Annotated in this window: 89 protein-coding genes (2 of these 89 only partly in view); 47 read left to right on the top strand and 42 right to left on the bottom strand. The window is 68.1% G+C overall.

Going from position 1 to position 115,343, the window contains the following annotated elements; translation table 11 throughout:
• On the bottom strand, window positions 1–207 hold the 5' portion of the coding sequence (locus JHL17_RS06925; RefSeq protein ID WP_200191411.1) for a cellulase family glycosylhydrolase. 2,319 nt of this gene lie to the left of the window's left edge; only the first 207 of its 2,526 coding nucleotides appear in the window; the start codon lies at window positions 205–207; its stop codon lies beyond the left edge, outside the window.
• 221 nt (window positions 208–428) lie between these two features.
• Window positions 429–1,394 carry a class I SAM-dependent methyltransferase gene (locus JHL17_RS06920; RefSeq protein WP_345773763.1) on the bottom strand — a complete coding sequence of 322 codons (966 nt, stop codon included), beginning with the start codon at window positions 1,392–1,394 and terminating at the stop codon, window positions 429–431.
• A gap of 346 nt (window positions 1,395–1,740) precedes the next feature.
• Between JHL17_RS06920 and JHL17_RS06915 the strand changes: the two genes are divergently transcribed.
• From JHL17_RS06915 to JHL17_RS06900, 4 genes are all read left to right on the top strand, one after another.
• Window positions 1,741–2,907, top strand: a complete 1,167-nt coding sequence (locus JHL17_RS06915) for a muconate/chloromuconate family cycloisomerase (RefSeq protein ID WP_200191407.1) — start codon at window positions 1,741–1,743, stop codon at window positions 2,905–2,907.
• Window positions 2,908–2,952: 45 nt separating this feature from the next.
• Window positions 2,953–3,243, top strand: a complete 291-nt coding sequence (gene catC, locus JHL17_RS06910; RefSeq protein WP_200191405.1) for a muconolactone Delta-isomerase — start codon at window positions 2,953–2,955, stop codon at window positions 3,241–3,243.
• 70 nt (window positions 3,244–3,313) lie between these two features.
• Window positions 3,314–4,234: a catechol 1,2-dioxygenase gene (gene catA / locus JHL17_RS06905; RefSeq protein WP_200191402.1), complete on the top strand. Its 921-nt coding sequence runs from the start codon at window positions 3,314–3,316 to the stop codon at window positions 4,232–4,234.
• Between the two features lie 155 nt (window positions 4,235–4,389).
• A complete protein-coding gene (locus JHL17_RS06900) occupies window positions 4,390–5,379 on the top strand; it encodes an AraC family transcriptional regulator (RefSeq protein WP_200191400.1) in 990 nt (329 codons plus the stop codon).
• 24 nt (window positions 5,380–5,403) lie between these two features.
• Here JHL17_RS06900 and JHL17_RS06895 read toward each other — a convergent pair whose 3' ends face one another.
• The 13 genes from JHL17_RS06895 to JHL17_RS06835 all read right to left on the bottom strand — a co-directional run bounded on the left by JHL17_RS06895 (window position 5,404) and on the right by JHL17_RS06835 (window position 19,299).
• A complete protein-coding gene (locus JHL17_RS06895; protein ID WP_200191454.1) occupies window positions 5,404–6,105 on the bottom strand; it encodes an ABC transporter ATP-binding protein in 702 nt (233 codons plus the stop codon).
• A complete protein-coding gene (locus JHL17_RS06890) occupies window positions 6,105–6,860 on the bottom strand; it encodes an ABC transporter ATP-binding protein (RefSeq protein ID WP_200191398.1) in 756 nt (251 codons plus the stop codon). The genes JHL17_RS06895 and JHL17_RS06890 overlap by 1 nt, the downstream gene beginning before the upstream one ends.
• Complete coding sequence (locus JHL17_RS06885; RefSeq protein ID WP_200191396.1) at window positions 6,853–7,830, bottom strand: branched-chain amino acid ABC transporter permease; 978 nt, start codon at window positions 7,828–7,830, stop codon at window positions 6,853–6,855. The genes JHL17_RS06890 and JHL17_RS06885 overlap by 8 nt, the downstream gene beginning before the upstream one ends.
• Complete coding sequence (locus JHL17_RS06880; protein ID WP_200191394.1) at window positions 7,827–8,759, bottom strand: branched-chain amino acid ABC transporter permease; 933 nt, start codon at window positions 8,757–8,759, stop codon at window positions 7,827–7,829. The genes JHL17_RS06885 and JHL17_RS06880 overlap by 4 nt, the downstream gene beginning before the upstream one ends.
• A gap of 32 nt (window positions 8,760–8,791) precedes the next feature.
• A complete protein-coding gene (locus JHL17_RS06875) occupies window positions 8,792–9,976 on the bottom strand; it encodes an ABC transporter substrate-binding protein (RefSeq protein ID WP_200191392.1) in 1,185 nt (394 codons plus the stop codon).
• Window positions 9,977–10,138: 162 nt separating this feature from the next.
• Entirely contained in the window at window positions 10,139–11,392 is a 1,254-nt protein-coding gene (locus JHL17_RS06870; RefSeq protein WP_247893370.1) for an NAD(P)/FAD-dependent oxidoreductase, read from the bottom strand.
• Window positions 11,393–11,414: 22 nt separating this feature from the next.
• A complete protein-coding gene (gene andAb, locus JHL17_RS06865) occupies window positions 11,415–11,729 on the bottom strand; it encodes an anthranilate 1,2-dioxygenase ferredoxin subunit AndAb (RefSeq protein ID WP_200191388.1) in 315 nt (104 codons plus the stop codon).
• 20 nt (window positions 11,730–11,749) lie between these two features.
• On the bottom strand, window positions 11,750–12,223 hold the full coding sequence (andAd, locus tag JHL17_RS06860; protein ID WP_200191386.1) for an anthranilate 1,2-dioxygenase small subunit AndAd: 474 nt from the start codon (window positions 12,221–12,223) through the stop codon (window positions 11,750–11,752).
• A 5-nt stretch (window positions 12,224–12,228) separates the two neighbouring features.
• The gene (gene andAc, locus JHL17_RS06855; RefSeq protein WP_200191384.1) at window positions 12,229–13,503 is read right to left on the bottom strand and encodes an anthranilate 1,2-dioxygenase large subunit AndAc; all 1,275 of its coding nucleotides are present in this window, start codon (window positions 13,501–13,503) and stop codon (window positions 12,229–12,231) included.
• A gap of 253 nt (window positions 13,504–13,756) precedes the next feature.
• Window positions 13,757–14,629 (bottom strand): LysR family transcriptional regulator, encoded by an 873-nt coding sequence (locus JHL17_RS06850; protein WP_200191382.1) that lies wholly within the window; start codon window positions 14,627–14,629, stop codon window positions 13,757–13,759.
• Between the two features lie 91 nt (window positions 14,630–14,720).
• Complete coding sequence (locus tag JHL17_RS06845) at window positions 14,721–16,001, bottom strand: endo-1,4-beta-xylanase (protein ID WP_200191380.1); 1,281 nt, start codon at window positions 15,999–16,001, stop codon at window positions 14,721–14,723.
• Between the two features lie 127 nt (window positions 16,002–16,128).
• A complete protein-coding gene (locus JHL17_RS06840) occupies window positions 16,129–18,471 on the bottom strand; it encodes a Wzz/FepE/Etk N-terminal domain-containing protein (RefSeq protein WP_200191378.1) in 2,343 nt (780 codons plus the stop codon).
• A 3-nt stretch (window positions 18,472–18,474) separates the two neighbouring features.
• Window positions 18,475–19,299 (bottom strand): WecB/TagA/CpsF family glycosyltransferase, encoded by an 825-nt coding sequence (locus JHL17_RS06835; protein ID WP_247893363.1) that lies wholly within the window; start codon window positions 19,297–19,299, stop codon window positions 18,475–18,477.
• Window positions 19,300–19,734: 435 nt separating this feature from the next.
• Here JHL17_RS06835 and JHL17_RS06830 point away from each other — a divergent pair, with 435 nt between their 5' ends.
• A complete protein-coding gene (locus JHL17_RS06830) occupies window positions 19,735–22,029 on the top strand; it encodes a helicase-related protein (protein WP_200191374.1) in 2,295 nt (764 codons plus the stop codon).
• Between the two features lie 36 nt (window positions 22,030–22,065).
• Here JHL17_RS06830 and gpmA read toward each other — a convergent pair whose 3' ends face one another.
• Window positions 22,066–22,812, bottom strand: a complete 747-nt coding sequence (gene gpmA, locus JHL17_RS06825) for a 2,3-diphosphoglycerate-dependent phosphoglycerate mutase (protein WP_200191372.1) — start codon at window positions 22,810–22,812, stop codon at window positions 22,066–22,068.
• 279 nt (window positions 22,813–23,091) lie between these two features.
• Between gpmA and JHL17_RS06820 the strand changes: the two genes are divergently transcribed.
• From JHL17_RS06820 to JHL17_RS06745, 17 genes are all read left to right on the top strand, one after another.
• A complete protein-coding gene (locus tag JHL17_RS06820; RefSeq protein WP_200191370.1) occupies window positions 23,092–23,493 on the top strand; it encodes a cyclic nucleotide-binding domain-containing protein in 402 nt (133 codons plus the stop codon).
• Between the two features lie 19 nt (window positions 23,494–23,512).
• Window positions 23,513–23,857 (top strand): hypothetical protein, encoded by a 345-nt coding sequence (locus JHL17_RS06815; protein WP_200191368.1) that lies wholly within the window; start codon window positions 23,513–23,515, stop codon window positions 23,855–23,857.
• Window positions 23,858–24,435: 578 nt separating this feature from the next.
• The gene (locus tag JHL17_RS06810) at window positions 24,436–26,688 is read left to right on the top strand and encodes a hybrid sensor histidine kinase/response regulator (RefSeq protein ID WP_247893362.1); all 2,253 of its coding nucleotides are present in this window, start codon (window positions 24,436–24,438) and stop codon (window positions 26,686–26,688) included.
• 61 nt (window positions 26,689–26,749) lie between these two features.
• Window positions 26,750–28,045, top strand: coding sequence for a pentapeptide repeat-containing protein (locus tag JHL17_RS06805; RefSeq protein WP_200191365.1), 1,296 nt, complete (start codon window positions 26,750–26,752; stop codon window positions 28,043–28,045).
• 134 nt (window positions 28,046–28,179) lie between these two features.
• Window positions 28,180–29,778 carry a glycosyltransferase gene (locus JHL17_RS06800; RefSeq protein WP_200191363.1) on the top strand — a complete coding sequence of 533 codons (1,599 nt, stop codon included), beginning with the start codon at window positions 28,180–28,182 and terminating at the stop codon, window positions 29,776–29,778.
• A 102-nt stretch (window positions 29,779–29,880) separates the two neighbouring features.
• Window positions 29,881–30,936, top strand: a complete 1,056-nt coding sequence (gene pseI / locus JHL17_RS06795; protein WP_200191451.1) for a pseudaminic acid synthase — start codon at window positions 29,881–29,883, stop codon at window positions 30,934–30,936.
• The gene (locus JHL17_RS06790) at window positions 30,929–31,675 is read left to right on the top strand and encodes a cytidylyltransferase domain-containing protein (protein WP_200191361.1); all 747 of its coding nucleotides are present in this window, start codon (window positions 30,929–30,931) and stop codon (window positions 31,673–31,675) included. Before pseI ends, JHL17_RS06790 begins: the two co-directional genes overlap by 8 nt.
• 87 nt (window positions 31,676–31,762) lie before the next feature.
• Window positions 31,763–31,996 (top strand): acyl carrier protein, encoded by a 234-nt coding sequence (locus JHL17_RS06785; RefSeq protein ID WP_200191359.1) that lies wholly within the window; start codon window positions 31,763–31,765, stop codon window positions 31,994–31,996.
• A 3-nt stretch (window positions 31,997–31,999) separates the two neighbouring features.
• Window positions 32,000–32,860 (top strand): alpha/beta fold hydrolase, encoded by an 861-nt coding sequence (locus JHL17_RS06780; RefSeq protein WP_200191357.1) that lies wholly within the window; start codon window positions 32,000–32,002, stop codon window positions 32,858–32,860.
• Window positions 32,857–33,105, top strand: a complete 249-nt coding sequence (locus JHL17_RS06775) for an acyl carrier protein (RefSeq protein WP_200191355.1) — start codon at window positions 32,857–32,859, stop codon at window positions 33,103–33,105. The genes JHL17_RS06780 and JHL17_RS06775 overlap by 4 nt, the downstream gene beginning before the upstream one ends.
• Complete coding sequence (locus JHL17_RS06770) at window positions 33,102–34,313, top strand: AMP-binding protein (protein ID WP_200191353.1); 1,212 nt, start codon at window positions 33,102–33,104, stop codon at window positions 34,311–34,313. The genes JHL17_RS06775 and JHL17_RS06770 overlap by 4 nt, the downstream gene beginning before the upstream one ends.
• The gene (locus JHL17_RS06765; RefSeq protein ID WP_200191351.1) at window positions 34,310–35,089 is read left to right on the top strand and encodes an SDR family NAD(P)-dependent oxidoreductase; all 780 of its coding nucleotides are present in this window, start codon (window positions 34,310–34,312) and stop codon (window positions 35,087–35,089) included. The genes JHL17_RS06770 and JHL17_RS06765 overlap by 4 nt, the downstream gene beginning before the upstream one ends.
• A 27-nt stretch (window positions 35,090–35,116) precedes the next feature.
• The gene (locus JHL17_RS06760) at window positions 35,117–36,175 is read left to right on the top strand and encodes a 3-oxoacyl-ACP synthase III family protein (protein WP_200191349.1); all 1,059 of its coding nucleotides are present in this window, start codon (window positions 35,117–35,119) and stop codon (window positions 36,173–36,175) included.
• 201 nt (window positions 36,176–36,376) lie between these two features.
• On the top strand, window positions 36,377–37,240 hold the full coding sequence (locus JHL17_RS37980; protein WP_425599590.1) for a flagellin: 864 nt from the start codon (window positions 36,377–36,379) through the stop codon (window positions 37,238–37,240).
• Window positions 37,237–38,271, top strand: coding sequence for a flagellin (locus JHL17_RS37975; RefSeq protein ID WP_425599589.1), 1,035 nt, complete (start codon window positions 37,237–37,239; stop codon window positions 38,269–38,271). The genes JHL17_RS37980 and JHL17_RS37975 overlap by 4 nt, the downstream gene beginning before the upstream one ends.
• 142 nt (window positions 38,272–38,413) lie before the next feature.
• The gene (locus tag JHL17_RS06750) at window positions 38,414–38,860 is read left to right on the top strand and encodes a flagellar biosynthesis repressor FlbT (protein ID WP_200191347.1); all 447 of its coding nucleotides are present in this window, start codon (window positions 38,414–38,416) and stop codon (window positions 38,858–38,860) included.
• The gene (locus tag JHL17_RS06745; protein ID WP_200191345.1) at window positions 38,857–44,877 is read left to right on the top strand and encodes a tetratricopeptide repeat protein; all 6,021 of its coding nucleotides are present in this window, start codon (window positions 38,857–38,859) and stop codon (window positions 44,875–44,877) included. Before JHL17_RS06750 ends, JHL17_RS06745 begins: the two co-directional genes overlap by 4 nt.
• A gap of 75 nt (window positions 44,878–44,952) precedes the next feature.
• Here the strand turns inward: JHL17_RS06745 and JHL17_RS06740 are convergent, their stop codons facing one another.
• The 3 genes from JHL17_RS06740 to JHL17_RS06730 form a co-directional block, all read right to left on the bottom strand.
• Window positions 44,953–45,132, bottom strand: a complete 180-nt coding sequence (locus JHL17_RS06740) for a YdcH family protein (protein ID WP_200191343.1) — start codon at window positions 45,130–45,132, stop codon at window positions 44,953–44,955.
• Between the two features lie 233 nt (window positions 45,133–45,365).
• Window positions 45,366–46,043: a tetratricopeptide repeat protein gene (locus tag JHL17_RS06735; protein WP_247893361.1), complete on the bottom strand. Its 678-nt coding sequence runs from the start codon at window positions 46,041–46,043 to the stop codon at window positions 45,366–45,368.
• Between the two features lie 26 nt (window positions 46,044–46,069).
• Window positions 46,070–49,645, bottom strand: a complete 3,576-nt coding sequence (locus tag JHL17_RS06730) for a tetratricopeptide repeat protein (RefSeq protein ID WP_200191339.1) — start codon at window positions 49,643–49,645, stop codon at window positions 46,070–46,072.
• Window positions 49,646–49,779: 134 nt separating this feature from the next.
• Here JHL17_RS06730 and JHL17_RS06725 point away from each other — a divergent pair, with 134 nt between their 5' ends.
• Window positions 49,780–51,033 carry a tetratricopeptide repeat protein gene (locus JHL17_RS06725; RefSeq protein WP_200191337.1) on the top strand — a complete coding sequence of 418 codons (1,254 nt, stop codon included), beginning with the start codon at window positions 49,780–49,782 and terminating at the stop codon, window positions 51,031–51,033.
• Here JHL17_RS06725 and JHL17_RS06720 read toward each other — a convergent pair.
• The gene (locus tag JHL17_RS06720) at window positions 51,030–51,932 is read right to left on the bottom strand and encodes a tetratricopeptide repeat protein (RefSeq protein ID WP_200191335.1); all 903 of its coding nucleotides are present in this window, start codon (window positions 51,930–51,932) and stop codon (window positions 51,030–51,032) included. The two genes, JHL17_RS06725 and JHL17_RS06720, sit on opposite strands and share 4 nt — an antisense overlap.
• A 212-nt stretch (window positions 51,933–52,144) precedes the next feature.
• On the opposite strand from JHL17_RS06720, the gene JHL17_RS06715 reads away from it, so the two are divergent.
• Both JHL17_RS06715 and JHL17_RS06710 read left to right on the top strand, forming a co-directional pair.
• Window positions 52,145–52,735, top strand: coding sequence for a hypothetical protein (locus tag JHL17_RS06715; protein WP_200191333.1), 591 nt, complete (start codon window positions 52,145–52,147; stop codon window positions 52,733–52,735).
• A gap of 46 nt (window positions 52,736–52,781) precedes the next feature.
• Window positions 52,782–52,979, top strand: coding sequence for a hypothetical protein (locus JHL17_RS06710; protein ID WP_200191331.1), 198 nt, complete (start codon window positions 52,782–52,784; stop codon window positions 52,977–52,979).
• A gap of 24 nt (window positions 52,980–53,003) precedes the next feature.
• On the opposite strand, the gene JHL17_RS06705 is transcribed toward JHL17_RS06710, so the two are convergent.
• Window positions 53,004–53,408 carry a flagellar basal body rod protein FlgC gene (locus JHL17_RS06705; protein ID WP_200191329.1) on the bottom strand — a complete coding sequence of 135 codons (405 nt, stop codon included), beginning with the start codon at window positions 53,406–53,408 and terminating at the stop codon, window positions 53,004–53,006.
• A gap of 315 nt (window positions 53,409–53,723) precedes the next feature.
• Here JHL17_RS06705 and JHL17_RS06700 point away from each other — a divergent pair, with 315 nt between their 5' ends.
• Window positions 53,724–54,539: a PP2C family protein-serine/threonine phosphatase gene (locus JHL17_RS06700; protein ID WP_200191327.1), complete on the top strand. Its 816-nt coding sequence runs from the start codon at window positions 53,724–53,726 to the stop codon at window positions 54,537–54,539.
• A 9-nt stretch (window positions 54,540–54,548) separates the two neighbouring features.
• Here the strand turns inward: JHL17_RS06700 and JHL17_RS06695 are convergent, their stop codons facing one another.
• Complete coding sequence (locus JHL17_RS06695; protein ID WP_200191325.1) at window positions 54,549–56,159, bottom strand: DUF4384 domain-containing protein; 1,611 nt, start codon at window positions 56,157–56,159, stop codon at window positions 54,549–54,551.
• 222 nt (window positions 56,160–56,381) lie between these two features.
• On the opposite strand from JHL17_RS06695, the gene JHL17_RS06690 reads away from it, so the two are divergent.
• Both JHL17_RS06690 and JHL17_RS06685 read left to right on the top strand, forming a co-directional pair.
• Window positions 56,382–58,034, top strand: a complete 1,653-nt coding sequence (locus JHL17_RS06690) for an alpha-amylase family glycosyl hydrolase (protein WP_200191449.1) — start codon at window positions 56,382–56,384, stop codon at window positions 58,032–58,034.
• 186 nt (window positions 58,035–58,220) lie between these two features.
• Window positions 58,221–59,321: a TRAP transporter substrate-binding protein DctP gene (locus JHL17_RS06685; RefSeq protein ID WP_200191323.1), complete on the top strand. Its 1,101-nt coding sequence runs from the start codon at window positions 58,221–58,223 to the stop codon at window positions 59,319–59,321.
• Between the two features lie 72 nt (window positions 59,322–59,393).
• On the opposite strand, the gene JHL17_RS06680 is transcribed toward JHL17_RS06685, so the two are convergent.
• The 4 genes from JHL17_RS06680 to JHL17_RS06665 form a co-directional block, all read right to left on the bottom strand.
• Window positions 59,394–61,442 carry a flagellin gene (locus tag JHL17_RS06680; RefSeq protein WP_200191320.1) on the bottom strand — a complete coding sequence of 683 codons (2,049 nt, stop codon included), beginning with the start codon at window positions 61,440–61,442 and terminating at the stop codon, window positions 59,394–59,396.
• The gene (gene flgK, locus JHL17_RS06675) at window positions 61,439–62,848 is read right to left on the bottom strand and encodes a flagellar hook-associated protein FlgK (protein ID WP_200191318.1); all 1,410 of its coding nucleotides are present in this window, start codon (window positions 62,846–62,848) and stop codon (window positions 61,439–61,441) included. Before flgK ends, JHL17_RS06680 begins: the two co-directional genes overlap by 4 nt.
• A 140-nt stretch (window positions 62,849–62,988) precedes the next feature.
• Window positions 62,989–65,598 carry a flagellar hook-basal body complex protein gene (locus tag JHL17_RS06670; RefSeq protein ID WP_200191316.1) on the bottom strand — a complete coding sequence of 870 codons (2,610 nt, stop codon included), beginning with the start codon at window positions 65,596–65,598 and terminating at the stop codon, window positions 62,989–62,991.
• 227 nt (window positions 65,599–65,825) lie between these two features.
• Complete coding sequence (locus JHL17_RS06665) at window positions 65,826–67,304, bottom strand: tetratricopeptide repeat protein (protein WP_200191314.1); 1,479 nt, start codon at window positions 67,302–67,304, stop codon at window positions 65,826–65,828.
• Between the two features lie 82 nt (window positions 67,305–67,386).
• On the opposite strand from JHL17_RS06665, the gene JHL17_RS06660 reads away from it, so the two are divergent.
• Entirely contained in the window at window positions 67,387–67,725 is a 339-nt protein-coding gene (locus tag JHL17_RS06660; RefSeq protein WP_200191312.1) for a DUF1491 family protein, read from the top strand.
• Window positions 67,726–67,734: 9 nt separating this feature from the next.
• On the opposite strand, the gene JHL17_RS06655 is transcribed toward JHL17_RS06660, so the two are convergent.
• The 6 genes from JHL17_RS06655 to JHL17_RS06630 all read right to left on the bottom strand — a co-directional run bounded on the left by JHL17_RS06655 (window position 67,735) and on the right by JHL17_RS06630 (window position 76,213).
• Complete coding sequence (locus JHL17_RS06655) at window positions 67,735–70,203, bottom strand: ATP-binding protein (RefSeq protein WP_200191310.1); 2,469 nt, start codon at window positions 70,201–70,203, stop codon at window positions 67,735–67,737.
• An 83-nt stretch (window positions 70,204–70,286) separates the two neighbouring features.
• Window positions 70,287–71,723 carry a bifunctional metallophosphatase/5'-nucleotidase gene (locus tag JHL17_RS06650; RefSeq protein WP_247893360.1) on the bottom strand — a complete coding sequence of 479 codons (1,437 nt, stop codon included), beginning with the start codon at window positions 71,721–71,723 and terminating at the stop codon, window positions 70,287–70,289.
• 309 nt (window positions 71,724–72,032) lie between these two features.
• Window positions 72,033–72,866, bottom strand: coding sequence for a metallophosphoesterase family protein (locus tag JHL17_RS06645; protein WP_200191306.1), 834 nt, complete (start codon window positions 72,864–72,866; stop codon window positions 72,033–72,035).
• Between the two features lie 28 nt (window positions 72,867–72,894).
• Complete coding sequence (locus tag JHL17_RS06640) at window positions 72,895–74,085, bottom strand: carboxylate--amine ligase (RefSeq protein WP_200191304.1); 1,191 nt, start codon at window positions 74,083–74,085, stop codon at window positions 72,895–72,897.
• Window positions 74,086–74,101: 16 nt separating this feature from the next.
• A complete protein-coding gene (locus tag JHL17_RS06635) occupies window positions 74,102–75,328 on the bottom strand; it encodes a GNAT family N-acetyltransferase (RefSeq protein WP_200191302.1) in 1,227 nt (408 codons plus the stop codon).
• Window positions 75,329–75,505: 177 nt separating this feature from the next.
• Window positions 75,506–76,213: a glutathione binding-like protein gene (locus tag JHL17_RS06630; RefSeq protein ID WP_200191300.1), complete on the bottom strand. Its 708-nt coding sequence runs from the start codon at window positions 76,211–76,213 to the stop codon at window positions 75,506–75,508.
• A 420-nt stretch (window positions 76,214–76,633) separates the two neighbouring features.
• Here JHL17_RS06630 and JHL17_RS06625 point away from each other — a divergent pair, with 420 nt between their 5' ends.
• A complete protein-coding gene (locus JHL17_RS06625) occupies window positions 76,634–77,065 on the top strand; it encodes a PaaI family thioesterase (RefSeq protein ID WP_200191298.1) in 432 nt (143 codons plus the stop codon).
• Window positions 77,062–77,844: an oxepin-CoA hydrolase, alternative type gene (locus JHL17_RS06620; protein ID WP_200191296.1), complete on the top strand. Its 783-nt coding sequence runs from the start codon at window positions 77,062–77,064 to the stop codon at window positions 77,842–77,844. Before JHL17_RS06625 ends, JHL17_RS06620 begins: the two co-directional genes overlap by 4 nt.
• An 8-nt stretch (window positions 77,845–77,852) precedes the next feature.
• Here the strand turns inward: JHL17_RS06620 and JHL17_RS06615 are convergent, their stop codons facing one another.
• Window positions 77,853–78,026: a hypothetical protein gene (locus JHL17_RS06615; RefSeq protein ID WP_247893359.1), complete on the bottom strand. Its 174-nt coding sequence runs from the start codon at window positions 78,024–78,026 to the stop codon at window positions 77,853–77,855.
• Between the two features lie 279 nt (window positions 78,027–78,305).
• On the opposite strand from JHL17_RS06615, the gene JHL17_RS06610 reads away from it, so the two are divergent.
• Window positions 78,306–78,746, top strand: a complete 441-nt coding sequence (locus tag JHL17_RS06610) for a response regulator (RefSeq protein ID WP_345773764.1) — start codon at window positions 78,306–78,308, stop codon at window positions 78,744–78,746.
• 265 nt (window positions 78,747–79,011) lie between these two features.
• Window positions 79,012–79,437, top strand: a complete 426-nt coding sequence (locus JHL17_RS06605; RefSeq protein ID WP_200191290.1) for a hypothetical protein — start codon at window positions 79,012–79,014, stop codon at window positions 79,435–79,437.
• Window positions 79,438–79,505: 68 nt separating this feature from the next.
• Here the strand turns inward: JHL17_RS06605 and treY are convergent, their stop codons facing one another.
• The 5 genes from treY to JHL17_RS37585 all read right to left on the bottom strand — a co-directional run bounded on the left by treY (window position 79,506) and on the right by JHL17_RS37585 (window position 91,737).
• Window positions 79,506–82,286, bottom strand: coding sequence for a malto-oligosyltrehalose synthase (gene treY, locus JHL17_RS06600; RefSeq protein ID WP_200191288.1), 2,781 nt, complete (start codon window positions 82,284–82,286; stop codon window positions 79,506–79,508).
• Between the two features lie 41 nt (window positions 82,287–82,327).
• Entirely contained in the window at window positions 82,328–87,934 is a 5,607-nt protein-coding gene (gene treZ / locus JHL17_RS06595; RefSeq protein WP_200191286.1) for a malto-oligosyltrehalose trehalohydrolase, read from the bottom strand.
• A 120-nt stretch (window positions 87,935–88,054) separates the two neighbouring features.
• Window positions 88,055–88,363 carry a hypothetical protein gene (locus JHL17_RS06590; protein WP_109086367.1) on the bottom strand — a complete coding sequence of 103 codons (309 nt, stop codon included), beginning with the start codon at window positions 88,361–88,363 and terminating at the stop codon, window positions 88,055–88,057.
• Window positions 88,364–88,609: 246 nt separating this feature from the next.
• A complete protein-coding gene (locus JHL17_RS06585; protein WP_200191284.1) occupies window positions 88,610–89,965 on the bottom strand; it encodes a sigma-54-dependent transcriptional regulator in 1,356 nt (451 codons plus the stop codon).
• Window positions 89,962–91,737 (bottom strand): ATP-binding protein, encoded by a 1,776-nt coding sequence (locus tag JHL17_RS37585; protein ID WP_282189283.1) that lies wholly within the window; start codon window positions 91,735–91,737, stop codon window positions 89,962–89,964. The genes JHL17_RS06585 and JHL17_RS37585 overlap by 4 nt, the downstream gene beginning before the upstream one ends.
• 334 nt (window positions 91,738–92,071) lie before the next feature.
• On the opposite strand from JHL17_RS37585, the gene JHL17_RS06575 reads away from it, so the two are divergent.
• The 6 genes from JHL17_RS06575 to pseG all read left to right on the top strand — a co-directional run bounded on the left by JHL17_RS06575 (window position 92,072) and on the right by pseG (window position 104,339).
• Window positions 92,072–93,388: a dicarboxylate/amino acid:cation symporter gene (locus JHL17_RS06575; protein WP_200191282.1), complete on the top strand. Its 1,317-nt coding sequence runs from the start codon at window positions 92,072–92,074 to the stop codon at window positions 93,386–93,388.
• Between the two features lie 239 nt (window positions 93,389–93,627).
• Window positions 93,628–95,940 (top strand): NADP-dependent malic enzyme, encoded by a 2,313-nt coding sequence (locus JHL17_RS06570; RefSeq protein ID WP_200191280.1) that lies wholly within the window; start codon window positions 93,628–93,630, stop codon window positions 95,938–95,940.
• 98 nt (window positions 95,941–96,038) lie between these two features.
• Window positions 96,039–98,054 (top strand): tetratricopeptide repeat protein, encoded by a 2,016-nt coding sequence (locus JHL17_RS06565; RefSeq protein WP_200191278.1) that lies wholly within the window; start codon window positions 96,039–96,041, stop codon window positions 98,052–98,054.
• Entirely contained in the window at window positions 98,051–102,172 is a 4,122-nt protein-coding gene (locus JHL17_RS06560) for a tetratricopeptide repeat protein (protein WP_200191276.1), read from the top strand. The genes JHL17_RS06565 and JHL17_RS06560 overlap by 4 nt, the downstream gene beginning before the upstream one ends.
• A gap of 186 nt (window positions 102,173–102,358) precedes the next feature.
• Window positions 102,359–103,084: a sugar phosphate nucleotidyltransferase gene (locus JHL17_RS06555; protein ID WP_200191274.1), complete on the top strand. Its 726-nt coding sequence runs from the start codon at window positions 102,359–102,361 to the stop codon at window positions 103,082–103,084.
• 145 nt (window positions 103,085–103,229) lie between these two features.
• The gene (pseG, locus tag JHL17_RS06550) at window positions 103,230–104,339 is read left to right on the top strand and encodes a UDP-2,4-diacetamido-2,4,6-trideoxy-beta-L-altropyranose hydrolase (protein WP_200191272.1); all 1,110 of its coding nucleotides are present in this window, start codon (window positions 103,230–103,232) and stop codon (window positions 104,337–104,339) included.
• A 17-nt stretch (window positions 104,340–104,356) separates the two neighbouring features.
• Here the strand turns inward: pseG and JHL17_RS06545 are convergent, their stop codons facing one another.
• Window positions 104,357–104,866, bottom strand: coding sequence for an RT0821/Lpp0805 family surface protein (locus JHL17_RS06545; protein ID WP_200191269.1), 510 nt, complete (start codon window positions 104,864–104,866; stop codon window positions 104,357–104,359).
• A gap of 170 nt (window positions 104,867–105,036) precedes the next feature.
• Between JHL17_RS06545 and JHL17_RS06540 the strand changes: the two genes are divergently transcribed.
• The 8 genes from JHL17_RS06540 (at window position 105,037) to JHL17_RS06505 (ending at window position 112,079) form a co-directional block, all read left to right on the top strand.
• On the top strand, window positions 105,037–106,653 hold the full coding sequence (locus tag JHL17_RS06540) for an acyl-CoA synthetase (protein WP_200191267.1): 1,617 nt from the start codon (window positions 105,037–105,039) through the stop codon (window positions 106,651–106,653).
• Window positions 106,654–106,657: 4 nt separating this feature from the next.
• Window positions 106,658–107,395, top strand: a complete 738-nt coding sequence (locus JHL17_RS06535) for a sulfite exporter TauE/SafE family protein (RefSeq protein ID WP_200191265.1) — start codon at window positions 106,658–106,660, stop codon at window positions 107,393–107,395.
• Between the two features lie 43 nt (window positions 107,396–107,438).
• On the top strand, window positions 107,439–108,143 hold the full coding sequence (locus JHL17_RS06530) for an ABC transporter ATP-binding protein (protein WP_200191263.1): 705 nt from the start codon (window positions 107,439–107,441) through the stop codon (window positions 108,141–108,143).
• 137 nt (window positions 108,144–108,280) lie between these two features.
• Window positions 108,281–109,276: an ABC transporter substrate-binding protein gene (locus tag JHL17_RS06525; protein ID WP_200191261.1), complete on the top strand. Its 996-nt coding sequence runs from the start codon at window positions 108,281–108,283 to the stop codon at window positions 109,274–109,276.
• A 3-nt stretch (window positions 109,277–109,279) separates the two neighbouring features.
• Window positions 109,280–110,047 (top strand): ABC transporter permease, encoded by a 768-nt coding sequence (locus tag JHL17_RS06520; RefSeq protein ID WP_345773762.1) that lies wholly within the window; start codon window positions 109,280–109,282, stop codon window positions 110,045–110,047.
• 34 nt (window positions 110,048–110,081) lie between these two features.
• Window positions 110,082–110,759 (top strand): ABC transporter ATP-binding protein, encoded by a 678-nt coding sequence (locus JHL17_RS06515; protein WP_345773761.1) that lies wholly within the window; start codon window positions 110,082–110,084, stop codon window positions 110,757–110,759.
• Between the two features lie 191 nt (window positions 110,760–110,950).
• Window positions 110,951–111,340: a DUF2946 family protein gene (locus JHL17_RS06510; protein ID WP_247893366.1), complete on the top strand. Its 390-nt coding sequence runs from the start codon at window positions 110,951–110,953 to the stop codon at window positions 111,338–111,340.
• 211 nt (window positions 111,341–111,551) lie between these two features.
• Window positions 111,552–112,079 carry a copper chaperone PCu(A)C gene (locus JHL17_RS06505; RefSeq protein WP_200191255.1) on the top strand — a complete coding sequence of 176 codons (528 nt, stop codon included), beginning with the start codon at window positions 111,552–111,554 and terminating at the stop codon, window positions 112,077–112,079.
• 70 nt (window positions 112,080–112,149) lie between these two features.
• Here the strand turns inward: JHL17_RS06505 and kdgT are convergent, their stop codons facing one another.
• The 3 genes from kdgT to JHL17_RS06490 form a co-directional block, all read right to left on the bottom strand.
• Window positions 112,150–113,166 carry a 2-keto-3-deoxygluconate transporter gene (kdgT, locus tag JHL17_RS06500; protein WP_200191253.1) on the bottom strand — a complete coding sequence of 339 codons (1,017 nt, stop codon included), beginning with the start codon at window positions 113,164–113,166 and terminating at the stop codon, window positions 112,150–112,152.
• A 324-nt stretch (window positions 113,167–113,490) separates the two neighbouring features.
• The gene (locus JHL17_RS06495) at window positions 113,491–113,859 is read right to left on the bottom strand and encodes a response regulator (protein WP_200191251.1); all 369 of its coding nucleotides are present in this window, start codon (window positions 113,857–113,859) and stop codon (window positions 113,491–113,493) included.
• A protein-coding gene (locus tag JHL17_RS06490) for a sensor histidine kinase (protein WP_200191249.1) crosses the window boundary here: on the bottom strand, window positions 113,856–115,343 show its 3' portion. 39 nt of this gene lie beyond the right edge of the window; 1,488 of the gene's 1,527 nt are visible here — the last part of the coding sequence; its start codon lies beyond the right edge, outside the window; its stop codon occupies window positions 113,856–113,858. The genes JHL17_RS06495 and JHL17_RS06490 overlap by 4 nt, the downstream gene beginning before the upstream one ends.

Here is a 115,343-nt window from a genome sequence, read left to right as displayed (position 1 = left end):
GTCGTTGTCGTACACGACCTGGACCTTGTGCGCGGCGTCGGGCGCCACCTTGGTGGTGAAGCTGTAACGACCCGCGCTGGTGGAATTGACCGTGGTCTGGCCGACGGAGACGCCGTCGACGAGGAACTTGAAGTGCGGCCAGACTCCTCCGGCAGACACACCCGAGGCATTGACGACGAAGGTCATATCGACGGGGCTGGTTGCCATTGGAAGTATCCTCTTTTCCGTGTTTTCGCTGGAACCCAATCTGGCCGGAAAAGGTTAATGAGGTATTTCAAATTTTAGCGAAATGCGGCTCTAATGCCACTACCACTTGTGAAAAGAAAGAGACACGAAAAACCCCTTTGTCGATGCATTGCAGCAACAAAGGGGTCCGGAATGTCGATAACTATCTGAAATAGCGTATATTTTACGCGATTATGCTGGGGTCATTCGGGCTTGTGGGCAACCACGAAGACCTCCGGCCGGAACATATAGAGCTGACCAACCCTTCCGAGCTTGCGATTAAGGGTTAATGGAAGCCGTCCCAAAAATGCCTCCACCAGCTTTGCATAGCCAAGATAGGCGCGGCTGGCGAAATGCAGGTTCATCCTGCGGCGCACTGCCATTGGTACTATGTACACCGCTTCGACGCGGTCGAAACCGGCTTGGCGCAGCATGTCCGCCGTCTCGCCCCAGCCATATTCGCGCAGATGCATGCAGACCGGCTCATTCAGGCCGAACACCTCCGACAGGTCGGCCGGGCCGGCAAACTTGTGCGGCATGCTCAAGACGTATTTGCCGCCCGGCTTCAGGATGGTGCAGACGTTCGTCATGTGGGTGACGACATCGTCCGGATGCATGTGCTCCACCACATGGGTGGAGATCACGCTGTCGTAGCGGTCGGCCGGCTCGAACTGCGCCAGATGGACACCGTCGCTGTTCTTCCAGGTGACGTTGGAATCCTGCTCGATCCAATTGGCGCCACGCTCGCGCGTCACTTCCGTGGCCACACAGCGATAGCCGTGCCGGGCGAGGTAACGCAGCAGGCGCGCCTTGCCCGACCCGACTTCATAGACATCCTGCGGACCGCCCAGAAGGGTCAGGAAGTGGCGGAAATCGAGGTCGTCGTTGCGGGTGTGGGCGTCGTCCTCCGCTTCGTTCAGCCAGGGGCAGCTGGTGTAGAGCGTGGTATAGGCCGCCTCGAAGGCGTCCCAGCGCTCTTCAGGCTTGGTTTCAAGCAACTCGCGGGCAAGCCGCCGCTCCAAGGCCCAGTGGCGCTGCACCATTTCGGCGGTCAGCGGATAGGACGGTGAGAGGTGGAACTTCCGCCGGTAGCGCTCGACGAGGGCAACGCCACCCGCGTGGTCGGCGGGCAGGTGATCAAGCGGCAATGTGTCGGCTGTGTTCTGCACGATCGACCTCTCCTTCGGGGGTGCCGGACGCATTCCGGGACTCTAACCGGGAGCGCAAGCGGATGCGCGCACGCGAAGGGGAGGGCTGCCGGAACGATGGGAGGGAGTAGGCGCTCTTGGACGGGCTAACCCTTCGGTCGATCCCGACCATCGGGTTGATCGACGGTGTAGACGGTTGGGCGTGAATCCTCGACGGGGAGGCGACAGTCTCTTCAATCATTGGATGCATACCTTTCAGGTATGGAAACATGATTCAATCGGTTTTGGACGCTGAACATTGCTTCGAACGATAGTCAGTGCCGCAAAGCGCTTAAGCCGCATAGACGCATTGATCGGGGATGTTCGCGTGACGAAAATCGAGCAGATCGAAACCTTCATTCTGGATCTGCCGACCATCCGGCAGCATGTCCTGGCGATGGCGACGATGCGGACGCAATCGGTGGTCATCGTCCGCGTCACCGCCTCCGACGGCGTCGTCGGCTGGGGCGAAGGGGCGACCATCGGCGGACTGAGCTACGGCGAGGAATCGGTCGAGGGGATGGCGCTGGCCATCGACACCTACATGACGCCGCTGCTGGTCGGGCAGGACGCCGACCGGGTCGGCGCGGCCATGGCGCGGGTCGGCGCCTTCGTCCAGGGCAACAACACGGCCAAATGCGCGGTCGAAACCGCGCTCCAGGACGCGGCGGCCCGGCGGCTCGGCGTGCCGCTGGCCCGTCTGTTCGGCGGCCGGGTGCGCGACCGGCTGCCCTGCGCCTGGACGCTGGCGAGCGGGCAATCCGATCTCGACATCGCCGAGGCCGAACGGCTTCTCGACGCCCGCCGCCACGACATCTTCAAGCTGAAGATCGGCAAGCGCGCGCTGGCCGACGACATCGCCCACATCGCCGCGATCAAGCGGGCGTTGGGCGACCGCGCCAGCGTCCGGGTCGACGTCAACCAGGCCTGGAGCGTCACCGACGCCCGGCGCGGGCTGGCGGCGCTGGCCGACGCCGGGGCCGATCTCGTCGAGCAGCCGGTGGCCCGCCAGCATCTGCCGGCGCTCGCCCGCCTGACCCAGGATTTTCCCATCGCCGTGATGGCCGACGAGATCCTGCGCGGCGCCGAGGACGCCTTCCGCGTCGCTGCCGCCGCCGGGGCCGACGTCTTCTCGGTCAAGCTCGCCCAATCCGGCGGCGTCGGTCCGGCGGCCAAGGTCGCCGCCATCGCCGAGGCGGCCGGGATCGGCCTCTATGGCGGCACCATGATCGAGACCGGGTTGGGCACCGCCGCCGCCGCCCAGCTGTTCGCCACGCTGCCGCGGCTGGACTGGGGAACCGAGCTGTTCGGCCCCCTGCTGTTCATCGACGATGTCCTCGCCACGCCGCTGCGCTACGAGGAGTTCGCCCTGGTCGTGCCGGACGGGCCGGGCATCGGCGTCGACATCGACCCCGACCGGCTGGACGCCCTGCGCCGCGACCGCCCGCGCAGCCATCACACGACCCGAGCCATCCCCCCAGCGGCCATCACCTGAGCGGCCATCCCCCCAGCGGCCATTTCCCAAGCCGGAGAGTGACCCATGCTGTTCCATGTGACGATGACCGTGCGCCTGCCCGCCGACATGCCGGCGGACGCCGCGGCCGATCTGAAGGCGCGCGAGAAGGCCATCGCCGCCGACCTGCAGCGCGGCGGCAAATGGCGCCACCTGTGGCGCGTCGCCGGCGCCTACGCCAACGTCAGCATCTTCGACGTCGCCGACAATGCCGAGCTGCACGACATCCTGACCGGCCTGCCGCTGTTCCCCTACATGGACATCGCGGTGTCGCCGCTGTGCCGCCACCCGTCCTCGGTCCGCGACGGCGACGCCTGACGCCCAGTCTTCAAAAGTCGGCCCCCCCAGCCCCCACGCAATCAACGAACAAGTCCATAGGGAGAACCCCATGCAGGCCAAGGACATCGACGCGCTGCTGGCGCGCTTCACCCAGGTCACGCCGGGCAAGACGTCCAACCCGCGCGTCAAGGCGATCGTCGACCGCATCGTCCGCGATCTCTTCCACACCATGAACGAGTTCGAGGTCACCCCGGACGAGTTCTGGACGGCCTGCAACTATCTGACCGAGCTGGGCAGGAACCAGGAGGCCGGGCTGCTGGCTCCCGGCCTGGGCTTCGAGCATTTCCTCGACCTGCTGGTGGAGGAGCGTGAAAACGCCTCCGGCCTGAACGAACACGGCACCCCGCGCACCATCGAAGGTCCGCTCTATGTGGCCGGCGCCCCGGTGCACCAGGGCAGTGCCCGCGTCGACGACGGGCTGGACGGCGAGGCGGAGCCGCTCTTCATGTCGGGCGTCGTGCGCGATGCCTCGGGCAAGCCGATCCCCAACGCGGTGGTCGAGGTCTGGCACGCCAATTCCAAGGGCAACTATTCGATCTTCGACAGCGCGCAGACGCCCTTCAACAACCGCGGCACCATCCGGACCGGCGCCGACGGCCGCTATTCCTTCCAGTCGATTATGCCGTCGGGCTATGCCTGCCCGCCGGGCAGCAGCACGCTGCAACTGCTGGACCTGCTGGGCCGCCACGGCGCGCGTCCCGCGCACATCCACTTCTTCGTCAGCGCCCCCGGCTACCGCAAGCTGACGACGCAGATCAACATCAAGGGCGATCCCCTGATCGACGACGATTTCGCCTTCGCCACCCGCGACGGTCTGGTGCCCGATATCCGCCGCATCGACGATCCGGCGGCGATGGAAGCCCGCGGCGTGACGTGTCCCTTCGCCGAGATCGGCTTCGACTTCCGTCTGGTCGAGGCCCGCGACGGCCTGCCGGCCGACGTGGTGGAGCGCGCGCGCGTCTCCGCCTGAGCGGTTCCGGTGCAGCGCGCCGGGTCAAGGAATACCCCCGCCAGCCTTGGCGGGGGCGTTCCCGTTTCGGCGGCCGGCGTCCGGCGTCCGGTACAAGATTTGCTTAGAGTCCGTATCGTTGCGAGGATTGTCCACAGCCAGGAGGATGCGCCGCCATGGACATGACTGCCGCCTTGTTTTCCTCGAATGGGCCGTCCCTCGACGCCTCGGCGCTTCGGCTGTGCCGCATCTTCGAGACGCCGGATCTCGACGACGCCCGCGAGCGGATTTCCAAGGTGATGCAGCCGCACAGCCTGATGGCCTGCGGACGGTCGAACGGCCAGCCCTCGCACATGGATTTCATGGCGATGAAGGGCATGGGGATCGGGACGATCAAGTTCGGTCAGGCGTCCATCGCCGTCCCGCCGCTGGACGACTATTATCTCGCCATCCTCTGCGTCAGCGGCGGCGCCGAAATCCGCATCGAGCGCGACACCTTCACCGTGGACCGTTTTAACGGCGTGCTCTGTTCGCCGGGAAGCCCAATCGCTGGGCAGTTTTCGCCCGATTGCGAGCAGCTTGTGCTCAAGATTGCGCGCACGCGGCTGGCGGCCTTCAACGGGCCACGTCCGGTGCGGCTGGCGGCAAGGCTGGATCTGCGCAGCCCCCGGCTGACGCCGCTGCTGGTGGCGCTGGGCGGCGTGATCGGCGACCCGGCCACCGTGCGGCTGATCCGCGACGACGCGCTGGTCGCCGCGGAGTATGAGCAGCTTTTCCTGCGGCTTCTGCTGGCCGGCCAGGACTGCGTCGAGACGGACGACCGGCCGCAGGGTCCGCGGCCGGTGTCCGTCCATCGCGCCATCGCCTATCTGCGGGAGAATTCCGCCGCCGCAATCACGCTGGCCGACATCGCCCAGGCGGCCGGCGTCCCGGAGCGTACGCTGCACGACGCCTTCAAGCGGTTCGAGGGCGTCAGCCCGCTGCGCTATCTGCGCAACCTGCGCCTCGACGATGTCCATGCCCGGCTGCGCGGCGGCGGCGAGGACGCCAGCGTGACCGTCCTCGCGCTGAATGCCGGCTTCACCCATCTGAGCCGTTTCGCCCAGGACTACGCCGAGCGCTTCGGCGAGCGCCCGTCCGACACCCTCCGCCGCGGAGGCGCCTGACGGCGGACGCTCTCCCCCGACGCCTCAGATGTGCAGGTAGGTTTCCTGGATCTCCGTCGCCCGGCCCAGCTCCGCGCTGGTGCCGCTCCACACCGTGCGGCCCTTCTCGATCACCGCGCAGGCGTCGGCGAGGCGCAGCACCGCCGACAGGTTCTTGTCGACCAGCAGGATGGACTGGCCCTCGCGCTTCAGCGTCTCCAGCACCGCCCAGATCTCGGCGCGGATCACCGGGGCCAGCCCTTCGGTCGCTTCGTCCAGGATCAGCAGGCGCGGGTTGGTCATCAGCGCCCGGCCGATCGCCAGCATCTGCTGCTCGCCGCCCGACAGGCGGTTTCCCAGGTTGCGGCGGCGTTCGCGCAAGCGGGGGAACAGCTTCCACACCGCCTCCAGCGTCCAGCGCGCCGGCCCCTCTCCACGGGCGGCGGCGGTGGCGACGAGGTTTTCCTCCACGGTCAGGGTCGGGAAGATCTGGCGGCCTTCCGGGACCAGCCCCACCCCCAGCCGCGCCACCCGGTGCGGCGGCATCCGGTCGATGCCCCGGCCGTTGAAGTTGACGCCGCCGCCCCAGCGCGGGATCAGCCCCATCACGGCGGAGATGGTCGTGGTCTTGCCCATGCCGTTGCGCCCCATCAGGGCCAGCACCTGCCCGGCCTCGATGGAGAGCGACACGTCGAACAGCACCTGGCTCTGGCCGTAGCCCGCCGTGAGATTGTCGATCTTCAGCATCACGCCAGCGCGTCCTCTCCAAGATAGGCGGTGCGGACCTCCGGATGGTCGCGGATCTCGTCCACCGTCCCGGTGACGATGACGCGGCCATAGACCAGGACGGAGATGCGGTCGGCCAGGGCGAACACCGCCTGCATGTCATGCTCGACCAGCAGGATGCCGTAGCGGCTGCGCAGTTCGCGCAGGATGCCGATCAGCCGCTCGGTCTCCTCCGGCCCGGCGCCCGCCAGCGGCTCGTCGAGCAGCAGCAGGCGGGGGTTCATCGCGATGGCGATGGCGAGTTCGAGCTGGCGCTTCTCGCCATGCGACAGGGCGGCGGCGCCGCGGTCGGCGACCCGGCCCAGCCCGACGGTGTCGAGCGCCGCCCGCGCCTCTTCGTTCAGCGCCTTCTCGTTCGCGACCGGGCGCAGGAAGCGGAAGGAGGAGCCGCTGCGCGCCTGCACTGCCAGCGCGACGTTCTCCAGCGCGGTGAAGCCCGGCACGATGCTGGTGATCTGGAAGCTGCGGGCCAGCCCCAGCCGGGCGCGGCGCTCGAACGGCAGGGCGGTCACGTCCTGGCCGGCGAAGCGGATGGTGCCGCGGTCCGGGCGCAGCGTGCCGCTGATCTGGTGGATCAGCGTGGTCTTGCCCGCCCCGTTCGGGCCGATGATTGCATGGATCTCCCCCGGCAGGACGGTCAGCGACACGTCGGAGGTCACGGTCAGCGCACCGAAATTCTTGCTCAGGCCGCGCAGTTCCAGCAACGGATCAGGCATCGGCGTTCCTCCGCTTGGGCGAGGCGAACCGGATGGCGGCGCGCAGGCGCAGCGGCGCGCCGACCAGCCCGTCCGGCAGGAACAGCACCGACAGCACCAGCAGCGGCCCGAACACCAGCCGCCAGTACACCATCAGGTGCGACAGCGATTCCTCCAGCAGCACGATGGCCAGCGCCCCCAGGATCGCGCCGCCGATCTGGCCGACGCCGCCGAGGATGACCATGAACAGCAGCTCCCCCGACCGGGTCCAGGACAGCAGGGCGGGCGACACGAACTCCGTCGCATTCGCCAGCAGGGCGCCGGCCAGCCCGCCGACCGCCCCCGCCATCACATAGGCGACCAGACGGTAGGGATAGGGCTGGAACCCCACCGCCAGCGCCCGCTGCGGATTCTCCCGCGCCGCCCGCAGCACCCGGCCGAACCGGCTGCCCAGCAACAGGTTGCCGCCCACCCACACCAGGGCCAGCAGGCCCAGGCACAGGAAATGGAAGGTCAGGCGGTTGTCCAGGATCCGGGTCCCCAGCCATTCGGTGCGGGCGTAGAGCGTATAGCCGTCGTCGCCGCCCAGGCTGGAGAAGGAGGAGGTGGTGAAGAAGGCCATCTGCCCGAAAGCCAGCGTGATCATGATGAAATGCACGCCGCTGGTGCGCAGCGACACCGCTCCCGTCACGAGCGCATAGGCCGCCGCCGCAGCGATGGCGGCGGGGAAGACGATCAGCCCCTCGCTGACCCCGGCGGCGTCGAAGGCGACCACCGTATAGGCGCCGATCCCCATCGTCGCGGCATGGCCCAGGCTGACCAGCCCGGCGCCGCCGACCAGAAGCGAGAGGCTGACCGCCGCCATGCCGAGGATCATCGCGCGGGCCAGCAGGCTGAGCGCGAAGCCGTCGCCGAAACCGAGGAAGGGGGCCGCCGCCAGCGCCAGCAGCGTGGCCAGGGCAAGCGCGTGTTTGCGGAACGGTGCGGTCATGCCGCGCGTCCTCCCGGGAAAAGCCCGGCCGGGCGGAAGAACAGGATGGCGGCCATGACGATGTAGACCAGCATGGAGGCCAGCGCCGCCCCGGTCTGCCGGGCCGACGACGGGTCGAGAACCAGCCGCAGCAGGTCGGGCAGCATCGCCCGCCCCACACTGTCGAGCAGCCCGACCAGCAATGCTGCGATGAAGGCGCCGCGGATGGAGCCGACGCCGCCGATGACGATGACCACGAAGCAGAGGATCAGCACGGTGTCGCCCATGCCCGGCGCCACCGGGAAGATCGGGCTGGCCAGCGCCCCGGCGAAGCCCGCCAGCATGGCGCCGAAGGCGAAGACGACGGTAAACAGCCGGCGGATGTCCACCCCCAGCGCCGACACCATGGCGGGATGGGTCGCCCCCGCCCGCACCAGCATGCCGGCCCGCGTCCGCTCCACCAGGAACCACAGCAGCAGCGGCACGACGATGCCGACGCCGATGATGACCAGCCGGTAGGTCGGGTAGATCAGTCCGGCCACGATCTCCACCCCGCCCATCGGACCGCCGGTCAGCCCCGACGGCTCCAGCACGGTCTGCGGGGCGCTGCCCCACAGCGCCCGCGTCGCCTCCTCCACCGTCAGGATCACCCCGAAGGTGGCGAGCACCTGGCTCAGATGGTCGCGGCGGTAGAGATGGCGGAACACCAGCCATTCCAGCGCCAGCCCGACCAGCAGCGCCACCGGCATCGCCAGCAGCGCCCCCAGCCAGAAGCTGCCGGTCCACACCCCCAGCGTGGCGGCGACATAGGCCCCCAGCATGTATTGGACGCCATGGGCCAGATTGATCAGGTCCATGACGCCGAACACCAGACTGAGTCCGGCCGCCACCAGGAACAACAGCACCCCGAATTGCAGGCCGTTCAGGGCCTGCACCAGAAGCATGGACATCGCGAAAGCCCCCCGTCAGCCCGTCCCGCCCGTCACCCCATCTTGCAGGAGGTGGCGTAGCCGTCGGCGTCGGCGCTCAGCACCTTGCGCAGGGTTTCCGTCTGGAACTTGCCATCGGCGCGCTTGGCGACCTTGCACAGCCAGAAATCCTGGATCGGGAAATGGTTGGCCCCCAGCCGCAGCGCGCCGCGCACCGACGGGAAGTCGCCGGCCTCCAGCGCCGTGCGCAGCGCCGCCTTGTCGGCGACGTCGCCCTTGGTCCGGCGGATCGCCGCGTCCAGCATGTGGGCGGCGTCATAGGCGTGGGCGGCGAAATTCGACGGGACATAGCCGTAGGCGGCCTCGAACTCCTGCACGAAGCGGCGGCTCTGCGGGTTGTCGAAATTGGGCGCCCAGGTCGCGGCGGTGTAGAAGTCGAGCGCCGCCTCGCCCTGGGCCGGCAGGGTCGATTCGTCGACGGTGAAGGTGGACAGGAAGGGGATGTTGGCCAGCCCGGCCTGCCGGTACTGCCGCACCAGATTGACGCCGAGCGCACCCGGCATGAAGGTGAAGATGGCGTCCGGCTTGGCGGCGGCGATCTTGGTGACCTCGGTCGAGAAGTCGAGCTGGCTCAGCGGCACATAGATTTCGTCGACCACCTCGCCCTTGTAGCGGCTGCGGAAGCCGGCCACCGCGTCCTTGCCGGCCTGATAGTTCGGCACCAGGATGAAGACGCGCTTGTAGCCCAGATCCTGGGCCGCCTGCCCCATCGTCGCGTGCGGTTGGTCGTTCTGGTAGGCGCTGCTGAACAGGAAGGGGCTGCATCCCTTGCCGGCGAGGGTGGAGGGGCCGGCGTTGGCGGTTATCAGGAAGGTGTTGCTCTCCGTCACCGGGCGGACAATGGCCTGCAGCATGTTGCTGAACACGACGCCGACCACGAAATCGACCTTGTCGCGCTCCAGCGCGGCGCGGACCTTGGACACCGCCACGTCGGGCTTCAGCTCGTCGTCGATCACCAGCGTCTCGACCGCCCGGCCGCCGAGCTGGTTGTCGAGGCGCTTTACCCCCGCCAGCCAGCCGTCGCGCAGATGCGTGCCCAGCGCCGCCCCCGGACCCGACAGCGTGCCGACGAAGGCCACCTTCACCGCCTGGGTCTGCGCCCGCGCGAAGGTGAAGCCGCCGGTGGCGGCGAGGGTTGCCGTTGCGGCGGTCGTGGTGAGAAAGCTGCGACGGTTCATTGGTGAATTTCCCTGTTCTTGATGTGTTGCAAGCATACCCTCGCAGTCCGGCTTTTGGCATCCGTGTCTCTGCGGTGCACCGGTTGTCCGTGGCGGGGGTCGAACTGTCCAGATCCGAAATTCGGTTCCTTGAAACCGGGGCCGGACGTCTGGAGAAACGCGTCAGTCCATTCCAACGTTCGGGCGGCTGGGCAGCCGCTGGACCGGCGTGGCGCTGTCCGTCCAGGCGTCCGGCAGCGGCGCGCGGCCGTCCTCCAGCAGCTTGCGCAGCACCCGCAGGTCGCGGGCGGCGTTGACCGCCACCGCGCCGGCGACGATGCCTGTGTCGTCCAGCATCAGCCAGCAGCCGCTGCCGGCCTCCGGCGTGCCGCGGGCGACCGCGCGGGTGCCGAGGCCCGGCAGCCCCAGCATCTGCACGGTCACGCCATACTGGTCGGACCAGAACCACGGGATGTCGGCATAGACCGCGGTCCCGCCCGTCGCCGCCTTGGCGGCGATGATGGCCTGGTTCTGGGCGTTGGCCCAGGATTCCAGCCGCAGCGACGCCCCGGCGAAGGCGTTGGGATGGCGGGCGACGTCGCCGGCGGCGAAAATCCGCGGGTCGGAGGTCCGCCCCTGGGCATCGACGAGGATGCCGTCGTCCAGCGCCAGACCCATCGCCGCCGCCAGCCCGACCTCCGGTTCGATGCCGATGCCGAGCAGCAGATGGTCGGCCTCCAGCCTGCCGCCGCCGGCCAGGGTGACGGCGATGCCGTCGGCCGTGCCGGTGACGCCGGCAACGCCGGTCCCGGTCAGCACGCGCACGCCGTTGGCTTCATGCAGGGCGTGCAGCCAGCCGGAGACCACCGGCGGCATGGTGCGGGCGCACAGCCGGGGGGCCGCCTCCACCACCGTCACCGCGACCCCGAGGGCACGGGCGGTCGCCGCCACCTCCAGCCCGATCCAGCCGCCGCCCAGCACCAGCAGATGCTTCGCTCCGCCCAGCGCGCCGCGCAGCCGTTCGGACTCCGTCAGCGTGCGCAGGGTGTGGACCCGCTCCGCCGGCACGGTGTCCAGGCCGGGCAACCGCCGCGCCCGCCCGCCGGTCGCCAGGAACAGCGTGTCGTAGGCGACGCTTCGGCCGCCGGCGGTGGTGACGACCCGCGCCACCCGGTCCACCGCCGTCACGCGCTGGCCGAGCCAGCATTCGATGCCGGCCTCCCCGGCCTGCGCCGCGCCCAGCAGCGTGATCGCCTCGACGCTGCCGGTCCCGCGCAGGAACTCCTTCGACAGGGCCGGCCGCTCATAGGGCCAGTGCGGCTCCTCGCCGATCAGTACCAGCCGCCCGGCGAAGCCCTCGGCCCGCAGGGTACGGGCGATCCAGGCGGCGGCCTGACCGCCGCCGACCACCACATAGGTCGCTTCGCTTTCCGGCATCGCGGTCAAGGGCACCTCCTCCTCAGCGGTTGAGGGCGATCTCGATCCGGTCGCCGACCACCCGCACGGGATAGCTGCGCACCGGCTCGGTGATCGGGGCGGAGCAGGGGGCGCCGCTGCGGATGTCGACCAGCCCCTGGTGCAGCGGGCATTCGACACAGCCGTTTTCGACGAAGCCGTCGGACAGCCGGGCCGCCCCGTGGGAGCAGAGGTCGTGCAGGGCGAAGAAGGCGCCCTCCTGCCGGAACAGGGCGACCGGCACGCCGGCGATGCTGAGCCCCATCACCTCGTCGTCGCTGAGCGCGTCGGCGGCGGCGGCATCGTGCCATTCGGTCATGGTCGGTTTTCCCTCCGCTGTCAGATCGGGTAGGCCAGCAGGGTCTGCACCCGGCTGGTGTCGTAGATGCAGCGCTTGGCCTTGAAGCGCAGCCCGTCGGCGGTTCGCACGACATGGTCGAGGTAGCGCCCGGCCTGGAAGACCGTCGATTCCCCGGCCGCCGAGGTGTTGATCACCACATAGCTGGTCTGGCAGAGATAGCCGTCCGCCCCGTCGCTCTTCCATTCCAGGCCGGACAGGCAATGGCGGTAGATCGGCTGTTCGAAGATGTTGGCGTTGCGCATCGCCACCACGCGGTCGCGCAGCATGCGGGCGTTGTCGCAATGCATGATCGGCGCCGGCAGCCCCAGATCCTCGTTCTCCTTCGAGAGGATCTGGTACAGGCAATCCTCGGTGAACAGCGTCGGCCATTCCTCCATCCGGTCGTTGTCGATGATGGAGACGTAGCGGTCCTGGAGCGCGCTCAACTCCAGGCGGATCATCAGGTCGTTCATGCCGGTCACTCCGCCGCGACGCTGGGCGTCTCGAAGCCCATCAGGGTCTGATAGCCGACCCAGAAGCGGCGGATCAGGTTCTCGGTGATCAGGGTGTTCTGCTCGTCCGGAGCGCCGCGCGCCATTTCGATGACCGAGGTCTTGTCGCCGTCGCGCACCGTGCCGCGCTGCACCAGCTCGGTCGCCTCGGTGTCCTCCATCGAGATATAGCCGGCCGGGCCGACCAGATTGGCCTGCTTGATGCGCAGCGCCCGCAGCTCCGGCGTGTCGTCCTCATAGCCGAAGAAGTGGAAGACCAGCTCGAAATGGTCCGGCCCCTTGGGCAGAAGCTGGCGGGCGACCAGCGTGTTGTGGATCTGCTGGATCACCAGCTGCGGGAAGATCGGCTGGATGTGGTTGGTGGTGATCTCGTCGAATTCCGGCTCCAGCGCCAGGAGCGACTCGTCCTCCAGATGGAAGCCCTCGTCGTAGGAGCGGATCTTCTGCGCCTTGTAGTCGGCCGAGTTCACGTCCTCTTCGCTCTTCGACACATAGATGATGCTGTGCAGCCCGTGGGTGGCGTCGGGGATGCAACGCGCCTTCATGCCGACGCGGAAGATGTTGAAGGTGGTGTGGAACAGGTGCAGCAGGCTGGCGTGGTAGGGGTCCTTGACGTTCTCGAAATACAGCTTCCAATTGCTGTCCGAATATTGCCGGGTACAGCCGAGATAGACCACCGGTTTGGCGAAGATGCGGTCGACGAAGGGGCGCATCTCCGGCCCGATGTAATCGGCCAGCGGGCCGACCGTGTCGCTGAAGGTGGCGAAGACCAGCCCGCGATAGCTCTCGACCCGGAGTTGATGCAGGTTGTGCTTGGCCGGATCGAAATCCTTCGGCATTCCGGTGGCGCCCTTCTGGCCGCGCCGGAAGGGAACACCCTGCAGGTTGCCCGCCGCGCCGAAGCTCCACTGGTGATAGACGCAGCTGTGCGACAGCGCGTTGCCGCGGGCCTTGCGGCAGACCATGGCACCGCGGTGGGCACAGCGGTTGACCCAGGCGGCCAGCGTCCCGTCCTCGGTCCGCGTCATCACCACCGGCGTGCCGCCGACGAAGGTGCTCTTGTAGTCGCCGGGCTTGGGGATTTCCGCTTCGAGACCCAGGAAGTTCCAGGTCGGGCCGCGATAGATGCGCTCCTGTTCCCGCGCATAGATCTCTTCGGAACTGAACACCGTGTAGGGCACACGGGACCCGTCGGGATTTGGGAATACGGCAAGCCGGCTGTCGGCGCTTGATCCAGTCATCGGGCTTTTCCTTTGGCCATGGGGTCAACCGACCCTCCAGACCGGAAAAGCTTGGCAGATGACCGGCAGGCCGCTCTATCCGCTCAGCGCATGCGGGTTCCGCCACTATCCGGAAAACGCAACAATCGGAAGATCAAAATCCACATTCGTTTTGGCGTTATAGGCGGTGCCAAAATAAAGCGCAGAGTATGCTTCGGATTTGACCAAGTCGCCGCGATGCGGAGCCGTTACCTTGCAGAAACGGCATTTGGTTTCACTCCGTCACCATGGCGAGAAGGGCGGCCGTCGCCTCGTTGTCGTCGCCGGCCCGCGTGCTGACGATGATCGGCGAGGTGATCCCCGCTTCGACGATCGGCCGGTAGATCAGGTCGCCGCGGGACCCGGAGGCGGAGTCCGGCACCAGACACAGCCCGACGCCGCAGGCGACCAGCCCCAGCGCGGTCTGGAGTTCCCCCGCCTCCACCACGGCGTTGGGCAGCAGGCCGCGGTCGCGGAACAGCGCCAGCACCTGATCGGCATAGCTCGGCCGCGGCTTGCGGGGATAAACCAGCAGCGTTTCCCCGACCAATGCTGCCAGCGGCACCGGCCCGCCCTCGGCCGCCAACGGGGAGTCGCCGGAAACCGCCACCACCAGCGGTTCGTCGCGCAAGACCCGCTGGATGATGCCGGGTTCCTGGAAGGACAGCCGGCCGAAGCCGATGGCGATGCGGTGGTCGCGCAGAGCCGGCAGTTGTTCCAGCGTCGTCATTTCGATCAGCCGGACGTCGAGGTCGGGGCGCGACGCCCGGAAGCGGCGCAGCACGCCGGGAAGCGATCCGTAGAGGATCGAGCCGACCAGCCCGATGGGATAGGCGGTGCGGCGCGAGCCGCCCAGCGCCCGCAGGCTCCAGTGGATGTCGTCGACCCGGTCCAGCACCTGGATGGCGTGCTCGTAGAGCAGGCGCCCGGCCTCGGTCAGTTCGAGCGGGCGCGATCCTCGCACCAGAAGCTCCGTCCCCAGCTCCTCTTCGAGCTGGCGGATCTGCCGGCTGAGCGGGGGCTGCGCGATGTGCAGCCGCTCCGCCGCGCGGGTGAAGCTGCGTTCCGCCGCGACCATCTGGAAATAGCGCAGGTGCCGCAGTTCCATGTCACCGAAGTCCCGTCGCCGGTCAGGGGAAAGCCGTCTTGCCGCTCTTGATGCCCGACCGGAGATGGGATGGCAACTCCGCGCCTGTCCCTCAGCCCGACCGCACCTTGCCGGTGCGGGCCTTCTCCCGCAGCGTGTCGACCACCGCGGTGTAGAGCGGCAGCGGCCGGGAGTTCTCGTCGTAGGGGGAGGGGTGGGGGCGCAGGTCCGGATGCTCCCGCGCGATGAAATTCAGGTCGGAGCGCAGGTGCCACCAGCACAGCTCCTCCACCCGCGCGTTGTCCAGCATGTCGGCCAGATACTGGCGGGCCAGCTGGGCCATCGCCCGGTCCTTCTCCGCCCGCGACCAGGAGCGGGGCAGGCGGGTCTCGTCGACGTCCATCTCCGTCAGATGGACCGACAGGCCCAGCTTGTCGACCGCGCGCAGGAATTTGCGCATGCCGGCACTGTCATAGGGTTTGCCGCCGATCAGATGGCTCTGCAGCCCGAGGCCGTGAATCGGCACGCCGCGCTTCACCGCTCCGGTCAGCCAGTCGAGCAGATAGGCGCGCTTGCGCTGCTGCCAGCCCTCGTCGATCTCGATGCCGAATTCATTCAGCACCAGCTTTGCCTTGGGGAAGGACTTGTGCACATGGTGGAAGAAGGGGTCGAGCCACTCCGGCCCCTTCTCCGCGCCGCCTGCCGCCACCCACCACATGCCGCGGCGGAAGCCGTAGCGGTCCTGCTCCTGCGGGTGGCTCCCCACCGTTTCCCAGAAGAAGACCTCGTTGGCGACGTCGATGCGATAGAAGATGTCGCCGTAGCGCTGCCGGACCGCCTCCACCACGCCGGTGAAGCGCGGCCAGACATTGTCGCTGCCCAACGTGCCCTCGGGCGAGAAATAGGCGCTTTCGGAAATGCCCAGCTCCGCCTGCCGCTCTGCCGGGAGCTTCATGTAGGGCGGCATGCCCATATGCTGCCAGATGATGGTGTGCCAGTTCGGCGTCGCGCCGATGCGGCGTGCCAGGTCCACCGCCGCATCGAAACGGCGCCAGTCGAAATTCCCTTCAGTGTGCTGGAAGACCCCCCATTTGCCGCCGTTCTCCGGGGTGACGACGTCGCATTCGCGGGCCATCAGCCGGTCGAGCATGGGATCTTCGGGCTCAATGTAATGGTCGCGGGCCGCACCGTGGCGGATGCCGACGGCACGGCAGGCGTCGCGCAGCGTCACCGCCGGCTCGGCCCCATCCGCTGGCGTGGCGGCGGCCTCCGCCGATGTCGGGCCGGTGGCGCCGCGGCAGCTTGCCAGCACCGCGCCGGCGGCGGCGGTCCACAGCAGGTCGCGCCGGGTGGGGCGCCATTTGGGGAAACCGGGTTTCGGACTCTCGATCATGAGGAGGGGCTCTCTTCCTGTCGCGGGTGCCGGTCATGGAGAGACCCCTCCCTCCGGATGCCGCAGCATCCGGAGGGAAAGGGTCCCGGGTCGAAGGAGCTTCAGGTCACCCTACCTGCCGGGCCGCTTACGGCGCGGTCCGCAGGCTGGTGTCGCCGTAATACTTCCGGGTGGCCATGTAGCTGTTGTAGGGACCCTGGTAACCGCGCGAGGCCGCCTTCTTCAGGTTCACGTCGGTCATCACCGCGACGAACTTGGAGTGGTCGATCGGACCCAGGTCGGCGACCGCCTGCAGGTCGCTGGCGGTGGTGTGACCCCAGCGGCTGACGAACAGCACCTTGGAGGCGGCACCGCAGACGATGCGGGCATCGGACACGGCCAGCGCCGGGGCGGTGTCGAACACCACCAGGTCGAAGTGCGGCGACAGGCCGGCCATCAGGTGGATCAGGCCGTCGACGTTGAAGCGGTCAAGCGTCTCCGGCATCAGGCGGCCGGCGGGGATCATCGCATAGGGCGCGTCCTCGCTGGTGTGGACGATCTCATCCAGGGTGGCGGTGCCGGAAACCCAGTCCGACAGGCCCTTCTTGGCCGACAGGTTGAACAGGCCGTCGATGCGCGAGCGGCGGAAGTCGGTGTCGACCACCACCACGCGGCGGCCGGCCTGGGCCGCGACCTGGGCGACGGCGAGGCTCATCGAGGTCTTGCCGTCCTGCGGGCGGGCCGAGGTGACGGCGATGGAGCCGACCGGACCCAGATCCGACAGGTGGTTGCGGAACAGGGCGCGCATCGATTCCGAGAACAGCGAGAACGGATGGTTCTGGAAGATCTGGTCGAGGCGGCCGCGGGTGCCGCGGGTCGAGTGGTGCGGGACGATGTGGACCGTGCCGACGCCCAGGATGCGGCGGACGGCTTCCGGGGTGCGGATGCGGCGCTGGAACAGCTCGATGCCGAAGACGATGAAGACGGCGACGGCGATCGAGGCAACGAAGCCGGCCAGCAGCATCAGGACACGGAACGGACCCGACGGCTCATGCGGGACCTGCGGCGCCGAGACCAGCTTGACGGCGGTCGGGAAGGCGCGGTTGTCCTGCTGGGCCTGCACCTCTTCCAGACGGCCGAGCAGGCTGTCCAGCAGCTGGCGCTTGGCCTGGGCCTCGGCCTCCAGCGTGCGCAGCGGCACCGCTTCCTCGGTCATCGTCTGATAGCCGGATTCCAGCTTGGCGATCATCCCCTTGAGGGCGTTTTCCTGCTCGATGGCGACGTTGGCCGCCTCGCGGACGCCGCCGATCTCATGGCGGACTTCCTGCTGAAGCGAGGAGTTCGCTTCGTTCAGGCGGGCCTGGAGTTCCTGGATGCGCGGGTGCTTCGGACCATACTGGCGCGACAGCTGGGCCAGCTCGGTGGAGATCGAGGCGACGGTGGCGCGCAGCTGGGCCACGACCGGCGAGGCGAGGCTGCCGCCGTTGCCGGCGCTGCGTTCCAGAGTCTGGGCCTGGGCGACGGCGCGGGCGCGGTTGGCGGAGGCTTCGGCCAGGCGCAGGCGGGCCTGCTCCAGCTCGGTGGTGGCCATCAGGCCGTTGGCGCCGTTCTTGACCAGACCGGCCTTGAAGCGGACGGCGTCGACCTTGGTGTCGGCGGCGGCGACTTCCTTGCGCAGGGTGGCGATGCGGTCTTCCAGCCAGGCGACGGCGCTGGTGGACAGGTCGCGGTCCATCTGCTGGCGGGTTTCCATGTAGCGGCGGACGACGGTGTCGACCACCTTCTGGGCGATCTCGGGGTCGCCGGCGGTGTAGCGGACCTGGATGACGCGCGACCGGCCGACGACGCCGACCTCGAGGTTGCGGCGAACCCGGTCGAGCACGCCGTCGATGCTGTCGGCGGCGCGGGTCTCGCGCAGGTGGGTGTCCTTGGTCATGTTGTCGCCATGGGCCAGCACGGCCTGGACGACGCCCGGCAGTTCCGGACCGAAGACGGCATGGGCCTGCTCGCGGGTCCAGGCGGTGGCGCGCTCGACGAAGGGCTTGGTCTCGTCGGCCTGGACCGGCGGGTTGTACTCCTGGTTCGTCGCCAGCTTCAGGTCGGTGACGGCCTGGGACAGCACGGCGGTGGATTTCAGGATCTCGATCTCGCTGAGGATCGCGCCGTCTTCCGGCGTGATCGAGTTCAGCGCCTGGTCCTCGGCGCGGACGACGCGGACCTGCCGGTTGTCGACCAGCAGAAGGGCTTCGGAGGTGTACTTGTCCTTCATCAGTGAGACGGCGAAGGCCGACAGGGCGGTCAGCGCCAGCACGATGAGGATGATCAGCGTCTTGTGCGCCGCCAGCACCCGCAGGATGAAGCGGAAGTCGGGACCCATTGCCGGAGCGGGGCCGTCGAACTCGCGCGGCACATGGTGGCCGACCTGGGTGGGCCACGCCGGAGCCGGCGGGCCGCCATGGCCTCCGTTATTGATCTGGGGAAGATTTTCCACGTCTCAAAGCTCCTTCTGGATGGGCGACCGCCGGATCGCTGACGGGGGGATCCGGGTGGCTGCGGGCGCTGCGGCGCCCGTTTCGCGGGTGCGGAGGGATGCGGCACGACGAAGGCGAAGGGTGCTCCAGGCGAAGCCAAAGGCACCGATGCAATAGCGGCGGAACAGGCGGCGGGGCTCCTGCGCCAGACGGAACGCCCATTCCAGGCCGGAGCGCTGGACGGCTTCCGGGGCGCGCTTGAAGCGGCCCGCCAGGAAATCGACGATGGCGCCGCCGTTGACGATCAGCACCGGATGGTCGAGCGCGCGCTTCAGTTCCGCCGCGACCTGCTCCTGCTTGGGCATGCCCATGGCGAGCAGGATCACGTCGGGGCGGTTGGTCCGCGCGTGGGCGATGTAATGCTCCGTCGGGTGGAAGCCGTGCTGAAGGTCGGCGTAGCGGTGCGGCGTGATCGTCTCCAGCACGACGCGAGCCCGGTCCAGCCACGGGGTGGCGGTGCCGTAGATCGCGACCTTGCGGGGGCTGAGCGACTTCAGGAGCAGGGGGATGAAGTCGGTGCCGTTCATGTTCAGGCCGGCCGGCATTCCCAGCACCGGCATCACCGCCTGCAACCCGATCCCGTCGCGCAGCAGCACGTCCGAGGCGCCGAAGGCGGTCAGTGCCGCGTCCGAATCCATGCAGACGTTCAGCCCATGCGCGTTCAGGAAGGACAGCACCGTCGGACGGTCGACCGCGCCAAGCCGTTCGATCAGGGCCCGGCGCTCGCCGTCGTTCGAAATGCACCGCATGCGCTCGATCAGTTCCAGGACCTCACGAGGGTTCGGCATGCGCATCTCCCAAAAAATTAATCGAAACAGAACGTTGACCGTTTATCGACCGATCTTGCGGCCGATCCGGCGTGGCCTGTCCGCCGGGCGGCTGCGGCTAACCCGTTGGGGTCGGACCACCAAACCTGCGTGGCTCTATGTGGCGGGTCCTCCCCCCTTTTCGCACGGGCGAGATCGGCGAAACGGCGACGGATTCGAATTAGCCCGGGCTTGCTCCGATCGGGGGATTCGGCTTGCCGAATCGACCGGTCAGACCCATAAAGTGAGACCCCGGCCATAAAGAGAGATCCTGGCGCTCTATGGCTGTTGTCTGGGGGGCTGTCCTCCGGGCGCAGGGCGTATCCGCCTTGCCGGACTGGCCTTCCGGCCGATATGCCCGGCCGAAGCGCTCGCATCACGCTTGCATCGCCGGGGCAATCTCAAGAAAAGACGATCATGACCGACGACACTTCCGACACCGCCCACTCCGGCCGCACCCCCGGCACTGCCGATGAATTCGACCGCCGCGCCGCCCTGCGCGCGGTGGCCGCCGTGGTGCGCGGCGACGGGATCGAGGTGGATGCCGACAGCACCCCGGCGCGCTGGTCGGTCGCGGTCAACCACGTCGTCCAGGTCCCCGGCACCGACCGGAAGCAGAAGCTGCGTTTCAAGGTGGCGCTCGGTCCGCTGCCGGACATCGAGGCCGACCTGTGGGGCCTGCTGACCACCGACGAGGGGTTCGGGCGACCTCAGGCCAAGGCGCTGGGCAAGCGAGTCAAGGGGGCCTGCCTGTCCTCCCCCGCCATCGCCAAGGCCAAGGACCGCGTCGACGGCTGGTTCGCCTCGATGGCGCAGCGCGCGGCGGGCTTCGGCGACTCCTGGCGGCCGAAGGGCTTCGCGGACGAATTGGGCCGCGTCGTCGGCTTCGGCGGCCGTATCCCGCGCCTGCAGACCCTGCTCGATGCGATGGAGGAGGCGTTCTCCACCGCCGCCGCCCGGGCCGGCCTGAAGGTACGGCGGGAGCGGCTGGAGGACGCGTCCGGCATGGGCGTCTATCTGGACAGCTTCGCCACCGCCCGCGCGATGATCCGCAAGCTGCGGCTGTTCGTCGGTCCGACCAATTCGGGTAAGACCCATGCCGCCATGGACCGGCTGGCGGAGGTGGAGAGCGGCTGCTATCTCGCTCCCCTGCGTCTGCTGGCGCTGGAAGGGCAGGAGGCGCTGGAGACGCGCGGCCGCCCGTGCAGCCTCGTCACCGGAGAGGAGCGCGACGTGCGGCCGGGGGCCGCCTTCACCTCCTCCACCATCGAGATGGTGAACACCTCCAAGGTGTGGGGTGCCTGCGTCATCGACGAGATCCAGATGATCGGCGATCCCGACCGCGGCTGGGCCTGGACCCAGGCGGTTGCCGGCGTCGCCGCTCCGGAAATCCTGATGACCGGCTCCGCCGACGCCATTCCCTACGTCAAGCGTCTGGCCGACGCGATGGGGGAAGAGCTGGAGGTCGTCGAGTTCACCCGCAAGTCGCCGTTGCGCGTCCAGGAGGAGCGGGTGAAGCTCGAGGAGGTGAAGTCCGGCGACGCGCTGATCGCCTTCTCGCGCAAGGACGTCATGGCCCTGCGCCACGACCTGCTCGGCCGCAACCACAATGTCGCGGTGATCTACGGCGCCCTGTCGCCGGAAGTCCGCCGGGCCGAGGCCCGCCGTTTCCGCGAGGGCACCGCCGATGTGCTGGTGGCGACCGACGCCATCGGCATGGGGTTGAACCTGCCGGTCGCCCGCGTCGTGCTGTCCACCACCCGCAAATATGACGGGCGGGAGGAGCGCGAGCTGAACGCGTCGGAGATCCGCCAGATCGGCGGCCGTGCCGGCCGCTTCGGCCTGCGTGAGGAAGGCCGCGTCGCCGTGCTGGAGGGCGAGAGCATCAATCCGGTGCGGCGGGCGTTGACCTCGCCGCCGGTGCCGCCGGAAGACCCGCGCTCCTGGATCTCGCCCAACCTCAGCCATGTCGAGGCCATCGCGCGGGAACTGGACACCGACAGCCTCGCCAAGGTGCTGCGGACCGCCGGGCAGGAGCTTCTGCGCGCCAACCAGACCTTCCGCATGACCGACCTGGAGCAGCGCATCCAGGCCGCGGCGGCGGTGGACCGCGCCAAGCTGCCGCTGGCGCAACGCGACATGCTGGCGCGCTGCCCGATCGACACCCGCGACCAGAACAACTTGCGCCTTCTCGGCGGCTGGGCTGTCAACCAGGGCAGGGGCATCCCCAACGCCGCCCCCGATGCCGCCGAGCGCTTCCGCCACAGCGTCGGCACCGACGTGGAGTTGGAGAAGGCCGAACGCGCGGTGAAGGAACTGACCGCCTATGCCTGGCTGGCCTACCGCTTCCCCGACGCCTATCCCGAGATGGATTTGTGCCAGGAGCGCCGGGCGCACCTCAACGCCTTCATCGAACGGACGCTGGCCGAACGCTCGCTCGCCCGCGCCTGTCCGGTCTGCGGCGCGCGGCTGAAGGCCAACCACCGCTTCCGGGTCTGCGACAATTGCTATGGCAGCCGCGTCGAGGAACGCCGAGGCGGCCGTCGTGGCGGGCCGGAACGCGGCAATGGCGAGAAGGCGGGCGGCCACCCGCACCATTTCCATCACCCGGCGGGGAAGGACGGCGGCCGTGGTGACGCCGCTCGTAGTGACGCCGGTCGGGGGGGACCTCGCACCGGCCGTGGACCGAAGCGGCGCAGCCCCACTCCTTGAGGGACGAAAGCCCCTTTCCCCGTTCGGGAAAGGGGCTCAGGCCGCCGCGCTGCCGTCCCGATTCGGCCAGCTGATCTCGTCGACCGTGCCGTTTTCGCCCAGGAAATAGCGGCGAAGCGGCGTCAGGTCGGCCCCCAGCTCATAGACCAGCGGGCGGCTGGTGGGGATCTCGAACAGCGGGATGTCCTGGTCGGCGACATCATCCAGATGCTTGACCAGCCCACGCAGGCTGTTGCCGTGGGCCGAGACCAGCACCCGCCCTCCCAGCCGCAGCGCTGGGGCGATCTCGTCCCGCCAGAACGGGACGACGCGGGCGGTGGTGTCCTTCAGGCTTTCGCCGCGCGGGAGATTGGCCTTGGCGATGCCGGCATAGCGACGATCGGTGACGGCGGATCGCGGGTCGTCGGGCTCGACCGGCGGCGGCGGAACATCCCAGCTGCGCCGCCATTGAAACACTTGCTCGGTCCCATGGCGCTCCGCCGTCTCCGCCTTGTTCAATCCCTGCAGCGCACCGTAATGCCGCTCGTTCAGGCGCCAGTGCTTGTGCACCGGCAGCCAAAGACGGTCCATGTCGCGCAGGACGAGGTGTAAGGTTTCGATCGCCCGGCTCAGCACCGACGTGAAGGCGATGTCAACGTCGATGCCGGCTGCCTTGAGAAGTTCGGCCGCCTGATGGGTCTCGGCGATGCCGCGGTCGGTCAGGCCGACATCTGTCCATCCGGTGAAGCGGTCTTCCGCGTTCCACACGCTCTGGCCATGGCGCAGCAGGATCAGTCGGTGCATGGCGGGTCTCCTTCCGAATCCGCCCCATCTTCTCCGGGCGTCTCCATCATGAAACATACCCCCGATCCGCCGGGTTCCCGCGGCAAATCGGCGCATCTTTGGATGGAGCGGGGTGGCGGAACGCCCAATGCGGTTTCATTCCGGTTTCATGATTGCTTCCTGAGACACCAATTATGTCAGTCGCGAAATGGTAACGACATACTCGGACAATAATCGTTCGGTACGGTCAGGCCATTCGAAAACGCCGGGCTCGCCGGCCACAGCGGATGGGAAGCGACGATGACGGAACCGAACACGGGCACGCACACTTCATCCGGCATCGCGGGCCTGCGGGGCGCATCGCCGAACCCTTCCGATTATCGCTCCAGCAACCTGCCAACCTTGCGTACCGAGGCCACGATGCTGCATCATCATGACGTCATCTCCAGAGCCGTCTCGACCGACCGCGAGATCACTCTGGAGGCGCTTCGTGTGTTCACTTATCTGAGCCGGCGGCTCCATTTCGATCGCTCCGTTCCGGTGCTCCAGTCCGAACTGGCTGACGCGCTGGGCATGCAGCGGCCCAATGTGAACCGGGCCATCAAGCTGCTGGAAACCAAGCAGATCCTTCTGCGGGAATCCAAACTGGGGCGCGCGATCACGTTCCGGCTCAATCCGGGACTGGAGGGCGGCCGGGCCTGAGTGTTTGGTCAGGGATGGAATGATCGTCGAGACTCGTGAACTGTTCTTCACCAATTCCGCCCTGAAGAAAGCCCTCGCCTGGTATCAGAAGGCTCCCAACCAGACGGATCTGCCTCTGGGCGTCGTCACCATGGTGACGCCCACGCCGGAAGGCGGTCTGTCGGTTCAAATCCAGCAGAGCGGCGCCTCCAGATCGCGGGAGGTTCTGTTCACGCCCAGCAAGACGCTGGCGCTGCTTCTGCTGTTCTGCCGCCGCCAGAAAGTACCGATCCCCCGCGACGCCGGCAAGGAGATCGAAGCGGCCGACGACGGCCTGATCCTGATCGTGCGCGGTGAAACGCCGACCACGGCGCCGCCTCCCTGATCGCTCCTCCGGATCGTATCGGCCGGCCTGACAATGTTCCGTTCGACGCCCGACCGCCGCGCAGCCTGCGCGTGCGGGCTTTTTGCATTCGTCTATGGCCTTGGCCGCCGCAACTCCGAATTGGGAGGAAATATCAAAGGTGGCGAATGAAGTGATGATTTCGCGCTTGAATTCGTGTTCCTGCTGAGGCTGCGCTCACCCGATGGGCAGGTCTATTATGATGATAGTCATAGTCGCCAAGACCGGTCGCGCTACATTTCTTCGTGTGATATTGTTCCTCTGGCTAATTGAGCTAAGCTATAGTTCCAAACGATCCACCGGAAGGGGGCGTGCAGGTTTATTCGTCGATCGAACATTCGGGAGGGTGGATTTAAGATCTTCCCGATCAGTCTGGATGAGCCTGAACAGAACGACTTTCGAACCCGTTGCCCGCTGCGTTCCGTCACCGCCGAGGATTATCCGCCGATGTCCATCACCCGCTTGTCGTCGCCGCTTTGGAAGGAGCCTCGGCATCCTATGCCGCGGGTCCGACCAATGGCTGCGTGACCGGGCCGATGTCATCGCCTCAGAGGCCGCCATTGCCGACCTCGTCGTCCGCCGTTTTCCGCCAGGTCGCCGGCTCGCCCCGGATGCTGGTGGCTGCCCTGTGTGCGGCGCTGGCGCTGTTGGGAACAGCATCCTGGGCGACGGTTACCGCACTCGATTACCGGGACACGCTCGCACGCTCCGAGCAGGATGTCCGGCAGGTGGCCATCCTCTTGGACAGCCACGCGGAAGGTGTGCTGGAAACCAGCGTCAGCCTGCTGGATCAGGTCGCCGGCCGGATGGACGGACGGGGCTTGGCCTCATGGGCCGAGCGCAGTCTGGCGGAGGCGATGGCGGTGGAGCGCAGCGGCCGTGTGACTCTGCTCGGTGCGGACGGATCGTTGCGATACGGTTCCTCCGTCGCTTTCGCGGAGCCTGAGAGCAGCGATGGCCTGTCGGTGCTGGTTCGCCCCTTACCGCCGGAAGAGGAGCGCGAGGTCCTGCCGGCATTCGGGTATATGGCCGGCCAGCCGGCCATTCTTCTCGCCCGCCGCATCCACACCGCGGCGGGCGTTTTCGACGGCGCGGTCCTGGTTGCGGTGCCGGTAGCGGTCTTGGCCCCGGTGCTGAATGCCTTCGGTGACGGGACGGGACGCTCCGTCGGCCTGTACCGTCCCGACGGCGTCCGCCTTGCAGGACCGGGCGCCTCTTCGCTGGGCGTCCTGCCGCGCCTGGAGCGTGGAACCGTCCGGGTCGATGTGAATTGGATGGGCGGCGGCAGGGCTTCGGTGCTTGGAGTGAAGCGGATGGCCGATCTGCCGATCTTATCGGCGGTGGTGATTCCGCGAACGGCCGTGCTGGACCCCTGGTATGTCCGGATGGAGCGCGGTCTGATGGTGGTGGTCGCCGGTGTTGCCGCGCTCGCCGGCCTGTCGCTGCTGGGGGCCGCCAGCCTGCGGCGGGAAGCGCTGGCCCGGCAGGCACTGACGCAGGCCAACGCCCAGCTTGAGCAGGCCAATGTCCAGCTGGAGGAACGGGTGGAGGAGCGCACAGCCGCCCTCAGCACCCTCAATGTGAAGCTGAGCCGTGCGCTGGAGGAAAAGGAACGGGCCAACCAGGCCAAGGGCCGCTTCCTGTCGGCGGCCAACCATGATTTGCGTCAGCCTTTCCAGGCCTTGCGCCTGTTTCACCACATTCTGATGGAGCGCTTGGCCGGCACGCGCGACCATGGCATCGCCGAGAAGATGGGCGAAGCGCTGGATGCCGGGGAAAAGCTGCTGCATGCCCTTCTGGAAGTGGCGACCCTGGATGCCGGCGTCGTGCGTCCGCAGCTGACCGACGTGCCGGTGTCGGCGGTATTCGAGGAACTGCTGGCCGAATTTCGCGGAATGGCGGCGGAAAGGGGGTTGATGCTGCGTGCGATGCCCACCCGCATGGTGATCCGAACCGACCGCACGCTGCTGACCCGGATGCTGGGCGATCTGGTGCGCAATGCCATCCGCTTTACCGACAATGGCCGGGTCACCATCGGCTGCCGCCGTCAGGCCAGATGGCTGCGCATCGAGGTATGGGATACCGGAACCGGCATTCCCGCCGAGCAACTCGACAATATCTTCGAGGATTTCGTCCAGCTCGGCAATCCGGAGCGCGACCGCCGTCAGGGTCTGGGCCTCGGCCTCGCCAAAGTCCGGCGCAAGGCGGCGCTTCTGGGCCATGCGCTGGAAGTGCGCTCGCTTCAAGGGCGCGGCTCCGTGTTCGCCGTCAATGTGCCGGTGGTCGGAACCGAACGGTTGCCGACCATGGCGCCGGTGCAGGACCCCGATCCCGTGGAGGCCGGAGAGCGGCTGATCCTGGTGGTGGAAGACGATCCGATCCAGCGCGACGCCGTGCGGCTGCTGCTGGAAAGCTGGGACTATCGCGTGATGGTGGCCGCCGAGGGCGAGAGCGCGCTGGCTCTTTTCGGCGGGGCGAAAAGCAGGGCGCCATCGGTAGACTATCCTGCATCCGATATGCCGATTCCCGACATGATCGTCAGCGATTTCCGGCTGCCGGGTCGGCTGACCGGCGTGCAGACCGTGGCGAAGGTGGGCGAGCGGCTGGGGCGTGCGGTGCCGGGATTGATCCTGACCGGTGATACCGCGCCGGAGCGCATCCGGGAGGCCGTGGCCACCGGCTGCCGGTTGCTGCACAAGCCGGTTTCCCCGGAGGATCTCCGCGACGCCATCGCCGCCATCCTTGCGGAACGGCAGGCATCCCGCCCGGCGGATGGCGGCGAACAGGCGTTCGAAAGCGAGTCGGCGGCGTGAGTTAACCCTTTCTGAAGCCGGCCTGCCTTACAGTGGCGCGGGAAAGGGAGTTCATAGGGCCATGGTGCAGAATCGCACGCTCAAGCGTCTCGATCAGGCGCTGCTCGATCAGGCGGTGCGGCGGCACGAAATGTTTCGCAATGCCCGGGTAGGCGGGGCGCGTGCCAACCTGTCCTTCTCGGATCTGTCGGGGCTGGACCTGTCGGGTCGCGATCTCGCCCATGCCGATTTTGTCGGCGCCAGCCTGCGCGGCGCCAACTTGGCTGGGGCGCGGCTGGACTGCGCGTCCTTCTTCGTCTCCGATCTGCGGCAGGCCAATTTCGACGGTGCCAGCCTGATCAAGGCCGACCTGCGAGGCGCCTGCCTGCGTGGAGCGATCCTCGTCGGCGCCAACCTGTTCGAGGCGGATCTGCGCGACGGCTCTCTCGCCGAGAAGGACCGGTCGGGGCATCTGCATATGGTGCAGATCGACTCCACTCCCGCCGAGGCCGACGGCGCCGACTTGTCGGGGGCCAATCTGACCAATGCCCGGATGTCGGGCATCATGGCGATCCACACCGATTTCTCCGACGCGGTGATGCGGGGCTGCAAGCTGGTGCGGGCGACCATGCGCGGCGCCAACTTCACCGGTTCGAACATGGAGGGGGCTGACCTCTCCGGCGCCGACCTGCGCGGTGCGTGCCTGCGCGGTGCGGTGCTGACCGGTGCCATCATGGTGATGACCGACCTGACCGACGCCGACGTGGAAGAGGCATTGACCGACAAGCCGGTCGGCCGCGTGGTGGCGGAACTGGGGCGGTCCCTGGAGGATCTGCTTGCCGATCACATGATCTGGGTCGGCTCGAGCGGGGCGCAGGGCGCGATGCTGGACTTGTCCGGCTTCGACCTGCGCCATGCTCCGTCGCTGGCCCATATGTGCCTGACCATGCTGCGCGCAGCCGGGGCTACCCTCTACGGCCTGGATCTGTCCGGCGTGCAACTGCAGGCGGCCGTGCTGGACAAGGCCGACCTGCGCGGGGCGACGCTTGCGGACGGCGACCTGCGCGGCATCAGCCTGAGGAATGCGAAGCTGAACAACGGCAACCTGCGCAACGTCAACCTACGGCCCCTGGTCTTCGATGAACAGCGCTCCCGCCCCGCCGATCTGTCGGGGGCGAAGCTGCGTTACGCCGACCTCAGCGGGGCCTGCCTGCGGTCGGTCAATCTGGGCAATGCCGACCTGTCCTTCGCCAACCTGCGTGGCTGCGATCTCGCCAGGACCGATCTCACCGGTGCCAAGCTGTTCGGTGCCAAGCTGGAACGTCGTGCCTTGGCCGAGGGGGCCATCCTCGATGGCGTCGCCGGGCTGAAGCTGTAGGTCGGGCTCGACTTGAAGAGTTGGTACGATCGCCGGACCTTGGACCGTCATGCCCGGCGCCAGTGCCTGCTTGCAGGACCGGTGGCGGCGGCGGTACACACGGGAAGGCTGTCCGAAGTGGAAAGGTCCAGAAGATGCCGCAAACGGTGCCGTCCGACCGCGTGACTGCGGCCGCTGCCGCCCTGTCGACCTATCTGGTCGACCGGCAGTTCGGTGCCGAAAAGATCAACCGCTTCGCCGCGCTCTGCGAGGAGACCCGCCGCGCACTGGATCTCGACAGCCGACTGCTGCTGGCGGAAATGCTGGAGCGGACGGCAGAGTCGAACGACACGATCCGGCTGCGTTCGGTCCTGTTCCTGCTGACCGGCGATCTCTATCATTATGAGCGGATTCTCCACTACCTGATCCTGGGCGGCGACAGCGCCGATCCGGCGGCGCTGCACTACACCCACTGGTGCATGTCGCGGCAGCTGTTTCTGGGGGCCGCGAGTGGCGACAAGCTGGCGAGCTTCGTGCCCTGCGACCTGTTCCGCTCCTATACGGCCATGGTTCGCCAGATCGCGCGGCGCTGGGACCTGACGCCGCCGCGAGCCGCTTTGCGCGACGGACCGATCCGCCGTGTCGCGATGGTGACCAACCAGTTCACCAACCAGGGCCATCAGCCGACCCGCGATTGCTTCGATTTCGCCGCCCGCATGCAGGACGAGTTCGGGCTGGACGTCGCCATCATCAACGTCAACGGCCTGCCGAGCCGGGTGGAGAATGTCTTCATCCCGCCGATGGTGGCGGAGGTCGCCGCCGATCTGGAAGGTGTCTTCGCGCTGAAGATGTTCGGCCGGCAGGTCAAGGTCGCGTCCTTTACGGAGCCGGTCTTCGGCAGGGACAAGCTGAGCGTCATCGTGGAAGCCATCGATGGCTACGACCCCGACCTGATCGTCTCCTTCGGCGGCTCCAACATCGTCTCCGATCTGTTCGGCGATTCCGGCGCCCGGCCGGTGGTGGCGTTGCCCACCAGTTCCGGCATCACCCTGTCGCTGGCCCCCATCGTGCTGGGATTCGAGGAGCGCGACCACACGCAGTCGATCCCGACGCTCTATCGCACCCCTTTCGCCCGCCGTTTCCGTCCCTTCACCTTCGGCTACACCCTGCCGCCGTCGAGCGGCGTGCGCGTCGACACCGGTTTCCCGGACGGCACGGTTCTGTTCGCCGTGGTCGGCACCCGCCTGGACCAGGAAGTGACGGGAGAGGTGCTGAGCCTGCTGGACGACATCCTGGATCGCTGTCCCGCCGCCGGTCTGGTCTTCGCCGGTGACGTGCGCGAGCTGCCGGCGCAGCTTGCGCCTTTACGCAACGCAGCGCGCATGCGCTGCCTGGGCCATGTCGCCGACATCCGCGCGCTCTATGCCCGCTGCCACGTCTTCCTCAACCCACCGCGCCAGGGCGGCGGCGGCGGGGCGGCCTTCGCCCTGGCGGAAGAGGTGCCGGTGGTCACCCATGGCTGGGGCGACGGCGCGAGCGTTTCCGGCCCGGAGTTCTGCGTGGGCGACCGTGCCGCCTATCTGGACCGCGCCGTGACGCTCGCCACCGATTCCGCCGCCCGCACCGTGGCCGGCACCGCGGCCAAGGCACGCTTCGCCGCGATCGGCGACCGCAACCGCTGCGTCGAACGGCTGCTCGCCTACGGCGAGGAAGCGCGCTCCCTCCTGCGTGCCGAACGCGCCGGCGCGAATTAACCTTCCTTCACATTTCCGTGAAAGACTGATCCTGTCAGTTCGTATCCGCTGGAAAGCCGTCCCTTGCCGAACGCCATGCCCATCCATCCCAGCCGACCGCCGATGTCCATTGCCGGCCGTCCGATCGGCTTGGACCATCCGCCCTACCTGATCGCGGAAATGTCGGGGAACCACAACGGCGACCTGGGCCGCGCCCTGGCGCTGGTCGAGGCGGCGAAGGAGGCGGGCGCCGATGCGGTCAAGCTGCAGACCTACACCGCCGATACCATCACCATCGCCCATGACGGACCCGGCTTCCGGCTGGAAGGCGGGCTGTGGGGCGGGCGGACCCTGCACGACCTCTATCGCGAGGCGCACACCCCGTGGGATTGGCATGCGCCGCTGTTCCAGCGGGCTCGTTCCCTGGGGCTGACCATCTTCAGCTCCCCCTTCGACGAAACCGCCATCGAATTGCTGGAGGAACTCGACGCCCCGGCCTTCAAGATCGCGTCCTTCGAGCTGATCGATCTGCCCCTGATCCGCCGTGCCGCCCGATCCGGCAAGCCGCTGATCATGTCCACCGGCCTCGCGACGCTGGGCGAGATCGAGGAGGCGGTGGCCGCAGCCGGCGATGTGCCGCTGGCCCTGCTCCATTGCGTCAGCGGCTATCCCACCCCGCCGGAGGACTGCAACCTCCGGACCATCCCGCATCTGGCCGCGTGCTTCGGTGGCGTCACCGCCGGGCTGTCCGACCACAGCCAGGGCATCGCCGTGCCGGTCGCCGCCGCGGCGATGGGTGCCACGGTGATCGAAAAACACTTCACCCTGTCGCGCGCCGACGGAGGGGTCGACAGCGCCTTTTCCCTGGAGCCGGCGGAGTTCAAGGCGATGGCCGACGCCGTCCGCGCGGCGACCGCCGCCATGGGCAGGGTCGATTATGCGGTGAAGCCCAGCGAGGCCGGTGGACGCGACTATCGCCGCTCCCTCTATGTCGTCGCCGATGTGGAGGCGGGACAGCCGCTGACGGCCGCCAATGTCCGCTCCATCCGCCCCGGCTTCGGCATGGCGCCCAAGCATCTGCCGGAGGTGATCGGCCGCCGCGCCGGCCGCCGCCTGAGCCGCGGGGAGCCACTGAACTGGGACATGTTGGCGCCCCTGCGGGAGGAACCGCATGGATGAGCCGCGCATCGTCGCCATCTCGCAGGCCCGTATGACCTCCACCCGGCTGCCGGGCAAGGTGCTGCTGCCGGCCGCCGGCCGGCCGCTGCTGGCACATCACCTGGAACGGCTGTCCCGCACGCCGGGGCTGGATGGGGTGATGCTGGCGACGACGGTGAATGCCACCGACGATCCGGTGGTGGAATGCGCACAGGGACTGGGTTTCGCCGTATTCCGCGGCGACGAGCAGGATGTGCTCGGCCGCTTTGCCGGCGCAGCGGCGCTGGCCGGGGCCGATCTGGTGGTGCGCGTCACCGCGGATTGTCCGCTGATCGACCCGGCCCTGGTCGGCCGTCTGATCGCCGCCTTCCGTGGGGGGCCGCCGCTCGACTATCTGTCGATCGACAGCACCCGCTTCCCGCGCGGCCTGGATGCCGAGATCTTCCCGCGCCGCCTGCTGGACGAGGCTGCGGCCGACGCCGCCGACCCGGCGGAGCGTGAGCATGTCACCCCCTACATCTACAACCGTCCCGACCGCTTCCGGTTGGGATCCCCGCTGGTTCCGGAGACGCCGGTGGATCCGGCCGGCCAGCGCTGGTGCGTCGACGAGCCTGCCGATTACGCATTGGTGCGGCGCATGCTGGAAGCATTGCTGCCGGCCAACCCCGATTTCGGCTGGCAGGATTGTTGCAAACTTCTTCATGATCACCCCGACTGGGTGGACATCAACCGTTCGGTCCGGCAAAAGACGCTGCACTGACGGGACCGGCCTGCCGGACATGCGATCGGGGCTCACCGATCCACCGCCGCGGATCGGCCGCCGCGGTTCGACCAAGGAGAATAGCTTATGGATCGCAAGGAATTCCTTCTCGCCCTCGACGAGATGCTTGAACTGGATCCCGGCACGCTGACTGGCGACGAGACCCTGGAATCCCTGGATGCCTGGGATTCGCTGGCGGTCATCAGCTTCATCGCGCTGGTGGACGAGAAGACCGGCGTGGTGGTCGAAGGCGAGAAGCTGGCGAAGGTCAAGACGGTCGGCGATCTGCTGGCCTTGGCGGGTGCGCCGGTCGCGGCCTGACCGGTGCCCTCACCCGTTTCCAGGCCCGTCTCGGAGGGAAGCCGCCTGCGGTCCGGTGCCGTCGCCGTCGCCGGCGGACAAGCGGCCTACCTGTCGGTCGGCAGCGGCGGGGTGCCCGTCCTGCTTCTGCATGGTTTTGCCGGCGACCGCCTAACCTGGCAGTTCAACCTGTCTGCCCTGTCGGCCCGACGCCGGGCCATCGCCGTCGATCTGCCGGGGCATGGCGGGTCGACGGCCGACGTCGGCAGCGGACGGGTCGCCGACTTCGCCCCCTGGCTGGTCGAGTTCCTCGACGGGCTGGAACTGCCCCGGGTGCATCTGGTCGGTCATTCGATGGGCGGCTATGTCGCGCGCGAACTGGCTGCGCTGGTGCCGGGCCGGGTGGCGAGCCTGACGCTGCTGTCCAGCGCCGGTCTGGGCACGCCCTTCGACCTGGATTTTCTGCGCCGCGCCATCGCGCCAGTCGACGTGGCGGAGGGACGGGCTTGCGCCGAACGGCTGTTCGCCGGCCCGTCGCCGCTGATCCCCCGCTTCGCCGAGGTGCTGCATGCCCAGGGCGGCGACCCGGTCCGCCGGGCCGGGCTGGAGCGGATCATCGAGCGGTCCTTCGCCGCCCATGCCTACGGCGGCCCGCCGGTGGACTGGAGCGCTTACCGGATGCCGATCCAGGTTCTGTGGGGCCGCGCCGACCGCATCATCCCGTTGCCGCCGCCCGACCGGCTGCCCCCGGCTGCTCCGTTCCGCGTCTTCGACAATGCCGGTCACCTGCCGCATATCGAGGCCGCCAGCCCGGTGACCGCAGCCATCCGGACCTTCCTGGACGGTTGCGACGATCCACAGTCCGCTGAATTGACCAGACCATGACCGACAGCATCTTCGCCTTGATCGCCGAGGAACTCGGCCGCATCGCCGCCGACAAGGGGGAGGTGCTGCCACCCCTGACGGCGGGCAGCCGCTTCCTGGACGGGGATTTGCCCATCGACTCGCTCGACCTCGCCACCCTGCTGGTGGTGCTCGAGCAGCGGACCGGCCAGGATCCCTTCCGCGAGGGCTTCCGGCAGTTCGCTACCGTCGGCGAACTGGCGGCACTCTACACCGTCCCCGCATGACGGGCCGCCGCCCCGATTGGATGCATCCCGCCTTCCGCCTGATCGAAGGGGAAGAGTCATTCGGCTGGAAGGAACTTGCCGCATTGCCGGTGCCGGCGGGCGGCATCATCCAGGCCGACCGCCCATCCCGCGTGCTGGCCGCGGTGGCCGCCGCGGAAGCGGCCGGGCAGGGGCTTCTGCTGGCCCGCGGCGTGCCGGACGCCAATGCCCGGGATGCCGATTGCCAACCGGGGCAGGGCTTTTCCGTCACCTTGGAAAGCTCCGGCACCACCGGTACGCCCAAGCGCCTGCGCCATGACTTCGCCCGCCTGCGCGGCCGTCTGCGCGGTGTGGCCGATGAGGGGGCGCGCTGGCTGCTGACCTACGATCCGGGCGCGTTCGCCGGCCTGCAGGTGATGCTGACCGCGGCGGCGGCAGGTGCGCTGCTGGTGGCCGTCCCCAGGGGCAGCGCTGCCGGGGAGCGGCCGGCCGGAGGCCTCGTTGCGGAACTGGCGCAGATGGCGCGGCGCCACGCCGTGACCCATGTCAGCGGAACCCCCAGCTTCTGGCGTGCCTTCCTGATGGCGCTGGGCGAGGCGGAATTGCCGTTGGATGCGGTGACGCTCGGGGGCGAGGCCGCCGACCAACCGCTTCTCGACCGGCTGGCGGAGCGGTTTCCCCGTGCCCGGCTGCGCCACATCTACGCATCGACGGAGGCTGGAGCGCTGTTCGCCGTCGCCGACGGCCGGGCCGGCTTTCCGGCGGCATGGCTGGACGATGCGCCGGACGGGCTGGCCCTGCGCATCGCCGACGGCGTCCTCGAGGTGCGCAGCCCCCGCGCGGCAGCGGATGCGGTCGATCGCCAGGGCTGGCTGTCCACAGGCGACCTCGTGGAGCGCCAAGGCGACCGCTTGCTCTTCGCCGGCCGGCTCGACGGACTGGTCAATGTCGGCGGGGTGAAGGTTTCCCCGGAAGCGGTGGAACGGCGCCTGCTGGCGGTGGACGGGGTTGCGGATGCCGCGGTCGTCGCAGTGCCAAGCCCGATCACCGGCCATCTGCTGACCGCCACCATCGTGCCGATCCCAGGCGCCGACGAAGCCGCCCTCAGGACCGCCCTGCGCGCGGTCTCCGCCGATCTGCCGCCGGCCGCCCGTCCGCGCGCCCTGACCTTCGCCGAGCATATCCCGTTGAGCGCCGCGGGCAAGAAGAGCCGAAAGGGAGCATCATGACCGCAACCGCCGAGGCCCAACCCAGCCGCTCCAACTCAAGTCGCCGCCACGTTATCGTCACCGGAGGCAGCCGCGGCCTCGGGCTTGCCCTGGTGGAGGCGCTGCTGGCCGACGGCTATCGGGTCTCCACCTGCAGCCGCTCCTCGTCGGAGGCTTTGGAACGGCTGAGCAGTCCCGATCTGTTCTGGCATCCCTGCCGCATCGGCAATGGGGACGAGGTGCGCAGCTTCTTCGATGCCGCCGTCGCCTGGGGAGGCGATGCGCCCCTGTGGGGGCTGGTCAACAATGCCGGCATCGCCCGGGAAGGCGTGCTGGCGACCTTTCCGGAGGTCGATGCCGAGGCGGTGATCCAGACCAACCTGACCGGCGCGCTCCAGGCCGCCCGCGCCTTCCTGCGCGCCAAGCTGACGGCGCGGGCAGGGGAGGCCAGGGGTGGCCGCATCGTCAACATCTCCTCCATCATCGGCCAGCGCGGCTATGTCGGGCTGGCGGCCTATTCGGCCTCCAAGGCCGGGCTGGACGGGCTGACTCGGGCGCTGGCGCGCGAGGTCGGCCGACGGGCGATCACCGTCAACTCGGTGGCTCCCGGCTATCTCGATACCGAGATGTCGGGCAGCCTGTCGGACGGCCAGCGCGATCAGATCGTGCGCCGCACGCCGCTGGGGCGGCTCGGCACCGCAGCGGACGTGGTGCCGCTGGTCCGTTTCCTGCTGGGCGACGGCGGCGGCTTCGTCACGGGGCAGACCCTTACGGTGGACGGCGGCATCACCTGCTGAAGCAGCATGTGGACAGGAGAGGCGGAGATGGTGGCCAGCCGGATCGACGGGGTAAGCGTGCGCGGAATCGTCGGCTGCGTGCCGGAAGGGCGCGAGACGGTCGAGGATATCGCCCGCCGCTTCGGCGGGGACATGGCCCACAAGATCGCCGCCGCCACCGGCATCGAGGAGCGGCGGATCGTCGCCGCCGGCCAATGCACCAGCGACCTTGCGGAGGCCGCGGCGCGCCGGCTGCTCGACGGGCTGGGCTGGGAGCCGGGCAGCATCGACCTGCTGGTTCTGGTGACCCAGACCCACGACTACACGCTGCCCGGTACCGCCTCGCTGCTGCACCGGCGGCTCGGGCTGCGCAAGGGGGCGGCGGTGCTCGACGTCACCCATGGCTGTTCGGGCTTCGTCTATGGGCTCTGGACCGTGGCGGGATTGCTGAAGGCGGCGGGGCGGCGGGCGCTGCTGCTGGTCGGCGACACCACTTCGCGGCTGGTCGATCCGGAGGATCGCGCGGTCGCTCCGCTGTTCGGCGATGGAGCCGCGGCGACCGCGCTGGAACTGGACGGTGCAGCCGCACCCATCGCCTTCGACCTCGGCAGCGACGGGGCCGGCGCGCCCTATCTGGCGGCGGATGGGGGGGCGATGCGCCATCCCGAAAGACCGGCCCGCCTGTTCATGGACGGAACCCAGGTCTTCGCCTTCACCCTGCGCGAGGTGCCGGGCAGCGTACGCGCCGCGCTGGAATGCGCCGGCTGGACGACGGAGATGGTCGACCATCTCGTCCTGCATCAGGCCAATGCCCAGATGATCCGGCACCTCGGCCAGAAGCTCGGGATGCCGGCCGACCGAACCGTCGTCGCCCTGCGGGAGATCGGCAACACCAGCTCGGCCTCCATCCCGCTGGCGCTGGTCGGGGAACTGGCGGACCGACTGGCCGCCGGCCCTCGCCGTTTGCTGCTGTCGGGCTTCGGCGTCGGCTGGTCCTGGGGCAGTGCGGCGCTCGCCGTCGGGCCTTTGGCCGTGTGTGAAACGGTCATCCTGCCCGGCAGGAAGTGCCCGGCAGAATCTGCCTCCCCGGCAAGCCCTACCCCTTAAGCGGCAGAATTTGCCGATGGGTAGGCAAAATTTGCCGGGCTCTTTTCTGCCCATCGGTACGGATTACCAAGGAAGCCCGGCAAATTTGAACTGGCCCGCTTCTTGCCTACCCCTTTGGTGGGGGAATTAGTCCCCTTCCGGTTTCCGGCGCTCCCAAAGGGCAGCGCCACCGGACATTGATCCTCCAAAGGAGTGGCCATCATGGCTGGCAACGTTACCCTCTCTTCGTCGATGCGCACCAACCTGCTGCAGCTGCAAAGCACGCAGGAGCAGATCAACAAGAAACAGAACATTCTGTCGACGGGCAACAAGGTCAACACCGCCCTCGACGGCCCGACCGCCTTCTTCTCGGCCAAGGGTCTGAACCAGCGCGCCGGCGACCTGACGTCGCTGAAGGACGCGATGGGCCAGTCGATCAGCACCATCCAGGCCGCCGACAAGGGCCTGACCGCGATCGATTCCATGGTCGACCAGGCCAAGGGCCTGACCACCGCCGCCTACGCCGCGCTGGGCAACGACGCCGCCTCCATCGCCACCCGCAAGTCGCTGTCCTCGCAGTTCAACACCCTGCGCGGGCAAATCGACAAGCTGGCCGCCGACAGCGGCTTCGGCGGCAAGAACCTGATCGCCGGCAACGGCATGAGCATGGACAGCACCAGCGCGTCCCGTGCCGCCGTCAACACCATCACCGGTGTCGACAACGCCCGCGTCACCAATGTGCAATCGGCCGACACCTACTCGATCCGCATCAAGGGCGACGGCTCGATCGAAGGCAAGACCTCCGACATCAACGCCGCCGAGAATGCGCACGGCCTGACCGGCCTGAAGCTGTCGGGCACGATGTCCAGCACTTCGGGCAGCTTCTCCAGCGTCCAGATCGAGGTGCGCGGCGCCAACGGCCGCTCGCGCGACATCATCGTGTCGGACGGCAAGGAAAGCCGCACGACCTCCTATTTCGACAACACGCAGACGACCTCCACCAACCTGCAGCGTGCAGCCACTTCCGGTACGGCTCAGATCTCCACNGTGCAGCCACTTCCGGTACGGCTCAGATCTCCACGGTGAACGTCGGCGGCACCGTCGAGGAAGGCGACATCTTCTCGATCACGGTGGAAGGCCAGACCTTCAGCTACACCGCCACCAAGGCGGACGTCGCCGTCGGCCAGAACGCCGCCACCAACGTCGCGACCCGGCTGCAGGCCTCGATCAGCACAGCCATCACCAGCGGCCGCTTGGCCGGCAAGGACGTCGCCTCCGCCTCGGTCGGCAACAGCGGCACGATCGTCCTGACCGGCAACTCCACCACCGGCGTGGTGCGTGACTTCTCGCTGACCTCCAGCACGACCAACGCGCTGACCAAGAAGATCTCGGAAAGCTTCGCGTCGGGCACCATCGTGTCCTTCACGGTCGACCGCCGTCTGCTGGAAGCGGCGAACAACCAGGGCAACGGCGTCTCGACCATCGAGAAGAAGGTCGACCTGCAGATCCAGGTCACCAACTCCAACGGTGCGCAGGTCACCCGCGACGGTATGAGCGACCAGGGCGACGGCAAGCTGGCAGGCGGCGACCAAGCCTTCGCCTTCGATACCGGTACCGTCCACCTGGACGTCGATGCCAAGAACATCAAGCAGGCGGCCTCGGCCAATTGCTCGGCCAACATCGTCACCAAGCAGATCTCCGACGCCAACTCGTCCAACGACATCACCGTCCAGTTGAACGAGACGAACACCAACTCGATCACGGTGAATGCGGTCAACCTGACCACCAGCGGTCAGGGCCTGAAGCTCGACGAGGCGCAGAACGATTGGACCGACCGCGCCGACATCGACAAGGCGGTCGCCGGTCTCGACAACGCCAAGTCGACGATCCGTTCGGCCTCGCAGTCGCTGTCGACCAACCTGAACATCATCACGACCCGTGAGAACTTCACCAAGGAGTTCAGCGACGTGCTGACGGAAGGCGCCAGCAAGCTGACGCTGGCCGACCAGAACGAGGAAGGCGCCGGGCTGCTGATGCTGCAGACCAGGCAGCAGCTGGGCACCATCGCCCTCTCGCTCGCCAACCAGTCGCAGCAGTCGATCCTGCGTCTGTTCTAAGGCGTAGAGTTCGAACGGCGAGTTCGGGTAGGATCACGCCCGGCGGGCGGCGGCATCAGGCCGCCGCCCGTTTCTTTTATGGGCCGGACCGGGCCGGCAAAGGCCGGACGGCGACGGCCCGCAAGCCCCGGGTTCCTCGCTCATGCCACTCAAGTTCGTGCTTCGTCCCAACGAGAAGGTCATCATCAACGGTGCCGTCATCGGTGCCGGCGACCGTCCGGGCTCATTCTTCCTCTACAACACCGCGAATTTCCTGCGCGGACGCGAGGTGCTGAAGGAAGAGCAGATCGACTGCATCGAGAAGAAGCTCTATTTCGTCATTCAGCTCGTTTACATCTTCCCGGAAGACTCGACGCTGAACCTCCAGCGTTTCGCCTCGATCCTGGAGGAAACGCGCGAAGCGCAGCCCGATGCCGCCAAGACGCTGGACGAGATTGCGCGCCTAGTCGAAGGCCGCAACTACTACCGGGCGCTCAAGCTCTGCCGAAAATTGTTCAAAGGCGGGGATGGCGGTGCCGGCAACGATGGTGACTCGCCATCCGAAGCGCAGGCGCCCGACGACACCCCGATGACCGACCGGATGCCGTGACCGCTGCCGGTCTTTTCGATCCCGCATTGTCGCTGCACCGCGCCGGCCGCTTTGCCGAGGCGTTGGCGCTTTATCGCCGGGTCCTGACGGATGATCCGGCGAACGCCGACGCCCTGCACCTGTCAGCCATGATCGCCTATCAGACCAACCGGACCGCGGAGGCTCTTTCCTGCCTTGGCGCGGCGTTGGCGGTGCAGCCTCGTTTCCCCTCGGCCTACAACAGCCTCGGCAATATCCTGGCCGATCTGGACATGCTGGACGAGTCCCTGGCCGCCTATTCGGTGGCGATCAGGCAGAACGACCGTTATGCCGAGGCGTACGGCAACCGTGCCACCGTGCTCCAGCGCCTCGGCCAATGGGAAGAGGCGGCGCAGGCCTATGCCCGAGCGCTGACCTTAGATCCCGACAACCTCACGGCCCGGTTCAATTACGGGATCCTGCAGCGGGAAATGGGCCAGATCGCGCCTGCCGCCAATGCCTTCTATGCCGTGGTGCAGGCCGATCCGTCCCGTTCCGCCGCCTGGCGGCATCTGGCGATCTGCCTGCGCGGGCTGGGCCATCCGGATGCGGAGGCCTGCCTTTACCGCGCGCTGGAGGCGGCACCGGCCGATGAGGAGCTGTCGCTGGAACTGGGGGCGCTTCTGAACGGCCGGGGCAGCCATGAGACGGCCTGCGATATCCTGGCTCCGGCGGTCGAGGCCCATGCCGGGAATGCGCAATTGCATTTCACCTTCGGCACCGCCCTGCAAGGAACGGGGCGCCTGCGAGAGGCGGCCGTGCAATTCCGCTTGGCCCTGGACCGCGATCCGACGCTGCAGGGCGCCTGCAACAATCTGGGCGTGGCCTTGCTCGAACTCGGGGCGGACGATGCGGCGGCCCCGGTCCTGCGCCGGGCGATGGCGCTCAGTCCCGATGATGCCCTGGTGATCAACAATCATGGCACCTCGCTGGAGGACCGTTACGACCCCGAAGCCGATCTGGAGCGACCGGCGCGGTGGTATCGGCGCGCCCTGCGCCTTCGTCCCGACTACGGGAAGGCCCTGGTCAATCTCGCCGGGACCCACATCGCGAAGCGGCAGACCAATCGGGCCGGGGACCTTTATCGTCGAGCTGCGGCGGCCGACCCCAGGAACGTGGAGGTCTACGCCAATCTCGCCGGCCTTCTGCTCGACCGGGACGACATCGCCGGATCCGAGCGACTGTACCGGCGTGCCCTGACGATCGATGCCGGGAGCCCGGCGGCCTTGACCGGCCACGGCCTCGCCTTGCAGATGCTGGGCCGCACCGATGAGGCGGAAGCGGCCCATCGGCATGCCTTGGCGATCGATGGCCGCAACGCCGAGGCTGCCGGCAATCTCGGCATGATGATCTGGCATTGCCGTCAGGACGATGCGGCTGCCGAGCCCTGGATGGATCTTGCCCTGTCGCTCAACCCGGCGATGGGAACGGCTCACCTCAATCGTGGCATCCTGCGGCTCTGCCGTGGCGATCTGGCCGATGGCTGGGAGGATTATCGCTGGCGCTTCCGGGCCAAGGGCTATGTGAATCGCCGGATCGCCGCACCGCTGTGGCGCGGCGAGGACCCTTCCGGGCGGCGCCTGCTGGTATGGCGCGAGCAGGGGGTGGGCGACGAAATCCTGTTCGCCTCCTGCTATCCCTCGCTGATCGGGCTTGCCGAGCATGTGGTGATCGAATGTGACCGCCGGCTGGTGCCGTTGTTCGCACGATCATTTCCGCAGGCGACCGTCCGTGCGGAGTCGGTCGATGCGGCCGGCGATGAGACGATTCAGCCGCCGGGCGTCGACGCCCATCTGCCGGCCGGCGACCTGCCGGGGTTTCTGCGCGGCAGCCTGCCCGAATTCGACTCCCAAGGCCCCTGGCTGGTGCCGGAGCCGGCGCGGGTGGAGCTTTGGCGGGAACGGCTGGCCGGGCTGGGTCCGGGTCTGCGGGTGGGGATCGGCTGGCGCAGCCAGCTGATGACCGCCGAGCGCAAGGCCGCCTACGTGACGCTGGAGCAGTGGGGGCCGCTGTTTGCCCTTCCCGGCGTCGTGTTCGTCACGCTCCAGTATGGCGACTGCGAAGCCGAGCTTCGGGCGGCGGAGGAGCGCTTCGGCGTGACGATCCACCGCTGGGCCGACCTGAACCTGAAGGATGATTTCGACGGGGCGGCGGCGCTGACCGCCAACCTCGATCTGGTGATCTCGCCGGCGATGTCGGCGGGAGAGCTGGCCGGCGCGCTGGGCGTGCCGGTCTGGCGCTTCGGCACCCGCGACTGGACGCAGCTGGGAACCGGCGTGCGCCCCTGGTTCCCGGCCATGCGCCTGTTCCAGCCCAACCCCGGTGAAGGGCTGGAAGCCGTGGTTTCCCGGATGGCGAAGGAGTTGAAGCGGATGGCGGCTCTCGATTCTTCGGTGCGGCCAGCCGTTCCCAAGACGGTCGCAGAGCCGGACGCCGATGCCGACCGGCTGACGGCGGAGGCCGTGACCCTCTACCGTGCCGGCGATGTGGCGGCAGCGGAGGCGTTGGTGCGGCAGGCGCTCGCTATGGCGTCCGGTCATCCCGTCGCCCTGCATCTGGGCGGCGTGCTGGCGAAGCGGAACGGGTCATTGGACGAAGCGCGGGCGCTGTTGGTCCGTGCCATTGCAGGCGATCCGGTCAATGCCTCCGCCCAAGCCGCCCTATGCGAGGTTCTGCAGGGGCTGGGCCAATTGGATATGGCCGAGCATGTCTCCCGCGCCTGCGTCGCCCTACAGCCTGATGGGGCGGGGCATTGGGTCAACCGGACCGCTTTGTTGCGCCGGATGGGTGATGACGGTGCCGCCCGCCTCGCCATCGCCCGGGCCTTGCGTCTGCGCCATGATTTGGCGCCTGCCCATGGCCATCGCGCCGAACTGGCGACCTCTCCCCGGGATGCGGTGACGGCCCATCGCATCGCGGCCAGCCTGATGCCGGGGGCTGCCGATATCCTCAACAATCTCGGGACTGCTCTCCACAAAGCGGATCGTTTCGCCGAGGCCGAGCGTCTTTTGGATCGTGCGATCCGTTGCGACCCCGGCCTCGCGGTCGCCTGGACCAACCGGGGCAATGCCCTGGACGCGTTGGGCAGGGTCGCGGAGGCGGAGGCGTGCCACCGGGCGTCGATCGATCGTGGCTCGTCATTGGCCGACGCCCACGCCAACCTGGCCCATCTGCTGACGCGGCAGGGTCGCCATGAGGAGGCGTTGGCCGCGTTCGATGCGGCGCTGACCGCCGACCCCAAGCATGCACAGGCCCATTACAACCGCTCGCTCCTCCTGCTGGAGACGGGCACTCTCCGAACCGGCTGGACCGACCATGAATGGCGTTTCGCCACGCAGCAGTTCCGGAATCAGCGCCGCCGGCTGGTCATGCGGGCTTGGCGTGGCGAGAACATCGCCGGGCGCCGTCTGCTGGTGTGGCGTGAACAGGGCGTGGGCGACGAGATCCTGTTCGCCTCCTGTTATGAAGAGGCGATGCGGCGCACCAGACGCCTGGTGATCGAATGCGATCACCGGCTGGTGCCGCTGTTCGCTCGGTCCTTCCCCGATGCCGATGTTCGGCCGGAGAGTGCCGACCCGCGTGACGCCGATGTCCAGGTCGCCGCCGGCAGCCTTCCGCGCCTGCTGCGCACCGACCTGAAGCGTTTCCCCGGACGGTCGTCCTGGCTGGTGCCGGAGCCGGCACGGGTGGAGCTTTGGCGGGAGCGGCTGGCCGGGTTGGGTGCGGGCCTGCGGCTGGGGATCGGCTGGCGCAGCCAGCTGATGACCGCCGAGCGCAAGGCCGCCTATGTGCCGCTGGAGCAGTGGGGGCCGCTGTTCGCCCTTCCCGGCATCGTGTTCGTCACGCTCCAGTATGGCGACTGCGAGGCCGAGCTTCGGGCGGCGGAGGAGCGCTTCGGCGTGACGATCCACCGCTGGGCCGACCTGAACCTGAAGGATGATTTCGACGGGGCGGCGGCGCTGACCGCCAACCTCGATCTGGTGATCTCGCCGGCGATGTCGGCGGGAGAGCTGGCCGGCGCGCTGGGCGTGCCGGTCTGGCGCTTTGGCACCCGTGACTGGACGCAGCTGGGAACCGGCGTGCGCCCCTGGTTCCCGGCCATGCGCCTGTTCCAGCCCAACCCCGGTGAAGAGCTGGAAGCCACGCTCGTTTCAATGGCGAAAGCGTTGCGCGCCTCCGTATCACCGGGGTGGAAAGAAACATCGCCTGTCGGTGCCGGCTCTGACAAAACAACCGAGGACCGGACAGGCGAGGGCGAAATGGCAGATCCGGACCCCGACCCGGATCGATTCCTGGAACAGGCGGTCGCCGCCCACCGCGCCGGTGACGCCCATGCTGCCGCCCTCCTTTATGAACGGGTGCTGGCGCATCGCCCGCGGGATCCGGTGGCCCTCCACCTTGCCGGGCTGCTCGCCCACCAGTCGGGCACATCGGAACAAGGCGAAGCGCGCATCGCCCAAGCGGTCGCCGCAGCCCCGGATTATGCGACGGCGCATATCAGCCTGGGAAACGTCCGTCTGGCCCTCGGGCGGGTGGACCGAGCGGCGGCGAGCTTCCGGAGTGCCCTGACGCTCCAGCCGGGCAACGCTGCGGCGATGACCAACCTCGGCAATGCGCTCGACCTGCTAAGGCGGAGCGAGCCCGCGATACGGCTCCACCGGCGGGCGATCGCCGCCGACCCGACCTTGGCGGAGGCCCATGACAATCTGGGCGCCACGCTCGCCCGCCTGGGCCGCTGGGGCGAGGCCGAGCAAGCACATGGACAGGCACTTCGGCAGGCGCCAGGGCTTGAGGCGGGATGGGTGAACCTGTCATTGGCGCTGCGGCGCCTCGGGCGGCTGGAGGCGGCGGAGCGCGCTGGGCGCCGCGTTCTCGCGCTGGCTCCCGCATTGGCCGACGGAATGGCGAACCGCGGTCGGCTGCTGCGCGAAATGGGGAACGACGCCGAAGCGGGCCTGTGGTACGGACGTGCGCTGATGATGGAGCCCGCCCATGCGGCGGCCGCCTTCAATGGCGGGGTCCTGCATCTGGCCGCCGGCCGGCTGGCACAGGGCTGGGACGGTTACGACCGCCGGTACGATACGCGGGACCTGATGACGGCCGCTCGCCGCCCCGGAGTTCCGCCCTGGGACGGCAGGGACCTGTCGGGCAAGCGCCTGCTGATCTGGCGGGAGCAAGGGATCGGCGACGAGCTGATGTTCGCCCAGCGATTGCCGGAGCTGATCGCCCGGGCCGAACCGGTGGCTGCCCGAATCGTCGTCGAATGCGATCCACGCTTCGTTCCGCTGTTCACCCGCTCCTTTCCCCAAGTGACGGTGCGGTCGGCCCCGATCTCACCGGACGAGCCATCCGCCGGCGTCGACTGTCATGTCGCCCTCGGATCGCTGTCACGCCATCTGGGCACCTCGCTGTCGGCCTTCGCCGCGGTGGAGCCGGCATTGCGGGCTGATCCGGCGGAGGTCGAAGCCTGGTCCCGGCGGCTGGCCGGTTTGGGACAGGGCCTGCGGGTCGGCATTGCATGGCGCAGCGGCCAACTCGATCCGGAGCGTATGCCCGATTACACACGGATCGAGGATTGGCAGCCGGTATTGGCGCTGCCAGGTCTCATTCCGGTCAATCTGCAATATGGCGAGTGCGGGGCGGAATTGACGACGGCCCTCAACGCCTTCGGCCGGGCGCCGCATGCCTTCGCCGACCTCGATCTGCGCAACGATCTCGATGGCACGGCGGCTTTGATATCGGCCCTGGACTTGGTGATCGCACCGGCGACCTCGACTGGCGAATTGGCAGGAGCCTTGGGCGTGCCGGTCTGGCGGCTGGCGCGGATGGGAGACTGGACGGCGCTCGGCACCGGCATTCGGCCCTGGTTTCCGTCGATGCGGCTGTTCCGGACCGGTCCGGACCAGCGGGTGGGCGATCTGTTGCCGGCGGTGGCGGCGGAGCTTTCACGCTTGGGCAGGGTGGCCGATCGGAAAGTTGAGAATCAAAAAGCCGGGTAAGGCGATCCGCCTCAACCCGGCTTTTGACCCCCTGTTCAAGGGTGATGTCTTAAGGTCGATGCTGTGATGGGGGGATTAGTTTATCGTGGCGGTGCGCGTCAGGCGGTCGATTTCTTCTTTGACGTGCAGCTTTTCGAGCTTGAGGCGCTTCACCGCGCTCTCATCCGGCCAGGAGCGCTTTTCCTCGTCGAGGATCGCCCGGTCCAGGCGCATGTGCTTTTCTTGCAGAGACGAAAGGCGAGCTTCAGTGTGCATGAGTCGCTCTCCATAGGATCAGTCCACGTCCCGCCTCAATGTGACGGGCCGGTGACATCAGTGTTCACCGATCCGAAGCGCCGAACAACCCTAATCTTGCGTTTCATGCGATCGATTCATGCGAAAAAATTCCTCAACCGTTCAGATGTATGACAGCAGGTCGCAGGGGTGGGATCTTGAAATCACTTCGCGCAACACCATCCGGAGGTGATCAGACCCTTTGAACCAAATGGTTATGGTTCCGGCGGCAATTTTCCCGCGGCGGGTATGGTGTCGAAAAGAGCCCGACGTGCATCCCTATGGCCGGGCTGAAGCACCAGCGCGCGGCGATACCATCCGGCGGCCTCTTCATCGTGCCCCATTCGATGAAGGATCATGGCCAACCTGACGGCGACCGACGGCACGGTGGGGTCGATGCGGGCCGAACGATGCAGAGCTTCCGCCGCTTCCTCCGTCCTGCCGATCACGTCCAGTGCGGCGCCCCATTGGTGGAGCAGCGCTGGACCTGCACCGAACAGGGCCGCCCGGCCATAGGAGCCCGCCGCCGCCTCGGCATTTCCATTCTCGCGTTCGGCATGGCCGAGGCCTTCCAGCGCCGTGAGCAGGGCAGGGCTCAAGGTCAGGGCGCGGCGAAAGCTTCGAGCCGCGGCTTCTGCCTTTTGAAGCGCACGAAGAATTTTCCCATGGTTGACCGCTGCCTCGGCATCCGCCGAAGCTGACGCCGAGGCCCAGCCCAGCAGCCTGTCGGCCTGCTCCAGCCGCCCGAGTTGGGCGACCAGCAATCCGTGCCGGTGCAGGGCTTCCGCCCATGCCGGCTCGATGACCTGGATGCGGCGGTACAACGCCTCCGCCTCTTCGAAGCCGCCGGTCTGGTGGTGGTCGAATGCCTCGGCAAGCAGGTCGGCCGGCAAGCGGTCCGGCCGGATGCTGTCGGCGGTCATCGGGCCTGTGCCAATGCCGCCAAGGTGCGCACCGCCTGCCGAACGGCAGCGTCGAGCCCTTCGCCGTCCGTTGGCTGGATCAATCGCATCGATGGGAACCAAGGCCGCACGCCCGCCCCCATCTGCGTCCAATCGCGGGTGCCGAGCCGCCAAACCGGAACGCCCAATGCACCGGCCAGCTCACCGACCGCCGTGGCCGGCGAGATGACCAGGTCCAAATTGGCGATCAGGGCGGATACCCCTTCGAAATCATCCTTCAGGTTCAGGTCGTCCCATCGGTGCAGCCGGCGCGTGGGAGTTTCCACCCGGGCCAGTTCGGCAGTGCAGTCTCCATATTGCAGCATGACCACGCTGACACCCGGCAGGTCGAGCAGAGCTCCCCAATCGGCGAGGCCGGTGTAGGCGGCGGCCCGCTGTGCGGTGACGATCTGGCTGCGCCATGCCAGTCCGATCTTCAGGCCGGGCAGGGTGGCAAGGCGATCGCGCCACCGGGCGGTGCGGCCGGGATCGGGCCGCAGATAGGCGGGGCGGCTCGGAAAGCGGTCCATCCGGTCGCGGACCAAGGCCGGCAGTGTGCCCGCCGGCATCTGCAGGTCGCAATCCGGCGGTTCCACCGTCTCCCGCCCGGCGGCGTCCGCTGTTTCCGCCCTCACCGCGACCCAGGGGAAGGAACGGGCGAACAAGCTGACCAGCCGCCGGTCGCATTCGACCGTGACCGGCCCGTCCAGCTTCTGCAGGACATCGAAGCAGGAGGCGAACAGGATCTCGTCGCCCACCCCCTGTTCCGACCAGATCAGCAGCCGCCGGCCCTGCAATGTCTCCCCCCTCCAGACCGGCCGGTCGATGCGGCGGGCACGCTGCAACTGGCGGGCGGAGAAGCGGCGGTCATAGCCGGCCCAGCCCTCCGCGATGCGCCCGTCCGCCAAGTCCATCAGGCCCAGATTCCACGCGGCAAGCGCGAAGCCAGGGTCGATCCGCAAGGCGTGATGCAAATGCCCCTTCGCTTCCTCGGGTCGGCCGGCCAGCGTTGCCATGGTGGCGAGGTTGTTGTGGGCGTCGGCGGATTCGGGTTGCAGCGCCGAAGCCCGGCGGTAATGGCCGCTGGCTTCCACCGTACGTCCCGCCAATTCGCAGGCATGGCCGAGATTGGCATGGGCCGGCGGATGTTCCGGTTGGACGGCAATGGACCGGCGATGCAGCCGCATGGCCTCGTCCACCCTCCCGCAGGTCTGGTGGACGAGGCCCAGATGGGTCAGCGCCTCCGGAAAGGCGGGATGCAGCGTCAGCGCAACGGTGAAGGCACGGATTGACTCGGTGTGGCGCTTGTCCCCTTCGTGGACCAGTCCCAGATGGTTCCAAGCCTGGGGAAAGACCGGGTCGGTCCGCAATGCCTCGCCGATCAGGGCGAGTGCCTCGTCATTCCGTTCGGTCTGGTGCATCAGAAGCCCCAGCAGATGCAGCGCGTCGGCATGGCCGGGAGACTGGCGTCGCGGGTCGGCGGCGATGGCGGTGCGATAGGCGGTCTCCGCTTCCTCCAGTCGGCCGGCACGGTGAAGATCGGCGGCATGGTTCAGCAGGCCATCGAAATCGGCAAGCCGTTCAGGCTCGGGTGATGCCTTTGCCAGGCTGACTGTCGCCGGAGCCATGGCGGGAACGGGCATCGGCTCCGGCATCATGGCGCGCAACGCTTTCGCCATTGAAGCGAGCGTGGCTTCCAGCCCCTCTCCGGGGTTAGGCTGGAACAGGCGCATGGCCGGGAACCAGGGCCGCACGCCGGTACCCAGCTGCGTCCAGTCGCGGCTGCCGAAGCGCCAGACCGGCACGCCCAGCGCGCCGGCCAGCTCTCCCGCCGACATTGCCGGCGAAATCACCAGATCGAGATTGGCGGTCAGCGCCGCCGCCCCGTCGAAATCATCCTTCAGGTTCAGGTCGGCCCAGCGGTGGATCGTCACGCCGAAGCGTTCCTCCGCCGCCCGAAGCTCGGCCTCGCAATCGCCATACTGGAGCGTGACGAACACGATGCCGGGAAGGGCGAACAGCGGCCCCCACTGCTCCAGCGACACATAGGCGGCCTTGCGCTCGGCGGTCATCAGCTGGCTGCGCCAGCCGATCCCCACCCGCAGGCCCGACCCGAGCCCGGCCAGCCGCTCCCGCCAAAGCTCCACCAGCGCCGGGTCCGGCAGCAGCCAAGGGCCTTGGGCGTCGAATTCGGGCAGGCTGCCGCGCAGAAGCCCCGGCAGGTCGCCGGCCGGAACCTGGACGTCGCAGTCGGGCGGCACGAAGCTTTCCCGTGGGACATCGCCGAAAGCGTCACCGGTGCAGCTTTCGGCCCGCACTTCGGCCTTGGGAAAGGAACGGCGGAATAGGGTTACCAGCCGCGGATCGCATTCGAGGGTGACCGGCCCGCCCGCCCAGGCGACGACGTCCGGATAGCAGGAGGCGAACAGGATCTCGTCGCCCACCCCCTGCTCGCGCCACACCAGCAGCCGCTTGCCGCGCAACAGCTGCCCGCTCCAGCGTGGGATGGAGAAACGGCGGTTCGGCAGCACCTCGCCGGCGGCGAAGCGTCGTTCGTATCCCGCCCAGCCGCGCGGCAGATCACCGTGAAGAAGCGCCAGAAGCGACAGGTTATAGGTCGCGGTGGCGAGGTCGGGCTGCTGCGCCAGCGCCTCCTCGAAGCAGGCCGCCGCCTCCTCGAAGCGTCCCTGCGCCTGAAGCGCATTGCCGAGGTTGTAGCGCGCCTCCACGAAATCGGGATGCAAATCCAGCGCTTGGCGATGGCACAATTCGGCTTGGTTGGGACGCCCCAGGCGCTTCAGCACGCTGCCCAGATTGTTCAGCGCCGCGCCGTGGCGCGGGTTGCGCTTCAGCGCCTGGCGATAAGCGATCTCCGCGCTTTCCAAGGCTCCCTTCTGTTGCAGGACGGTGCCGAGGTTGTAATGAGCGGTGGCATCGTCGGGACGGTGTCGGGTCACCAGCCGATGCTGCGCAATGGCTTCGTCCAGCCGTCCGGTCATCGCCAGCGCGTCGCCCAGGTTGTTGTGCGCCTCCACCATGCCAGGCGCCAGCCGTACCGCGCGGTCCAAAGCCGTCGCGGCATCGGCATAGCGCCGTCGCGCGACATGGCTGTTGCCGAGATTGTACCAAGCCTTGGCGTAGTCCGGCTTCAGCGACAGCGCGGTGGCGAAGGCTTGCTCCGCCTCGTCGTGACGGCCCAGAGCGGCCAGCGCATTGCCCATGTTGTGTCGGCGTTGCGCCCCTTGCGGATCCAGTGCCGCGGCATTGCGATGAGCCCGCACCGCATCGGCCGGCCGGCCGGCGGCGGTCAGCGCGCTGCCGAGATTGTCCCAATAGTCGGCCACTCCCTTCGCTTGCGCCAGGGCTTTGCCGATCAGGGTCACCGCCTCGTCCGCGCGGCCCGACTGCAGGGCCAGGACCCCCAGAAGATGCAGCGCATCGGCGTTGCGCGGGTCGGCGGCCAGCACTTGGCGATAGCCACGCTCGGCCTCGGCGGCGCGGCCGGCCTGATGGTGTGCCACTGCCTGCGCCAGCATGTTGGTGTGCTTCGCCACGTTCCGGCCCCGTCCCTGACTGCCCGCACCCTCAAAAGGAGTGCCATCATCGGTGGATCACGATAAAGATGCCATTGATATCGGCGGCAATTCGACCGTCGCGGAGCTGGTGGCGGCAAAGGAGAAAACACGCGATGGCCGGGTCACGCTTGTCCTTGCGCGGGGGATTGCGGGGAGCCGCCCTGCCGCCGGCGGTGAAGCTCGGCCGGCAGGCCGACGCGCTGGCATCGGCCGGCGACACGGCTGGGGCGGAGGCGCTCTACGCCCGGGCGCTGGCCGCCGATCCGACCTTGGCGGGGACCCACAACAACCACGGCAATGCCCTGCGTGCCCTGGGCCGGTTGCAGGAGGCCGCCACCGCCTACCGCGCAGCCATTGTCCAGGGCCTGCATGAGGGGATGGCGCACTACAATCTCGGCTCCGTCCTGCGGCAGGCGGAACGGCATGGCGAGGCGCATGGGGCGTTCCGTCAGGCGCTGGCCCTGCGGCCGGACCATGCGGAGGCGTGGAACAATTGCGGGAACCTGCTGCGCGACCTCGGTCGTTTCGGGGAGGCGGCGATGGCCTACCGGCGGGCGCTGGCCCTGCGGCCGGAGTGGGCCGATGCCCACGACAATCTCGGTGCGGTGCTCTACCTGCTGCATGAGGAAGGCGGGACGGAGGAAGCGGAGACGCTGGCCCGGCTGTGGCGCCGCGACCATCCTGACAACCCGCTGGCCCGCCACATCGGCGCCGCCATCGCCGGCGAGGACGCCGACCCGCGCGCACCCGACGACTATGTGCGCCAGACCTTCGACCTGTTCGCGGAGGAGTTCGACCGCAAGCTGGCCGAGCTGGACTACCGCGCCCCGGCACTGCTCGCCGGGATGTTGGCCGACGATGCAGCGGCAGCCGGCCTCGACGTGCTCGACGCCGGCTGTGGCACCGGGCTGTGCGCAGCCTCATTGCGGCCCCATGCGCGCCGTCTGGTCGGCGTCGACCTGTCCGAAGGCATGCTGGAGCGCGCCCGCGCCCGCGCCCTGTATGACGAGCTGCATGCGGCGGAGTTGGTCGGCTTCCTCTCCGCAAGGCCGGGCGCTTTCGATCTCGTCATGGCTGCCGACGTATTCTGCTACTTCGGCATCCTTGATGAAGCGCTGGCCGCGGCCTGCGCCGCGCTGCGGCCCGGCGGCCGGCTGGCCTTCACGGTGGAGGAACTGGATCCGGCCGATGGCCGACCCCATCGCATCGCCACCCACGGCCGCTATGCCCATGCCGAGGCCTATATCCGGGCTGCGGTGGCGGAGGCCGGGCTGGAGTTGCGGCGCTGCGACCATGACCGGCTGCGCTTCGAAAGCGGGGAGCCGGTCATGGGGCTTGTGGTGCTGGCCGAACGGCCCGTCGTTTAAGGGGGCCGTCTCGGGCGGCGTGAGGCCGGTTTGGCCGCCGGTTTCGCCGGTGGTGGTGGTGGAAGTGGCGCCTGGTCCAGTGCATCGGCCTCGTCGGCACGGCCGAGCGAGCGGAGCGCCAGTGCCAGCGTATCGCGCGGAGCCGGATGGGCGGGATCGATGCGCACGGCATGGTGCAGCGGAGCCAGTGCCGCGTCGGTCCGGTTCGTCGCGGCCAGTGCGATGCCGAGGTTGAGCGCAGCCGACAGGAAATCCGGCACCAGCGACAGCGCATTGCGGAAAGCAATCACCGAATCCGCGCGCAGCCCTGCCGCAAAAAGGGCATTCCCCAGCAGGAAAGCGATGTCGGCATTTTGCTGGTCGAGTTCCGCGGCCCGGATCAGGTCGGTCAGGGCGGGCGTCACCTGTCTGGATTCCAGCCGCAGCCTGCCACGCCCAAGCAGCAGATCGACCAGCTTCTCCCGTGCCGGCTCCAATGCCGGTTCGATCTGCAGGGCACGCTCCAGCATTCCGGCGGTGGCATCGATGGCGGCCGGATCGCCGCGGCCATGCCGGGCAAAGGCGCGGTCGGTCCAAGCCTCTGCAAATTCAGGGCGGATCGACAGCGCACGACGATAGCAGAACTCCGCCTCGTCCAGGCGGTCCAGGCCGCGCAGCAGGTTGGCCCGGTTGGCATGGATGTCCGAGGCATCGGGACGCAGGGCCAGCGCCTTGTCGATCAGCGTCAGCCCGAACTCGCCGCGGCCGACCTGCCCGGCCAGGACGCCCAGGTAGTGCAGTGCATCCGGCTGCTCCGGTTCGACATCGAGGATGCGGGTGTAGAGTTCCTGCGCTTCGCCGAAGCGGCCGGCAAGATGCAGGTCGAGCGCCAGGGTCAAGGCTTCGAGGATCGTGGCCATGCGACAAGGCTTTAGGACGAGCGGCGGCGTTGCCGCAAGCCTGCACCATGGGACGTTCCGATTTTCGACGGGAACGCACCGGATCCGTGCATCCTGCTTTCACCGATGGGGGAGGGCCGCTCTCACCCAAATAAGTGTAAAGGAAGCCTTTACGCAGCCTTGGGATTACGGTAATTTAATGTTCAATTTTCACCGACACGGATAATCCGGTCATGAACGTGGCGGCAGCCACATCGACGGTCTCCCGGCCGTTCGCCTTCATGACGCCCCGCGGCAGCGATGCCGTAGAAACGGGGGCCGGCACCCGGACTCCGACCCCCAGCACCCCGGAGGGAGCAACCGGGACAGATGCGGCCGCCGGCGCAAACGAGCCTCTGGTCAACCGTTTCCCGTCCATCGCCTTCAGTTACGACACCGATGCCTCGCGGCTGGTGATGCTGTACCGCGATCCGGCCAGCGGAAAGACGGTGTCGCAGATCCCGACCGAATCGGCACTGAAGCAGTACAAGGAAAACCAGCAGAAGGAAAAGGATGCGGAGCGCGCGTCGCTGCTGAAACTGACGGTCGGCGGGAGCGGGCCGGGGAGCACGCAATCGGCAGCCCATGGGCGTGCCGGGACCGACCCTTCCCTGGCTTCCGGCGGTGGGGCTGTTGGACGTGGCACCTGGGCCATCGACTCTTCAGGGGGCGCTTCACGGCCTGCCGCTCCGGCTGCGCTCGCGGCTTCCGTGGTGGCAGCTTCTGTGGCACAATCGTCCTCGGCCATAGCGCCATCCGCCGCGCGGGTGAATATGGTGATTTGAGGTCCCCCTCTTCGACGGGGGCTATTTCCAGGGGTTCGAGATGGGCATGGACGTCACGTCGTCAACCGCCGGTGCGGCGATGGCCCTGAAACAGGCTCAAGGGCAGATGGATTTCGGCGTGAAGGCGCTGAACCGGAATGCGGAGCAGCAGCAGGCGTCGGTGGCGGCCCTGGTCCAGCCGGCCGGCGATTCCGGCGGCAACACCACCCCGACGCGCGGGCAGACCCTGAACATCGCCGTCTGACCCCGCCGTATCGAAGCCTGACGCCTAGACCTTCGAATCGAGCAGCGACGTCAGCATCTGATCCTGGGTGCGGACGACCGCGATGTTGGCGCCGTAGGCGCGGTTGGCCGCCATCTGGTTGATGCGCTCCGTCGCCAGATCGACATTGGGCGCCGCCACCATCCCGTCGCCGTTCGCGGCATCGTCGTCCGGCGCATATTCCTGCAGATAGGCCGGGGTGATCGGCGTGAAACTCGCGCGCGTGCCGGGATTCCCGTCGGTCTGCGCCACCGCCAAGGGCTGATAGGCCACAGGCTTGCCGTCAGCCGTGCCACCCGTCGTCGGAACGGCGCCGGTGGAACGGACATTCGCGACGTTGGAGGCCGAGGCGTCGAACCGCCGCGTCTGGGCCGTCAAACCGCTGAGTGCGATGCCGATGCTGCCGACCATTGCACTCCCATCTTTCGTCAGGCCAAGTAACGGGGGAAGTCTAGCACACCGAACCGCCAGGACCACCCGGGCAACTGCTCCGACCATGCAATGACGACGAAGTTATGTCTCCCGATCATCGGCCGGCGCAATCGTCCGGTCAGTCATTCGCCGCTGTATCTTTGGCGGAGCTTGCGCCATTATCGCGCAAACGGCCGTGCTCCGGTCCCGTGTTACCGGTTCGCTCCGGTGTTTCCGGTCCCGATGGAGCCGGTCCGGGAATCCGGTCCAGCATCCCTGGATCTTGACAGCCGCGAGACGGGAGCCGCCGCCTGAATGCCGAACGCCGCCTTTGTCCTGACCGTCGCCGGACTGACCGATGTCGGGCGAACACGCTCCCGCAACGAGGATGACTTCCAGGTCAGTGCCGGCGGTGAATTCGCGGTCGTCTGCGACGGGATGGGGGGACATGCCGGTGGCGACATCGCCAGCCGCAAGGCGGTCGAGGTGATCTGCGGCTTCCTGCAGGATCATGCGCAGGTCGAGCCGATCACGGTGGTGGACCGCGAAGATGCCGACCGCACGCAGACCGACCCGTCCGCAGCCCAGCCGGCGGTGCGTCTGGCGCTGTCCGTCGCCCGGTCGGCGGTGCAGCAGGCCAACCGGGCGATCCACGACCTGAACCAGGCCCGTGGATTTGCGCAGGGGCGCGGCATGGGCACCACCGTCGCCGGTGTCTGGCGGGTTCCGGGTACGGCGCAGATGGTCGTCTTCCATGCCGGAGACAGCCGGGTCTACCGCCTGCGGGACGGCGAACTGCGCACCCTGACCCGCGACCACAGCCTTTATCAGATCTGGCTGGACAACGGCGGCCGGGGAACCGCGCCGCAGCGGAACATCATCGTCAGGGCGCTCGGCACCGCGGAAGAAGTGGAACCCGAGGTCGGCGTGCATTCGCTGATGCCCGACGACGTCGTCATGCTCTGTTCGGACGGGCTGAACGGCATGCTGCCGGATGGCGTTATCGCCCGCATTCTGCGTGACGAACCGGAGCCGGCCCGTGCCGCCGCCGCCCTGATCGACGCGGCCAACGCGGCCGGCGGGCAGGACAATGTCACCGCAGTGGTCGGCCGCTTCATCGCCACCGCGTGATCGTCCGCATCACGGCCCGGTGACGATGAAGCGCGCATCCGCCAGCGGTACCGGCGCATCCGCTGGGATTGTCGCCAGCGCGTCCGCCAAGGCAAGCAGATAGTCGGCGGCGGATTCCTGTTCCGGCCTGGGGGTGGGGAACAGCGCCGCCGCCGTGGCGATGGTCAGCAGCATCTCGGTGCCGAAGGGCGGACCGATGGTCCAAGACCGCTCGCTCTTTCCCGTTTCGCCACCGGGATCCTTGCCAAGCCGGCGAGACGCACCGGCGGGAAGTGCGGCATGGCTGTCCGACGGGTTGGGCAGCAGATGGACGACGGTGCCGTCGATGGTGAAATAGTCGACCTGCAATTGCACCGGATGCGCAGGTGCCCGGATTTCCAGGATCAGCGGCTCGCCGGCATTCAGCGCTGGCCCTGCCGGCACGGTCGCCGTCAACGGGTCCGCAAGCTCCCGGTTGGCGTCCAGCGCCGCGGCGACGCTGCCCAGGGGCGCGCAGAACTGTGCATCCGCGGTGGCGAGGTCGAAGCCGTGGTCCCAGCCGGCGGCAAGGGCTTCGACCGTCTCGCGCACCTCCGTCTCCGCCTGTTCCCCCGCCACCGTCCCGGATGCCAGCAGGCGGCCGCCGACCGCCTCCACGCCGACCAAGGCGCAGGGGATGGAGCGCAACGCCTGCGCCACCGCATCGACCGGCGGTCGCTTGGCCGTCGTCGTCGGCACCGTCGACGGCAGGACTGGGTCGGCTGTCGCAACCGTCGCGGCTTCCGCCGTCTTCCCAGGGGAAGGGACGGGGAGAGGGGCGGGGGACGGCAATGGGCGATCCGAGACCGCTACGACGGCAAGGCCGCCCATCAACGCGCTGCCCGCCAGAAGCATGACGCCGAGCCATGGCGGCCGGCGGCGCGAAAGCGCCGGTCCGGCCGGCGGAGGGGGAACGGGCGCCTCGTTCACGCTGGCGACCGCACGCTGCAGGGAAAGCGCGTCCGGGAAGGCGCCGGCTCCACCATTGCGCAGTTCCGTCAGCAGGGCAGCCACCCCCGGATGCCCGGCATGTGCCGTCAAGAGCCGTTCCGTCAGCCGCATGGCAGCGGACAGATCATCCCGTCGGCCGGCCTGTATCGCGGCCGGTGCCGCCCGGCCGAACCCCGTGACCATCGTCATCGCGCCGCTGTGACGGATTGTGTCCGCGTTCAATGCGCCATGGACGACTCCAACATGGTGGGCCGCGGCAAGCGCGTCCAGAACGCGGTCGAGCGTCGCAAGTGCCTCCTCCCGACCCAGGGGACCGTCGGCCAGCCGCGCCCCGAGTGCCGGACCATCCGCCGGCATGGTCGCGACGAATGCGATACCGCCATGCTCGCCGGACGCGAGGATGGTGGGAATGACGGGATGGGAAAGCCGGGCCGCGGCGGCAGCCATGTGGCGGAACCGTTCCAGCGCCCCGGCATCGGTGCACAGGCGGGCCAGCGGCACCGCCCACAGCGCCACCATCCGGCCGCTCATATCCACCGCGCGGTGCAGCCGAGCATCGCCCTCCCGTTCGACCAGGTCGAGCAGCCGATAGCGGCCGAGCCGCCGGTCCGCACCGGTCGCCGTTTCGGTCGCTGCCGTACTCCGTCGCATTCCCACTCCCCGATCAGAGCCGCTGGTATAGCCGCTGCGCAACGCAACGGCCAAGATCCACGGCACCCATCCGCAAGATGCTGTCCCGACGGCCGACCTTCGCGAAAGGCCGGACCCTGTGATCACGAACGGCCGGTAACCTTTCGTTAGCCATGGCAGGGGAAGCTGATACCGCGAACCGCTAATGCGACCTCCGGCGCGGAGCCTGCTGCCTTGCCCCAAATGTCCCCCTTGCCCTCACCGTCGGCTGCCAATCTCTCCTGGCTGAACGGCGCGGCGCTCTACCAGATCTACCCGTTGAGCTTCCGCGACCGCGGCGGCGACGGTTGGGGCGACCTCGACGGCGTGATCGAGGGGCTGGAGTATGTGGCCGCGCTGGGGGTGGACGGGGTGTGGATCAGCCCCTTCTATCCATCGCCGCGGACCGATTTCGGCTATGACGTCGCCGACCACCGGGCGGTGGATCCGCGCATGGGCAACCTCGCCGTTTTCGATCGGCTGATCGAGCGCGCCCACGCGCTGGGCCTGAAGGTTCTGGTCGATCTGGTCTGCGGCCACACCTCCAACGCCCATTCCTGGTTCGTCGACAGCCGGCGGTCGCGGGATGGCGAGAAGGCCGACTGGTATGTCTGGGCCGACGCAAAGCCCGACGGCACCGCGCCCAACAACTGGCTGTCGGTCTTCGGCGGAGCCGCCTGGACCTGGGAGCCGCGGCGGCGCCAGTATTACCTGCACCATTTCCTGTCCAGCCAGCCGGCACTGAACCTGCACCATCCCGCGGTGATGGACGCCCTGTGCGAAACGGCGGAATTCTGGATGGCGCGCGGCGTCGACGGCTTCCGCATCGACGCCGTGGACTTCTTCGCCCATGACCCGCAGCTGCGCTCCAACCCCGCCGCCGTCTGGCGCGATCCGGAACCTCCGCTGAAGCCCTTTGCCCTGCAGCAGCACGTCTACGACATGATGCACCCGGCGATCGCCGGAATCCTGTCCCGCCTGCGCGAGACGGTGGAGCGCCATCCAGGCCGCGTCCTGCTGGGCGAGCTGTCGAGCCAGCCCGGCGCCGGCCAGCGCATCGCCGCCTATTGCACCCCGCAGGGACTACACGCCGCCTACACGCTGTCGCTTGCCAAGCAGCCGTTCAGCGCCAAGAGGTTCGCGCAGGCGCTGGGTACGGCGGGGCGGCCGGACTCGATCTGCTGGAGCCTGTCCAACCACGATGTGGAGCGTGCCGCCAGCCGCTGGTTGCCGGCCGGTGCCGACCCGCAATCCTTCAATGCCCTGCTGGCGATGCTGGCGGCGGCGCTGCCCGGGACCGTCTGCCTCTATCAGGGAGAAGAGCTGGCCCTGCCCAACGCGGCGCTGGAACAGCATCAGCTGCGCGATCCCTTCGGCATCACCTATTGGCCCGATTTCCAGGGTCGCGACGGCAGCCGCACCCCGATGCCCTGGCGGGCCGCCGAACCCAACGCCGGCTTCACCATCGCCGAGCCCTGGCTGCCGGTGCCCGATGCCCATTTCGACCTCGCGGTGGACCGCCAGGATCGGACCGCCGGCAGCCCGCTGGCGGTGTGGCGTGCGGCACTTTCCCTGCGCCGCGATCTGCAGGCCCTGCGCACCGGAACCGTCGCCGCCGTCGAGGAGCATGGCGACCTGCTGTCCTTCGAGCGCGCAACGGGGGAGGAGCGTCTGCTGGCCGTCTTCAACATGGCCGACCGGCCGGCCGAATTCGCGCTCCGTGGTCGTGGCGAACCGGAAGCCTTGCCCGTCCCGCGCGCACCCGGTGCCCTGTCGCCGGAACTTGCCGCCGACGGACGGACGTTGGTGATGCCACCCTTGTCGGTCTTCCTGGGGCGTCTGCGGCCGGCCTCCTGACGCATCTCCGCACCGCCTTTCGAGGGTGCCGGTTCCACCCTCGAAAGGCAGGCATGCACATTTATGCGATGCGGGACGCTGCAGCGGATGCTTTGTTACACGCTCGCCTAAGCAGCTGTAATTCCCTGATTCATCGCGGTTCATGGAAATTGTCAGCAATAGCAATAATCTTGCGGAGTAGCGGGAGTGGAAAGAAGAGCGTTTCTCACCAAGGCCGGTGTCGGTGCCGTTTCGACCGTTGCCGCCTCGACCCTCGCGGCCCCGGCCATCGCGCAGACCCAGCCAGCCATCCAGTGGCGCCTGGCTTCGAGCTTCCCGAAGAGCACCGACATCCTCGTCGGCACGTCCGAACTGATCGCCAAGCGCGTGTCCGAGGCGACCGACGGGAAATTCCAGATCCGCGTGCATGCCGCCGGTGAGATCGTCCCCGGCCTGCAGGTGCTGGACGCCGTGCAGAACGGCACCGTCCAGTGCGGCCACACCTGCGGCTATTACTATGTCGGCAAGGACCCGACCTTCGCCTTCGACACCGCGATTCCCTTCGGCCCGAACGCCCGCCAGCAGAATGCCTGGTTCCAGTACGGCGGCGGCCAGGAGGTGATGCGCGCCTTCTTCGCCAAGCACGGCATCGTCCAGTTCCCGGCCGGCAACACCGGCGCCCAGATGGGCGGCTGGTACCGCAAGGAAATCAAGTCGCTTTCCGATTTCAACGGCCTGAAGATCCGCATAGCCGGCATCACCGGCCAGATCATGGCCAAGCTGGGCGCCGCCCCGACCCAGATCGCCGGCAGCGACATCTATCCGGCGCTGGAAAAGGGCACCATCGACGCAGTCGAATTCGTCGGTCCCTATGACGACGAGAAGCTGGGATTCGTCCAGGTCGCCAAATACTACTACTATCCGGGCTGGTGGGAAGGTGGGCCGCAGGTCTCGCTCTACATCAACCAGAAGGAATGGGAGGCCCTGCCCAAGTCCTATCAGGCGATCCTGACCGCCGCCTGCGGCGAGGCGAACGGCGCGATGACCGCCCGCTACGACGCGGAAAACGCCAAGGCGCTGAAGCGGCTGGTCGCCAAGGGTGCCTTGCTGCGCCCCTATCCGCGCGACCTGATGGAGGCTGCCCACAAGATCGCCTTCGAGCTGTACGACGACATCGCGAAGACCAACCCGGACTTCAAGGCCGTCTACGACAGCTGGAAGCCTTTCCTCGAAGAGGTGCAGCTGTGGTTCCGCGTGGCGGAACTGCCCTACGACAACTTCACCCAGTCGGCCGGCCGCTCCAAGTAACGGCGTCCGGGTTTCGACGGAATGCGGGGGGTGGCCGGTTCGGCCGCCCCTTTTTCTTGGCCGCGCTCCGTGTCAGGCCAGGTAATTCAGCAGCGACAGCTTCTGCGTCTGGCCGGCCACGGTGTAGGTCGCCTGCTGGACATTCATCGCGCTGCTCAGCCGGGCCGCGACTTCGGTCGGGTCGACGCCTTCGATCTTGGCGACGCGGTCGGTCAGGCTGGCGATCGAGTCCGTGTGGGCATCCTTGGTGGTTTCCAGCGTGGCGGCGTCGGACGCGACCTTGGCATGGACCGAGCGGATCTGGTCGGACGCCTGGGTCAGCATCTCGCGCGCCTGGGCGCTGTATTCCGTCCATTTGCCGGGGTTGGCCGCCGCGGTCCGCACCAATTGCATCGCCTTCACCAGGGTCTGGAAGGCCTTGTCGTCGGCGCTGACCCCGTAGGTCAGGTTCAGGTTGTCGTCGATCGTGACCTGCGACTTGCGGTACGCATCGGCATTCTTTCCCTTGGTCAGATATTCGGCGTCGTAGAAGGGCAACTCCGGCGGATCGGTATAGGGGACGTTGATCAGGCTGTCCTGCTCCGGCGGCAGGGTGCCGACGGAAATGGTGTTCTGCAGCGATCCGTTCGTCACCTTGGCGCTGGTCGAGAACAGGGAACTCCGGCCGGGATGGTTGGGGTCGGCGTTGGCCGTGCTGGTCAGCGCGATGCCCGGGCCGTTGCCGAGAGCGTCGATGGTGACCGGCGGTGGCGGCTTCAGCGTGGCGAACTGCTGGCGCAGCTTGTCGGCCACCTGACCGACGCCGGTGACGCCGCCGGCATAGTCGGTGTCGCTGACCGTGTAGCTTACCGTGTAGGTCTGGTAGGGCGGCAGGTCGCGCGGCTCGTTGGGGTTCTTCGTGTAGTAGTTCTGGTTGTAGGGGTCGTCGGGATCGCCGACCGCGACCGTGAATTCGAAGGTATCGCCGATGTCCACCGCCGCGCCGTTCAGGGTGAAGCGGTCGACCTGCGCCTGGGCCGTCGTCGGCGCCTGAGTGGTGGAGGGTGTATCGACGCTGTTCTCCACCGTGGCCGAGTTGACGACGCGGGCCGACAGGTCGAACTTCTGTCCCGGCTGCTGGCCGACCAGCGAGATGATGCCGTTGGAGGTCGACACCGTCATCGGCAGCGGCGGATTGGCGGCATTGATCTGGGTGGTCAGGGTCTGGGCGACGAAGGTCAGCGTCTTCGGATCGGCGGCCTGGATCTGGTAGCTGAAGGTCTTGCCGGAAACATTCACCTCGAAATAATCGTCGGTGTTCACCACCGCGCCGTTCAGCGTGATCTTGCTGGTCTGCGTCGTCGCCATCAGGTCGGTGACCGGTTCCGTCGAAAACCGCGAGCCGGCGAACAGGTAGCGGTCGCCGAAGCGCTGGTTCATCAGCGCCTGGATGTCGCGCATGGCGCCCTCGGCCCGGTCCTTCACCTGGTCGGCCTGCGGGAAGCTGACCGAGAAGCTGCTGCTCGACGCCGCCTTCAAGCTGTCGAAGGTCAGGTTCAGGATCGCGCCCTCGCCGGGACCGCCGGCGATGTTGAAGTTGTAACCCTTGCCGTCGTTGGGCGGGGTGGTGCCCAGGTTGATGGCGCGGGTGGTCTTGCCGCCCAGCCCGTCGGTCACCGTCACGTCGAAGGTTCCGTTGCCGCCCTGCTGCGACGGAACCGCGGTCACCGTATAGTTGGCGCCGACCGTCAAAGTCGACTTGGAGCTGTCGATCGACAGCTTCATCCCGTCCGGGTTGGTATTGATCGCCGAGGTGACGCTGGCCGGGCCCGGCTGGAAGGGGAAGGTGGTGCTGGAGGTCCAGCTCGACACGATCGATTCCAGGGACGTCAGCACCGTGTCCGTCGCCTTGACGCGCGGGGCGGCGGTGTTGATGCTCTGAATGTAGTTGTCCTTCTTCGCCATCTCGGCCCGCAGGTCCAGAAGCTTCTGCACCTCCGGACCATAGGCGTTCAGATCGATCGACTTCTTGCCCGTGGTCAGCTGTTCGGACAGTTTGTTGATGTCGTTCTGGCCTCCGGACAGGTTCCGGACGAGGCTCATGTATTTCGAGTAGCTGCTGACTCCCGTTATCGAGCTCATCGGACCACCGCCTCCAGCGCATCAAACATTGCATTGGCCACTTGCATGACCCGTGCCGAAGCCTGGTAGGAGGTCTGGAGCTGTTGGAGCTGGGCGATCTCCTCGTCGATGTTCACGCCCGTCTGCGACTGGTAGCGCTCGCTGAGGAGCTGCATCGACGCCTTGTTGGAATCGCTGGCGGTGTTGGCCGTCTTGGCGGCGGCCATCCAGGTGCCGGTGATGGCACTCCCCATCGCGCTGTAGGTGGTGTCCTTCATCTGCAGCCCGTCGGCATTGAAGCTGCGGCCGGGGGCATTGACCGCCTTGACCATGCCGTCGATGGCGGATTGCTTGATCTTGCTGGTGTTGTCCAGAAGCTTGGGGTTGATCGTGATGGTGAAACGGTCGTCGCCGGTGAAGAATTGGCTGGTCTGTTCCCCGGCGGCGGCGGGGCTCGCGTCGTCATAGGCGTCGGCGAAGCTGGTGGGCTCGCCCGGCTTGGTCGGGCCGGTGAAGGCCTTGGCGAACTCGTCCAGCTGAGACCGCAGCTTGCGGATGATCTCCGTCGTCGGATCGCCGCTGGCGGGGGTCGGCGGCTCGGTCGTCGAGCCGTCCTTGCGCATCTGGATCAGCGAGCCGAGCTTGCCGGTGGTCAGATGGTTGTTGATCGAGGTGACCTGATTGCCGACCTGTAGGTTGATGTTGCCGCCGTCATAGGAAAGATTTGCCGGCTGGGCATCGACCAGCGCCAGACCCGACGGGGTGAAGATCGCCAGACGGCCGTCCGCCCGCTCCACGGTACGGATGCCCATATAGCCGCTCAGTTCGCGGACCAGCCCGTCGCGCTTGTCGGCGACGGCATCGGCGGCGGAGCCCTGGCCCTGCAGCGACACCATGTCGTTGTTGATCGAGTTGATCTGCTTCAGCAGGTCGTTGACCGTATCGACCGATTTGGTGATGTCCGACTTCATGTCGCGATCGATCTGTTCCACGCCCTCGGACACGCGGCGGATCTCGCGCGAAAAGGCTTCGGCCGTCTGGACCAGCTGGTACTGCGCCGTTTCGTCTTCCGGCGAGGTGGACAGCGTCTTGATCGCGGCCTGGAACTTGTCGGCATAGTCGTTCAGCAGCGGCGTACCGTTTGTGGTGCGCATCAGGTCGCCCAACTGCTGCATGTAGGTCGACGTCACCTGAGACCCGCCGTCGCGCGAGGTCAGGTCCATCACCTGCGCCATCAGGGCCTTGTCGACTTCCCGGCGATAGGTCGTGCTGATGACCTGACCGCTGGCGTCCACCGATTGCTGGGCGGTGTGGCGGGTGCGGTTCGGGTCGTTGGCCTGCGCGATGTTGTCCGAAACCAGCTTGACGTTGGTCTGGACCGTGCGCAGCCCGGCCGTGGCACTGTTCAAGGCTGCGAAGAGGGACATGGCAGGAGACCTTTCGCGGATCGGGATGGTCGGGGCGGTGCCGGGACGGCCGCCGCCCCCCTCAAGCGATCAGGAAACTGGCGATCGGGAAACTGGCGATCAGGAAATGAGAAGGTCAGGAAATCGGATCAGGGCCGCGCTTAACGCTTCAGCCCCAGCACCTCCTGAAGCATTTCGTCCGACGTGGTGACGATCTTCGCGTTGGCGGAATAGCTCCGCTGGGTGACGATCATCTTGGTGAACTCGTCGGCGATGTCGACGTTGGAGCTTTCCACGCTGTTCGCCACCACGGCACCGGCGCCGTTCGTCTCCGGATCGTTGAAGTTCGGCTTGCCCGCCTCCTCGCTCTCGATGAAGACGCCTCCGGACTCGCGCTGCAGGGCGTTGGGATTGTTGAAGGTGATGATCGGCACCTTCGCGACCATCTTCGACCGACCGTTGTCGTAATTGACCATGACGGTGCCGTTGTCACCGAACACCACGTCCTTGAACTGTCCGCGCGGCGCGCCGTTCTGGACCAGCTGCGTGACGTTGATCTCCTCGCCGGCATATTGCGTCAGGCCGCCCGGCTTCTGGTATTTGCCGAGGTTGAGCGTGATCTGCTGCGGGCCGAAGCCGTAATCGACGGTGAAGGTCACGGTGGCGTCGGAGCCGGCCGACTGGTTGGCGGCGCTGACCGCCGTGCCGGTGCCGACCAGGGCGGTGGAGATGTTGGTCAGGGTGCCGACCGTCTCCGGGGTCTTGCCGAAGGTCAGGCCGACATGGGCCGGCGTCTGACCGGCGACGGCACTCTGTTCCAGGGTGAACTGGGCGACGGGGGCGTCGGTGACGGCACCGGTCGCACCTGCCGCCGTCAGGGTATTGCCCGTCGCGGTGGCACCCGGAACGATCGTGGCCAGGTACTGCATCACCTTCGCCGGCGTGTTGTAGGTGCCGATGTTGGCGTTGTCGATGGTCAGGGAATAGGGCGTGCCGCCCACGTCGATGGTGTAGGTGTCACCCACATCCACCGTGCTTCCGCCCAGCGTGACCGTACCGGTACCGGTCATCGTATTGGTGTTGGTCGGGCTGGCCGCGGTCTTGGAGGTCACGGTGATCACGCCGCCCTGTGCGGTGGCGGTCACCGGCAGGGCGGTGTTGGAGTTGATCTTGTTCGCCAGCGCCGCGGTGATGTCCTCCATCGTCATCTCTTCGCCGGTGGTGCTGTAGGTCACCGCCGTGCCGTTGATGCTCAGCGTGTACTGCGTGCCGATGTCGCCCGGCGTGCCGGTCAGCGTCACCGTGCGGCTCTGGCGCACGCCGGCCACGCTGGAGACCGAGGGCAGCGAACTCATGGTGTTCACCGCCGCGTTGGAGTTGCTGGCGGTGGCGCTGGAGGTGACGTTGGTGTTCACCGCATTGGCCTGGATCGACAGGATGTTGCCGGCCGAAGACGCGGTGACGGTCGACCCCAGAGCCTGGTTGATCTTGCCGGCCAGCTGGGTGACGACATCGCTCACCGTCGAATAGCTCTGGTAGGTGGCGGCGGTCACCGTGTAGCTGATCGGCGTGCCGTTCACGTTGATGGTGAAGGAGTCGCCGACCTCGACCTGGGTCTGCGGGAACTGGAACCTGTCGATCTCACCGGCACTGGCGGTGGCCGCCGTCGAGGTCTGGGGGACGATGGTGTTGGCGGTATTGGTTCCGGACACCACGTCCGTGCCCAGCTTGAACGGCGTACCGGCATTGCGGGCGGTCACCCGGATCGACTGGCCCGACGAGGTGGCGAGCACGGACGCTGCCGGGGAGGCGGAGTTGATCTGGTTGGCCAGCGCGCCGGCCAGACCCGAATAGGTGCGGAGCGACCCGATGTTGTCGGCCGTGACCTTGATGCTGTAGTTGGTGCCGTCGACCTTTACCGAATAGGTGTCGCCGATCCGCAGGTTGTCCTGCCCGTTGGTGTTGTTGCCGGCGATGGTGATGACGTTCACCTGCGCCACCGCCGTCTGGCCGGGAATGTTCTGGCCGAAGGACACGGTGGCCGGATTGCCGGCGAAGGTGCCGTCGACCGGCTTGGTGTTGGAACCCGGCGCGTCCAGGACCATGCGCCAGCTGCTGTCCGCCTGCTGCCGCCATTTGAAGTTGACGGTGCGCGGATTGCCCTGGCTGTCGAAGATCTGGATGCTGCTGTCGGGAACCTTCTCGCCTTCCTTCGGCGTCGCCGGCAGGTTGGCCGCCAGGTCGATGGTGTTGGTCGCCACCGGCTTGTCGATCAGCGAGTTCACCTGGATCGGCGCCACCTGATCCTTGTGCAGGACGCCGGTCACCGGATCGACCAGCCAGCCGTTCAGCGCGTAGCCGGCGCTGTTGACCAGATAGCGGCTCTTGTCCAGTTCGAAGTCGCCGGCGCGGGTGTAGAAGGCGGCCGAGGAGTTGACCGTGCCGGTCTGCGTCTGCACCAGCGTGCTGGATCCCTGGGTCGCCACCTTGGTGACGCTGAAGAAGCCCTGGCCCTGGATGGCGATGTTGGTCGGGCTCTGCACCTGGGTCAGGCTGCCCTGGATGTTGTTCATGAAGACCGGCTGCGCCGTGACCCCGCCCGGCTCGTGCAGGCGCTGGCTGGACTGCAGGACCATCGTCTCGAAAGCCGAATCGACACGCTTGTAGCCGATGGTCGAGCTGTTCGCGATGTTGTCCGAGATGTGTCCGAGCGCCTTCGACTGGGCATTCAGGCCGAGAACGGCGGTTGTCATCGAACCGAAGATGCTCATGGCCAGGGGTCTCCGAAAGAAAGGGCAAAGGTCTTCTGTGCCCTGTCTAGCAAGCGGAGTGCCAACTGGGGCGTCCGCGTCAACCCACTGGAAACGGCCGATGATTTGCGAAAGCGCTGTCGCGTCGCCGGATTTTGCCGGGAGGTAGGAAAGTTTCGCCTAGCGCCGCCGGGGCCGACGGGCAGAAAGCTCCCGCCGAAGCTGCCGCCCGCGTCCGTTGCCTGCCTTCAACGTCCCATGCTGCGGGCGGCACGGGCGGATTGTGCCTTCAGGACGGCGGCGGCGGTGCCCAGCGCCGTCATCCAGTCGCCGGGGCGCGGCTGGCGGAACAGCCGCAAGGACGGGTACCAGGGGCTGTCGGCCCGGTCGAGCAACCAGCGCCAGTCGGGCACATGGGGGAGCATCAGCCAGCATGGCACGCCCATCGCCCCGGCAAGGTGGGCGATGGCGGTGTCCACCGTCACCAGCAGGTCGAGATTGGCGAGGATGGCGGCAGTGTCGGCGAAGTCGCGCACCCGCTCCATGACATTCGGCACCCCGGCGCCGGACAGGCGGTTCAGGTCGGCGGCGGCGTCGCCGGTCTGCAAGCTGACGAAGCGCACCCCCGGCACCGCCAGCAGCGGGCGCAGCGCCGCCACCGGGATGGAGCGGTTGCGGTCGTTGCGGTGATGGGGGTTGCCGGCCCAGACCAGCCCGACCCGCGGGCCCGCCCCGTCCGCCCCATCCTGGCCGGCCAGCCGGTCGCGCCAGCGGGCGACATCGTCGGGAGCCGGAGCGAGATAGGGCACGGTCGCCGGAATGCCCTCCAGCCCGGTGCCGAAGGCGTGCGGCAGGCTCATCAGCGGACACTGGATATCATGCGGCGGCGGATCCTCCCCGCGCACGAGCACCTGCATCGACGATCCCAGGCAGCGGTTGAACAGGCGGTACAGCAGCAGGTGCGTTTCCAGAATAACCCGGCCGCCCCCCTCGGCGGCGATCCTCGCCACCAGCGGAGCATAGCGGACGAATTGGATGGCATCGCCGAAGCCCTGGTCCATATGCAGCAGGACGGTGGCATCGCCCGTCGGCCCGCCCGTCCAGGGCGGAGCCCCGAAGCGGTGCCAGCGATGTTCGAACCCCTCCCACCCGGTCCGCAGGTCACCGCGGACCAGATGCCCCACCGCACGGGCCAGATGGGCGTCGGCACTGGTGGGGGCTTGTGCCAGCACGGCATCGAAGCAGGCTTCCGCCTCGGCGAAGCGGCGCTGGTCGCGCAGGACGGTGCCGAGATTCAGCAACGTCGCCGCATGGCCCGGGCGCCGCCGCGCCGCCCGCTCCAGCCAGCGCCGCGCATCGGAATAGCGCGCCAGCGCGTGCAGCGATGCGCCCATCGCCTCCAGCGCGTCGGCGTCCGCCGGGTCGAGCGCCAGGGCGCGCCGCAGCACCGGTTCCGCCCGCTCCGGCATCTCCGCCGCCCGCAAGGCCGCCCCCAGATGGCTCCATGGTGCCGCTGTCGCCGGGCGGACGCGGACCGCGCGGCCGATCCACCGAACCGCCTGCGCCGCATCGCCCGTCTGTGCCCGCAGCACGCCGGACAGATGCAGCGTGTCGGGCTGTGCCGGCTCCACGGCAAGAATCCGGCGATAGGCGTCGGCCGCCGCGCCGGCATGGCCGGCCATGTGGTGGTTGACGGCGGCGTTGAGAGCGTCCAGGAGTGTTGCCATGCTCTCTTCTCTACACCGGCAGGCCGGGCGGGGCGAGAATCGAAAATCGGCGAGAGCCGAAGATCAGGAGCCTGTCACGGCAATGGACGACCGCCTTCCGACGCATCTCTGGGTTTCGGCCCATATCCGCACCGCCGATACCCAGGGCGTGGCGATGACCGTGGTCCGCAAGGGTGATCCCAGCCGCGGCACCGTGATCCTGAAGATCAACCGGCTCGACCGGACCTTCACCGTCCTCGTCCAGACCCGCGAGGCCGATGGCGAGCGGCTGTTCTGGGCACGCGGCACCGGTGCCGAGCCGGTGCCGGAAACCGATGCCGACGCCTACATCGCCCGCCAGCTCCGCTATGATCCCGACGTCTGGGTGATCGAGGTCGAGGACCGCCAGGGCCGCCATTGGTTCGAAGGGCCGGTGCGCTGACCAGCCCCCCTATGGGAGCTCTCGGCCGGCGCCGGTGACACGGGGAAAGCGCAACGTGAAGCGGGCGCCCCGGCCAGGGCGGCTTTCCACCCCGATGGTGCCGTGCAGTCGGCCGGTCACGAGATTGTAGACGATGTGCAGCCCCAACCCGCTGCCGCCGGATCCGCGCCGTGTGGTAAAGAAGGGGTCGAATATCTTGGGCAGAACCTCCGGCGCGATGCCGTTGCCGTCGTCGCCGACGGACAATTCCACCATGTCGCCATCCTTCCGGCAGGCGGCAATCGAGATCCTGCCGGTTTGCTCCGGATCCAACGCGTGGACCAGCGCGTTCATGATGAGGTTGGTCAGGATCTGCGACAGCGCGCCCGGATAGCCGTCCAGTTCCAGATCCGCCGGGCAGTCGACGGCGACGGTCAACGCCGTCCGCGCCTTGTAGGTCGGGTGCAGGCTGCGCAGCAATTCGTCGATGTAGTCCCGCAGCAGGAACGCGCGCCGCTCGTCGCTGGACTGGTCGACGGCGACCAGTTTGAAGCTTTGCACCAGATTGGCGGCGCGGGTGCTGTTGGATAGGATCAGGCTCGCCATCTCCATCCCGTCGTCGAGGAAGCGCTGGAAGTCCGACTTCTTCAGCGCGTTCGCCGAGTGGCGGTCCGACAGCTCGCCGATCAATGCCTGGAGCTGCGAGGCGCCGGTGATGGTGATGCCGATGGGGGTGTTCACCTCATGCGCCACGCCGGCAACCAGCTGGCCGAGCGATGCCATCTTCTCCGCCTGGATCAGGCTGGCCTGCGTCGCCTTCAATTCGCACAAGGCGCGTTCGGCTCCGTCGCGCGACTGGCGCAGGGCGTTCTCCGCCTCCACCTCGCGCGTCACGTCGACCACCACGGCCTGGATCGCCGGGCCGTCCATCCAGTCGACGCGACGTCCGGTCAGCTCCACCCACAACCCGGCCCCGTCGGGCCGGCGAGCCCGGATCCGGCGCCTCGGCGTGGACAGTCCGCCTTCGAGCAGCCGGTCGTAATTGTCGATCATCGACTGCCGTTCCGCCGCCGCGACGACGGACAGAAGGGAGGGGAGAGACATCACCTCCGCCACCGTCAGGCCCAGCATGGCGGCAAAGCTGTCATTGGCATAGAGCGCTTGGAAGTCGCGGTGGATGACGATCCCCTGGATCGAGCCTTCGACGAGATCGCGGAAGCGCCGCTCGTTGTCGGCAAGCGCCTGCTGGCGCCGGTCGATCTCGTCGATGAAATAGCGGATCGAGGCACCGATGTCGGTGATTTCATCGTCGCCATCGATCGGGATCGGAGCCGGAATCGAGACCGGACCCGGCGTCACCACGCCGTCGCCGGCCTCCCGGTTCCCCGCGAGCCGCGCCAGCACCGCCCGGTTCATCGCAACCAGCCGCGAGGACAGGAAGCGGCGGAAAATGAAATAGACGCCCACGGCCAGCAGGATGGAGGTACCGGCCAGCAGCATCACCGCGCGGGTGCGTTCGGCGATCAGTTCGGCCAACGCGTCGGTGCGTCGGGCCGACTGGTCGCGGATCGAATCGTAAAGTACGCGGGTGGACCGTTCGACCGTCTCCACCAGAACCTGGGCCTGCCCGGTCAGCGCCTGGGCACGGTTACGGGCCTGCAGCCGGTCGATGGCGCTTGCGAACAGCCCGCCCGGTGCCACCAGCAGGGAAGAGAGCTCTTCCTGCACGCTGGACATCGTCTGGCCGGTAGGGTCGGGGGCACCGCTGGTCAGCCGGGCCAGGTCGGCAAGGGCGCGTTCGGCGGATCTCGCCTCGCCCTTCAGCCGGCTGAGATGATCGAGCTGCGTGGCGCCGGCCGCCCGCGCCATCAGCGCGCCGATGCGGAAGGCCCAGGCACCGGTATCCGGCATGCTTTCCATCGAGGTCGCCAGACGGCTGAGCGCGCGAGCGGCTTCGGCCTGGCGGTCGCCATGCTCGATCTGCCGGGTGACCTCGGCATTCAGGTCGGCGACCGTGGCGGCCAGGATCAGCAGGGTGGAACGGGTCTGCTCCAGCAGGCGGACATTGCCGTCGCTCTCTCCCCCATCCTCGCCGCTCTCCCTCATCAGGCCGCGCATGCGGGCGACAAGGAGCTGCATCGAATCCAGCTCCGTCACCAGCCCGTCATAGGCGGACCGGCGCTGCGGCGTCGAGGTCGCGGCGGCGAGTTGCGGCAGCTGCGCGACCAGTTTCTGCAGCGCCCCGTGCAGTTCGGCGCTGGTGATCACCTCCGGCAGGGTATTGGCGGACAGGGCCGTCACCTCCGCCCTGAACAGGCGGAAGGAGGACATCGATACGCTGCCGATCAGCACCACCAGCAAAGCCATCACCGACAGCCCGAGCGTGATGCGCAGGGCGATGCCGAACCGCCGCGTCCGGATCGGCGGCCGCTTCTGCGGATTTCTCCGCGCGGCCGTTTCCGGTCCGCCCCGGCCGGCGGCCTTGGGCGGAGTCTGCATGACAGCGGAGGGTCGGCTGGCGGAGGACAGGCCCGCAGAAGACAGCGTGGTGGAGGGCAGGGCTGCGGAAGGCAATCCGTCCATCACCGTCTCACCGTCATGCGGCCGTCCAGCCGGGGAACGAAATCGCCGCTGCGGGCGATCTGGTCGATCATCTGGGTCGAGATGAACTCCGTGTCGCGATCCTCCACCAGTCTCGGCGCGCCGGCCAGGATGCCGTAGCCGTCGCCGCCCGCCGCCAGGAAGCTGCTGGTCGCCAGACGGTAATGGGCGGACAGGCCGACCGGCCTGCCGCCGACCGACAGGCTGCGCAGCCGCTGGCCGGGCGGACGGGTCAGGTCGATGTCGGCACGGGCGTTGGACAGGTGGGGGAAGCGGCCCTGCAGCTGCTCGACGGTCGCCACGCCGCTCTCCACCGCCTCCCAGAGCTGCTGTCCGGTGACGTCCAGCACCACGCCGACGTCATGGAAGGGGAGTTCGGTGTAGATGTCGCGCCGGGTCAGCAGGGCGCCGGCCTCATATTGGCGATCGCCGCGGATGCCGCCGCCGTTGAAAAGCGCCACGTCGGCGTCCAGTGTCTCGCGCAACGTGTCGACCACCGCATTGGCGAAGGCGTTCTCGCCCGTGCGCAGCGGCTCCTTGCGGGTGTCGAGCGGAACGGTGAGACGTCCCACCTCCATCCGCAGCATGGTGTCGAGCCGTGCCGCATAGGCCTTGGCCTGGATGCTCGTGGCCGGGTCGGGCGCTACCGTCGCGGTGTCGATCAGGCGCGGCGCCGGAATCCAGGTGACGCGCGGCTTGCCGTCCGGCCCGGCGGTGCGGTCCACCGTCAGGTCCAGCGCCAGGACCCAGGCGGCCTGCGGTCCGACGGTGGCGGACAGGAAGCGGCCGTCGTAATCGACGGCGAAGGGTCGGTTGCGGTCCTGGTACAGCACGATGTCGGCCGGGCGCGCGGCCAGCACGCTGCGGTGGGTGTCGCCGGCATAGCCGGTCATCGCCACCACCAGATCGACGCCGTCCGCCCGCAATGCCGCGGCCTTGGCCGACAGCGCCTGGACGGGGTCGCGGAACTCGGTGCGCTGGGTGCGGGTGGTTTCCTGCGTCAGCACCGGCGTCGCCACCATCACGCCGATGCGCAAGGGACCGGCGGCCAGCACCACCGCCTCTTCCAGCCCATCCGGCGTGCGGCCGGTGGAGCGGTCCACCGCATTGGTGGTGACGATGGGAAAGCCGGCCTCGAAGGCGCGGGCGCTCAGCCGGTCGTCGCCATGATGGAACTCGCGGTTCAACGCGGCCATCGCGTCGACGGTCATGCCGTTCAGCATGTCGATGATGTGTGCGCCCTGGTCGTAGAAGGCGAGGACCGACGGTGCCAGCGTCTGGCCGCCATGCAGGACCAGCAGGTTGGGATGGGCTGCCCGCTCCTGGCGGATCGTGCCCGCCAAGCGGGCCATGCCGCCGCGCCCGGCGGTCTCGTCCAGGTCGGTGGTGCCCTGGGCATACAGGATCGTCAGGTGCATCGGTCCCGCGTCCGGCGCGGCGGGCGTGGAGGGAACCGTCTTGGATGAGGCGTTCCTGGGAGGGACATCGGGCTGCTGCGCATGCGCCGGCAGAATCGCCACGGAAAGGGCCAGCACGAGGCCCAGTCCATGGCCAAGGACCGGCGATGCAGCCAGGGATGGCAATTCCCTGCCGAAAAAGCCAAGCATCCTGCCGGCAGCACCGTTTAGAATACCGATGTTGTCCATAGCCCGGCGCCACCATTGCCCTCGCGCCGGATTATGCTCATTTCCGCGTCCCTGTTGAAGCAAAGCCGCGTTACGGGATTGTCATATTGATGAAATACGGCGTGGAAGAGCGCGTTTTATCCACTCGTAAATGCCGAGAACTCTCAGTATTCCAATCAACTGCAGCCGCAGCGGCGCCGGAACTGCGGCGAAACGTGGCGCCAAACCGGCCCGTCGGGTTTTCGACAAGGCCGCACGGCGGGCGTAGGCGACACGATGCAGGGTGACGAGCCGGCTGGCGCTATCGAAGCAGGCGAAGCAGGCCCGGCTGTCGGCACCGCGCGGCTCTCCCACCGTACCCGGGTTCAGCAGATAGAGCCCGTCAGGCCGGAGTTCGGCACCGCCGTCGAGCGGCAGCGCCTGTACGGCACCGTCGCGCCATTCCCACAGGCCAGCCCGATGGGTGTGGCCGAAGGCGCAGATCCGTGCGCCCGACGAATGGCCGGCAAGTGCCTGGAGGCTCAGACCGCGCTTGCCGTCGTCGTCCAGCCGCACCAGCTCCTTGCCCGTCTCCGGATGCAAGGCGCCATGGACGGCGAGCAGCGCGCCGTCGATCACGGCGGTGAGCGGCAGGGTGCTCAGAAAGGCGCGGCTGTCCTCGTCCAGCCGCGCTTTCGTCCAGGCGACCGCACGCGCCGCCGGGCCGCTGAACCCTTCGGTCCCGATGATGCCGGTGACCGCCCGGTCGTGGTTGCCGGCGATGCAGACGGCGCCGGCCTGCCGCAGCAGGGCGATGCAGGCGGCGGCGTCAGTGTTGTAGCCGACGATATCGCCCAGGCAGACGATGCGCTCCGCCCCCTCCGCCCGGATGGCGTCGAGCGTCGCCTGCAACGCTTCCAGGTTGGCGTGGATGTCGGAGACCAGGGCGATCTTCATGGCCGGTCGATCCCAAGAGAAGAGCAGGTCATGGCTTGGCGAGGCGGGCCGGGCGGGCGCCGCCGGGGATGTGGGCAAGCAGACGGTCCAGCTTCGGCCGCAGGAACGGCATCGGATCGTCCGGCGTGATCGCCTTGGCCTCGCAACGCGCCACCCAGGCCAGCCAGCGCGCCGCCGGGACGCCGCTTTCCCGCGCCGCCAGCCGGTCCTTGCTGATGTGGCACCAGCAGACGCCGGGCCGGGCCTTGGCCGGGGCAGGGCGGGGACGGCCACTCAGGTCCGCCTGCACGATGGCCGGCAAATTCACCCCGGCGACGGCACCCAGATGGTGCCACAGGTTGAAGCGCGGATTGATCTCCAGCAGATGCAGCCGGCCGGCCGGATCGCGCTTGAAATCGAATTTCGCGACCCCGCGCAGGCCGATGCTTGCCGCGATCCGGCGGCCCAGCGCGGCGACGTCGGCCCCCTCGCCGTCGATGTCGGTGATGGTCAGCGCGGTGCTGTGCCCGTAATCGACCGGGTAGGTCCGGATCTTCCGCCCGGTGAACTCGCCGGCCACGGCGCCGCCGGCGTCAATGTAGACATGGTGGCTTTCGATCCTGGTCTCCGGTCCGGGGATCAGTTCCTGCGCCAGCAGGTCGATGCCGACGGGGATCAGCCGCGGCCACAGGGCACGAAGCTCTTCCGGCCCCTCCAGGCGGATCGCCTTCCCCAGCCCCTCGATCTCGTCCCAGGGCGGACGGCGGGTCAGCGGCTTGACGATGACGGGGTAGCGGAGATCGAGATCAGGCGCCTCACTGCCGGGCAAGGGACGCAAACGCCAGGTGCGGGGGACCGGCAGGTCCAGCCGTTCCGCCATCGTCTGGAAGCGGCCCTTGTCGACCAGCGTCTCCACCAGATCGGCATCGGCAAGCGCGAAGCGGAAGACCGCGGCCAATTGGTCGCGGTGGCGCGAAACCATCAGAAGCTGGGCATCCTCCTCCATGTAGAGCACCGGCTTTTCGGCCTGCGCGGCGCCGAAGCGGAGCAGCCGGTTCACCAGTGCCCCGTCGCTGCCGCCTTCCCAGGGGATCAGCCGCTCGGTGAAGCGGGAATGGGCAGTCGCCGCCCCCGGCGGCCCGACAACGGCGCAGCGGATGCCGGCCAACCCCAGCGGCCGGACCAGATCCATGTCGCCCAGCACGCAGGCCAGCGGCCCGGCTTTCTTCCCGCTCTTCATCGCCAATGCCCTCCCCTCAGATTCCTTTTGCCGGAGCGATCCAGCCGCGCAGCGACCGTTTGACGGCATCGACCATCAGCCCACGCACCCGGCGGCACTGCGCCTCCATCCTCCGGCTGAACCGGTCGGGACCGAGCGTCAGCCAGTTCATCGGCTGTTCGGCATTGGAGAGCAGCGGTTTGTGCCCGGCCGGCGTCGACATGAAGTCGTAGCAATCCTCACCGCGTGCCAGCGCATCCTCGATGGCCAGCACATGGCTCAGCAACCCCGGCTTCAGCCGGTTGTCCGCCTCGAAGGCGAAGCCGCCCTGATAGTTCAGGACGCGGTTGCGATGGACGAAGTTGTAGAGGTAGCCGATGGGCTGCCCGCCGGCGCCGATCCGGACAAGCCGCACCGCGCCGCGCGGAACGCCCCCGGCGATCAGCCTTTCGTGGAAGGGGCGGAAGGCCGGGTTGGCGAAGGCGCCCGCCTGTCCGCGGGCCTGCCATCCGGCCTGATGCAGCACCTCCAGTCCGGCAAAATACGCCAGCGCCTCGTCGACCGTCTCGGCGACGCGATATTCCAGCGTCCCGCGGGACCGGTAGAGCCGTTCGCTGCGGTTCACGGCCGACCGTGTGTTGCGCCCAAGGCCACCGCGAAAATCCCCTCCGCCGGCCCGCAAGATGCCGAGGTCCACCCACTGAGCCGAATCGGCGATGCGCAGTTGCAGCGTATGGCCGGTCCGCGCCGCCACCCGCCGGGCGGACCGCTCCGCCGCCGGGGTCAGTCCACCCAGGACCAGCTCGTCGTTGGCGGTCAGACGTTCGCCCAGCCAATACAGGACGGCGTCCGTCACCTCGTCGGCGAAGCGGCGGTCGGCGAGGACGCCGTTATACTCCATGAACAGGCGGTCATAGCCGCGGTCGCCGGTCTCGTGCAGCATCCAGCAGCGGCTCGGCAGCAAGCCCAGACGCCGCCGCGACCGCGGGCAGAGCACGGCGAGCCCGACCAGGTCCTCGCCCCGTCGGGCGACCAGCAGTTGCGGTTCGATCCCGTCCGGCATCTGTGCCAGCCAGGACCCGATCCAGGTCCAGGAGAGAAAGAAGGAGGAGTCCGCGCGACCTTCCAACTCGGTCCACACCCGCGCCAATTCCGGCATGGAGGGCAAGGAACGCAGATCGATCCGGATGTCGGTCAGGGTGGTGGACTCGGCATTGCCGTCGAAGGCGATGCCGTCGGAGTCGATGCGTGGCCAGATGCTCATCGGCGCTGCGTCTCCGGAAGATATTCTCTACCGAAAACAACACGCTGGTCCGACGAACGGTCCCGTCTACGCCGGGGAGCCCCGAAAGTCTGTTCGGCGCGAAAGGGTGCCGCGAAAGATCGGGACACTATACGATCTTGCCGGCCCGGCGCATGGAACCGGGCCGGCAGGCAATGGTCAGCGCTTCACCGTGTCGGCAGACTGGCCGAACAGGATCTTCTTGCTGTCCTCGTTCACCGTGGGCGTGCGGTTGGGGTTGATCTCCTGACCCTTTTCATAGGCGCGCACCACCGCCGGACGCTCCTTGATCGCTTCGAACCAGCGCTTCAGGTGGGGGAAGTTGTCCAGATCCTGTTGCTGGCGTTCATGCGGCACGATCCAGGGATAGCTCGCCATATCGGCGATGGACAGTTCGGCACCGCCCAGGAACTCGTTGTCGGCAAGACGCTTGTCCATCACGCCATAAAGACGGCCGGTCTCCTTGACGTAGCGTTCCATGGCGTAGGGGATGCGCTCCGGCGCGTACTGCACGAAATGGTGGTTCTGCCCGGCCATCGGGCCGAGGCCGCCGACCTGCCAGAACAACCATTCCAGCACCGTCTTGCGGCCGCGCACGTCGCTGGGCAGGAACCTGCCGGTCTTTTCGGCCAGATAGACCAGGATCGCGCCGGATTCGAAGACGCCGATCGGCTCGCCACCGTCGGCCGGGGCATTGTCGATGATCGCCGGCATCCGGTTATTGGGCGAGAAGGCCAGGAATTCCGGTTTGAACTGATCGCCGGTGGAAATGTTCACCGGCTTGAAGCTGTAGTCCAGCCCAGCTTCCTCCAGAAAGATCGTGATCTTGTGGCCGTTCGGCGTCGGCCAGAAATAAAGGTCGATCATCCCAAACCCTCCAGTGATTTGCCGGCCCGCGGTTCATCGGCCGGCGATTTCCCGAAAAGGTTAACCGCTTCATTCCGGCTGGCAAGCCCGCACCGACGCGCGGCTGACCCTCGCTTCGCCTTATTTCCATCAGTGAAATCAAATCCCATTTCCGCAGCGGGTCGGTTCCGGTGATGGGGCAAACGACGAAATGATGCGGCACCATTCTCCCGAATTTCCCAAATCCATTCCGACCGGTCGGAGAAGATGGCGGATCTCGGTCGCATCTCGGCGGAGCATCGCCGCGCCGAAGATTGCAGATCACCTTCATCCGACGCCGTGGGAGAAAAATGATGTGTGCGCATGTGGCGACCGGGTGGATCTGCACCGCTCGCACGCGCTTTACTTCGCGCACGTAACAGCTGCGTGATGGACCAAGCTATGGACGACCTGCTGAATGGAGAGCCGGAATCCGGTTTCCAGCGCCTGCTGGGCTACGCCGTGAGTCGCTGGGAGGAGGGGGAAGCGGAACTGCTGATGTCCATCGACGACCGCCATCTGAACCGCGCCGGCGTGGTGCATGGCGGGGTTCTGGTGGCTCTCTTGGACACGATTTCCGGATTTTCGGCAACATACTGTCCCTTCCCCGGCCGGGTGAGGCGGGTGGTCACGCTGTCGCTGTCGACGAGCTTCCTGGGTCAGGCCCGCACCGGTACGCTGGTCGCCACCGGCCGGCTGCGCGGCGGCGGACGCAAGATCATCGGTGTCGCGGCGGAGATCCGCCATGGCGACACCGGCGCCCTGATCGCCACGTCGGAAGGCATGTTCAAATACCGGCCGGGCAGTGAGAACCGCGAGGGAACAGAACTATGAGCGGACAATTGACCGTCGCGCGCCAGGGCCGCGTGATGGTCCTGACGATGGACGATGCGGCCACGCGGAACGCGCTGGAAGCGGAGATGATGGCGGCCGCCCGCGACGCGCTGGTGCAGGCGGCCGAGGAGCCGGGGGTGGGCGCCATCGTGCTGGCCGGAGCCAACGGCACCTTCTGTTCCGGCGGCAACCTCGCCCAACTGCTCGGCAACGCCAAAGGCGACCCGGAGGTGATCCGCAGCAGCCTGGAATGCTTCCATGGCTGGACCCGCGCCATGCGCGCCTGCCCGAAACCGGTGATCGCCGCCGTCGAGGGAGCCGCGGCGGGGGCGGGATTTTCCGTGGCGCTCGGCTGCGACTTGATCGTCGCGGCCGAGGATGCGGTGTTCACGCTGGCTTATGTGAAGGTCGGGCTGAATCCTGACGGCGGCGCCTCGGCCTTCCTGGCGCGTGCCGCGACGCCACAGCTCGCGGCAGAGATCATGTTCGAGGGCGGGAAGATCGGTGCGGCGCGGCTGGCCCAGCTCGCCATCGTCAACCGGGTGGTCCCACCCGGCACGGCGCTGACCGAAGCCCTGGCTTGGGCGGAACGGTTGGCCGACGGGCCGACGCTCGCCATCGGCCGGGCCAAGCGGTTGATCGAGAGCGGCTTCGGCGCGCCCGACGACCAGCTCGACCGCGAAGCGGCCTTTTTCGTCGAGGCTCTGCACGGCGCGGAAGCGGCGGAGGGGATCAGCGCCTTCTTCGAGAAGCGTGCCCCCGATTATCCCCGCGGCTGAGCGTTCCGTCAGGCCAGCAACGACAGGGTAGGATCGGGCGGCGTCGGCGCCGCGTTCTCGAGGGCACGGGCGACGTCGGCCGGTGCGCCCGTCACCCGCAGCGGCTCCGCCCGGCCGCTGACGTGAAGCTCCGTCCCGCCCTCCGTGGTGGCGCGCAGGAACGCGACGGCGATAGGGTTCACCAGAACGGTGTCACCCGATATCTCAGTCAATTCGACGAATGCCATTGGGTCTTTCCTCTCTCGCGTGCGGGTAAAACACTCTGCGATGGTGTATGTTTCAAACCCGGACGTTCGGTGAGGCACCATGACCGGAAGGGAGTACCCCTTCGACCTCTTGAACGGGGCGGAGCCGCGACAAACATGGGCGGTTCAGTTGATCGAAGTCGAACGCGCTTCGAAAACCGGATGGGACGGGCTATAAGCCCGCACCGTCAATCAAGGGAGCATGCCGTCTTGAAGGTGCTTGTCGTCGAGGACGATCCGCTGATCGGTCCGGCCGTGAAGGCCGTTCTGGAGAATGCGGGCTATACCGTGGTTGGACCGCTGCGCGACGCCGCGAAGGCTGCGCGGGTCGGTGCCCGCGAATGTCCCGAACTGGCCCTGGTCGACGTCAATCTCGCCGGCGGGGAAAACGGCCTGGTGCTTGCCAAGCGGCTGTGGGAGGAGAACGGCATCCCATCGCTGCTGATGACCGGGTTCGACCACCATGCCGCCGATGCCCGCGCCTTCGCGCTGGGCCTGCTGCGCAAGCCGGTGATGCCGGACGCACTGGTCCAGGCGGTCGGTGCCGCCGGGGAAATCCTGGGCGGCCTGCGGCCATCCTCCACGCCGGCCGCGCTGGAGATCTTCCACGGCTCCGCCGCGGCCGCAGCCGGCTTCCCGAAGGCGCGGTCCGCCTGATCTCAGCTTCGCCGGCCGATCCGTCCCAAAAAGCGCCCGCCGGAAAGCGGGCGTTTTCCTTTTGTGCTCATGGCGTCAATGAACCATCCGGTGCAGGTCGACCGGGTGCCGCGATCATTCTCCTCCCTCGCTGTTGGCATGTGGGAAAGCGGGAGTGGCTTCCACTGGATGTCTCGTCCCGCCGACGAATTTCGATATTCCCAAACCATGGCTGCCCGGCCGCCGCACAGGGTGATGACGGGCACGCACAGTCAAAGGAATCGTCATGAAGAGCCTGATGATCGGCACCGCAACCGCCCTGGCCCTGCTGGCCGCCCCGGCATTCGCCGCCAGCAGTGGGTCAATCTCCGGCAGTCCGGCGGCCAACAGCGCCGGTTCAACCACCAATTCCAACCAGACCAATCCGCCCTGCACTTCCAACAACCAGCTCGGCTGCGGCAGCATGGGCGGCATCGACAGCAACAGCGGCGCCACCAGCGGCTCGTCCTCCGGCGGGGCGTCGATGGGCAGCGGGTCGATGACCGGTTCCGGCTCCTCCAGTTCGACCAACGGCACCGGCGGCAATAGCCTCGGCAACAGCGGTTCGATGGGCACGGGCTCCGACGGCCCGGTCGGCACCCAGCAGCCGTCCGGCTCGATGGGCGGCTCGATGGGCGGTTCGTCCACCGGCACCGGCAGCACCGCCCGCTGATCCGGCCGATCGGGAGAAAACGAAGGGCGCGCGACCGATCGCGCGCCCTTTCCATTCCCGGCAGACCGTTATCGCTTGCTGGACAGCAAAGCAACCGGCAGGTCCGCGAACAGCGTCGACACCATCACCGCGTCACCGCCTTCCACCTCCGCCCCGGTCAGGCGGTTGCGCCAGCGCGTGCCGCGGGGCAGGGGAATGGCGGTGTTGCCCCAATCCGGGGTCTCGCCCATCTGCCCGACCAGCCGCGGCACGGCCACCACTACCGCGTCATCGCCGCTCCGACGCGCATAGGCCACCACATGGTCGGCACGGTCGCCGGTCGCCTCCAGCGGCAGATACTCGCCGGCGCTGAAGGCCTCCGGCATCTCGGCACGGACCGCCAAGGCCTGTCGGGTCACCGCCAACTTGACGGCGCCGTCGGTCCAGCGCTCGATCATGCCCGAAACCCCACCGCTTTCAACCGCATCCTCCACCTCGTCCAGCAGCTTGCGGCGGGCGTCGTAATCCACCGGCAGGCGGTTGTCGGGATCGACGAGGCTGAGGTTCCACAATTCGCAGCCCTGGTAGATATCGGGCACGCCGGGGCTGGTCAGCTTCAGCAGCGTCTGGGAGAGACCATTCACCATGCCGATGCGCGCCAACGCCGCCTGGAAGGGCAGGAAGGCCTCGAGGAAGGCGTTGCGCCGGGTGACGTCGAGCGCGTCGTGGATGAAGCTGACGACCGCGCCCTCATACGCCTCGTTGGGTGCGGCCCAGGTCGAATGCACCTTGGCCTCGCGCATCGACTTGGTCATGGCGCCGACGATGCGCTCGGCAAAGGCGGTCATCGCGGACTGGTCGATCTGATCGACCGACGCGCCGGTCAACTCGGCCGGCCAGGCGCCGAGAAGCAACTGATAGAACAGGTATTCGTCGTTGCGGTCGGGTGGGGCGGTGCCTTCGACGTCGCCGCGGCGGGCACGCAGCAGCCGGCTCCAGGTCTGGACCTGCCGTTCCCACTCTTCCGGGATCTCCGACAGCGCATAGAGCCGGGCCCGGGTGTCTTCGCCGCGCTTGGTATCGTGGGTGGTGCTCGCCAGCATGTTTCCCGGCCAGTTGCGGGCGCGGTCCTGGTTGGCGCGGTGGAAGGCGGAGACGCTGACGCCGAAATGGTCGGGATGTCCGCCCACCTCGTTCAGCGCAACCAGACGGTTGTAGCGATAGAAGGCGGTATCCTCCAGCCCCTTGGCTATCACCGGGCCGCTATATTGCTGGAAGCGCATGGCGAAGCGGGTGACCTGCCGGCGGCTGTAGCCGCTCTTCGGCGCAGCCACCAGATCGGTGGTCAGCAGCCTTTGCAGGAAATCATAGACCGAGCCGTCCGGTCCCTGTTCCGCCCGCCGCGCCTGGGAGATCGCCCAGTCGATGTCGCGACGATCCAGGTCGCTGGGAGCGCCGCCGTCGACATAGGTGCGATAGACCGGAAAGCGGGCGATGGTCTCCTTCAGCGCCTGATGCAGGATGTTGGCGGTGAAGTCGGCGGTGGCGGGATTGGAGCGGGCGATCCGCGCCGCCTTGCGCGACAGCACGTTCAACTCGCTCGCCATCTCGCTTTCCATGATCCGGATCTTGCACTGCCGCACCACCGCGTCGAAATCGTCGCGCCGGCCGATGAAGTCGGCATAGAGGCGGGTGAAGGCCTCCTCCGCCTTCGGATCGACGAACAGGCCGCCCATCAGGTTGGCGTACTCGTAGCCGGTGGTGCCGTCGATCGGCCACTCCTCGCGCAGGCGCTCATGACGGGCGAGAATCTTCTCCACCACCAGATAGAAGGGCTTGGAAGAGGCCGCGACCAGCCGCTCGCAATAGCCCTTCGGGTCGATCAGCCCGTCGATATGGTCGATGCGGATGCCGTCGAGCGTGCCGTCCTCCACCATCTTCAGCACCATGCGATGGGCGACGTCGAACAACTCCGGCTCGTCCATGCGCAGGCCGGCCAGTTCGTTGATGTTGAAGAACCGGCGGTAGTTGATGTCGTCGGCGGCCACCTTGAAATAGGCGACGCGCCAGTTCTGGCGGCCGATCAGGTCATGCAGGTGGCCCCAGCTGTCGATCTCCCCCTCATAACCGCGGAAGACGGAGAGCCTCTGGTCGATCGCATCGGCCACGTCGGGCCGGATCGCCACCAGTTCCGCCAGTTCGGCCTTCAGATCCGACGCCCGGCGAAGCTGATGGGGGCGGGCGTCCTCCAGATGGGTGAAGGCATCGGCGATCCGCTCCAGATCCGGGTGATCGCCGCCGAGAATGGTGCCGTAATCCTGCGGACGCACCGGCAGCTTGTGGCTGCCGTAGGCCCAGACGGCGAAACTGCCGGTCTCGGTGTCGAAGCGCAGTTCCAGTCCGCCCGACACCAGCACGGCGCCATACTGGTCGCCCAGGAACGGTACCAGCACCTTGCCCTGCAGATAGCGATAGTCGGCTTCCCATTCGATGTCGAAATACCCGGCATACGGGCTTTCCGGTCCCCACTCCAGGACGTTCAGCCACCATTCGTTGTCGGCGCCGCCGACGCCCATGTGGTTTGGAACGAAGTCCAGGATCTGGCCGAGCTTGTTGCGCTTCAGCGCCTCCACCAGATCGCGGAAGTCGTTCTGGTCGCCGACCTCCGGGTTCAGTTCATTGTGGTTGACGATGTCGTAGCCGTGGGTGCTCCCCGGCCGCGCCTTCATGTAGGGAGACGCGTAGAGATGGCTGACGCCCAACCGGGCGATATAGTCGGTGATGGCGGTGGTGCGGTCGAAGCCGAACTCGCCGTTCAGTTGGACCCGGTACGTCGCACGAGGGATGGGCTTGCCGGCGGCGGGGGCCATGGGTGTTTGCTCCTCGGAGTGGGGAAGGGCGGTGTTTTCGGTCAGGTGCGAACGGGTGAGGAGGATGGTCGCGCCGCGGCCAGGATGGCGGCGACCGCTGCCGGTTCCGACGCGTCCGCGAATTCCTCCAAGGTCATCGACAGCTTGCGGCGCCAGTTCGGGTATTGGTCGGTGGTGCCGGGCAGATTGACCTGATCGCGCTCGCGGGTCAGGTCGTCCAGCTGCGCCACCGCCAGAGCCGCGTTGGTCCGGGCGAGGAAGGCATGCACCGCATGGTCCAGCGCCTCGTCATAGGGGCTGTCCGGCGTGAGGCCGGCGGGCAGGGCGATCCCGGCGGCACGCAGGGCATCGACCAGAGCCCCGCGGTCGGCGGAGCGGCGGGCCTGCTGCTTGTCCTCCTCGTCCTCGGCCGGGTAGAGGCCCTTCTCGGCCTTCAGCGTGATGTCGTCGCCCTCCCACCAGCCGCGCAGTGTGGCGAGGTCGTGGCTGCCGATGGTGGCGAGCGCCAGATCCGGATACTCGTCCGGTCCCTTGAAGGCGCCGTCCTCGGTCCATTCGAAGAAGACGACGCGATAGCTCAGCACACCGGCCTCGGTCATCCGCTCGCGGAAGCCCTCCGGCACGGTGCCCAGATCCTCGCCGACGACGAGGCAGCGGTGACGCTGGCTTTCCAGCGCCAGGATGCCCAGCAGATCCTCCATCGGATAGGCGACATAGGCGCCTTCGCCGGGCGGATGGCCGTCCGGGATCCAGTAGACATGCTGGAGCGCCATGGCATGGTCGATGCGCAGCGCGCCGGCATGGCGCATGTTGGCGCGGACCAGATCGATGAAGGGCTGATAGCCGGCCGCGCGCAGCGCCTGCGGATGGAAGGGCGGCAACCCCCAATCCTGTCCGGCCGGATTGAACAGGTCGGGCGGGGCGCCGACATGGGCGGCGTCGACCACCGCCTGCGGGGTCATCCAGGTCTCCGCCCCGCTGGCGTCGGCCCCGACCGCAAGGTCGCGGTAGAAGCCGATGGCCATGCCAAGCTCCGCGGCCCGCTCCGCCGCCAAGCGCAGCTGGTCGTCCGCCAGCCATTGCAGCCACGCGAAATAGGCGACGCAGTCGGCATGCTCGCCGGCGAACCGCTCGACCGCCGGTGCCGCGGCGTCGTGGAACTCGGTGGGCCAGCGGTGCCAGTCGGCCTTGCCCTCTTGCGCAAAGCGTTCGCGCAGCGCCTGGAAGGTGGCGAACCGCTCCAGCCCGCTGCCGCCGCCGGCCCGGAAGGTGTCGAAGGCGGCGCGGCGCTCCGGTTTGGCAGACCTCTGGAAGCGGGCGAACAGCCGCTCCAGGATCGGCAGCTTCAACTCGGAAACCGCAGTGTAGTCGACGTTGGCGGTGGAGCGGGCCGTATCCAGAGCCTGCCGGAATTCCGGCGAGGCAACCTGCCGGCGCAGTTCGGCATCGTCCAGGAACTCCGGCACCGCGGTGACGTCGATGTAGAGCGGGTTCAGGAACAGCCGACTGGCCGGAGAATAGGGGCTGGCATGTTCGGGGTTGTCGAGAAACATCGCATGCAGCGGGTTCAGCCCGATCACCGCCGCGCCGCGCGCCGCCGCGATGTCGGCCAGCGTCCGCAGGTCGCCGAAATCGCCGATGCCCCAGTCATGGTCGCTGCGCAGGGTATAGAGCTGCGCCGACAGGCCCCACAGCTTCTCTCCCACCAGCATCGGCGTCGGCAGATGGCAACGGGCGGGCGCCAGGATCAGGCGGGTTTCCGCCACGCCATGCTCCGTCTCCAGCCGCAGCGTGTGATAGCCGGCCTGGGTGAGCTTGCCCAGCGGCAGGCGACGCTCGGCATAGGTCACGTCGCCGGCGGTGATGCAGCGGCAGCGCGGCAGGCTGCCGAAGCCGACGACGCCGCTCTCGGTACCCCCGTTCTCCAGTGTCAGGGTATAGCGCAGCGTACGGGTGCCATTGGGGAGGGTGACCGGCACGGTGACCGCCTCCCCCGCCCGGCGCACCACGGCCGGGGGCAGGGCGCGGCCATAGCGCTCGCCGTCCAGCCGGTCGAGATGGGCCAGTGCGGCGGCCTCGTCTCCCGCCTCCAGGCCCATCGCCGATAACAGGGCGCGGATGGTCTCCTCGCTGGCCGTCACCGTTTCCCCGGCGGCATTGTCGAAGGAGCGCTCCACCCCCATGCGGTCGGCCAGACGGTCGAGGGCGGAGGCTTCCTCCAGCCACAGCACCACCGACCAGGGGCCGAGCGTGTCGCCGGTCAAGCCCGCGCCTTCCGTCCACAGCACACGGCCCGTGGCTTCGGGGAAGCCGGCCGCCGGCTTGTCCGCCAGATTGGCGAAGGCGTGCAGCCGGCTGCCGTCGCCCAGCTTCCAGCAGACCGTCAGGCCGGTCTCTCCCACCGCCTTGTGGCTGGAGGCGCCGCCCGGCACGCCGTCCAGCCGCGGCACGATCTCCGCCCGGCGCAGCGCCAAGGCGCGGCGATACCAGCCGAGCCAGTCGGCATGCTCCGCTGTCCCGCGCGCGTCCCAATCCAACTTGGCCGCTTCCGCGGTCTCCGGCGCGGTGGGATCGGGGATGCGGGCGCGGGCCTCGGGATTCTGGAATTCGGGGAACTTGGCGAATTCCTCCGCCCGGCCCTTGCGCACCGCCTCCGCCAGTTCCTCGCCGAAGTCGCAGAAGAAGGGGAAGGGCTTGGCCGACGCCCATTCCTCGCCCATGAACAGCATGGGAATGCCGGGACCCAGCAGATAGAGGATGGTCGCGGCCCGCACCGCCTCGGCCTTGGCGATGTGGGAGATGCGCTCGCCGAAGGCACGGTTGCCGATCTGGTCGTGGTTCTGGATGAAGGTGACGAAGGCGGTCGGCGGCAGATGCGCCGACGGCTCGCCGCGCGACTCGCCGTCGCGGTAGGCCGACGGGTCGCCCTGGAAGGCGAAGCCCTCCGCCAGCGCGCGGGCCCATTTCGCCGGGTCATGGGCATAGTCGGCGTAATAGCCGCCATCCTCGCCGGTCGCCGCGCTGTGCAGGCAATGGTGCAGGTCGTCGTTCCACTGGGCGGAGTGCCAGCGCGGGTCGCCCTCGCGGTGGCGGGCCAGGAAGCGCGCCTGGTTGGCGTCGTTCTCCAGAACCAGATGGACATGGCGCTGGTTCTGGAAATGGCTGTGCACCCGTTCCGCCAGCTCTTCCAGGACATGGCGGTCGCTGTCGTCGATGATGGCATGGACGGCGTCCAGCCGCAGGCCGTCGAGGTGGAACTCTTCCAGCCAGTAAAGCGCGTTGTGGACGAAGAAGTCGCGCACCGGACCGCTGCGCTCGCCATCGACGTTGATCGCCGCCCCCCAGGGGGTCTTGTGGCGGTCGGTGAAGAAGCTGCCGGCGAAGGCGTGGAGGTAATTCCCCTCCGGCCCGAAATGGTTGTAGACGACGTCGAGGAAGACCATCAGCCCGCGGGCATGCGCCTCCTGCACCAGGGTCTTCAGATCTTCCGGCCGGCCATAGGCGCTGTCGGGGGCGAAGGGCAGCACGCCGTCATAGCCCCAGTTGCGGGACCCGGGGAAGTCCGCGACCGGCATCAGCTCGATCGCGGTGACGCCCAGTTCGACCAGATCGTCCAGCCGGTCGACGGCCGACAGGAAGGTGCCTTCGGGGGTGAAGGTGCCGACATGCAGCTCGTACAGCACCGTCTCGTGCCAGGGACGGCCGGTCCAGGCGGTGTCGGTCCAGGCATGGACGCCGGGGTCGATCACTTCGGAGCAACCATGCACGTCGTCCGGCTGGAAGCGGGAAGCCGGATCCGGCACCGCCAGCCCGTCGGGCAGGACGAAGCGGTAACGGCTGCCGGCCTGCGCCCGCGCCGTGGTCAGGCTGAACCATCCGCCGCCCTGGTCCTCCATCGACACCGGCTGTCCGCCATCGTCGAGCGACAGCAGGACGGAGGCGGCGGACGGCGCCCAGATCGAGAAGCGGACGGAGCCGTCGGCCTGCACCTCCGCCCCGAAGGGCATGGAGTGGCCGCGGCGGCGCTCGTCGACCGGGACGATGCGGTCACGGTCGCGGCTGGCGATCTCCGGCCCGGCATCGGCCCGGATGATGGCGGTGACGCCGGCCAGCGGGATCGCCACCCAATCCGGCCGGTTGGCGAGTTCATAGCCGACCTCGTACAGCGCCTTTTCCAAGAGGAAGAGCTTCAGCAGCGCCGGTGCCGCCTGCGGATCGCGCGGGAAGCCGGGGCAGTCGCCGATCGAACCGCGATAGCCGTCGAGGAAGGCGGCCGACGCCGCCCCTTCCCACCAGGACAGCCAGGCGATCCGGGCATCGCGCGACGGCCCGTCGAGGCCGGCGGGGATCGCGTCGCGGGCCATGGCGGCGGCATAGGCGATGGAGCGCAGCATGCCGGCGACATCGCGCAGGATGCAGTGCTTGGCCCGCCGTTCGGCCAGCGGGCGCATCGGCTCGCCTTCGAAATCGACGATCTGCACGTCGCCGCGCGACACGAGAACCTGTCCCAGGTGATAGTCGCCATGCAGGCGCATGGCGCTGAGGTCGGCGGTCGCAGGGATCAGGGCATCGATCTGCGCCATCACCGCCGGCTCGCTCGCGGCAAGCGCGTTGGCCTGCGCGGCGATTGCCGGATCCAGCGTCGGGCTGGCCGCGCGCAGCCGCCCCAGCACGCGCTTCGCCAGGGTCCGCACGCCGCCTGCCCAGTCCTTCAGCCGCTCCGCCGTCGCCGGCTCCGGCGTGAAGGCCTCGCCACCGCCGGGGATGGCGAGCGCCCGGTGAAGCTCCGCCGTCCGCTGGCCCAACAGGCGCAGGAAGGCGACGCTGTCGGCATCGGCCGATTTGGCCGCGTCACCGACCTCGAAACGGGCGACGCGGTCGTTCAGGTAGCCGGTGACATGGCTCCAGGCGTCCTTCGCCTCCGGCACCAACTCCTGCATCACGCAGAGCGTGGTGGAGCCGGAACTGTTGGACCGCTCCACCCAGCCCAGCAGGGCCGGCGTGTTGGGGAACTGCGCAACCTCGGTCAGGAAGCGGCTGACCTCCAGTTCGGGATGGATGCCGGGTTCCAGCTTACGCAGCCCCTTCAGGATGGCGGCGTCGCCGATGCGGATGGAGGTGTTGGACTGCTCCGCGGTCATCCGGTGCAGCGGGGTGTCGGCGCCCAGCCGATCCACCATCGCCTCGCAGGCGCGGGTGTGACCGGCGGTCAGGCCGGCGGACAGCGCCGTTTCGCCCGGCTCGGCATCCCGCTTCAGAATGGCTCCAAGCAACGCGCGAACGACACCGTCATCGGCATAGCCGTCGCGCAGGCGGCCGGCGATCGGCAGATCCTTCGATCCGGCGATCGCCGATGCGTCCTCGCCGGTCCCGCGGTCGAGGATCAGGGGGAGTTGGTAGAGCTGCGGTTCCCGGCCCGGCGGTTCGACCCGCAACAGGCAGAGTTGGGCCTGGGCTCCGCCGGCCAGTGGCAGCGGCAGGGCATCGACGATGCGCACGACCGGCCGTCCGGCGTCCTTCGCCGCATACCAGCGGCGGGTCAGCAGATGGTCCGGCAGCAGGTCGTCCTGGAGACGGGACAGGATCTCGCTTTCCAGCGGGTTCGCCAAGACATTCGACTGGGCATGTGACTGCGGCGCAGTGGGCACGAGGGCTCCTCCCCTGTTGAGCGCTGGGTGGCACGTCGCTCAAACAGCACGGATGGAAGGAGTTCCCGCACCCGCGAAGCCGCTTCCACGAACGACCGCGCCCTTCTCCCAAAAGAGTGATCAAACGGTACGCGGGTGGTGGGGCAGATGGGCAAGGCGGCCGATCCGCTCTGCCACTTGCAGAGCTTCGACCACATCGTCCAGCCGTCCGTCGCGCATCAGGTTGTGCGCATGGGTATTGAGCGCGGCGACGACGGCCCGTTCATCGGACACCCCGCGGGCCGGCTGCCCATCCGGGTCGAGCACGGTGGCGCCCAGCGCCGCCATGGCCTCCGCGGTCAGGTTCACGGCCTCGGACAGGGCCTCTTCGTCGTCTTCCGCAGCGGTCAGGATCGGTTCCAGAAGCTCCGCAAGGAGACGGGGTGTCATGGTGGTAATCCTCGGTGACATTCTCAGGCCGTCCCCTTCGACGTCGGTGCTGCATTGTCTTTCGGATACAACAGCCGGAACGAAGGAAAGGTCCGTCCCGCCGCGCCACCCGCGGCTGTGGCCGAACGTGTGGAGACGGCACATGGGAACCGACAGCCACCCAGGCAAGCTTGGGCGTCCGTCAACTGCCCCGATGGGAGAAATGCAGGACCGTCGCGTGGTCGTGACTGGAGAGTTGCGGCTCCCTCACTCCAGAAAATCGTCGCGACTGAGCCCGTAGCGCTTCAGCTTGTCGTAGAATGTCTTGCGCGGGATGTTCAGCGCCTCGACGGCGGCCTTCACGCTGCCGCGATGGCGGGCGAGTTCGGATTGGATCAGGCCTTTCTCGAACAGATCCACCTGCTCGGCCAGCGACAGGGTGGATGGTGCCGACACCGGTCCCGGAGCCGCATCCTCCAGCCCCAGCACGAAGCGGTCGGCCGCATTGCGCAACTCGCGGACATTGCCCGGCCAATCCTGGCCCGTCAGCCGCTGCATCTGTTCGCGGGTCGGCGTGCGTGGCTCGCGATTGTAGCGGGCAGCCGCCTGGACGACGAAATGCTGGAACAGAAGCGGAATGTCGTCCCGCCTTTCGCGCAACGGCGGAATCGTCAGCACGACCACGTTCAGCCGGTAATAGAGATCGGCGCGGAACTTTCCGGCATCGGCCGCCTGCCTCAGATCGGCCTTGGTCGCCGCGACCACGCGCAAATCGACCGGCACCGACTCGTTCGATCCGAGCGGCTCCACCACCCGCTCCTGGATCACCCGCAGCAGCTTGACCTGCAGCGCCAGCGGCATGCTTTCGATCTCGTCCAGGAACAGGGTGCCGCCGCCGGCATGCTCGATCCGGCCGACGCGGCGCTTGGCGGCTCCGGTGAACGCACCCGCCTCATGTCCGAACAGTTCGCTCTCGAAGATCGATTCCGGCATGGCGCCGCAATTCAAGGCGACGAAGGGCTGCTTGCGCCGTCCGCTGGCGGCATGGAGCGCCCGCGCGACCATCTCCTTGCCGGTGCCGGTCTCGCCGAACACCAGCACGTCGGCGTCGGTATCGGCGACCGCGGCGATGGTGGCGCGCAGCCGCTCGATGCCCGGGGTGCGGCCGACGATGGTTTCCGCCGGGTCGGTCCCACCGGCGACCTGCGCCCGCAGCCTGCGGTTCTCCATCACCAAACGGCGTTTCTCCACCGCGCGCCGGGCGACCTCCGTCAGCCGGTCGGACGGGAAGGGCTTTTCCAGGAAGTCGTAGGCGCCGTTGCGCATCGCCTCCACCGCCATCGGCACGTCGCCATGGCCGGTGATCAGGATGACCGGCAAATCGGGGTCGATCTCCTGGACCCGTGCCAGCAGGGCAAGGCCGTCCATCTGCGGCATGCGCACGTCGGTGACGAGACAGCCCGGCCAGTCGCGCCCGACATGGCGCAAAGCCCGCTCCGCCCCGTCGCAGGCGGTGACCTCGAATCCCGCCAGTTCCAGCGCCTGCTGACCGGCCAACCTCACGGCGCGCTCGTCGTCCACGAACAGCACGCTGCCTGCGGTCTCGTGAATCGCCTGGCTCATAGCGTCTGCTCCGTAGTCTTTAGCCGCAAGGTGAAGATTGCGCCATGCCCCGGTTCCCCGGTGCGGTTGGCGGCGGTCAGGCTGCCGCCGAAATCCTCGACGATGCCGTGGCTGATCGACAGCCCCAGACCCAGCCCTTCGCCGGCTTCCTTGGTGGTGAAGAAGGGAACGAACAGGCGGGACAGGTCGGCCTCGGCGATGCCGCTACCGGTGTCGGCGACGCTCAGCAGCGCCTCCCCCTCCGCCGCGACCAGCCCGATGCGCAGGCGCCGCACCGGACAGCCGCGCATAGCGTCGGCGGCATTGCCGATCAGGTTGACCAGCACCTGCTGGAGCCGTACATCCTCCGCCACCACCCGGACCGGCAGGTCGGGCAGGTCGACCTCGACGGCAATGTCCTCCCGCCGCAGCTTGGCTTCCAGCAGGGCCAGCGCCTGGGCCACCGCGCTGTGGACGGACACCGGCCCCAGCGTGCCGGAGGCACGGCGGGCGAAGCCCTTCAACTGGCGGGTGATGGAAGCCATCCGGTCGGTCAGCTCGGCGATTTCCGTCAGATTGTCGCGTACCGCGTCCATCCGCCCGCGCTCCAGCAGGACCACCGCATTGTCGGCGAAGCTGCGCATGGCGGCGAGCGGCTGGTTGATCTCATGCGCGATGCCCGCCGACATCTGCCCCAGCGCCGCCAGCTTGGCCGCCTGAGTCAACTCGTTTTCCGCCGCGCGCAGGTCGGCGGTGGCGGCGGCGACCCGACGTTCCAGTTCCGCCCGGGATTCCTCCTGCAGGGTGATCCGCTCCACCAGCGCCACGCGGCGCAAGGCCACCGCATAAGCGGCGAGTGCCGCCATCGCCACCGCGGCGGCGGCAAGCAAGCCGGCAACCCAGGCATGCGCTGTCACCGGGTCCAGGCTGGTCAGGCTGTGCAGGGTCCAATCGCCGCCGGGCATGGCGATCGAGGTCAGCAGGTAGCGCCGCTGTCCGTCCTTTCCCTCCAGGGCGATGCGGTCGGACGCGCCGCCGAAAGCCCAGGGCAGTACGTCCAGCCCCTCGCTGGTGCCCTCCGGCACGATGGGCAGGCTGATCGGGATGCGGCGGGGCAGGGCATGGTAGCGCCAGGACGACACGTTGGTGATGAACGCCACCCCGTCGCGGTCGGTCACCAGCAGCTTTTCCTGGCTCGGCGCCCAGGCCCGCTCCAGCCGGTCGAAGCCCAGCTTCAGCACCACCGCCCCCACTGTGCGGTTTTCCGCCACCACCCGGTTGGCGGTGTAATAGCCCGGCACCAGCGACGTGGTACCGAGCGCGAAATGGTGCCCTTCGCCCTGGTCCATCGCCATGCGGAAATAAGGGCGGTAGGAAAAATTCTCGCCGACGAAGCTGGTGGCGCTGTTCCAGTTGCTGGCCGCCACGGTCGTTCCCTTGGCGTCCATCACATAAAGCGCCAGCGCATCCAGCGCCCTGGCGATGTCCTGCAGCTTGCGGTTCAGCCGGTCGACCGCAGCCGGCGTCGGGTTGGCCAGCAGGGCGCTCACCTCCGCATCCTGGGCCAATGCCAGGGGAACGGCGGCATGACGCTCCAGTTCTGCCCGCAGGTTGGCATTGTAGAGCGCCAACTGCGCCCTCGCGCCGTCCTTCAGATCGTCGATCGCCAGCGAAGAGGCCCAGCCCGCCGCCAGCGCCGCCGCCAGCGGGACCCCCAGCAGCAATGCCGTCAGCAGCAGTCTGCGCGGCCGTTCCAGCGCACGGGCAACCAACTGCCCTGCGGGTGACGGCATCGGCGAAGGCGGCGATCGAAGAAGAGCGGTCGATTCTGTCGCCGGGTCGGTCGGATTGCTAAGCAATATCGTCCATGGTCCTGTTGCGCCGCAACATTGATGCCGCAGCGCTGTGAACTGTGCGGATTTTCGCACATCGCCTAGCCCACTGTCGTGCGGAATCTCGCCCACCTCATTTCGGCAAATGCTTGATGTTGCTGGATTCAGCAATTGGCCCGCCACTTGCTTTCTAGAGCAATCAGTTGGGTCGCCCGCCTAGCCGGTGCAAATGCCGGACGAAAGAACGGGCCCCTGTCAGGAACGCCGTTCTGAGGAACGCCACGAGGAGAGCAGCATGAGCGCAGACGCGACCACCGTCCGTCCGGGTGCGGTGAAGAAGCCCTTCTACACCAACCTGACCTTCCAGGTTCTGACCGCCATCAGCATCGGTATCCTGCTGGGGCACTTCTACCCGTCCATCGCGGTGCAGATGAAGCCGCTGGGCGACCTGTTCATCAAGATGGTCAAGATGGTCATCGGGCCGATCGTCTTCCTGACGGTCGTCACCGGCATCTCCTCGATCGGCAATCTGAAGAAGGTCGGCAAGGTCGGCGGCAAGGCGCTGCTGTATTTCGAGGTGGTGACCACCTTCGCGCTCGGGATCGGGCTGCTGATCGTCAACCTCGTCCGTCCCGGCGCCGGCATGAACATCCTGCCCGGCCAGCTGAAGGCCGACGCGGTGCAGAAATACGCCACCACCGCCCATGAGCATGGCTTCATCGACTTCATCGTCGGCATCGTGCCCGACAACGTCGTCGGCGCCTTCGTCCAGGGCGACATGCTGCAGATCCTGTTCTTCGCGGTGGTGTTCGGCGTCGCGCTCTCCGCCATGGGCCAGAAGGGCAAGGTGGTCGAGGACATCTTCGACAAGATCGGCCACGCCCTGTTCGGCGTCATCGGCATCCTGATGCGCGTCGCCCCGGTCGGTGCCTTCGGCGCCATGTCCTTCACCATCGGCAAATACGGCATCTCGTCGCTGACGGCGCTGGGCCAGCTGATGGCGTCTGTCTACATCACCATGGCGATCTTCATCTTCGTCGTGCTGGGCAGCATCGCCAAGGCCTACGGCTTCAGCATCTGGAGCTTCATCCGCTACATCCGCCAGGAACTGCTGATCGTGCTCGGCACCTCGTCTTCGGAATCCGTGCTGCCGCGGATGATGGAGAAGATGCAGAAGTTCGGCTGCTCCAAGCATGTCGTCGGCCTCGTCATCCCGACCGGCTACTCCTTCAACCTGGACGGCACCTCGATCTACCTGTCGATGGCCGCGATCTTCATCGCCCAGGCCTTCAACGTCGACCTGACGATCTGGCAGCAGCTCTACATCCTCGTCATCCTGATGCTGACCTCCAAGGGGGCGGCGGCGGTCACCGGCGGCGGCTTCGTCACGCTCGCCGCCACCCTGTCGGCCACCGGCGTGCTGCCGATCGAGGGGCTGGCCCTGCTGCTGGGCGTCGACCGCTTCATGTCGGAAGCCCGCGCCCTGACCAACCTGATCGGCAACGGCGTCGCCACCGTCGTCGTCGCCAAGATGGAAGGCGAGTTCGACGAGAGCAAGGCGGTCGCCGAGTATCAGCAGCACTTCAAGGAGCCGGCGCTGGCCCGGATCTGACGATCCGCAAGAGACGCGCGGCACGCATGCAGGGCCGGATTTGGAAATTCCGAAGATGAGCCATCCGGCCCTCCAGAGGATCCTGTAAGATCAGGGGACGCTTCGATTTGGTTCGAATCGTCCCCTTCTCATTTTTCCGGGGTGGTTGGCGCGTCAGCCTCAATGGGGTATAACCGCCGCCCAGGTGAAGTGAACACAAAGAATTAACTGAAATCTCGTTAACCGGAGGAAGAGACCCGATGTCCGGCGATTTTGAAGCGATGGCGCTTGAGTATCACCGCAACCCGCGGCCCGGTAAGCTGGCGGTCGTCGCAACCAAGCCCATGGCCAATCAGCGCGATCTGGCGCTGGCATATTCGCCGGGCGTGGCCCATGCCTGCACCGCCATTGCCGAGGATCCGTCGAAGGCGGCTGAACTGACGGCGCGCGCCAATCTGGTCGCCGTGGTCACCAACGGCACCGCCGTGCTGGGGCTCGGCAACATCGGGCCGCTCGCCGCCAAGCCGGTGATGGAAGGCAAGGCCGTCCTCTTCAAGAAATTCGCCGGCATCGATTGCTTCGACATCGAGCTGAACGAACTGGACGTCGATGGTCTGGTCGACACCATCGTCCGGCTGGAGCCGACCTTCGGCGCCATCAACCTGGAAGACATCGCCGCCCCCGCCTGTTTCGAGATCGAGCGCCGCTGCCGCGAGCGCATGAAGATCCCGGTGTTCCACGACGACCAGCACGGCACCGCCATCGTGGTCGGCGCCGCAGTGCTGAACGGCCTGGCTCTGGTCGGCAAGGACATCTCCACGGTCAAGGTGGTCTCCACCGGCGGCGGCGCCGCCGGCATCGCCTGCCTCGACCTGATGCTGTCGCTCGGCGTGCGGCGCGAGAATGTCTGGCTGGTCGACCGCATCGGCGTGGTCCACAAGGGCCGCAACGAGGAGATGAACGAGTACAAGGAGGCCTACGCGCACGAGACCGAGGCGCGCGTGCTGTCGGACGTCATCGACGGCGCCGACATCTTCCTCGGCCTGTCCGGCGCCAAGGTGCTGAAGCCGGAACTGCTGGCCCGCATGGCCGACAAGCCGCTGATCCTGGCGCTCGCCAACCCGGAACCGGAGATCATGCCGGATCTGGCGCGCGAGGCCCGTCCGGACGCCATCATCGCCACCGGCCGTTCCGACTTCCCCAACCAGGTCAACAACGTCCTGTGCTTCCCCTTCATCTTCCGCGGTGCGCTGGACGTCGGCGCCACCACGGTGAACGAGGAGATGAAGATCGCGGCGACCCACGCCATGGCCAACCTCGCCCGCGCCGAGCCGTCGGACGTGGTGGCGGCGGCCTATGTCGGTGAATCGCTGCGCTTCGGCCCGGACTACATCCTGCCCAAGCCCTTCGACCCCCGGCTGATCGTCGAGGTGTCGTCGGCCGTCGCCAAGGCCGCCATGGAATCCGGCGTCGCCACCCGGCCGATCGCCGATTTCCGCGCCTATCGCGACCAGCTCAACCAGTATGTCATCCGCTCCGGCCTGTTCATGAAGCCGGTGATCACCAAGGCCAAGACCGCGCCCAAGCGCGTCGTCTATGCCGAGGGCGAGGATCCGCGCGTGATCCGCTGCGCCCAGGTGGTGGTGGACGACGGCCTCGCGCATCCGGTTCTGATCGGCCGCCGCGAGGTGATCGAGCGCGTGATCGGCGAAATGGGCCTGCGCCTGAAAGTCGGCCAGGACGTGGAGGTCATCGAGATCATCCGCGACCCGCGCTATCACAACTTCACCGAACATTTCCGCAAGCTGATGGGCCGCCGCGGCGTGTCGCCCAGCCATGCCGCCAACGTGGTGCGCACCCAACCGACCGTCTTCGGCGCGCTGATGGTCCGCCGGGGCGAAGCCGACGCGCTGGTCTGCGGCACCACCGGCCGCTTCAACGAGCATTGGGCGCACATCTGCGGCCTGATCGGACTGCGCGACGGCGTGAAGGTCGCGGCGACGATGAATGCGCTGATCTCGCAGAAGGGCGTCCACTTCATCACCGACACCTACGTCAACCCCGACCCGACGGCCGAGCAGGTGGCCGAGATCGCGCGGCTGGCGGCGGACGAGGTGAGGCGCTTCGGCATCGAGCCGAAGGTGGCATTGCTCTCCCATTCCAACTTCGGCAGCGCCGACACCCCGTCGGCCCGCAAGATGCGTGCGGCGGTGGAACTGGCGACCCAGCAGATGCCGGACGTCGAGATCGACGGCGAGATGCACGCCGACGCCGCCCTCGCTCCCGCCCTGCGCAAGGAGCTGCTGCCGGACAGCCGGCTGAAGGGCGAGGCGAACCTGCTGGTCATGCCGACGCTGGACGCCGCCAACATCGCCTTCAACATGATGAAGATCCTGGGCGATGCGCAGAATGTCGGCCCGATCCTGCTGGGCGTCCAACGTCCGGTCCACATCGTCACCCCGTCCGTCACCACCCGCGGTCTGGTCAACATGACCGCCGTCGCCGTGGTCGATGCCCAGCTCGCCGACCCGGTCGATGCCGCTCCGAGCCCGCCGGCGGGGGTCGGCGTCTAAAGCGGGAACAAGGCATGGGCGCGGTGATCGCCGCGCCCATTCCCCTGCGTCCAATTCGTGCTATCCCTTAGCCGTCGCCAACAGGGACGGCCGAGGGGATGAATCGCAAGCCGCGCAATTCCGCAACTGCCGCCGGCAGCTCCGCCGCCACCGCCGCGGCACTGGTGGGGCGGGCGGTGCCGCTGCACCAGTCGGGGCATTTGGCCGACGCGGAAGCGCTGTATCGCCAAGCGCTCGCAGCCCAGCCGCGCCATCCCGACGCCCTGCATCTCCTGGGCATGGTCGCCTGCCAGACCGGCCGCTTCGCCGATGCCGCGGATCTGATCGCGCAGGCGGTGGCGGCCAAGCGCGATGTTCCGGATTACCACGCCAACCTCGCCTACGCCCTCCAGGCGCTCGGCCGGTCCGCGGAGGCCGAGCGGGCGGCCCGCAACGCCCTGCGCCTGCGCCGTCCCTTTCCGGAGGCGGCCAACACGCTGGGCAATGCGCTGAACGCCCAGGGAAAGGCCGCCGAGGCTGCCGACGCCTACCGTGCCGCCCTTCGCGCCCGTCCCGATTACACGGAGGCGGAGGGCAACCTGGGCGCGGTCCTGCGCAGCCTCGGCCGCTCGGCAGAGGCTGAACCGCTGCTGCGCCATGCCCTGGCCGGCAATCCGACCCTGACGGAGGCGCGCGCCGCCCTCGGCCTCGCCCTGCTCGACCTTGGACGGGCCGACGAGGGGGAGATGGTGCTGCGCGCGGTGTTGGCCCGCAAACCGGCCCAAGCCGCCGCAGCCCTGGCATTGGCCGGGTCGCTGCAACGGCGTTGCGGGGATGCGGAGCCGGCCTACCGGCGCTACCTGACGCTGGAACCGGCGGAAGCCGAGGGCTGGAATGCCTTCGGCCTCGCTCTGCAGAGCGCCGACCGCATGGAGCCCGCCGCCAAAGCCTTTGCCCGCACCTTGCGGCTCGATCCAAAGATGGCCGAGGCGGCGACCAACCTCGGCACCATCCGCCGCTTGCAGGGACGAACCGCGGACTCCGCGGATCTGCAACGCCATGCGCTGGATCTGCGCCCTGGATATGCTGCAGCCCACACCAACCTGGCGCTCGCCCTTCAGGATTTGGGCGACGAATCCGGTGCAGAGCGGGAGTTCACCCGCGCGTTGGAGGCCGATCCGGCGCAAGCGCTCGCCCGTTTCAACCGCGCCATCCTGCGCCTGCGGCAGGGCCGGCTGGCGGAAGGCTGGGAGGATTACGCCGTCCGCTTCGACTCCGGCCGTCTGGGGCCGAAGCGCCCCTTCGGCATCCCGGAATGGGACGGGGGCGATCTCGCCGGACGCCGCCTGCTGCTGTGGGCGGAACAAGGGCTCGGTGACGAGTTGATGTTCGGCTCCCTGCTGCCGGAGGCCATTGCCAGTTTTCCGAACACCATCGTCGAATGCGATGCACGGCTGGCCCCGCTGTTTCGGCGCTCCTTTCCCGGAACCATGGTACGGGCACCGACACGGCGACCAACCGACGCCGACTGCCATCTGCCCTTCGGGGGCTTGCCGCGCCTGTTGTGGAAGATTGCTCCGGTCACGCTGCCGCCCACCGGCTGGCTGAAGCCGGATCCGGCCCTGGCGTCGGCATGGCGGTCACGCCTGGATGCCCTTGGTCCGGGCTTGGCGGTCGGCATCGCCTGGACCAGCCGGCGCGTCACCACCGAACGCCGACGATCCTATACGTCCCTGGAGGAGTGGACGCCCCTGCTGAACCTGCCCGGCCTGCATGCCGTCAGCCTGCAGTATGACGGACGGGAGGAGGAAATCGCAGCCACCGAGGAGCGGCTGGGCCTGCGCATCCACCGTTGGTCCGACTTGGATCAGGTCGCCGATCTGGACGGCACCGCGGCCCTCATGGCGAACCTGGATCTGGTGGTCACCGTCGCATCGTCCAGTGGGGAGATGGCGGCGGCGCTGGGCACTCCGGTCTGGCGGCTCGGCCGACGGGATTGGACCCAACTCGGCACCGCAGTGCGCCCGTGGTTCCCGTCGATGCGCTGCATCCACCCCGATGGAGGTGATGGCCTAGACGGGGCGATTTTAAAGGCATCACAGTTTCTTGGAAGCTTTTCCGCAGGTGCCCTGTGAGCGCTCCGGACTGGTTCGCCGAGGCGCTACGCCTTCATCAAGGCGGTGCGCTGGATCTGGCGGAACCCTTGTATCTGCGTGTGCTCCAGGCCGAGCCACACCATGCCGATGCCCTGCATCTTCTGGGCATCCTCAACCATCAACGCAATAATAACGCACAAGCCATTGTTTTAATTGATATGGCAATCGATTTCGCGCCGGAGGTAGCGGATTATCACGCCAATCGCGGCATCGTCCTGCAACGGCTTGATCGCCTTGGAGAAGCGGAAACGGCACAGCGCCGGGCGCTGGAGTGCGATCCCACCCACATCGGCGCCCATTTCAATTTGGGGCTGGTGCTGGCGGCACAGAACCGGCTGCTGGAAGCGACGGGCCATTATGCCGAAGCCGCTCGCCTGTCGCCCGGCTTGGCCGATGCCCATCTGAATCTCGGCGCCGCCCTTCAGGGGCTCGGCCGGTCGGAAGAGGCATTGGCCGCCCATGCCAGGGCGGCGGAATTGTTGCCCGGAGACCCGCGCCCCTGGACGAACCGCGCCGTCAGCCTGCGCCATCTCGGCCGGCTGGAGGCCGCCGCGGATGCCTTGCGGATGGCGGCGACGCTGGGTGGCGGCATGGCCGATCCATCGGCGCTCTCCGCCCTGGCAGCCGCGTTCCATGCAGCCGGACGCATGGAGGACGCAGCGGAGCGTTACGCCGACGCGCTGCGCTTTGATCCGCGTGATACTTTTTCTCTCAATGGCTTGGGGATCTGTCTTAAAGCTCTTGGACAACTGGATGATGCCGCCGCCTGCTTCGATGCCACCACCGCCATCCAGCCTGATCATGCCGATGCGCTGGACAATCTCGGCAGCGTCCGCAATGCCCAGGCCCGATATGCCGAGGCGGAGTCCCTGCACCGGTTGGCGATCGGCCATCGCCCGGACTTCGCCGGTGCCTGGAACAACCTGGGCAACGCCCGCCACGCTGCCGGGCGCACCGCAGAGGCTTGGCCGGCGTGGCATGCGGCAATGGCGCTCGATCCGACCCTGCCGGAAACCCACACCAACCTGGGCAATGCGTTGCGCAGTGCCGAACGCTTCGCCGAAGCCGAAAAGTCGCAGCGACGCGCCATTCTGCTCGCCCCGCTGGAGGCGCCGGCCCGCAACAATCTGGGGCACCTGCGCCAAGGCCGGCACGAGCACGCCGGTGCCGCTGACTGCTACCGCAGCGCCTTGGCACTGGCCCCCGCCTATGGCGAGGCCTGGAGCAACCTCGGACTGGCCTGTCAGCGTCTCGGCAACGGCGAAGCGGCGGAACGCTGCTATGATCGCGCCCTCACGCTGCGGCCCGACCTATCACTGGCGCACTTCAACAAGGGACTGTTGCGGCTGGAGGCCGGCGATCTCGACCATGGCTGGCCCGGCTATGGATGGCGCTTCGGCTCGGGACAGGTCGGACAGGGCCGCCATCCCCGCGCCCAGGCTTGGCGAGGCGAGGAGCTGACCGGCCGCCGGCTGATGGTCTGGGGAGAGCAGGGGGTGGGAGACACGATCCTGTTCTCCGTCCTCTGTTCCGAGCTGGCTGGACGCGCGGTTTCCACCATCCTGGAGGTCGACCGCCGTCTGGTGCCGCTGTTCGCCCGCTCCTTCCCGAGGCTGCGGGTGCGGCCGCAGGCACTGGATGCGCAAGGACGGGAAGCGATGGCCATCCCGGACTATGATCGGCATGTGCCGATGGGATCTTTGCCCCGGGTCCTGCGACGGCGCTTGGCCGATTTTCCGCCCGGCCGTTCCTGGCTGGTGCCTGAGGCCGGGTTGGCGGAGCGCTGGCGGGACCGGCTGGGAAGGCTCGGCCCCGGCCTTCGCATCGGCATCGGCTGGCGCAGCCAGATGATCACGGCGGAGCGCAGCATCGCCTATCTGCCGCTCGATCGCTGGGCGCCGCTGTTCGCGCTGCCCGGTATCCATTGGGTGGTGCTGCAGTATGGCGAGGTGGAGGAGGAGGTCCGGCAGGCCGAGCACCGTTTCGGCATTCGCCTGCACCGCTGGGACGACCTCGACCGCAAGGACGATTTCGACGGCGTCTCCGCCCTGATCGCCGGGCTGGACCTCGTCATTTCGCCCGCCATGTCGGTCGGCGAGCTCGCCGGCGCGCTGGGCACCCCCGTCTGGCGCTTCGGCACCCGCGACTGGACGCAGTTGGGCACCGGGATTCGTCCCTGGTACCCGTCGATGCGCCTGTTCCAGCCACGCCCGGGCGAGCCGCTGTCGGCCACGATGGCCGATATGACCAGCGCCCTCGAAGCCCTCCTCCCCACGACGGCCGCCCACCTCCCGCCGGCGAAGCGGTCGGAGGCGGAAGATGCACGGCGGCCAGCCGCCCGGAATCCCACCATCACCCGATTATCGACAGCGTCCCCCGATGCCGCCCTCCCGCCTACCCCCGCTATCGGCGGGAGGAGGGTTTCCGCAAAAGGAGAGACGCTGGCGGCGCAGGCGGTCGCCCTGCATCGGGATGGCCGCCCGGAAGACGCCGCAAGTCTCCACCGCCAAGCCGTCGTTGCGAACCCGGCCCATCCGGCCGCCTGGACCAATGGCGGCCTCGCCCTGCTCCGGCTCGGCCGCGTCGAGAATGCCATGCATTGGCACCGGCGGGCGGTGGCGCTGAACCCCGCCTTTGCCGAAGCCATGGGCAATCTCGGCGTGGCCCTCCAGGCCGCCGGCGCCGCGGAAGAGGCCGCGAGGCTGCATCGCCGCGCCATCCGGCTGCGCCCGTCGCTGGCGGAAAGCTGGGGCAACCTCGCCGCGGCCTTGCTCGCCTCCCGGCGATTTGCCGAGGCCGAAGCCGCCTGTACCCGCGCGGCTGTCCTGGCGCCGTCCCTTGCCGGGGCGTTGGTCACGGCCGCAGCGGCGTCGAAGGGGCAGGGGCGTTTCGCCGAGGCGATCCGGCAATGCCGCCGAGCCCTGCGCATCGTTCCGGCTTCGGCCAAGGGCTGGTCGAATCTTGGCATGGCCCTGGCCGGGCTCGGGCGCTGGGACGACGCGCTGCATGCCCATCGGCGCGCGACGGCGCTTGCTCCCGACCAGCCGGACATGCTGGTGAACCAGGGCCATACGCTGCTGATGCGGGGAGAGCGCCGGCTCGCCTCGACCTGCACCGGGCGAAGCCTGCTGTTGGCACCGGACCGGACCGATGCCCGGATGAACCGTGCCCTGCTGCGATTGGCCGAAGGCGATCTCGGTGGCGGTTGGCGGGATTACGCCCACCGCTTCGCCACCGGCGAGGCCGTGTCACGCCGCTTCGCCATTCCCGAATGGCAGGGCGAAGCTCTGGCTGGTCGCCCCATCCTGGTGTGGGGAGAACAGGGGCTCGGCGACGAGATCCTGTTCGGCACGGCGCTGCCCGACCTGCTCCGTGAAGCCGGCCGCGTGATCGTGGAATGCGACCCGCGCCTGACCGGTCTGTTCGCCCGCGCCCTGCCGGGCGCGGAGGTTCGGGCCCCCACGCCGGATCCGCGTGACGCCGATTGTCACGCCCCGATGGGCGGCGTCGCCGCCCGGCTGCGGCCGACCCTGCGACATTTCCCGGCAGCCGGCCCCTTCCTGATCCCCGAACCGCGGCTGGCGGCGGAATGGCGCGGCCGGCTGGCGGCGCTCGGCCCGGGACTCCGGGTCGGCATCTGCTGGCGCAGCAGCCGGATGACGGCCGACCGGGCCGGTGCGTACAGCCGGATCGAACAATGGGGACCGGTCTTCGCGGTGCCGGGCGTGACCTTCGTCACTCTTCAATATGACGAGTGCGGGATGGAACGGGATGACGCCCTGCACCGCTTCGGCACACCCCTTCACCACTGGCCCGGCCTCGACCAGAGGAACGATCTGGAGGGTGTGGCCGCGCTGATGTCCGGCCTCGACCTCGTCATCTCCGCGCCGACCGCGGTGGGGGAACTGGCCGCGGCGCTCGGCGTCCCGGTGTGGCGGATCGGTGCGGCTGGGGACTGGTCGGCGCTGGGGACGATGGTGCGCCCCTGGTTCCCATCCATGATGCCTGTCGGCCATGCCGGCGACCAGGATGTCGCCCTGGCCGCCGTCGCCCGGCGCCTGCGCCGTCTGGCCGAGGGAGGTCGGGCGGTGACATGACCATCGGAAGGGGGCGGTCCGCGCGATTCCGCATTGCGATTCCGGCGCGCGCCCATTATCGACTATGGCCGCCGGGTCCCGCGCAGGGTGGACGGGTGACCCGGCGCCCGCGTCGTCGTAAGCTGCATGAAGAGCTGGGCGGCGACAGCGGGACTTCTGGGCGGAGTTTCTGGGAAAGGACGGTCGGTGCGGTCTGAGGACGTTCTTGCCAACATAGACGTCGCGGTGCTCGCGGGCGGGCTGGGGACGCGCATCCGGGGCGTTCTGGGGGACACACCGAAGGTCCTGGCCCCGATCGCGGGCCGCGCCTTCCTCGGCCATCTTCTCGATTACCTGTCGACCTACGGATCGCGCCGCGTGGTTCTGTGCCTGGGCCATCTGGCCGACCGGGTCACCGCTTGGCTCGCCCGCGGCGATTCCGCCGGAACCATCGACGTGGTCTGCCAGATCGAGCCGCGTCCGCTCGGGACGGCCGGTGCGCTGGGCTATGTCCGCAAGGAATTGCGCAGCAGCACCATCATGGTCGTGAACGGCGACACCTTCCTCGATGCCGACCTGCGCGCCTTCATCGCCTCGCACCGCCTGTCCGGGGCGGAGGCATCGGTGCTGTGCGTGACGGTGGAGGACGCCTCCCGCTTCGGGCGGGTGGAGATCGGCCCCGACAGCCGGGTCCGCCGCTTCCTGGACAAGGCGCCGGGCGCCGGTACCATCAATGCCGGGGTCTACCTGTTCTCCGCAGCCTTTCTCGACCGCTTCATCGCGGCAGGGGCGGTGTCGCTGGAACGCGACGTGCTGGAAAAGCTGCCGCCCGGCACGCTGAACGCCCATGTCGCCAAGGCGCGCTTCCTCGACATCGGAACGCCGGAAAGCCTCGCCACCGCCGCCAGCGTGATCGCCGGCCGGGAGTCCTGACGGCCTCAATTTGCCCCTGGGCCTATGGCCGTCTGCCGCTGGACTCGGCACGGTGTGCCGGGCCAAGATGCGCCTCGCCCAGCCCCGGCGCCCGCACCCACGGCGTCAGGCCGGACAGCCGCGCCGCCCTCTCCGGACCAGTGCCATGGCCGTCATCCTCATTCGCGCCGATGCGTCGCCCACCATCGGCACCGGCCATGTCATGCGCTGTCTCGCCGTGGCCGAGGCCCTGCGCGACCAGGGGCACGAGGCGCTGTTCGCCTGCGTCGAATCCACGTCCGCCATCGACCGCCGCCTGTCTGCCGAAGGCTTCCGCCATGTCTCCGTCGTCGGCCCGGTGGGCGAGGCGGCGGATCTGGCCGCCACGCGGTCGCTCCTGCGGCGGGAGCATGGCACCGCGGTGATGCTCGACGGCTACCGCTTCGGCGAGGCTTACCGTGCCGGGCTGCAGGCCGCCGGCGCCCGGGTGCTGGCCTGGGACGACCTGGGCGACGGCACGCCGCTCCATGCCGATCTCGTCGTCAACGCCGCGCCGCGGGCTGCAGCCCTTCCCTATGGCGAGATGGCGCCCGGTGCCGTCCTGCTGCTCGGCCCTGCCTACGCACCGTTGCGGCGGGAGGTGCGGCTGGCGGCGCAGGAGCCGCGGCGGACCATCGCCGACCGGCCGGTGCTGCTGGTGACCTTCGGCGGCTCCGACCCGCTCGCCCTGACCGGACCGGTCCTGGAGGCGCTGGCGCTGGGCGGACGCGCTGGGGTGCGGCCGGATGGCTGCCGCATCGTCGCCGTCGTCGGCGGCAGCAACCCGCGCGCGGCCGACGTGACGGAGCTTGCCGCCCGTCTCGGTTCCGACACGGTGTCCGTGGAGATCGACTGCCCGCGGATGGGCGCGCTGATGGCCGATTGCGGTCTGGCGGTTTCGGCCGGCGGCGGCACCATGGGAGAGCTGGCGGCTCTGGCGGTGCCGACCCTGCTGGCGGTCACCGCCGACAATCAGGCGATGGCGAGCGGTGACGCCGCCGAATTCGGCTGGTGCGCGGCGGTGGACGCCCGCGGCGGTGTTCCGGCCGAAGTGGCGGCGATCATCGCCGAACGCGCGCTCGCCCTGTGGTCGGACGCCGGACAGCGCCAGCGGATGCAGGACGCCGCCGCCGCGCTGCCGCTGGATGGCGACGGGGCGATGCGCATCGCCAGCGCCCTCACCGGTCCGGTGCCCAAACCCGGCAACGCCGCCCGGCGACGGGCGGCGTTGACCTGAACCCTTCCGGCAGGGCGTCAGCTGACCACGCGCCAGGTGCCGTCCTGCTGCTGGCAGGCGGTGCCGAAGCCCTGCTGGGTGCGGCCCTGGACCACGATGGTGGTCTGGTATTCGCGGCAGAGCTGACCCTGCGGCCCGGTCCCCTCGCGCACGGGCGTATAGGTGCCGTAATTGCCGGTCTCCGGATTGTTCCAGCGCACGGTGCTGCCGGTCGGCGCGCTGTAGGCGTTGACCGCCGCCTGCTGGGCGTAATTCTGGTCGGCGCGGTCGAGCGAGGCGCCGGCCGCGTTGCCCAGAGCCGCACCCAGCAGGGTGCCGACGCCGACCGCGACCAGCTTGCCGCTGCCGCCGCCGAAACGCGAGCCCGCCAGACCGCCGACGACACCGCCCAGGACCGTGCCGGCCGTCTGCTTGTTGGCGCTGACGCCGCCATAGGAGTCGCCGTAGCCGGGCTGGGCGCAGCCGGCGAGCGGGGCGGCGAGCAGGCTGGCGGACAGCGCGGCGGCGAGGAAGGGGCTGGCTTTCATGGTGGCTCTCGTCCTTTTGGGGTCGTCACGAAACTGGTCGTTCCTGACGCCATCAACATGGCTGACCCGCATCTTATTCCCGGTGCGTGACGCGGTGCCTCGCTTGCTCCTATGATCGGATCAACGGTTCCACAAAGGAATCGACGGCAAGCCCTTGGGAGGGAACGAACATGCTGCCCAACGCGGACAGCTATGAGGGGGTGTCCCGCGCCTTCGCCTGGCGCGTCCCCGACCGCTACAACATCGGCGTCGACGTCTGCGACCGCTGGGCGGAGGCGGAACCGGGCCGGATCGCCCTGATCCACAAGCTGCGTGACGGCGGGGTCGAGGAATACCGCTTCTCCGACATCCGCGCCCTGTCCAACCGCTTCGCCAATGCGCTGGCCGCCCAGGGCGTGGCCCGCGGCGACCGGGTCGGCATCCTGCTGCCCCAGTCGCCGGAAACCGCCATCAGCCATGTCGCGGTCTACAAGCTGGGCGGCATCGCCGTGCCGCTGTTCTCGCTGTTCGGGGTGGAGGCGCTGGAATACCGCCTGGCGAATTGCGGCGCCCGCGCCGTGGTCACCGACGCCGCCGGGGCCGCCAAGATCGCGCAGATCCGCGACCGCCTGCCGGAGCTTCAAGCGGTGTTCCGCGTCGACGGCCTGGGACCGGGATGCCTCGACTGGCATGGGCTGTGCGACGCGGCGTCGGATGACTTCACACCGGCCGATACCGGGCCGGATGACCCGGCCCTGATCATCTACACGTCCGGCACCACCGGCCAGCCGAAGGGTGCGCTGCATGCGCACCGGGTTCTGCTGGGCCATCTGCCGGGCGTGGAGATGTCGCACGACCTGTTCCCGCAGCCGGGCGACCGCATCTGGACGCCGGCCGACTGGGCCTGGATCGGCGGACTGCTCGACGTGCTGCTGCCGGCCTGGCACCACGGGGTGACCGTGGTCTCCCACCGCTTCGAGAAGTTCGACCCTGAGGCGGCCTTCGCACTGCTGGCCGAATTCCAGGTGCGCAACGCCTTCCTGCCGCCGACCGCGCTGAAGATGATGCGGGCGGTGAAGAACCCGCGGGCGCGCCATCCCATCGCCATGCGGTCCGTCGCCAGCGGCGGCGAGACGCTGGGCGCCGGGCTGCTCGACTGGGGCCGCGAGACCTTCGGCGTGACGATCAACGAGTTCTACGGCCAGACCGAATGCAACATGATCGTCTCCTCGGCCGCCACCCTGATGGCGCCCAAGCCCGGCATCATGGGCCGCCCGGTTCCCGGCCATGACGTGGCGGTGATCGACGCGGAGGGCAACCGGCTGCCGCCGGGACAACTCGGCCTGATCGCGGTGCACCGGCCCGATCCGGTGATGTTCCTCGGCTACTGGAACAACCCCGAGGCCACCGCGGCGAAGTTCATCGGCAACTGGCTGGTCACCGGCGACCAGGGGGAGTTGGACGAGGACGGCTATATCCGCTTCGTCGGGCGCGACGACGACGTCATCACCTCGGCCGGCTACCGCATCGGCCCCGGCGAGATCGAGGACTGCCTGATCGGTCATCCCGCCGTCCGCATGGCGGCGGTGGTCGGCGTGCCCGACCCGCTGCGCACGGAGATCGTCAAGGCCTTTATCGTGCTGCAGGAGGGCGTGACGCCGGACGAGGCGCTGGTCGCCTCGATCCAGGACCATGTGAAGACCAGGCTGGCCGCGCACGAATATCCGCGCGCCATCGAATTCCTGGAAAGCCTGCCCATGACCACGACCGGCAAGATCGTTCGCCGGGAGCTGAGAAACCGCTCGTAATATCATGACCGAATTGATTTTATTGGCCGCGGCGTTTCTGGCCGGGGCGATGAACGCGGTCGCCGGCGGGGGGAGCTTCCTGACCCTGCCGGCCCTGATCTACGCCGGGGTGCCGCCGGTCGCCGCCAATGCCACCGGAACGGTCGCCCTGCTGCCCGGCTACGCCAGCGGCGTCTACGGCTATCGCCAGGACCTGACGCCGGTCGGTGCGCTCGGCCTGCCGCTGCTGTCGGCGGTCAGCCTGGTCGGCGGGCTGGCCGGCGCCGGACTGCTGCTCGTCACCCCGGATTCGGTGTTCCGCGGCATCGTGCCGTGGCTGCTGCTGGCGGCGACCGGGCTGTTCGCCTTCGGCACCATGCTGGCGCAGCGGCTGCGCAGCCTGGGGCTGCACGGCAACGGGGCGATGCTGGGCACGCTGTTTGCCGTCTCGGTCTATGGCGGCTATTTCAACGGCGGGCTCGGCATCCTCCTGCTGGCGCAGCTCAGCCTGTTCGGCATGACCGACCTCAACGCCATGAACGGGCTGAAGAACCTGTTCTCCGCCGTGCTGACCGCCATCGCCGTGGTGGCCTACGCCGCGGGCGGGGCGGTGGATTGGCCGAAGGCTTTGCTGATGACGCTGGCGGCGGTCGCCGGCGGCTATGTCGGGGCCAGGCTGGGACGGAAAATCCCCAAGCACGTCCTGCGCGCCGGCATCATCGCCGTCGGGCTGGTGATGAGTGCGGTGTTCTTCCTCAAATGATCGCGCTATAGAGGGCGCTCTCCGCCTTATGGACCCCACCGCCATGCTGACCGTATCCGACCTCGACCTGTACTATGGTGACGCCCAGGCGCTCGACGGCGTCACTCTGCAGGTGGCGGCGGGGCAGACCACCGCCATCGTCGGCGCCAACGGGGCGGGCAAGACCTCGCTGATCCGCAGCATCGCCGGCATCCTGAAGCCGGCACGCGGCAGCATCCGCTTCAAGAACCGCGAGATCGCCGGGCTGCCCAGCCACGTCGTCTGCGACCTGGGCGTGGGGCAGGTGGCGGAAGGGCGGCAGATCTTCCCGACGCTGAGCGTGCGGGAGAATCTGGAGATGGGCGCCGTCATCCCGCGTGCCCGCGCCACCGCGCGCCAGACCTACGACCGCGTTCTGGACCTCTTCCCCCGCCTGCGGGAAAGGCTGGACCAAGCGGCGGGCACCCTGTCCGGCGGCGAGCAGCAGATGCTGGCCATCGGCCGCTGCCTGATGGGCAAGCCGGAACTCATCATGTTCGACGAGCCCTCGCTCGGCCTGTCGCCCGCCCTGGTGCAGGAGCTGTTCCGCATCATCCGGGCACTGGCTTCCGATGGCATGACGATCATCCTGGTCGAACAGAATGTCGCGGCGTCCCTGCGCATCGCCCAGACGGCCTATGTGCTGGAAAACGGCCGGGTGGTGCTGTCCGGAACGGGAGAGGCGCTGCTGGCCGACCCGGCGGTGAAGCAGGCGTATCTGGGGCTGTGACCCCGTCACCGCTCCAACCGGGAGCGGCCTGCCGGCGCTACCTCCCTTATCCTCCTATCGTTGAATATACGAACCATCTACACTCCCCTTAAGCTGGCAGTCCATCCAACGAGACCAACCAACACCGGGCGGGGAGCATGGCGGCAGGCTGCACCAGACGGGCGACATTGCTGGCGGCCGGTGCGCTGCTGGCGTCGACCACCTTCGGGCACGCCACTGCAGCCGGCCGGCCGGTGGTGCGCGCCGGGGTGCTGAAGTTCGGCACGGTCAGCTGGGAACTCGACACCGTCCGCGCCAACGGCTTCGACCGGCAGGCCGGAATCGACCTGCAACTGGTGGAACTGGCCGGCAATCCGGCGACCCAGGTCGCGCTCCAGGCCGGCGGGGTCGAAATCATCGTTTCCGACTGGCTGTGGGTGTCGCGGATGCGCAGCAAGGGGGAGCCGCTGTGCTTCATCCCCTATTCGACCGCCGTCGGCGCGCTGGTGGTGCCGGCCGGCTCCGGGATCGCCGAGGTCGGCGACCTGCGGGGCAAGCGCATCGGCGTCGCCGGCAGTCCGCTCGACAAGAGCTGGCTCCTGCTGAAGGCTCTGGCGGCCGACCGGCATGGATTGTCGCTCGACCGCGATGCCCAGCCCTTCTTCGCGGCACCGCCCCTGCTGAACGGCAAGATCGCCGACGGCGAACTGGATGCGGTCCTGACCTATTGGCCCTTCGCCGCCCGGCTGGAGGCGAAGGGTCTGCGCGTGTCGCTGACGGTGGCGGACATGCTGGACGCCTTGGGCCAGCCGGCGACGGTGCCCTCCATCGGCTATGTCTTCCGCGAGGACTGGGCACGCGCCAATCCGGACGCGCTTACCGGCTTCCAAACCGCGACGGACCGGGCCAAGGCCCTGCTGACGCAGTCCGACGCCGCCTGGGAGCGCCTCGCCCCGCTGATGCAGGCGGAGGACGGCGCCACCTTCCGCACGCTGCGCGACCGCTACCGGGACGGGATCCCGCACCGCTGGACCGAGGAGGAGCGGGCAGGGGCCGCCAAGCTCTATGCGCTGCTCGCGCGGCTTGGCGGGCGGGACCTGGTCGGCGATGCGCCCACCATAGCGCCCGGCACCTTCTGGACCGGCGGAGCGTAGCGGGTGCGCCGCGCCCTGATTCCCGCCCTGATGCCTCTGGCGTCGATCCTGCTGCTGCTGGCGCTGTGGCAGGGGGCGACGCTGACGATCGGCGGGCGGCTGCTGCCGGGACCGCTGGTGGTGGCCCAAGCCCTGCTGCGCGAGGCGGAGAGCGGAGCGCTGTTCCATCACATGGGCGTCACGCTGCTGCGGGTGCTGGCGGCCTTCGCGCTCGCCATGTCGATCGGGGTCGGGCTCGGCCTGCCGATGGGACGCTCGCCTTTCGTGGACCGGCTGTTCGGACCTTGGCTGGTCTTCTTCCTGAACCTGCCGGCCCTGGTGGTCATCGTGCTTGCCTATGTCTGGTTCGGACTGACCGAGGCGGCGGCCATCGGCGCCGTCGCGGTCAACAAGATCCCCAACACCGTGGTTCTGGTGCGGGCGGGTGCTCGCGCCATCGACGAAGGGCTGGTCGACATGGCCCGCGTCTACCGCCTGTCGCCCGCGGACCGGCTTCGCCATGTGCTGCTGCCGCAACTCACCCCCACCATCGCCGCGGCTGCGCGGTCCGGCCTGGCGCTGATCTGGAAGATCGTGCTGGTGGTCGAACTGCTGGGCCGCAGCGATGGTGTCGGATTCCAGATCAACCTCCTTTTCCAGACCTTCGATGTCGCAGGAATCCTGGCTTACACCATCGCGTTTGTGGCCGTGGTCCAGCTTCTGGAATACGGCGTCCTCCAGCCTGTCGAGCGGCATTGCCAGCGGTGGCGGCGGATGCCCGCTGAGGCTTGAGATCCGCTCCAAGCGCTTCGGCGCGGTGGAGGCCGTGCGCGGCCTGGCCCTGTCCGCCGCGGCGGGGGAGGTCGTGGCGCTGGTCGGTCCCAGCGGCTGCGGCAAGACGACGGCGCTCGGCATCGTCGCCGGGCTGGACCGCGCCTTCGACGGCATGGTGGAGATCGGCCCGCGGCCGGATGGCGGAGCGGCCAAGCTGGGCTATGTGTTCCAGGAGCCCCGCCTGCTGCCTTGGCGCAGCGTGCGGCAGAATCTGGCCCTGGCCCTGCCACGCCCGCTGCGCCGGGGGCCGGCGGTCGGTGCCATGCTGGATGCGCTGGAACTGACGGCCTTCGCCGACCGCTTCCCGACCCAGCTGTCGCTGGGTATGGCGCGGCGGGTGGCGCTGGCCCGGGCCTTCGTGGTGGAGCCGGATCTGCTGCTGATGGACGAGCCCTTCGTCTCGCTGGACGAACCGACGGCGCTCAGGCTGCGCACGCTGCTGACGCAGCTCCTGGACCGGCGGCCGGCCACCGTGCTGCTGGTCACGCATAATCTGCGCGAGGCCTTGGCGCTTGCCGACCGTCTGCTTCTTCTGGCGCCCTCACCTGGACGGGTGGTGGCGGAGGTTCCGGTGACCGTTCCCCGCGCCGCCCGCGACGACGGCACCGTCGAGGCGCTGCGCCGCGACCTGCTGTCCCGGCCGGAGCCGGCCTTCCGCCTGCTGGCCTGACTTTGCGGGCCTGACTCTGCGGGCCGACCCTTCCCGGCTTGTGGGTCCATTTGCCGCTCGTCCCGTCAAGCGGGCTGCGGTATCTTGCCCCGCTGCCGGGTTCGCCCGGCATCTTGCAGGGATGGCGGAGCCGGATGGCCTTCGGTCGGTCGACAGTGCGGCGGGTACGGAGACTCGGCCTCGTGGCCGGGATGGCCGCGCTGTTGCTGCAGGTCATCGCCTGGGGCTGGATGACGCCGGTCACGGGGACCGTCGGGACCGGAGAGACGGCGGCGCTGCTGATCTGCTCCTCCGGCGGCCTGACCACGATCCAGGCCGATGCCGCCGATTACGGCATCGCCGAATTCGGGGTCGTGCTCGACGGAGATGGCGAAGCCAAGTCGCCGGAGTCCTCGCATCCCGGTACCGGACATTGCCCCCTCTGCCCGCTGGTGGCCGGCTTGGCCTTGCCGCCGCCCCTCCTGGCGGTCGGCCCGGCCTTTGCTGCGGTCCGCGACACCCGCCTGTTGCCGGCCGAGCGGATCGCGACCGGTTGGTTCCTGTCGACCCTCCGGGCCCGCGCTCCTCCGTCACTCGCCTGATCCCCGGCCGTCAAGTCACCGATACCGATATCGCGCCACCGAGCATCGTCATGCCCGATCGCCGTCCAGACCACCAAGTCTGGCCCGGCACATCCGGCGTGTGGTTCCGGGCGTGCAATCCGAAACCGGAAATTCCGATCGCTGCCCAGCGGCATCCGCCGCCGTGGCGGCCCCCTCAGCCGTTCACATCCGCATTCCAGGAGAAGATTTGATGAAGCGCATCCTCGGCATCGCCGCCGCACTTGCCCTGTTCGGTGCCGGCCCCGTCCTGGCTCACAGCTACAAGGCCGGCCCGATCGAGATCGGCCACCCCTGGGCCCGCGCCACCGCGCCGTCGGCACCGAATGGCGGAGCCTATCTGTCGCTGACCAACACCGGGGCCACGGAAGACCATCTGGTCTCGGCCTCCACGCCGGTCGCGGAGAAAGCGGAACTGCACACCCATCTGAACGAGAACGGCGTGATGAAGATGCGCGAGGTTCCGCCCATCGCCATCGCTCCGGGCCAGGAGGTGAAGCTGGCGCCGGGCGGGCTGCACATCATGCTGCTCGGCCTCAAGCACCCGCTGGAAAAGGGCGCCCGCATCCCGATGACCCTGCGCTTCGAGAAGGCCGGCACCGTCGACGTGGAGATCGCCGTCGAGGCGGCCGGACAGAGCGCTCCCCAGGCCGAAGGCCATATGGCGGGGATGGGGGCTGCCGGTCACAGCCACGGCGCCGAGCCGGCCCAGAAGCAATAAGTGATAGGTGAAAAGGCCGCTGGCGGGGTAACCGCCGGCGGCCTCGATCCGAAGTTTTCCTGAAGCTCGCTCACTCGGCCGGGGCGATGCCCACCGGGCGGGAGAGCTTGGCCGCCTCGGCAGCCATGTAGCGCGGCGACAGCACGCCGAAGCGCCGCGCCCACCACGCCGTCAGCGGCGGCGTCAGCAAGGCCGTGACCACCACGCTGGTGGCGATCAGCGCTGTCGCCGACGGGGCGACCGGCGCGAAGGACGGCTCGATCGCGGCGATGATCGGCGGCACCGTCACCGCGGCGCCGGCGGTCGACGCCGCACCGATGCCGGCCGTGCCGTTGCCCTTCGCCAGCAGGATGTCGGCCAGAACCAGCATGAAGCCGGTGACGGCGATCACCGTCAGCCCGAGCACGATGCCGAGCAGGCCGGTGTTGAGGATCGTCGAGAAGTTCAGGTTATTGCCCAGCGCGAAGGCGAAGAATGGCACCATCACGGACACGCCCTGGGTGAAGAAAGCCCGCAGATCCTTGTCCAGGTTGCCGAGGACGAAGCCGATGATGAAAGGCAGCAGGGCACCGACCATCGTCTGCCAGGGAAAGGCCGCAAGGCCGGCGATGCCCAGCGTGACCATGGTCATGAAGGGCCCCGATTCCAGGCACATCAGGCAGAAGGCGCCGGCTTCCTCCTTGGTGCCGTACTGCTGCATCAGGGCCATGTACATGCCGCCGTTGGTGTCGTTCATCACGGCGATGATTGCCAGGACCGACAGGCCGGAGAAGAAGCCGGAGGTGATGCCCTCCGCCGGAATGAACCAGGAGGCGATGACGCCCGCCATCGCGGCGGTGAGGATCTTGACCGACACCAGCACGCCGCTCTTGCGCAGGACCAGCGGCGTGGCCTTGAGGCTGATGCTCGCGCCGATGCAGAAGAACCACACCGACAGGATCGGCAGCGTGCCGGTGATGAGCCCGTTGGTGAAGGATCCGAAGAATTTGCCTGTGTTGGGAGCAAGCGTGTTCAGGCACGCGCCGAGAAACAGGGGGACGATCATCATCCCGCCGGGGATGCGGTCGATCCGGGACTTGATGTTCATGGCCGACACTCCTTCGAATTTCATCCCGTCGCCGCCGCGCCCCATTGCTGTCGGGCATGACACAGCGGCCGTCTTCTTATCGGGGCGACACAGGGCGCGCCGCCTAAGTGCATACTAGTATACAAGTAGCGTCGCCTTTGTCAAAGCGGCTGATAGTCAGCCGCGGCACGTTGTCGCGTCGGAAGGGAAAAGGGCTGCTGCGCATGCCAAGCGGGGCTCCGCCGGCCCCGTTGGCAGCGAATTCCGGCATTCCGACACAGGAGGAAGCGGTGTCGCGAACCGGCGCTCGGGCGCATCCGCCTCCGGACCGCCGGACAGACAGGCTCAGCGCGGCCGGTGGCGGGCGAGAGCTTGGGTGATGTCGAGGTCGCGGAACGGCTTACCGATCACCGGCCGAGCCCGGTGGGCCTCGGGCAGCCCCTCCGCGCCATGGCCGGTGGTGAAGATGAAGGGGATGCCGGCAGCGGCCAGCCGGTCGGCCACCGCGTCCACCCGCTCGCCGCGCAGGTTGACGTCGAGCAGTGCGATGTCGAAGCCGCCGGCCTCGATCATTTGCAATGCCGTGGATACGGAACCGGCCGGGCCGAGACAAGTCACGCCCTGGTCGAGCAGGGCATCCTCCAGGCTCATGGCGATCAGCGGCTCGTCCTCGACGATCAGGACGGTCAGTTCGGACAGGTTCGCGTCGGTCACTGCGGGCTCACTCGCGACGACAGGGGAATTACCAGCCGGCATCTTACGCCGGCTGAATCGAAAGCAAGGACGACATCGCCCTCCAACTCATGCGCAAGACCACGCTCGATCAGGCGGGAGCCGAACCCACGCCGCGTCGGCGGCACCACCGGCGGCCCGCCGCTCTCGCGCCACCTCAGCACCAGCGCATCGGTCGACCCAGAGGAGGCGTGTCCGGTTCCGGCTTGGCTGCCGGCATCCCGCGCGACTGGAATCGATACCGGCGCGATTTCCCACTCCAGATCGATGCGGCCGTTTTCCGCCGACAGGGCACCGTATTTCGCGGCGTTGGTGGCAAGCTCATGAAAGGCGAGATGCAGCGACACCGCGACGCCGGTGGTCAGGTTGACCGGCGGACCGGCGACCCGAACGCGGCCGGCATGGACATGGGGCTCCAGGGTCAGGGCGGCGATCTCGCTCAGCGACGCGCCCTGCCAATGGCGGCGGGTCAGCAGGTCGTGGGCCTGGGCCAGGGCGCGCAGCCGGGACTGGAAGGCGTCGGGGAAATCCTCGACCGACGGCGCGGTGCGCAGGGTTTGCTTGGCGATCGACTGCACCATCGCCAGCGTATTCTTGACCCGATGGTTCAACTCCTCCAACAGCAGAAGCTGCCGCTCCTCGGCCTTCTTGCGGTCGGTGATGTTGAGCGAAACGCCAGCGAGCCCGGTCGGCTTGCCATTCTTGTCGTAGATGGCGCGGCCGCGCACCTGGATCCAGTGGAGGCTGCCGTCGGGCCAGATCGTGCGGTATTCCATGTCGAGCGGCAAGCCGCTGGTCACCGCCTGACGAACCATCGCCTGCTGATGCTCGCGGTCGCCGGGATGGACGCGCTCCAGCAGCCGGTCATAAGTCGAGATCTCCGCCGGATCGGAAAGACCCAGGTTGGCGGCGCAGATCGACGAGACGTGCAGCCGATTGGTCGACAGCGTCAACTCCCAGGAGCCGAGCCGTCCCGCCTCCAGCGCGAAGCGCAGGCGCGCCTCGCTTTCGGCCAATGCCTTGCGCTTGTCGGCCAGCTCGTTGCGGTCGCGGGCCTCCACCAGGGCACGGCGGACCACGACCTGCAGGCGCTCCATCCGCAGCTTCACGACATAGTCGGTGGCACCCTTCTTCAGCGCCTCGATGGCGTTCTCCTCGCCCAGCATGCCGGACACGAAGATGAAGGGGACCCGGGGAAGCCGGTCGCGCGCGATCGCCAGCGCCGACATCCCGTCGAAATCGGGCAGGTCGAAGTCTGACAGGATCAGATCGAAGGGCCCCCCGTTGCCGACAGCGTCGATGAAGGCCTGCCGCGTCTCGACCCGCTGAACCTCGAAGTCGTGGCCGTCGATCATCCGTAGATGTTCGCGCACCAGATCGGCGTCGATGCCGCTATCCTCCAGCAGCAGGACGCGGCACGGGATCGGCGACCCCAAAGCCGAGGGGTCTTCGGCAAAGGGGGAATC

This window comes from Azospirillum endophyticum (assembly GCF_016595245.1).
Lineage (GTDB): Bacteria > Pseudomonadota > Alphaproteobacteria > Azospirillales > Azospirillaceae > Azospirillum > Azospirillum endophyticum.
Note: the sequence above shows the minus strand (reverse complement) of the source record. Positions and strands in the feature narration are given on the sequence as shown.

Excerpts from the sequence above, each read along its gene's own strand:
- catC (WP_200191405.1), top strand. The coding sequence starts at position 2,953 with ATGCTGTTCCATGTGACGATGACCGTGCGCCTGCCCGCCGACATGCCG.
- catA (WP_200191402.1), top strand. The coding sequence starts at position 3,314 with ATGCAGGCCAAGGACATCGACGCGCTGCTGGCGCGCTTCACCCAGGTC.
- JHL17_RS06900 (WP_200191400.1), top strand. The coding sequence starts at position 4,390 with ATGGACATGACTGCCGCCTTGTTTTCCTCGAATGGGCCGTCCCTCGAC.
- JHL17_RS06895 (WP_200191454.1), bottom strand. The coding sequence starts at position 6,105 with ATGCTGAAGATCGACAATCTCACGGCGGGCTACGGCCAGAGCCAGGTG.
- JHL17_RS06890 (WP_200191398.1), bottom strand. The coding sequence starts at position 6,860 with ATGCCTGATCCGTTGCTGGAACTGCGCGGCCTGAGCAAGAATTTCGGT.
- JHL17_RS06885 (WP_200191396.1), bottom strand. The coding sequence starts at position 7,830 with ATGACCGCACCGTTCCGCAAACACGCGCTTGCCCTGGCCACGCTGCTG.
- JHL17_RS06880 (WP_200191394.1), bottom strand. The coding sequence starts at position 8,759 with ATGTCCATGCTTCTGGTGCAGGCCCTGAACGGCCTGCAATTCGGGGTG.
- JHL17_RS06875 (WP_200191392.1), bottom strand. The coding sequence starts at position 9,976 with ATGAACCGTCGCAGCTTTCTCACCACGACCGCCGCAACGGCAACCCTC.
- JHL17_RS06870 (WP_247893370.1), bottom strand. The coding sequence starts at position 11,392 with ATGCCGGAAAGCGAAGCGACCTATGTGGTGGTCGGCGGCGGTCAGGCC.
- andAb (WP_200191388.1), bottom strand. The coding sequence starts at position 11,729 with ATGACCGAATGGCACGATGCCGCCGCCGCCGACGCGCTCAGCGACGAC.
- andAd (WP_200191386.1), bottom strand. The coding sequence starts at position 12,223 with ATGAACGACCTGATGATCCGCCTGGAGTTGAGCGCGCTCCAGGACCGC.
- andAc (WP_200191384.1), bottom strand. The coding sequence starts at position 13,503 with ATGACTGGATCAAGCGCCGACAGCCGGCTTGCCGTATTCCCAAATCCC.
- JHL17_RS06850 (WP_200191382.1), bottom strand. The coding sequence starts at position 14,629 with ATGGAACTGCGGCACCTGCGCTATTTCCAGATGGTCGCGGCGGAACGC.
- JHL17_RS06845 (WP_200191380.1), bottom strand. The coding sequence starts at position 16,001 with ATGATCGAGAGTCCGAAACCCGGTTTCCCCAAATGGCGCCCCACCCGG.
- JHL17_RS06835 (WP_247893363.1), bottom strand. The coding sequence starts at position 19,299 with ATGCCGAACCCTCGTGAGGTCCTGGAACTGATCGAGCGCATGCGGTGC.
- JHL17_RS06830 (WP_200191374.1), top strand. The coding sequence starts at position 19,735 with ATGACCGACGACACTTCCGACACCGCCCACTCCGGCCGCACCCCCGGC.
- gpmA (WP_200191372.1), bottom strand. The coding sequence starts at position 22,812 with ATGCACCGACTGATCCTGCTGCGCCATGGCCAGAGCGTGTGGAACGCG.
- JHL17_RS06820 (WP_200191370.1), top strand. The coding sequence starts at position 23,092 with ATGACGGAACCGAACACGGGCACGCACACTTCATCCGGCATCGCGGGC.
- JHL17_RS06815 (WP_200191368.1), top strand. The coding sequence starts at position 23,513 with ATGATCGTCGAGACTCGTGAACTGTTCTTCACCAATTCCGCCCTGAAG.
- JHL17_RS06805 (WP_200191365.1), top strand. The coding sequence starts at position 26,750 with ATGGTGCAGAATCGCACGCTCAAGCGTCTCGATCAGGCGCTGCTCGAT.
- JHL17_RS06800 (WP_200191363.1), top strand. The coding sequence starts at position 28,180 with ATGCCGCAAACGGTGCCGTCCGACCGCGTGACTGCGGCCGCTGCCGCC.
- pseI (WP_200191451.1), top strand. The coding sequence starts at position 29,881 with ATGTCCATTGCCGGCCGTCCGATCGGCTTGGACCATCCGCCCTACCTG.
- JHL17_RS06790 (WP_200191361.1), top strand. The coding sequence starts at position 30,929 with ATGGATGAGCCGCGCATCGTCGCCATCTCGCAGGCCCGTATGACCTCC.
- JHL17_RS06785 (WP_200191359.1), top strand. The coding sequence starts at position 31,763 with ATGGATCGCAAGGAATTCCTTCTCGCCCTCGACGAGATGCTTGAACTG.
- JHL17_RS06775 (WP_200191355.1), top strand. The coding sequence starts at position 32,857 with ATGACCGACAGCATCTTCGCCTTGATCGCCGAGGAACTCGGCCGCATC.
- JHL17_RS06770 (WP_200191353.1), top strand. The coding sequence starts at position 33,102 with ATGACGGGCCGCCGCCCCGATTGGATGCATCCCGCCTTCCGCCTGATC.
- JHL17_RS06765 (WP_200191351.1), top strand. The coding sequence starts at position 34,310 with ATGACCGCAACCGCCGAGGCCCAACCCAGCCGCTCCAACTCAAGTCGC.
- JHL17_RS06760 (WP_200191349.1), top strand. The coding sequence starts at position 35,117 with ATGGTGGCCAGCCGGATCGACGGGGTAAGCGTGCGCGGAATCGTCGGC.
- JHL17_RS06750 (WP_200191347.1), top strand. The coding sequence starts at position 38,414 with ATGCCACTCAAGTTCGTGCTTCGTCCCAACGAGAAGGTCATCATCAAC.
- JHL17_RS06740 (WP_200191343.1), bottom strand. The coding sequence starts at position 45,132 with ATGCACACTGAAGCTCGCCTTTCGTCTCTGCAAGAAAAGCACATGCGC.
- JHL17_RS06725 (WP_200191337.1), top strand. The coding sequence starts at position 49,780 with ATGGCCGGGTCACGCTTGTCCTTGCGCGGGGGATTGCGGGGAGCCGCC.
- JHL17_RS06720 (WP_200191335.1), bottom strand. The coding sequence starts at position 51,932 with ATGGCCACGATCCTCGAAGCCTTGACCCTGGCGCTCGACCTGCATCTT.
- JHL17_RS06715 (WP_200191333.1), top strand. The coding sequence starts at position 52,145 with ATGAACGTGGCGGCAGCCACATCGACGGTCTCCCGGCCGTTCGCCTTC.
- JHL17_RS06710 (WP_200191331.1), top strand. The coding sequence starts at position 52,782 with ATGGACGTCACGTCGTCAACCGCCGGTGCGGCGATGGCCCTGAAACAG.
- JHL17_RS06705 (WP_200191329.1), bottom strand. The coding sequence starts at position 53,408 with ATGGTCGGCAGCATCGGCATCGCACTCAGCGGTTTGACGGCCCAGACG.
- JHL17_RS06700 (WP_200191327.1), top strand. The coding sequence starts at position 53,724 with ATGCCGAACGCCGCCTTTGTCCTGACCGTCGCCGGACTGACCGATGTC.
- JHL17_RS06695 (WP_200191325.1), bottom strand. The coding sequence starts at position 56,159 with ATGCGACGGAGTACGGCAGCGACCGAAACGGCGACCGGTGCGGACCGG.
- JHL17_RS06690 (WP_200191449.1), top strand. The coding sequence starts at position 56,382 with ATGTCCCCCTTGCCCTCACCGTCGGCTGCCAATCTCTCCTGGCTGAAC.
- JHL17_RS06680 (WP_200191320.1), bottom strand. The coding sequence starts at position 61,442 with ATGAGCTCGATAACGGGAGTCAGCAGCTACTCGAAATACATGAGCCTC.
- flgK (WP_200191318.1), bottom strand. The coding sequence starts at position 62,848 with ATGTCCCTCTTCGCAGCCTTGAACAGTGCCACGGCCGGGCTGCGCACG.
- JHL17_RS06670 (WP_200191316.1), bottom strand. The coding sequence starts at position 65,598 with ATGAGCATCTTCGGTTCGATGACAACCGCCGTTCTCGGCCTGAATGCC.
- JHL17_RS06665 (WP_200191314.1), bottom strand. The coding sequence starts at position 67,304 with ATGGCAACACTCCTGGACGCTCTCAACGCCGCCGTCAACCACCACATG.
- JHL17_RS06660 (WP_200191312.1), top strand. The coding sequence starts at position 67,387 with ATGGACGACCGCCTTCCGACGCATCTCTGGGTTTCGGCCCATATCCGC.
- JHL17_RS06655 (WP_200191310.1), bottom strand. The coding sequence starts at position 70,203 with ATGCAGACTCCGCCCAAGGCCGCCGGCCGGGGCGGACCGGAAACGGCC.
- JHL17_RS06650 (WP_247893360.1), bottom strand. The coding sequence starts at position 71,723 with ATGCACCTGACGATCCTGTATGCCCAGGGCACCACCGACCTGGACGAG.
- JHL17_RS06645 (WP_200191306.1), bottom strand. The coding sequence starts at position 72,866 with ATGAAGATCGCCCTGGTCTCCGACATCCACGCCAACCTGGAAGCGTTG.
- JHL17_RS06640 (WP_200191304.1), bottom strand. The coding sequence starts at position 74,085 with ATGAAGAGCGGGAAGAAAGCCGGGCCGCTGGCCTGCGTGCTGGGCGAC.
- JHL17_RS06635 (WP_200191302.1), bottom strand. The coding sequence starts at position 75,328 with ATGAGCATCTGGCCACGCATCGACTCCGACGGCATCGCCTTCGACGGC.
- JHL17_RS06630 (WP_200191300.1), bottom strand. The coding sequence starts at position 76,213 with ATGATCGACCTTTATTTCTGGCCGACGCCGAACGGCCACAAGATCACG.
- JHL17_RS06625 (WP_200191298.1), top strand. The coding sequence starts at position 76,634 with ATGGACGACCTGCTGAATGGAGAGCCGGAATCCGGTTTCCAGCGCCTG.
- JHL17_RS06620 (WP_200191296.1), top strand. The coding sequence starts at position 77,062 with ATGAGCGGACAATTGACCGTCGCGCGCCAGGGCCGCGTGATGGTCCTG.
- JHL17_RS06605 (WP_200191290.1), top strand. The coding sequence starts at position 79,012 with ATGAAGAGCCTGATGATCGGCACCGCAACCGCCCTGGCCCTGCTGGCC.
- treY (WP_200191288.1), bottom strand. The coding sequence starts at position 82,286 with ATGGCCCCCGCCGCCGGCAAGCCCATCCCTCGTGCGACGTACCGGGTC.
- JHL17_RS06590 (WP_109086367.1), bottom strand. The coding sequence starts at position 88,363 with ATGACACCCCGTCTCCTTGCGGAGCTTCTGGAACCGATCCTGACCGCT.
- JHL17_RS06585 (WP_200191284.1), bottom strand. The coding sequence starts at position 89,965 with ATGAGCCAGGCGATTCACGAGACCGCAGGCAGCGTGCTGTTCGTGGAC.
- JHL17_RS37585 (WP_282189283.1), bottom strand. The coding sequence starts at position 91,737 with ATGCCGTCACCCGCAGGGCAGTTGGTTGCCCGTGCGCTGGAACGGCCG.
- JHL17_RS06575 (WP_200191282.1), top strand. The coding sequence starts at position 92,072 with ATGAGCGCAGACGCGACCACCGTCCGTCCGGGTGCGGTGAAGAAGCCC.
- JHL17_RS06570 (WP_200191280.1), top strand. The coding sequence starts at position 93,628 with ATGTCCGGCGATTTTGAAGCGATGGCGCTTGAGTATCACCGCAACCCG.
- JHL17_RS06565 (WP_200191278.1), top strand. The coding sequence starts at position 96,039 with ATGAATCGCAAGCCGCGCAATTCCGCAACTGCCGCCGGCAGCTCCGCC.
- pseG (WP_200191272.1), top strand. The coding sequence starts at position 103,230 with ATGGCCGTCATCCTCATTCGCGCCGATGCGTCGCCCACCATCGGCACC.
- JHL17_RS06545 (WP_200191269.1), bottom strand. The coding sequence starts at position 104,866 with ATGAAAGCCAGCCCCTTCCTCGCCGCCGCGCTGTCCGCCAGCCTGCTC.
- JHL17_RS06540 (WP_200191267.1), top strand. The coding sequence starts at position 105,037 with ATGCTGCCCAACGCGGACAGCTATGAGGGGGTGTCCCGCGCCTTCGCC.
- JHL17_RS06535 (WP_200191265.1), top strand. The coding sequence starts at position 106,658 with ATGACCGAATTGATTTTATTGGCCGCGGCGTTTCTGGCCGGGGCGATG.
- JHL17_RS06530 (WP_200191263.1), top strand. The coding sequence starts at position 107,439 with ATGCTGACCGTATCCGACCTCGACCTGTACTATGGTGACGCCCAGGCG.
- JHL17_RS06525 (WP_200191261.1), top strand. The coding sequence starts at position 108,281 with ATGGCGGCAGGCTGCACCAGACGGGCGACATTGCTGGCGGCCGGTGCG.
- JHL17_RS06510 (WP_247893366.1), top strand. The coding sequence starts at position 110,951 with ATGGCCGCGCTGTTGCTGCAGGTCATCGCCTGGGGCTGGATGACGCCG.
- JHL17_RS06505 (WP_200191255.1), top strand. The coding sequence starts at position 111,552 with ATGAAGCGCATCCTCGGCATCGCCGCCGCACTTGCCCTGTTCGGTGCC.
- kdgT (WP_200191253.1), bottom strand. The coding sequence starts at position 113,166 with ATGAACATCAAGTCCCGGATCGACCGCATCCCCGGCGGGATGATGATC.